At 48.2% G+C, this 115,343-nt stretch carries 104 protein-coding genes (2 of these 104 running past the window's edge); 23 read left to right on the top strand and 81 right to left on the bottom strand.

What is annotated here, in order from left to right; genetic code table 11:
- A protein-coding gene (spoIIP, locus tag AC0YN4_RS02365; protein WP_475835018.1) for a stage II sporulation protein P crosses the window boundary here: on the top strand, positions 1 to 462 show its end. Its footprint begins 1,023 nt before the window's first position; the window shows 462 of its 1,485 coding nt (coding positions 1,024–1,485); its start codon lies beyond the left edge, outside the window; the stop codon is at positions 460 to 462.
- A gap of 75 nt (positions 463 to 537) precedes the next feature.
- On the opposite strand, the gene AC0YN4_RS02360 is transcribed toward spoIIP, so the two are convergent.
- The gene (locus AC0YN4_RS02360) at positions 538 to 1,410 is read right to left on the bottom strand and encodes a hypothetical protein (RefSeq protein ID WP_475780855.1); all 873 of its coding nucleotides are present in this window, start codon (positions 1,408 to 1,410) and stop codon (positions 538 to 540) included.
- 173 nt (positions 1,411 to 1,583) lie between these two features.
- Between AC0YN4_RS02360 and AC0YN4_RS02355 the strand changes: the two genes are divergently transcribed.
- Entirely contained in the window at positions 1,584 to 2,843 is a 1,260-nt protein-coding gene (locus AC0YN4_RS02355; RefSeq protein WP_475780854.1) for a sialidase family protein, read from the top strand.
- 100 nt (positions 2,844 to 2,943) lie between these two features.
- Here the strand turns inward: AC0YN4_RS02355 and AC0YN4_RS02350 are convergent, their stop codons facing one another.
- The 4 genes from AC0YN4_RS02350 to AC0YN4_RS02335 all read right to left on the bottom strand — a co-directional run bounded on the left by AC0YN4_RS02350 (position 2,944) and on the right by AC0YN4_RS02335 (position 5,821).
- Complete coding sequence (locus tag AC0YN4_RS02350; protein WP_475780853.1) at positions 2,944 to 3,345, bottom strand: (R)-mandelonitrile lyase; 402 nt, start codon at positions 3,343 to 3,345, stop codon at positions 2,944 to 2,946.
- A 490-nt stretch (positions 3,346 to 3,835) separates the two neighbouring features.
- A complete protein-coding gene (locus tag AC0YN4_RS02345; protein ID WP_475780852.1) occupies positions 3,836 to 4,399 on the bottom strand; it encodes a hypothetical protein in 564 nt (187 codons plus the stop codon).
- A gap of 192 nt (positions 4,400 to 4,591) precedes the next feature.
- Complete coding sequence (locus tag AC0YN4_RS02340) at positions 4,592 to 5,509, bottom strand: sugar phosphate isomerase/epimerase family protein (RefSeq protein WP_475835017.1); 918 nt, start codon at positions 5,507 to 5,509, stop codon at positions 4,592 to 4,594.
- 66 nt (positions 5,510 to 5,575) lie between these two features.
- Entirely contained in the window at positions 5,576 to 5,821 is a 246-nt protein-coding gene (locus AC0YN4_RS02335; RefSeq protein ID WP_475780850.1) for a hypothetical protein, read from the bottom strand.
- Positions 5,822 to 5,964: 143 nt separating this feature from the next.
- Between AC0YN4_RS02335 and AC0YN4_RS02330 the strand changes: the two genes are divergently transcribed.
- Positions 5,965 to 7,017 carry an AraC family transcriptional regulator gene (locus AC0YN4_RS02330; protein WP_475835016.1) on the top strand — a complete coding sequence of 351 codons (1,053 nt, stop codon included), beginning with the start codon at positions 5,965 to 5,967 and terminating at the stop codon, positions 7,015 to 7,017.
- 66 nt (positions 7,018 to 7,083) lie between these two features.
- On the opposite strand, the gene AC0YN4_RS02325 is transcribed toward AC0YN4_RS02330, so the two are convergent.
- From AC0YN4_RS02325 to AC0YN4_RS02275, 11 genes are all read right to left on the bottom strand, one after another.
- The gene (locus AC0YN4_RS02325) at positions 7,084 to 8,295 is read right to left on the bottom strand and encodes a glycosyltransferase family 4 protein (protein WP_475780848.1); all 1,212 of its coding nucleotides are present in this window, start codon (positions 8,293 to 8,295) and stop codon (positions 7,084 to 7,086) included.
- On the bottom strand, positions 8,282 to 9,292 hold the full coding sequence (locus tag AC0YN4_RS02320) for a lysylphosphatidylglycerol synthase domain-containing protein (RefSeq protein ID WP_475835015.1): 1,011 nt from the start codon (positions 9,290 to 9,292) through the stop codon (positions 8,282 to 8,284). Before AC0YN4_RS02320 ends, AC0YN4_RS02325 begins: the two co-directional genes overlap by 14 nt.
- 184 nt (positions 9,293 to 9,476) lie before the next feature.
- The gene (locus tag AC0YN4_RS02315; RefSeq protein WP_475780846.1) at positions 9,477 to 9,818 is read right to left on the bottom strand and encodes a hypothetical protein; all 342 of its coding nucleotides are present in this window, start codon (positions 9,816 to 9,818) and stop codon (positions 9,477 to 9,479) included.
- 93 nt (positions 9,819 to 9,911) lie between these two features.
- On the bottom strand, positions 9,912 to 10,259 hold the full coding sequence (locus AC0YN4_RS02310; protein WP_475835014.1) for a VOC family protein: 348 nt from the start codon (positions 10,257 to 10,259) through the stop codon (positions 9,912 to 9,914).
- Positions 10,260 to 10,338: 79 nt separating this feature from the next.
- The gene (locus tag AC0YN4_RS02305; RefSeq protein WP_475835013.1) at positions 10,339 to 11,004 is read right to left on the bottom strand and encodes a copper resistance CopC family protein; all 666 of its coding nucleotides are present in this window, start codon (positions 11,002 to 11,004) and stop codon (positions 10,339 to 10,341) included.
- Positions 11,005 to 11,170: 166 nt separating this feature from the next.
- Positions 11,171 to 12,304, bottom strand: coding sequence for a copper amine oxidase N-terminal domain-containing protein (locus AC0YN4_RS02300; RefSeq protein ID WP_475835012.1), 1,134 nt, complete (start codon positions 12,302 to 12,304; stop codon positions 11,171 to 11,173).
- Between the two features lie 149 nt (positions 12,305 to 12,453).
- Complete coding sequence (locus AC0YN4_RS02295; protein WP_475835011.1) at positions 12,454 to 13,359, bottom strand: M15 family metallopeptidase; 906 nt, start codon at positions 13,357 to 13,359, stop codon at positions 12,454 to 12,456.
- Positions 13,360 to 13,679: 320 nt separating this feature from the next.
- Positions 13,680 to 14,453 (bottom strand): SDR family NAD(P)-dependent oxidoreductase, encoded by a 774-nt coding sequence (locus tag AC0YN4_RS02290; protein WP_475780841.1) that lies wholly within the window; start codon positions 14,451 to 14,453, stop codon positions 13,680 to 13,682.
- An 18-nt stretch (positions 14,454 to 14,471) separates the two neighbouring features.
- Entirely contained in the window at positions 14,472 to 16,460 is a 1,989-nt protein-coding gene (locus tag AC0YN4_RS02285) for a YjhG/YagF family D-xylonate dehydratase (RefSeq protein ID WP_475835010.1), read from the bottom strand.
- Positions 16,461 to 16,484: 24 nt separating this feature from the next.
- Positions 16,485 to 17,267 (bottom strand): SDR family NAD(P)-dependent oxidoreductase, encoded by a 783-nt coding sequence (locus AC0YN4_RS02280; protein ID WP_475780839.1) that lies wholly within the window; start codon positions 17,265 to 17,267, stop codon positions 16,485 to 16,487.
- An 11-nt stretch (positions 17,268 to 17,278) separates the two neighbouring features.
- Positions 17,279 to 18,274 carry a sugar phosphate isomerase/epimerase family protein gene (locus AC0YN4_RS02275; protein WP_475780838.1) on the bottom strand — a complete coding sequence of 332 codons (996 nt, stop codon included), beginning with the start codon at positions 18,272 to 18,274 and terminating at the stop codon, positions 17,279 to 17,281.
- Between the two features lie 277 nt (positions 18,275 to 18,551).
- Here AC0YN4_RS02275 and AC0YN4_RS02270 point away from each other — a divergent pair, with 277 nt between their 5' ends.
- The 7 genes from AC0YN4_RS02270 to AC0YN4_RS02240 all read left to right on the top strand — a co-directional run bounded on the left by AC0YN4_RS02270 (position 18,552) and on the right by AC0YN4_RS02240 (position 25,295).
- A complete protein-coding gene (locus AC0YN4_RS02270; protein WP_475780837.1) occupies positions 18,552 to 19,265 on the top strand; it encodes a cytochrome c biogenesis CcdA family protein in 714 nt (237 codons plus the stop codon).
- A gap of 39 nt (positions 19,266 to 19,304) precedes the next feature.
- Positions 19,305 to 19,850 carry a TlpA family protein disulfide reductase gene (locus AC0YN4_RS02265; protein WP_475780836.1) on the top strand — a complete coding sequence of 182 codons (546 nt, stop codon included), beginning with the start codon at positions 19,305 to 19,307 and terminating at the stop codon, positions 19,848 to 19,850.
- 34 nt (positions 19,851 to 19,884) lie between these two features.
- Positions 19,885 to 21,009: a peptide-methionine (R)-S-oxide reductase MsrB gene (gene msrB / locus AC0YN4_RS02260; protein WP_475780835.1), complete on the top strand. Its 1,125-nt coding sequence runs from the start codon at positions 19,885 to 19,887 to the stop codon at positions 21,007 to 21,009.
- Positions 20,975 to 21,802, top strand: a complete 828-nt coding sequence (locus tag AC0YN4_RS02255; protein WP_475835009.1) for a response regulator transcription factor — start codon at positions 20,975 to 20,977, stop codon at positions 21,800 to 21,802. The genes msrB and AC0YN4_RS02255 overlap by 35 nt, the downstream gene beginning before the upstream one ends.
- The gene (locus AC0YN4_RS02250; protein ID WP_475780833.1) at positions 21,799 to 23,517 is read left to right on the top strand and encodes a sensor histidine kinase; all 1,719 of its coding nucleotides are present in this window, start codon (positions 21,799 to 21,801) and stop codon (positions 23,515 to 23,517) included. Before AC0YN4_RS02255 ends, AC0YN4_RS02250 begins: the two co-directional genes overlap by 4 nt.
- Positions 23,518 to 23,548: 31 nt before the next feature.
- A complete protein-coding gene (locus tag AC0YN4_RS02245) occupies positions 23,549 to 24,223 on the top strand; it encodes a Crp/Fnr family transcriptional regulator (protein WP_475835008.1) in 675 nt (224 codons plus the stop codon).
- Between the two features lie 241 nt (positions 24,224 to 24,464).
- Positions 24,465 to 25,295, top strand: a complete 831-nt coding sequence (locus tag AC0YN4_RS02240; RefSeq protein ID WP_475780831.1) for an alpha/beta hydrolase — start codon at positions 24,465 to 24,467, stop codon at positions 25,293 to 25,295.
- Positions 25,296 to 25,364: 69 nt separating this feature from the next.
- Here AC0YN4_RS02240 and AC0YN4_RS02235 read toward each other — a convergent pair whose 3' ends face one another.
- The gene (locus AC0YN4_RS02235; RefSeq protein ID WP_475835007.1) at positions 25,365 to 27,614 is read right to left on the bottom strand and encodes an FAD-dependent oxidoreductase; all 2,250 of its coding nucleotides are present in this window, start codon (positions 27,612 to 27,614) and stop codon (positions 25,365 to 25,367) included.
- Positions 27,615 to 27,747: 133 nt separating this feature from the next.
- Between AC0YN4_RS02235 and AC0YN4_RS02230 the strand changes: the two genes are divergently transcribed.
- On the top strand, positions 27,748 to 28,617 hold the full coding sequence (locus AC0YN4_RS02230; protein ID WP_475835006.1) for a helix-turn-helix domain-containing protein: 870 nt from the start codon (positions 27,748 to 27,750) through the stop codon (positions 28,615 to 28,617).
- Between the two features lie 93 nt (positions 28,618 to 28,710).
- On the top strand, positions 28,711 to 29,781 hold the full coding sequence (locus tag AC0YN4_RS02225; RefSeq protein ID WP_475835005.1) for a lactonase family protein: 1,071 nt from the start codon (positions 28,711 to 28,713) through the stop codon (positions 29,779 to 29,781).
- 76 nt (positions 29,782 to 29,857) lie between these two features.
- On the opposite strand, the gene rpiA is transcribed toward AC0YN4_RS02225, so the two are convergent.
- From rpiA to AC0YN4_RS02210, 3 genes are all read right to left on the bottom strand, one after another.
- On the bottom strand, positions 29,858 to 30,535 hold the full coding sequence (gene rpiA / locus AC0YN4_RS02220; protein ID WP_475780827.1) for a ribose-5-phosphate isomerase RpiA: 678 nt from the start codon (positions 30,533 to 30,535) through the stop codon (positions 29,858 to 29,860).
- Between the two features lie 156 nt (positions 30,536 to 30,691).
- Positions 30,692 to 33,655 (bottom strand): fibronectin type III domain-containing protein, encoded by a 2,964-nt coding sequence (locus tag AC0YN4_RS02215; protein ID WP_475835004.1) that lies wholly within the window; start codon positions 33,653 to 33,655, stop codon positions 30,692 to 30,694.
- A complete protein-coding gene (locus AC0YN4_RS02210; protein ID WP_475835003.1) occupies positions 33,604 to 34,542 on the bottom strand; it encodes a DUF5060 domain-containing protein in 939 nt (312 codons plus the stop codon). Before AC0YN4_RS02210 ends, AC0YN4_RS02215 begins: the two co-directional genes overlap by 52 nt.
- Positions 34,543 to 34,879: 337 nt before the next feature.
- Here AC0YN4_RS02210 and AC0YN4_RS02205 point away from each other — a divergent pair, with 337 nt between their 5' ends.
- On the top strand, positions 34,880 to 35,650 hold the full coding sequence (locus tag AC0YN4_RS02205; RefSeq protein WP_475780825.1) for a hypothetical protein: 771 nt from the start codon (positions 34,880 to 34,882) through the stop codon (positions 35,648 to 35,650).
- Between the two features lie 69 nt (positions 35,651 to 35,719).
- Here the strand turns inward: AC0YN4_RS02205 and AC0YN4_RS02200 are convergent, their stop codons facing one another.
- From AC0YN4_RS02200 to AC0YN4_RS02080, 25 genes are all read right to left on the bottom strand, one after another.
- Positions 35,720 to 36,148: an organic hydroperoxide resistance protein gene (locus AC0YN4_RS02200; RefSeq protein WP_475780824.1), complete on the bottom strand. Its 429-nt coding sequence runs from the start codon at positions 36,146 to 36,148 to the stop codon at positions 35,720 to 35,722.
- 143 nt (positions 36,149 to 36,291) lie between these two features.
- On the bottom strand, positions 36,292 to 37,365 hold the full coding sequence (locus AC0YN4_RS02195; protein WP_475835002.1) for a polysaccharide pyruvyl transferase family protein: 1,074 nt from the start codon (positions 37,363 to 37,365) through the stop codon (positions 36,292 to 36,294).
- Positions 37,366 to 37,392: 27 nt separating this feature from the next.
- A complete protein-coding gene (locus tag AC0YN4_RS02190; protein ID WP_475835001.1) occupies positions 37,393 to 38,523 on the bottom strand; it encodes a glycosyltransferase in 1,131 nt (376 codons plus the stop codon).
- Positions 38,513 to 39,244 (bottom strand): glycosyltransferase family 2 protein, encoded by a 732-nt coding sequence (locus AC0YN4_RS02185; protein ID WP_475780821.1) that lies wholly within the window; start codon positions 39,242 to 39,244, stop codon positions 38,513 to 38,515. The genes AC0YN4_RS02190 and AC0YN4_RS02185 overlap by 11 nt, the downstream gene beginning before the upstream one ends.
- Before the next feature lie 30 nt (positions 39,245 to 39,274).
- Positions 39,275 to 39,469: a hypothetical protein gene (locus tag AC0YN4_RS02180; protein WP_475835000.1), complete on the bottom strand. Its 195-nt coding sequence runs from the start codon at positions 39,467 to 39,469 to the stop codon at positions 39,275 to 39,277.
- Positions 39,466 to 39,873: a hypothetical protein gene (locus tag AC0YN4_RS02175; protein WP_475780819.1), complete on the bottom strand. Its 408-nt coding sequence runs from the start codon at positions 39,871 to 39,873 to the stop codon at positions 39,466 to 39,468. Before AC0YN4_RS02175 ends, AC0YN4_RS02180 begins: the two co-directional genes overlap by 4 nt.
- A gap of 211 nt (positions 39,874 to 40,084) precedes the next feature.
- Positions 40,085 to 40,678, bottom strand: a complete 594-nt coding sequence (locus AC0YN4_RS02170) for a GNAT family N-acetyltransferase (RefSeq protein ID WP_475834999.1) — start codon at positions 40,676 to 40,678, stop codon at positions 40,085 to 40,087.
- A gap of 97 nt (positions 40,679 to 40,775) precedes the next feature.
- Positions 40,776 to 41,459 (bottom strand): DUF7002 family protein, encoded by a 684-nt coding sequence (locus tag AC0YN4_RS02165; protein ID WP_475834998.1) that lies wholly within the window; start codon positions 41,457 to 41,459, stop codon positions 40,776 to 40,778.
- A 12-nt stretch (positions 41,460 to 41,471) separates the two neighbouring features.
- Positions 41,472 to 42,371, bottom strand: coding sequence for a hypothetical protein (locus AC0YN4_RS02160; protein WP_475834997.1), 900 nt, complete (start codon positions 42,369 to 42,371; stop codon positions 41,472 to 41,474).
- Positions 42,372 to 42,410: 39 nt separating this feature from the next.
- Positions 42,411 to 42,635 carry a hypothetical protein gene (locus AC0YN4_RS02155; RefSeq protein WP_475780815.1) on the bottom strand — a complete coding sequence of 75 codons (225 nt, stop codon included), beginning with the start codon at positions 42,633 to 42,635 and terminating at the stop codon, positions 42,411 to 42,413.
- A 30-nt stretch (positions 42,636 to 42,665) separates the two neighbouring features.
- Entirely contained in the window at positions 42,666 to 43,649 is a 984-nt protein-coding gene (locus tag AC0YN4_RS02150) for an SLAC1 anion channel family protein (protein WP_475780814.1), read from the bottom strand.
- A gap of 112 nt (positions 43,650 to 43,761) precedes the next feature.
- The gene (locus tag AC0YN4_RS02145) at positions 43,762 to 44,688 is read right to left on the bottom strand and encodes a LysR family transcriptional regulator (protein ID WP_475834996.1); all 927 of its coding nucleotides are present in this window, start codon (positions 44,686 to 44,688) and stop codon (positions 43,762 to 43,764) included.
- A 275-nt stretch (positions 44,689 to 44,963) separates the two neighbouring features.
- Positions 44,964 to 45,704 (bottom strand): SDR family NAD(P)-dependent oxidoreductase, encoded by a 741-nt coding sequence (locus tag AC0YN4_RS02140; RefSeq protein WP_475780812.1) that lies wholly within the window; start codon positions 45,702 to 45,704, stop codon positions 44,964 to 44,966.
- 122 nt (positions 45,705 to 45,826) lie between these two features.
- A complete protein-coding gene (locus AC0YN4_RS02135) occupies positions 45,827 to 46,627 on the bottom strand; it encodes a class I SAM-dependent methyltransferase (RefSeq protein WP_475834995.1) in 801 nt (266 codons plus the stop codon).
- A gap of 282 nt (positions 46,628 to 46,909) precedes the next feature.
- Positions 46,910 to 47,851, bottom strand: coding sequence for a VanW family protein (locus AC0YN4_RS02130; protein WP_475834994.1), 942 nt, complete (start codon positions 47,849 to 47,851; stop codon positions 46,910 to 46,912).
- 11 nt (positions 47,852 to 47,862) lie between these two features.
- Positions 47,863 to 48,978, bottom strand: a complete 1,116-nt coding sequence (locus tag AC0YN4_RS02125; RefSeq protein WP_475834993.1) for a hypothetical protein — start codon at positions 48,976 to 48,978, stop codon at positions 47,863 to 47,865.
- A 22-nt stretch (positions 48,979 to 49,000) separates the two neighbouring features.
- A complete protein-coding gene (locus tag AC0YN4_RS02120; protein ID WP_475780808.1) occupies positions 49,001 to 49,477 on the bottom strand; it encodes a DMT family transporter in 477 nt (158 codons plus the stop codon).
- Positions 49,474 to 50,169 carry a Crp/Fnr family transcriptional regulator gene (locus AC0YN4_RS02115; protein WP_475834992.1) on the bottom strand — a complete coding sequence of 232 codons (696 nt, stop codon included), beginning with the start codon at positions 50,167 to 50,169 and terminating at the stop codon, positions 49,474 to 49,476. The genes AC0YN4_RS02120 and AC0YN4_RS02115 overlap by 4 nt, the downstream gene beginning before the upstream one ends.
- Positions 50,170 to 50,203: 34 nt before the next feature.
- Positions 50,204 to 50,629: a DMT family transporter gene (locus AC0YN4_RS02110; protein WP_475780806.1), complete on the bottom strand. Its 426-nt coding sequence runs from the start codon at positions 50,627 to 50,629 to the stop codon at positions 50,204 to 50,206.
- Between the two features lie 441 nt (positions 50,630 to 51,070).
- Positions 51,071 to 51,622, bottom strand: a complete 552-nt coding sequence (locus tag AC0YN4_RS02105) for a dihydrofolate reductase family protein (RefSeq protein WP_475834991.1) — start codon at positions 51,620 to 51,622, stop codon at positions 51,071 to 51,073.
- Positions 51,623 to 51,651: 29 nt separating this feature from the next.
- Positions 51,652 to 52,803: an enolase C-terminal domain-like protein gene (locus tag AC0YN4_RS02100; protein ID WP_475834990.1), complete on the bottom strand. Its 1,152-nt coding sequence runs from the start codon at positions 52,801 to 52,803 to the stop codon at positions 51,652 to 51,654.
- A 215-nt stretch (positions 52,804 to 53,018) separates the two neighbouring features.
- Positions 53,019 to 54,356: a phospholipase D-like domain-containing protein gene (locus AC0YN4_RS02095; protein ID WP_475834989.1), complete on the bottom strand. Its 1,338-nt coding sequence runs from the start codon at positions 54,354 to 54,356 to the stop codon at positions 53,019 to 53,021.
- The gene (locus tag AC0YN4_RS02090; protein WP_475834988.1) at positions 54,346 to 55,560 is read right to left on the bottom strand and encodes an MFS transporter; all 1,215 of its coding nucleotides are present in this window, start codon (positions 55,558 to 55,560) and stop codon (positions 54,346 to 54,348) included. The genes AC0YN4_RS02095 and AC0YN4_RS02090 overlap by 11 nt, the downstream gene beginning before the upstream one ends.
- A gap of 13 nt (positions 55,561 to 55,573) precedes the next feature.
- On the bottom strand, positions 55,574 to 56,602 hold the full coding sequence (locus AC0YN4_RS02085; protein WP_475834987.1) for an ROK family transcriptional regulator: 1,029 nt from the start codon (positions 56,600 to 56,602) through the stop codon (positions 55,574 to 55,576).
- Positions 56,603 to 56,782: 180 nt separating this feature from the next.
- Positions 56,783 to 57,520 carry an SDR family oxidoreductase gene (locus AC0YN4_RS02080; protein WP_475834986.1) on the bottom strand — a complete coding sequence of 246 codons (738 nt, stop codon included), beginning with the start codon at positions 57,518 to 57,520 and terminating at the stop codon, positions 56,783 to 56,785.
- Positions 57,521 to 57,694: 174 nt separating this feature from the next.
- On the opposite strand from AC0YN4_RS02080, the gene AC0YN4_RS02075 reads away from it, so the two are divergent.
- The 4 genes from AC0YN4_RS02075 to AC0YN4_RS02060 all read left to right on the top strand — a co-directional run bounded on the left by AC0YN4_RS02075 (position 57,695) and on the right by AC0YN4_RS02060 (position 62,073).
- Entirely contained in the window at positions 57,695 to 58,270 is a 576-nt protein-coding gene (locus tag AC0YN4_RS02075) for a TetR/AcrR family transcriptional regulator (protein ID WP_475834985.1), read from the top strand.
- A gap of 145 nt (positions 58,271 to 58,415) precedes the next feature.
- A complete protein-coding gene (locus tag AC0YN4_RS02070; protein WP_475834984.1) occupies positions 58,416 to 59,867 on the top strand; it encodes a spore germination protein in 1,452 nt (483 codons plus the stop codon).
- Positions 59,868 to 59,893: 26 nt separating this feature from the next.
- Positions 59,894 to 60,955, top strand: coding sequence for a Ger(x)C family spore germination protein (locus AC0YN4_RS02065; protein WP_475834983.1), 1,062 nt, complete (start codon positions 59,894 to 59,896; stop codon positions 60,953 to 60,955).
- A complete protein-coding gene (locus tag AC0YN4_RS02060) occupies positions 60,955 to 62,073 on the top strand; it encodes a GerAB/ArcD/ProY family transporter (protein ID WP_475780796.1) in 1,119 nt (372 codons plus the stop codon). Before AC0YN4_RS02065 ends, AC0YN4_RS02060 begins: the two co-directional genes overlap by 1 nt.
- 322 nt (positions 62,074 to 62,395) lie before the next feature.
- Here AC0YN4_RS02060 and AC0YN4_RS02055 read toward each other — a convergent pair whose 3' ends face one another.
- The 3 genes from AC0YN4_RS02055 to AC0YN4_RS02045 all read right to left on the bottom strand — a co-directional run bounded on the left by AC0YN4_RS02055 (position 62,396) and on the right by AC0YN4_RS02045 (position 67,181).
- Complete coding sequence (locus AC0YN4_RS02055) at positions 62,396 to 63,664, bottom strand: MFS transporter (protein ID WP_475834982.1); 1,269 nt, start codon at positions 63,662 to 63,664, stop codon at positions 62,396 to 62,398.
- A 33-nt stretch (positions 63,665 to 63,697) separates the two neighbouring features.
- Positions 63,698 to 64,147 (bottom strand): MarR family winged helix-turn-helix transcriptional regulator, encoded by a 450-nt coding sequence (locus AC0YN4_RS02050; RefSeq protein ID WP_475834981.1) that lies wholly within the window; start codon positions 64,145 to 64,147, stop codon positions 63,698 to 63,700.
- Between the two features lie 142 nt (positions 64,148 to 64,289).
- Positions 64,290 to 67,181, bottom strand: a complete 2,892-nt coding sequence (locus tag AC0YN4_RS02045; RefSeq protein ID WP_475834980.1) for a discoidin domain-containing protein — start codon at positions 67,179 to 67,181, stop codon at positions 64,290 to 64,292.
- Between the two features lie 601 nt (positions 67,182 to 67,782).
- On the opposite strand from AC0YN4_RS02045, the gene AC0YN4_RS02040 reads away from it, so the two are divergent.
- Complete coding sequence (locus tag AC0YN4_RS02040) at positions 67,783 to 73,716, top strand: discoidin domain-containing protein (protein ID WP_475834979.1); 5,934 nt, start codon at positions 67,783 to 67,785, stop codon at positions 73,714 to 73,716.
- A gap of 62 nt (positions 73,717 to 73,778) precedes the next feature.
- Here the strand turns inward: AC0YN4_RS02040 and AC0YN4_RS02035 are convergent, their stop codons facing one another.
- From AC0YN4_RS02035 to AC0YN4_RS02010, 6 genes are all read right to left on the bottom strand, one after another.
- Positions 73,779 to 74,126, bottom strand: a complete 348-nt coding sequence (locus tag AC0YN4_RS02035; protein WP_475780791.1) for a CD3324 family protein — start codon at positions 74,124 to 74,126, stop codon at positions 73,779 to 73,781.
- Positions 74,127 to 74,513: 387 nt separating this feature from the next.
- A complete protein-coding gene (locus AC0YN4_RS02030) occupies positions 74,514 to 76,769 on the bottom strand; it encodes an ATP-binding cassette domain-containing protein (protein ID WP_475780790.1) in 2,256 nt (751 codons plus the stop codon).
- 111 nt (positions 76,770 to 76,880) lie between these two features.
- The gene (locus AC0YN4_RS02025) at positions 76,881 to 77,279 is read right to left on the bottom strand and encodes an SRPBCC family protein (protein ID WP_475780789.1); all 399 of its coding nucleotides are present in this window, start codon (positions 77,277 to 77,279) and stop codon (positions 76,881 to 76,883) included.
- Positions 77,276 to 77,605 carry an ArsR/SmtB family transcription factor gene (locus AC0YN4_RS02020; protein ID WP_475780788.1) on the bottom strand — a complete coding sequence of 110 codons (330 nt, stop codon included), beginning with the start codon at positions 77,603 to 77,605 and terminating at the stop codon, positions 77,276 to 77,278. Before AC0YN4_RS02020 ends, AC0YN4_RS02025 begins: the two co-directional genes overlap by 4 nt.
- 199 nt (positions 77,606 to 77,804) lie before the next feature.
- Positions 77,805 to 78,806, bottom strand: a complete 1,002-nt coding sequence (locus AC0YN4_RS02015) for a copper amine oxidase N-terminal domain-containing protein (protein ID WP_475780787.1) — start codon at positions 78,804 to 78,806, stop codon at positions 77,805 to 77,807.
- Between the two features lie 128 nt (positions 78,807 to 78,934).
- The gene (locus AC0YN4_RS02010; protein WP_475780786.1) at positions 78,935 to 80,398 is read right to left on the bottom strand and encodes a sulfatase family protein; all 1,464 of its coding nucleotides are present in this window, start codon (positions 80,396 to 80,398) and stop codon (positions 78,935 to 78,937) included.
- Between the two features lie 120 nt (positions 80,399 to 80,518).
- On the opposite strand from AC0YN4_RS02010, the gene AC0YN4_RS02005 reads away from it, so the two are divergent.
- On the top strand, positions 80,519 to 81,148 hold the full coding sequence (locus AC0YN4_RS02005) for a hypothetical protein (RefSeq protein WP_475780785.1): 630 nt from the start codon (positions 80,519 to 80,521) through the stop codon (positions 81,146 to 81,148).
- Positions 81,149 to 81,215: 67 nt separating this feature from the next.
- On the opposite strand, the gene AC0YN4_RS02000 is transcribed toward AC0YN4_RS02005, so the two are convergent.
- From AC0YN4_RS02000 to AC0YN4_RS01975, 6 genes are all read right to left on the bottom strand, one after another.
- Positions 81,216 to 81,734, bottom strand: coding sequence for a GyrI-like domain-containing protein (locus AC0YN4_RS02000; protein ID WP_475780784.1), 519 nt, complete (start codon positions 81,732 to 81,734; stop codon positions 81,216 to 81,218).
- Positions 81,735 to 81,793: 59 nt separating this feature from the next.
- Positions 81,794 to 82,627: a sugar phosphate isomerase/epimerase family protein gene (locus AC0YN4_RS01995; protein WP_475780783.1), complete on the bottom strand. Its 834-nt coding sequence runs from the start codon at positions 82,625 to 82,627 to the stop codon at positions 81,794 to 81,796.
- Positions 82,628 to 82,735: 108 nt separating this feature from the next.
- A complete protein-coding gene (locus AC0YN4_RS01990) occupies positions 82,736 to 84,496 on the bottom strand; it encodes an ABC transporter ATP-binding protein (protein ID WP_475780782.1) in 1,761 nt (586 codons plus the stop codon).
- Positions 84,480 to 86,252 (bottom strand): ABC transporter ATP-binding protein, encoded by a 1,773-nt coding sequence (locus AC0YN4_RS01985; protein ID WP_475780781.1) that lies wholly within the window; start codon positions 86,250 to 86,252, stop codon positions 84,480 to 84,482. The genes AC0YN4_RS01990 and AC0YN4_RS01985 overlap by 17 nt, the downstream gene beginning before the upstream one ends.
- 94 nt (positions 86,253 to 86,346) lie before the next feature.
- Positions 86,347 to 87,021, bottom strand: coding sequence for a TetR/AcrR family transcriptional regulator (locus AC0YN4_RS01980; protein ID WP_475780780.1), 675 nt, complete (start codon positions 87,019 to 87,021; stop codon positions 86,347 to 86,349).
- Between the two features lie 487 nt (positions 87,022 to 87,508).
- Positions 87,509 to 88,558 (bottom strand): phosphotransferase, encoded by a 1,050-nt coding sequence (locus AC0YN4_RS01975; RefSeq protein WP_475834978.1) that lies wholly within the window; start codon positions 88,556 to 88,558, stop codon positions 87,509 to 87,511.
- A 121-nt stretch (positions 88,559 to 88,679) separates the two neighbouring features.
- Between AC0YN4_RS01975 and AC0YN4_RS01970 the strand changes: the two genes are divergently transcribed.
- Positions 88,680 to 89,048, top strand: coding sequence for a VOC family protein (locus AC0YN4_RS01970; protein WP_475780778.1), 369 nt, complete (start codon positions 88,680 to 88,682; stop codon positions 89,046 to 89,048).
- A gap of 22 nt (positions 89,049 to 89,070) precedes the next feature.
- Here AC0YN4_RS01970 and AC0YN4_RS01965 read toward each other — a convergent pair whose 3' ends face one another.
- The 18 genes from AC0YN4_RS01965 to AC0YN4_RS01880 all read right to left on the bottom strand — a co-directional run bounded on the left by AC0YN4_RS01965 (position 89,071) and on the right by AC0YN4_RS01880 (position 109,241).
- A complete protein-coding gene (locus AC0YN4_RS01965) occupies positions 89,071 to 89,433 on the bottom strand; it encodes a hypothetical protein (protein WP_475834977.1) in 363 nt (120 codons plus the stop codon).
- A 69-nt stretch (positions 89,434 to 89,502) separates the two neighbouring features.
- Positions 89,503 to 90,210 carry a DNA alkylation repair protein gene (locus AC0YN4_RS01960; RefSeq protein WP_475834976.1) on the bottom strand — a complete coding sequence of 236 codons (708 nt, stop codon included), beginning with the start codon at positions 90,208 to 90,210 and terminating at the stop codon, positions 89,503 to 89,505.
- Positions 90,211 to 90,305: 95 nt separating this feature from the next.
- Positions 90,306 to 90,953 (bottom strand): DsbA family protein, encoded by a 648-nt coding sequence (locus AC0YN4_RS01955; protein WP_475834975.1) that lies wholly within the window; start codon positions 90,951 to 90,953, stop codon positions 90,306 to 90,308.
- A 140-nt stretch (positions 90,954 to 91,093) separates the two neighbouring features.
- Positions 91,094 to 92,200: a glycoside hydrolase family 172 protein gene (locus AC0YN4_RS01950; protein ID WP_475780774.1), complete on the bottom strand. Its 1,107-nt coding sequence runs from the start codon at positions 92,198 to 92,200 to the stop codon at positions 91,094 to 91,096.
- A gap of 22 nt (positions 92,201 to 92,222) precedes the next feature.
- Positions 92,223 to 93,266 (bottom strand): ABC transporter ATP-binding protein, encoded by a 1,044-nt coding sequence (locus tag AC0YN4_RS01945; protein WP_475780773.1) that lies wholly within the window; start codon positions 93,264 to 93,266, stop codon positions 92,223 to 92,225.
- Between the two features lie 63 nt (positions 93,267 to 93,329).
- Positions 93,330 to 94,289, bottom strand: coding sequence for an ABC transporter ATP-binding protein (locus tag AC0YN4_RS01940; RefSeq protein WP_475780772.1), 960 nt, complete (start codon positions 94,287 to 94,289; stop codon positions 93,330 to 93,332).
- A gap of 1 nt (position 94,290) precedes the next feature.
- On the bottom strand, positions 94,291 to 95,115 hold the full coding sequence (locus AC0YN4_RS01935) for an ABC transporter permease (protein ID WP_218147126.1): 825 nt from the start codon (positions 95,113 to 95,115) through the stop codon (positions 94,291 to 94,293).
- Between the two features lie 24 nt (positions 95,116 to 95,139).
- A complete protein-coding gene (locus tag AC0YN4_RS01930; protein ID WP_475780771.1) occupies positions 95,140 to 96,138 on the bottom strand; it encodes an ABC transporter permease in 999 nt (332 codons plus the stop codon).
- 89 nt (positions 96,139 to 96,227) lie between these two features.
- Complete coding sequence (locus tag AC0YN4_RS01925; protein WP_475835562.1) at positions 96,228 to 98,198, bottom strand: ABC transporter substrate-binding protein; 1,971 nt, start codon at positions 98,196 to 98,198, stop codon at positions 96,228 to 96,230.
- A gap of 88 nt (positions 98,199 to 98,286) precedes the next feature.
- Positions 98,287 to 99,798, bottom strand: coding sequence for a response regulator (locus tag AC0YN4_RS01920; RefSeq protein WP_475834974.1), 1,512 nt, complete (start codon positions 99,796 to 99,798; stop codon positions 98,287 to 98,289).
- 27 nt (positions 99,799 to 99,825) lie between these two features.
- Complete coding sequence (locus AC0YN4_RS01915) at positions 99,826 to 101,547, bottom strand: cache domain-containing sensor histidine kinase (RefSeq protein ID WP_475780769.1); 1,722 nt, start codon at positions 101,545 to 101,547, stop codon at positions 99,826 to 99,828.
- A gap of 270 nt (positions 101,548 to 101,817) precedes the next feature.
- The gene (locus AC0YN4_RS01910) at positions 101,818 to 102,975 is read right to left on the bottom strand and encodes a mandelate racemase/muconate lactonizing enzyme family protein (protein WP_475834973.1); all 1,158 of its coding nucleotides are present in this window, start codon (positions 102,973 to 102,975) and stop codon (positions 101,818 to 101,820) included.
- 189 nt (positions 102,976 to 103,164) lie between these two features.
- The gene (locus AC0YN4_RS01905) at positions 103,165 to 105,822 is read right to left on the bottom strand and encodes an NPCBM/NEW2 domain-containing protein (protein WP_475834972.1); all 2,658 of its coding nucleotides are present in this window, start codon (positions 105,820 to 105,822) and stop codon (positions 103,165 to 103,167) included.
- A gap of 320 nt (positions 105,823 to 106,142) precedes the next feature.
- Entirely contained in the window at positions 106,143 to 106,424 is a 282-nt protein-coding gene (locus AC0YN4_RS01900) for a hypothetical protein (RefSeq protein ID WP_475780766.1), read from the bottom strand.
- Between the two features lie 21 nt (positions 106,425 to 106,445).
- Positions 106,446 to 107,147 carry a YjjG family noncanonical pyrimidine nucleotidase gene (locus AC0YN4_RS01895; protein WP_475780765.1) on the bottom strand — a complete coding sequence of 234 codons (702 nt, stop codon included), beginning with the start codon at positions 107,145 to 107,147 and terminating at the stop codon, positions 106,446 to 106,448.
- An 83-nt stretch (positions 107,148 to 107,230) separates the two neighbouring features.
- Positions 107,231 to 107,692: a carboxymuconolactone decarboxylase family protein gene (locus tag AC0YN4_RS01890; protein ID WP_475780764.1), complete on the bottom strand. Its 462-nt coding sequence runs from the start codon at positions 107,690 to 107,692 to the stop codon at positions 107,231 to 107,233.
- Between the two features lie 282 nt (positions 107,693 to 107,974).
- Entirely contained in the window at positions 107,975 to 108,442 is a 468-nt protein-coding gene (locus AC0YN4_RS01885; RefSeq protein ID WP_475780763.1) for a hypothetical protein, read from the bottom strand.
- Between the two features lie 61 nt (positions 108,443 to 108,503).
- A complete protein-coding gene (locus tag AC0YN4_RS01880; protein ID WP_475780762.1) occupies positions 108,504 to 109,241 on the bottom strand; it encodes an SDR family oxidoreductase in 738 nt (245 codons plus the stop codon).
- Between the two features lie 186 nt (positions 109,242 to 109,427).
- Here AC0YN4_RS01880 and AC0YN4_RS01875 point away from each other — a divergent pair, with 186 nt between their 5' ends.
- The 3 genes from AC0YN4_RS01875 to AC0YN4_RS01865 all read left to right on the top strand — a co-directional run bounded on the left by AC0YN4_RS01875 (position 109,428) and on the right by AC0YN4_RS01865 (position 113,139).
- Positions 109,428 to 110,339 carry an AraC family transcriptional regulator gene (locus tag AC0YN4_RS01875; protein ID WP_475780761.1) on the top strand — a complete coding sequence of 304 codons (912 nt, stop codon included), beginning with the start codon at positions 109,428 to 109,430 and terminating at the stop codon, positions 110,337 to 110,339.
- 86 nt (positions 110,340 to 110,425) lie between these two features.
- Positions 110,426 to 111,172, top strand: a complete 747-nt coding sequence (locus AC0YN4_RS01870) for an ABC transporter ATP-binding protein (RefSeq protein WP_475834971.1) — start codon at positions 110,426 to 110,428, stop codon at positions 111,170 to 111,172.
- The gene (locus AC0YN4_RS01865) at positions 111,169 to 113,139 is read left to right on the top strand and encodes an ABC transporter permease (RefSeq protein ID WP_475834970.1); all 1,971 of its coding nucleotides are present in this window, start codon (positions 111,169 to 111,171) and stop codon (positions 113,137 to 113,139) included. The genes AC0YN4_RS01870 and AC0YN4_RS01865 overlap by 4 nt, the downstream gene beginning before the upstream one ends.
- 62 nt (positions 113,140 to 113,201) lie before the next feature.
- Here the strand turns inward: AC0YN4_RS01865 and AC0YN4_RS01860 are convergent, their stop codons facing one another.
- The 3 genes from AC0YN4_RS01860 to AC0YN4_RS01850 all read right to left on the bottom strand — a co-directional run.
- A complete protein-coding gene (locus tag AC0YN4_RS01860) occupies positions 113,202 to 114,200 on the bottom strand; it encodes a sensor histidine kinase (protein ID WP_475834969.1) in 999 nt (332 codons plus the stop codon).
- Positions 114,197 to 114,871, bottom strand: a complete 675-nt coding sequence (locus AC0YN4_RS01855) for a response regulator transcription factor (protein ID WP_475834968.1) — start codon at positions 114,869 to 114,871, stop codon at positions 114,197 to 114,199. Before AC0YN4_RS01855 ends, AC0YN4_RS01860 begins: the two co-directional genes overlap by 4 nt.
- A gap of 78 nt (positions 114,872 to 114,949) precedes the next feature.
- Positions 114,950 to 115,343: the 3' portion of a Na+/H+ antiporter gene (locus AC0YN4_RS01850; RefSeq protein WP_475835561.1), read on the bottom strand. Its footprint extends 1,640 nt past the window's final position; the window shows 394 of its 2,034 coding nt (coding positions 1,641–2,034); its start codon lies beyond the right edge, outside the window — the gene reads right to left on this strand; its stop codon occupies positions 114,950 to 114,952.

Genomic DNA, 115,343 nt, shown 5'->3' with positions numbered 1-115,343 from the left:
TCATATGACTACGCATCGATCTATGGAAGCCAATTTAATTACGGAAAATCCTATGTTTACTCGGAGAAATCGATCATGAATCAATTATCTCTGCATCCGCAAATCAAATATTTATTTGATATTCATCGTGATACGAGTCCCAGAAGCGAGACGACAGTCCATATTCGCGGATCGAATTACGCCAAATTATATTTCGTTATCGGGCTGGAGAATCCGAATTGGAAGCAGAATGATGCCTTCGCCAAGAAAATACAAGCGTTGATCACGGCTAATTACCCTGGTCTATCCAGAGGAATCTACTATAAAGATAATAGCGTCGGCAACGGGTGGTATAATCAGAACTACTCTCCTACCAGCGCATTAATCGAAGTCGGCGGCACGGCTAATACATTGGCGGAATCGAATAGAACGATGGATATCCTGGCACAAGCCATCAATCAAATTCGTTTGAGCGGTCAATGATTGGCTCTCGGTGCTCAAGTCCTCGAACTCATAGAAACGGCAGCCATTCCCGGCTGCCGTTCTTTCATTATCCATCTACCGTACCTGATTATTGTACAGAGTTTGAAAATATCCTGTCGACGTTTCCCCATGTATCCTAGCTAATTCTTTCAATCCGTATGCCCCATATTGTTGAAACAAGCCATTCAAATTTTTCTGGAAATCTTCTTCTCGATCCCCAAGAGACATCCGCTGTGCCAAGGCCGCATGGTAGACCCATGATGACGGCAAGCACTTTGGCCGCCAGTTAGATAAAGTACCCATATAGTAGGCATATCCAATAAGCAAGCTATCGTCCTCATAGCCCTGCTTGCCTGGTAGAAACCGATGATCGTATCCGCCAATATGACGCAGTGCACTTGATTTATGTATGACGGGGTGTACGAATCCTTCTTGCGGTTCCGTCGAATGTAATTGATCGCTGATCTCCTTCAAAATCATGAGCACGTTCTCCAGATTAAATCCCTCAGCCAGCAGCACCGGATGTTTCTGGTTGTGATAAGGATGTAAATGTCCACTTTCCGTTAATATGCATGGAGAAATCATCGGATCGTTTGAGTTTTCCAAATAGCTCAACAATGGTTCATGCCAGTTCGGCGGGAAAATCATGTCGGGATGAATTTCCGAGATGAATGGAACTTCAGGGAAGTTCGCCCAAATATATTCAAAACAACTTTGTCTGGCTTTGGGGATTCCTACATTCTTGCCTTCTCCCAGAATGATAACTTTCAAGGAATAGGATGCCAGCAGCTTCTCAATCTCTTGCTCCACTAAGCAGCCTTGATTATAGATGACAACACGAACGTTCTTCGAATAACTCAGGCTTTCAAAACAAGTTTCCATCAACTTCAAGTCATAATCCTTATCATCCGTTCGGATGAAAAAAGGCATCGTATGTATGATTTCCATGCGCTTCACCCCCTTCATTATTGCATCATGATCCAACTCATATACTGGATATATATTAGTATGGCGTAAGTCTTAGTCTTTCGTTGTATACCAGGTTCTGAGCAGTTCTAATGGAATAGGACGAGTTTGAACGAAATAAAATGTGTCAAACGTATGTAAAAGGCGGAGGTCAAATGACAAATTTTAATTTCCAAGTGACAACCGGAATTCTGCCGAAATTTGAGCCAAGCATCGCGGTTAATCTTCTCATTCCCGGCATCGTGCTGGCTACTGCAACTGATCATACGGACGGGGAGTCTCCTAAAGTAGGCCTCTATCGTTCGTTGAACGGAGGTGATACCTGGACCACCTCCTTGCTTCCGCTTCCGCCTGGAATATTTACCGGAGCGGAATGCGCGTCGGTGGCTTACAAATTTCCAAGCACCTTTATCGTCAGTGCTCATGTCTTCCCCGGCCATCAATTCGGATCGACATATGTCTATATTTCTAACGATAATGGCACAACCTTCAGCAATCCGATCCTAGTCGCTCCTGGCTACGGAACGTACATAAATAATGACGAAACCTTTCTAATCGCCGATAACGGACAATCGAGCCCCTACTTGGGCAATGTTTATGTAGTCAGGGCGAATCAGTTCAATGTAGCTAACGGAGGCAATATTACGGCTTTCTTAGACCGTTCGAGAGATGGCGGCTTGACCTGGGATACTCCTATTCTGCTCTCCAGCGTCACAGATAAAGTGCGGAGACCTGCTGTAACGGTAGATGTAACGGGGATTGTTTATGCGTCTTGGATTACGGTAAATGCGCCAAATGATCGCTATTACGTTCGGCGTTCGCTAGACGGAGGTACGACCTTCGGTCCGCCTATCATCGTCTCTGTCGTCGACCCGGTTCCGTTGGTGCTTCCGGTACCCGGCTATGGTTTTAGGGTACTGACATATCCAAGCATTTCCTGTGATCGATCCCTCGGTCCTAATACCGGTGCGGTGTATGCGGTGTGGCAGGATAACCGTGAAGGCTACGCGGACATCTTCCTCGCGAAATCAACCAATGAAGGGATGACGTGGTCGGCACCGGTCAGCATTACCGGAGCTCCGGCTGGTTCGCAGAACTTCTTCCCTTTCATCGACGTGGACCCATTAACCGGCGTAGTCAATATCGTGTATTACAGCAATCAGGTAGATGGCTTCAATCTCGACGTGTTTGTGGCGCGCTCCATTAATGGAGCGCAAACGTTTACGAATACAAGAATCACGAACGTCTCCTTCAACCCGAATGCGGGGCAGATCGGCCCTACCCCGGTTTCCACAATCGGCGATTATATCACGATCACGAGCGTCCCTCCCGGCGGCTATATTGCAACTTGGATGAGCACGGCGCCTGGATCTCAAACCATATTTGCCGGATACTCCGACATCGTCATTCCTTAGCCATAGCGTTTAAATAAGAAATGACTACCTAAGGAGGGGCACCTAAAAACAAAAAAGGCGTCACAGGTTTCATAACTGTGGCGCCATTTCTCGTCTTCTGTTACCAGACAGTCGAATACTGATCATCACTGACTTCCTCTAACCAATCGACCGCTTTACCGTCCAATCGTTCTTGAATCGCGATATGAGTCATCGCCGTCATTGGTGAAGCGCCGTGCCAATGTTTCTCCCCAGGCGGAAACCAAACCACGTCACCGGGACAAATCTCCTCGATTTGGCCTCCCCATCGTTGTACCCTTCCTTTGCCTGCTGTAATAATCAACGTTTGTCCCAGCGGATGCGTATGCCATGCTGTCCGAGCTCCCGGCTCAAACGTAACGCTGGCTGCAACTACACGCGCCGGATCAGCTGCCTCAATCAAGGGATCGATGCGAACCGTACCGGTAAAATAATCGGACGAGCCTTTGCCTGAAGGTTGTGAGCCAATTCTTCTGATTTCCATATTGTCATTACCTCCGTTTGAGTGATGTATAGGGGATATGTTAATCGAATTGATGCGGTTAATCAACTTTTGTCTAACCTATTCAAGTTGTTTGTCCAATCCTATGTAATCCATGCTGCATATGTATTAATAAAGTAATCGCGGTAGGTGAGAGCGTTGTGACAAGATCGGTCCATCACCTTCTAGTACCAACATTCTGGTAACGGTGATTAGAGGTTTAACAACCTCGGGAATATCAGTTTTTTCGGCTTTACAAAATTTAAATACGAATGTACTGGGGCCGCAAATCATATCCTTCTCAGGATCGGACTTCAATGCCCCGAATACTGCAAATGTCGCGTACACTGTATTTATCCAAGCAACTCTTGTAGGTGTTACAAGGGTCGGTCCGGAAAGCGTTAATTTTACAGCAGTATCGGAAGATTGATCGTCGACAAATGTCCACGCAACAAAAACGGCAGCACCTACATAGGCTGCCGTTTCTTTGTTGCTAACGAGACTCCACAATATGTTCGAAAGATGTCGCCTTCGTTCCGCGGATCTCATTGTGTGCGTTAAGGATTGCTTGCTTCAATTTGTCCAAATCCAATTTACCGTCAGCAGAAACGTAATTTGCTTGGCCTACCAGCCTTGTATATTGATCATCAATCACATCTAGATAGCCTGTTTCTTTCAAACGTAAATCCCCCATAAGCTGAAGGCAGCCGTCGGCTAGCAGGCGGTATGCCGGGTTTGTGCTTGCAAAGTAGCCACGTACTTTCAATACGTCTGCAGCGGTTGGGCCTAACTCGATGTTGACATCCTTCAATTTCTGCTCCAGCTGACCGACTACTTCTTTCTCGTCATCCGTTGAAGTCTCATAGGTCTGAGCAGATGAATTTACAGACCTCATCTCGGTTGAGGGAGAGACAGGCTTCACATCGCTTGAGAAGACACCAGCCTGGGTTAGCGCGATGACCAATCCAGTTACAGCCGTAATAATTCCCGCCACTGCTGTCATGATCCCCGGCAGCGTCTGCCACCAAGATTGTGGTTTGCGTGGTTCTTCATTCATGCGATCGTCTCCCTTCTTATTCTTTAGTTCATGCTATTAATCTCAAAATGGATCCTAGTAGCATCATATTCAAATGCTAGAATATCGTGCTCCTCGACGATCTATTATCACGAGAAATAAGCCCGCATTATCGCGGGCTTCATACGGATTATATCGTTATCCTCTGAAATTTGATCGTATACGTCTACTTATCTACTTATAGCCGTCAGCTGACGGGTTCGGAACGAAAGCTCCGCCTCGGCATCGTTTTAAGTAATGCAAGGCATGGACTTGTCCGGTCATCTCCAGTTCATCCTTATAAACGGGGTCATGCCAGCCCTCGATATCGATCGTTCCTTTGTAGCTCGCCTGCATAAGAATGGTAATAATATCCGACCAATTCGTATCGCCGAAACCCGGCGTTCGATCCCAAACAAATCGCTTTGGCCCGCGAAGGCCATACTCTCTAACGATATCCCAAGCTATTGTAGCGTCTTTGCCGTGAACATGAAACACTTTGTCCACCCATTTGCGAAGCTGCGGAATCGGGTCGACTAAAGAATCCATTTGATGTGCGGGCTCCCATTGCAGGCCGATGTTATCCGATGGAATCGCATTAAACATCAACTCCCATGCACTCGGATTCAGTGCGATGTTCCAATCGCCTGAATTCCATGTACCGCCCATTGCGCAATTCTCAAACGCAATCCGAACACCTTTCCCGTCCGCTCTGCGAGAAAGCTCACCGAATACCTCCGCATATTTGGGAATCGAAGCCTCGATGGATAATCCGGTCAGCCTCCCTGTAAAGCCGGCAACGATGTCCGTTCCGAATAGATGTGCGTGATCAATCAATCGTTCCCAGCTGGCTAGCGTGTCTGCATTGTCGCCTTCACCTGTCAGTGGATTTCCGTATACACCAACTGATGAGATAACGAAGTTGTGCTGTGCCGCGAGATCTTCGATTTGCTTTGCTGTTTCTTTAAGCTCTATGCCGCTTGTAGATTGCCCAAACGAAAGGCTGTAAGATTCGAAACCATGCTGCGCGATTTGGGGAATCACCCGTACAGCGTCTCTGCCGCCGACGATCGTACCGATTCGAATTTGCTCTACTGCCACGATAAGCACCACGCTTTGGATGAAGTATTTTCTATGGTCAGTATAGCATTATTTAGCCTAATTAATCTTTTAGAACTTTCACTTTACCCAGTGAATTTGTTCACAGATCCGATTATAATCTTCCAAGCTGTCCAGAAGTGTGAAATTGCTGGTCGGAATGTTTATGGACGAATATTCGTAAAGCAGGATTTCACCATGCTGCAGCTGCCAGGCTGTATGAATGCGGATCACCTTTCTCCCCTCCGTCAGCACCTCATCGACAATGCTCCTGACGATCTGGTTAGAAAACATCAGAATCTCATCTTCCATAACGCTGCAGCTCACAATAATTCCCCCTATGAAGATGTAGTTGACCAATTGACTAACCTTTGCGGATATTCTAACCCATATTAACCCATACACCAATATCGATAGTCGACGTATTGACTAACCAAAACTGATATACTAGGGACGTGGGAGGCGGTTTTATGAATGTTGAAGAATTGGATCGCATGTTAGTTGAATTAACGGATTTGGAGATGCATCTAAGGGACCAGGATCTCTCCGATGAAACGATTAGAAATCGGATTCTTTCACGCGGTACGACCACTCCGTCCATGTCCATGACCCACCCATCCGCGTATCACTACACCTTAGAGGGTGATGTGCTCCGATTACATGTCACAGGGGAAATCTTCTCCATCTCCAGGCACACCAGGTTTGTCCAAATGGTCAAGCACACCCATAACCTCTTTGAAATGAATTACGTTTACAGCGGCACCTTCTACCAAGAGATTCAAGGAGAACGGTTTGAATTCAATGAAGGGGACTTGATTATCCTCAATAAAAATGTGGAGCATTCCATCGACAAAGTAGGCGAGAATGATATCCTAATCAACTTCTTGGCGAAGAATGAGTTTTTTGACGATTCGTTCATTTACAACATTCTTGGCGACAACATCCTCGGCAAGACCATTGCTTCGATCATTAGCGATACTTCCAGAGAGAAGAACTTTCTGTTATTCCATACATCAGACAATTGGCAGATCAAACAAACGATTCAGAACCTATTATGCGAATCATTCGAAAGCAAACAAGCAAACCCCGAGATTGTCAAAGCCTATCTGACGATTCTGTTTACCAGACTAATAGAGAGTGATCGTTACGAATTATTCTTGAACAAAGAAGTCAGACGATCGAATATATCCATTACTGACTTACTGGCCTACCTCAATCAAAACTATCTAAACCTAACATTAGACCAAGCAGCCGAGCACTTTGGATATTCAGCAGAGCATTTAGGCCGGATCATCAAGAGTGTGACCGGGAAAACCTTCTCTTCCTTCGTACAAGAGCACAAATTCAAACATGCGGCGTTGCAGTTAAAATTAACGGATCTAACCGTTGAGGAGATTTCCAAAGCAATCGGATATAACAATTTAACCTTTTTCTATCGAAAGTTCTTTTCCTTCTATGGCGTTACGCCAATGAAATACCGCAAATTGGTAAAAGGTGACGAAGGTAACGCAATATTGTCATGATCGCACAAAAGGAGTTGTTTGCCATTAAGCAAACAACTCCTTACTTGTGACTCCGCAGAAACTTTCCTACCTTGCATTCTCCCGAGCGGACTCTCTCATCAACCGTATACGCGCCATTGATGGTGCGGGGAGCGCACAAATCCTTACGATGTAGCGATCAAACTTCTCGCCCAGCACCTCGTGTTGGAACTCCGACTTGGCTCTGTTGTAGCCGTCACGCACCAAACGTTCACGAAGCTTGGTATCCTTCGCCAGACGAACGACGCGCTCGGCGATTTCATCCGTTGATTGCGGATCGACGAGCAGCCCGGTCACACCGTCCAGCACCGCCTCCGACGCGCCGCCGGAACGACCGGCGATGACCGGCAGGCCCGCCGAAGCCGCCTCCAAATATACGATTCCGAAGCCTTCCGCATCACCCTTCTCCAGCTCTCGGCTAACCATAATGAATTGGTGCGACAGATTGTAATACGCATTTAGACGCTCGCTTCCACTCACGCTGCCCGCGAACAGTACTTCGTCCGCAACCCCATACGACTGAGCAAGCTGTTCCAGCCGTTGACGATCCGGACCGTCGCCGACGATCAGGTACACCGCGTTTGGCATACGTTCCAGTATGGACGGCATGGCTTGAATCACTCGATCATGGCCTTTGCGAGTAACCAAACGTCCGACCGATAACAGCACGTATTTCCCTTCAAGTCCATGCTCGCTCACGAGATCATGATCGATGGGCTGTTTCTCGAACACGCGCTCGACTCCGGGGTTAACGATGCCAATTCGCCGCGGGTCGACGCCATAGTCTTCCACCAGCTTCTTCGTAAACTGACTGTTCGTCAATACGCCGTCAGCGTTGCGCAAGATCAGCTTCACGATCGCGTTCAATCCCACAAATCGCCGAAACATGAGCATATCCATCCCATGTGTGGAAATAACGTAGCGACGTCCGCCGAATACCCGGAACAGCAGACCGATAAATCCGATTAGCACGTACCCGTACAACGTCACGTCCGGTTCTTCGCTGCGCAGCGTCCTGCGTACCTGGCGGAACAAACGCCCCCAGCTGGTTAGGTTGACTCGCTCCTCTTGCAAGAACGAACCGCGATGAATTCGGAAAGGAAGCTCTTGATCGAACGTGTCGCTCCCCGGATATTCAGGTGCGACAACGGTCATCTTGTGCTTGCTATGCATGGACAAGTTATAGTAATAGTTCTGCATGCCGCCAATGCCCGGCGGAAACACGCCCGTTACGAGAACGATTTTTCTACGCTTCGTCATAGGTCCTCACCTTTCTCGTCAAATAGCCGATCGCTCTCACTACCGCCCAGAACAGCACCTCCGCCATGATGTTCCATAAGCGGGCGATCACGGATATATATAACGCCGTTTCGGCGCCAAGCTTGAGCGATAAGAAATACACCAGGAAACCTTCGCGTACCCCAAGCCCGCCAGGCAGAGGACTAAACAAGCCGAGCAGCCAAGATGTCGCAAAGGTACCAGCGGCGTACCACAAGCCGATATGCCCTCGCTCGAAGCTGTTTGTCAGCATCCAAAATGCTATACCCATAATGAAATGACTACCGAGGAAACACGCTAAGCAGCCAAAAAAACGGTTCCTCGACAACCCCGCTTCTTCAGTTCCCGCGATTGATTCCGTTCCACGTAGTCGCGACAGCCGAGCAAAGATTCGCCTCAGAAGCTTCCACCGTGATACTTGAACGAACAGCGTACGAATCGCCGCCGATCCTTTGTCGTAATAGACGTATGCCAACGCAAACAGCAATAGCACGCCGAATATGCATACAGCCGGAGCAATGTCTAAGCTAACCAGCAGAATCAGTGCGTAGCATAGCGCCGCGGATACGAGAAGCACGTTCTCATAGATAATGGCAGCGAGCTGCGCGTTCATCGGTACACCTGCACGCGAAGCAAGTACGACACGTCCCGCATAATTCCAGAAACCGCCGGGGAGGTATTTACCGAACTGCGAGTCGATGAAGATCCGCAATCCGTCCAGCAGCGGCAATTTGACGCCGTTCCTTTGCTTGCCGGATTTCTCGCCTGCCGCGTTCACGATCAACACCCAGATACCTGCTTGCAGCATGAGGAAGAATGCAAATACGGCCATGGACGAATAAAATCGCAAGCTTGCATGCGCCAAGAACGACTCGATGTCAGCGAGCTTCAGCGGCACGTTCCGCAAGACGAAGAAGACGATGATTCCCGCAAGCGCGAGCTTGAGTGCCGTCGGCGCAAGCCTTCGAAGCACCGCCATCTCTCAACCACCTCCCGGCCAGGGTAGAAACCATCCTTCAATGGTAGAACAGAACTGTTTGCGCAGTGTCAACCGCATTTGAGATTAGCATGAATTTTATGGAAAGATGGTACAACGCAAAATGGCTGAGCCTACGTGGCTCAACCATTTTGTAAGGAAGTTCATTTCAAATCTGCCTGCTGTTCTATACTAATGGAGAATGTGAGGTATGAAGCACATGCGTATAATCCATTAACGCTTCCTTGGCCCGCTGGACATCATCCTTATGGACCTGCAATTTCATGGCTGGAACATGCCCTCTTGTGTGCATCGTGCCGGCGACTATGCCGGTAGAAGCCGACGAACCTTCCAGCTCGCGGATGCGGGAGCGGATACCGCGTCCGTGTAAATAGGCATGCTTATCTTGTATTTCCTCCGCTTGATTGCCCGGTGCGGTCAGAACGGTTTTCCAGCGGTTCATGCGAATGATTAGGACGGCTACAAGCAAGAATACCGTGACACCAACGATAATCATGATAACATTCATCGTCATTCACCTCTTCGTTCTGGGGGTTGAATCCCCCCGTTTCCTTTACCTTAACCATCGCCTTTCGGACTTGAACCAAGTGGTCAAGCCTAATTATTTCTCCCAAAGCTCAATCAGTCGGCCCTCAGGATCTGCAATCCATACGAACTTTCCATATTCGCTGCTCTCTGGTTTCTTGGCAAGAGGTACACCAAGATGTGCAAGATGCGCAAGAGTCTCGTCTAGACTATGTACTTGGAAATTCAACATCACTTGTTGTTCGGTCGGAAAATAATGGTCTTCTGCGGTAAAGAAAGACAAGATCGTTTCATTGGCTGATTCAGGCTTTATCATCGTCCCATTCCATTCCGATATGTCAAGCTTCAGCACATCGCCGTACCATTTTTTCACAGCCTCAAGATTGTTGGTTCTCCAAAATATGCCTCCGACACCTTTAATCATCGTATCTGACTCCTGTCTGTTCTTATTCGTAACTAGCCGATTACACCTTCGTCAATTATTCTACCGGCAGGCTACGCGTTTATTTTTTCATAACAGCTCTAAACAAGAAAAATAACAAGACAAGGCATCCTACCGCAACTACAACCGTCACGGTTTTGTTCTTGTTGCTCTGATCATTGGCAGCTGCTTGTATACCTTCTTCAGGTAAAGCATTCTCTGCGGTTTGCGTGGCAGCATTCGACGAATTGACACTCTCTGACGTGTTTGTAGTTTCAGATGATTCATTTGGTTCCGTTTGCGTATTCACTTGCGAGTTCGTGGTTCCTGCGGTACCTGAATCAGGCGCAATCTCAGGTGTCGCCGTATTGCCTTGAACCGGAGCAGATTCTGCCGGCAATGCGACCGTGAACGAATATTCGCCTTTAATATTGTGTCCGTCTTCCCCAATAATTCGCCAATTGACCTTGTAGGTTCCGTCCGTCAGAGGGGCATCGAATACACCTGTTACATTATTCTTCCCGGCTTCAGCCTTGAGAGGAATTTCATTATTCGAAGCATCCGTAACCTGAAGGACGACTACAGGTTCAATCTCAGTTGCAAAAGATAATGTGATCTCACTAAGTAGAGCGGCTACTGTCTCTCCGCTTGCCGGGGTTGAATCTTTCAAATCCGTATGGGCTGATACGGTTTGCGGGAGTATAAGAACCGCGAACAGTATGAAGCATAATGCCAAATATTTATTCATCTATGTATCTCCTTCTTGAGAATGAGGTCCTAACAATTGTACCATGTCAGCATTCTCTTGAGATGACTCTTTCGGGCTATAGAATGAATCTTGATTCTCCCATAATGAGCAAACGGCAGCCGGATATGTTAGCCGGCTGCCGTAAAGTTTGTATAAAGGTATCAGACTAAGAAGCTTGAGCGGTTACTTTAACATCATCAAAGTAAAGGGTAGTCAATCCTTCGAATCCTGAATCCGCTCCGATAAGAATATAAATTTCGCCCTTGGCGTTAGCCGTCACCTTGGCGCTGTAATCAAACTCAACGCGTTGATAGCCATCCTTCCCAGCATCAGGCTTAGCAGCATTGCCAATTACTTTAACATCTTTGCCACCGGCTCCTTGGCTGCCGATGTCCACGTTCATTCGGTAATATTCCGACCCCGGAGAAGAGGTTTGAACCGATAAAGGTTCGTTCGCCAGAATACCGGCCTTCAGAAATACAGATTCAGCAGGAGAGCCGCCAATACCGCTCATTCCTCCGCCCGCCTCCGTGTACATGGCAAACTTCAAATTAACTTGATACGAAGTATTGGCTTTGAAGCCGCTGATTCCTTTGGATAGATACATAAACAAATCATCGCTGCGATTATGTCCCGAGAGCTTCAAGCCATAATTAGCCGTATTCTTGTCGATGGGAAGCAATTTATGGGCATAATCCAGTTCATAAATCTCTTTATCATAATCAACCGGCATATCGGCAAAGCCCCCCTTCCATCCTTCCATATCCTTAGTAAATTGATAATTGAAGTCTATACGGATTGGGGTTTGCTTCTGGTTGGTTAGCGTAATCTTGTGTGCTGCGGGTTCCCATTGTAGACGGACGCCCATAAGTGCAGCGAGCGAACGCGCAGGAACGAACACAGTGCCTTTTGTCTGGCGGACTTGCTCAGGAAGCTTGATTTTCTCTCCCTTCGCATTCACCGCATAGGTAGAATTCATTGTGAATGTAATCGCGCCAAAGCCTTCTCCTGACAATGTGATCATCTGATTCTTGTCATTCCAGCCGATTGATGCACCAAGAGAATCAGCAGCTGCTCTAACCGGAACCATCGTACTTCCATTTGCAATGAAAGGTGCTGCCGGAAGACTATGCTTACCTGTGTTATTGCTATAATTAACATCATTAATTTTGAAGGTTACAGCAGAAGAAGCAGCAGCATTAGTCGGCTTACTTTCTGCTCCGTGTGCGAATGGCGCAATGCCTGTCGAAATGACAGTTGCGAAAACAAGACTAGACAACATGATAGATTTTCTATTCATCAATTATATTCTTCCTTTCTACCGGGATGTACGTTCTAGACGCAATGATTATTCAAAAGGTTTCAGCATAACTACCGTAACTATTTAACAATAATTTCTAGACATTTCCCTGCCAAATAGAAAAAAGCTTGATTTCTCAAGCTTTTGCTCTAGTTCACGATATCGAATACGGTCACGATAACGCCGTCTGTATTGTTGCCTGATATTTCGTAGTTGCCGATCACGGGCACGTGAAGCGTCGTGTTCGAAGCTACCGGAAAATAATAAACGATATATGTTTTTCCCTCTACGACGGTTGTTATCGATTTGCGTTCTTTCAAGTGTTCCAGATATTCTTCGAACGCCCAATGATTTTCTTGCATGATTGCGCTGTGCGGAAGCCCGACGTACCGAATATGCCAAGGCTCATGAATGACGCCTGTAATTTCCGTTTTATCTTCCGGATACCGAACGATGAACCCGTATTTCCACGCATTCTGCTTCAGCCATATCCCTTCAGGAGCGTCTTTCATCTGCGCTGTAGTCGAACCGATGTCTAACGCAAGTCCCAAGCTATGCTCGCTATGTCCCGGAACCGCTGCAATTTCCGGACCCAGCTGATCGTAAAGCGCTTGCTGCTCCTCGTCACTGCGGTAACCGCTGCTAATCAGAAAGTTTTTGACTTTGTCAGAGGCGGCGTGCTTGATCATCGTAGTGAACTTTTTAGTCAGCTCAGGTGATAACCTAATCGTGTTGTCCAGTAAACCAAATCCATCCAACAACTCCTTATGCTTAAATAAGTTAACCGCTTTGGCGTCTGCACGGTTAGGGGGTACAGCAATTTCCTCATTCACGAGAAGCAGGTTTCCCTTATGTACCTGGTCAAGCTCGACTTGGAACGTCAATTCGTTGATCGGCAGGCTATTATCCGAGGTATGCGAGATTGGTGTTTCATTCGAGTCCCCCCCTTGCGCAGTTTGTTCAACCGGTAGTTTGGTCTCTCCATCGGATTGGAATCGCACGTAGATTGTCCCCAGCAACACTAACACTGCAAGCATAAAAAGCCAGTTTCTCATTTCTTGTTTCCTCCTCCTAATCTCTCTTTCACTAGGTTAAAGAAAACATTTAAAGATTAAGTAAGTGAAATACTTAAATATTCATAAAAAAAGAGGCTTCTCCCCGATTGTCGTCGACACTGAAAGGATTTAGCACCTCCCGTGTCTAAACCATTACAAATCTCAGAGCAAGAGCTGTTCTCGATGACATTCGAAAACGCTCCTATCGGCATGGCCTTGGTGTCGAACGGTCATTGAAATTATTGAGCCTCTATACAATTAACGCCAGTAGGCAGCCGAACACTTCGTCGGCTGCCTACCTATTGTTCTACAGCATTTAGTTAAATACCGAGGCCGCCGGCAATGGAGAGCTCCGTTCCGGTTACCTGATTGGATTCGTCCGATAGCAGATAAACCACGCCATAGGCCATATCCTCCGTCGTCTGCATGCGCCCGCTGGGTACGCGGGTTGCCGCCCATTCGTTGAGCTGATCGACCGAATAGCCCATTTTCGCATGCAGCTCCACTTCCCCTTCGGATGCGACCCAGCCAACGGTCACCCAGTTCGAGCGAATGCCATCCCTGGCATAATGGACCCCGATATTGCGGTTAAGCGTCCGCAGTGCGCCTTTTGAGCATGCATACGCGACAAGATCCTGCGAGCCACGAAATCCGTTCGTGGAACCGATTTGAACGATTGAACCGCCGCCTGTCTTCTGCATCTCCGATATGGCATATTTCGAGCAGAAGAAAGCTCCTTTCACGTTGACAGCGAAGATCGAATCGAATAGCTCCTCCGTCGTTTCCAGTATCGTACTTCTCGGGAAAATTCCCGCATTATTGACCAGGCCATCGATGCGTCCGAAATATGCGACGGTTTCCTCGATCAATTCGCGGCAAGCCGCCTCGCTGCTAATATCCTTCCGGATAAACAGCGCTTTCGTGCCGAATTCCTCAACCATCTGGGAGACAACCTGACTTCCATCCTGCTCGTTCCTCCCGGTAATCACCACTGAAGCACCTTCAGCCGCGCACATGCGAGCGATTCCTTTGCCGATTCCTCTCGTTCCGCCTGTTACTACGATCACTTTGCCTTCCAGACGAGGTTTACCCATGAATATTCAGCCTCCGGTCTATTGCTTAGCTCTGGTTAATCGCAATGCTTCCATTCCCGCTTGCAATGTTTCGACAATTCGATCCACATCATAAATGCTTCCCCTCCAGGTACCTCCGCTTGCAGCCTGAAGCGCCGCCCATAGCCGGGTATCGTCCGGCAATGATGGGTTTGGAGCAAGGTTTGGATGAAGAGGGCGAGCAGCCAATACGACAGCACCGGCCTCCGGGCTGAAACGCTCTTCGCCCTGACCTATGAAATGAATGCTGCCTTCCAACTTATTGCGATCAATGTAAACATCAATCCAATCGCCGTTTCGCACTTTGCCCAGCGGCCCTCCGGCCAATGCTTCGGGACTAATGTGTCCGATGCAAGCCCCGGTTGAAACACCGGAGAAACGAGCATCCGTGAGTAATGTCACACGTTTGCCGAACGGAAGATGCTTTAATGCGGATGTTAATTGGTAGGTCTCCTCCATCCCCGTTCCGGATGGACCACCGCCCATTAGCACGATTACATCGCCTGCATGAATCTGACCGAGCTTGATCGCCTTTACGGCTTCTTTCTCGGATGTAAACACCTTTGCCTGACCGACATGGCGGTACACGCCGTCTTCGCCGACAACGTCGGGATCGATAGAAGTGGACTTAATGACGGATCCTTCAGGAGCAAGATTGCCGATTGGAAAAGTTACCGTCGATGTCAGTCCCCTGCTTGAAGCTCGTTGCGGGTTCATAATCACCTGATCCGGGTCAATGCCGTCGATTTCTTGCAGCCGTTTGCGTACGTTATGGCGCCGCTCGGAATCCTCCCACCAATCCAAGAGAGCATCAAGGGACTCGCCTGAGACGGTCTTTACTTTCAATTGGAGCAGACCGAGTTTACGAAGATGCAGCATGACCTCCGGGACACCTCCGGCCATAAACACACGAATAGTAGGATGATATTCAGGTCCGTTCGGCAGCACGCTCACAAGACGCGGAACTGCCTTGTTCACGCGTGTCCAATCCGCAACATCGGGCATACGGCATGAAGCCGCATAGGCGATAGCCGGAATATGCAGCAGCAAATTCGTGGATCCGCCGAAGGCCGCATGAACAGCCATAGCATTCTCAAAGGCAGCATCCGTCAATATATCACGCATGGTCATTCCGTTCGCATGCATCCATTGAACGGCCCTCGCGGATTGACGGGCCATATCGCTCCATATCGGCTGGCCGGAAGGCGCGAGTGCCGAATGCATGAGTGACATGCCAAGCGCTTCGGCGACAACTTGAGCTGAGGCGGCGGTGCCGAGAAACTGGCAGCCGCCTCCCGGCGTAGCGCATACCCGGCAGCCGAGATCGGCCGCTTCGTCGAGCGAAATTTGTCCATGCGCGAAACGTGTCCCCATGGTTTGGATTTTAGCCGCATCTTCACCGGCTGTCGGAGGCAGCGTGACGCCGCCCGGAACTATGATCGCGGGTAGATCGTGCATTGCGGCTAAGGCAATCATCATGGCGGGCAGTCCTTTGTCACAGGTTCCTATCCCAATTACGCCGCTCCTAGTCGGAAGCGACCGGATCAACCGCCGGTACACCATAGCCGCATCGTTACGGTAAGGCAGCGAGTCGAACATTCCGGTAGTCCCTTGCGAACGTCCGTCGCAGGGATCGCTGACATACGCGGCAAAAGGAACTCCGCCGAGTGCGGACACTTCAAGTGCCGCTTCTTTGACGAGAAGACCGACTTCCCAATGACCGGTATGATAGCCAAGAGCGATAGGTGTGCCGTCTTCGCCCCGGACGCCACCCTGCGTGCTAAGAATAAGAACTTGCTTGCCGAGAAGCCGCTCCGGTTTCCAACCCATGCCGACATTTTGGCTCATGCCGAATAGATCCCCGCTCGGAAGATTCATCAGCATCTCGGAAGTGAGCGGCAGCTTGCCCTCCGGACCGGCTGCGTGCGTAAAGATGTTGTAGTTGCTCGGCTTCTCTGACCCCATGATAAAACGGATTGCTTCGGTCATCGTTCAATTTCACCCTCAGCTTCATTATTTCCAGCATACGATCGTTTCGCCGGACAAGGCATCCGATGCAGAACCACATAGAAACAGGACAATATTAGACATATCCTCGGGCTGAGCGATGCGCTGTAAGCGCGATCTCCCTTCTTCGCTATGTACAGTCCGCGTTGCAAGGAATCTGCCGGTATAGGTTGGAGCGGGAGAAATGCAGTTCACATTCACATCGTACGGACGCAATTGCTCCGCCAAGCTTCTCGTATAAGAAGATATACCCGTTTTGGCTGCTGCATAAATAATTCCGTTCGTTACCGGAACATGCCCTGCAATGGAGCCCACATTCACGATTTTGCCGGATCTTCTGTTCCGCATATAAGTACCTGCAAACTTACAGGTATACATCGTGGATAACAGATTGCGTTCAACAACCGAACGAATATCGTCGATGGATATATCCAGCGCATCATTCGGATCCGGGCGAGGATTGTTTAAGCCGATATCGCCACCTGCGTTATTCACGAGAATATCCAAAGAGCCCAGCTCGTTAATTGTGCTTGCAATCAGTCGTTCCGCTTGCTGCGGGTCCGCCAGATCAGCCGCAAAGAATGCCGACTTGACACCCAGCTGTCTGATTTCTTCGGCAACCGCATGGCCTGACGCCGCTTCATTGAATTCAGCCGCTGAGCTGTCCCGAATGTCATGGATGATCACATTAGCGCCGGCACGGGCTAAGTCGAGCGCGTATTGCTTGCCAAGTCCTCGGCTGGAACCGGTAACCAACGCATTTCTCCCTTGAAATCCTGTCGCATGCATAGGGATCCCTCCTATTTGATTGCAGATTCAGAGCGTTTCTCATGCTCGCGGATATGTTTGGAGAGGTATGCCATCGCGACGTCCATCTCTTCCAACTCGTACTTGGCAATATCATCCGGCGACTGAGCCTGCTCGAATGGCGTTCTCCAATCGCCCTTCTGTCTGGCCCGATCTTCAACGAAACGCAGCAGCCTGGATAGCTGCCTCGCCGTGCGGGGCGGGTACTCGGTCCAATAATCCTCCCGAAGCACTCGCACAAGCCGGGCTTCCAGCGCACCGTGTTCCACGGACATCGTTACGTCCGGGTTCCGTTCGCTCAACAGCGCAAAGAGGTCCGGAAAATCAATGACGCCTTGTCCGATCGGACAGCGCACGAGCCTGTATCCCTCATCCGACCCGTAAATCTTATAATCCTTCAAGTGTGCGTTCTTGACATACGGCGCCACGCTTCGGAAGAAGTCTGCGGGATGCTCGGCTGTCGCAAGCGGATTGCCGGTGTCCAGCGTAATGCCGAAACGCTCGGAGTCAATCGTGTCACAGAGCCATAGTAATTCCTCGGATGCCAAATCCTGATGGTTCTCCACCGTCAGGTTGACGCCGATCGTTTCGGCGACTTCCACGGCTTCTTGAAACGCACTTAAGACCTGCTTCAGAAAAGGCTGCCAGCTTCCTGCCATATGACGGCGATCACCGCCGATCTTAGCCCCGCCTACAACGGTACGAAGCGTAAGCGCGCCCGCCATCTTCGATAGGTGAAGCGCTTTCATGAGTGACGTGGGTTCGAAGCCCCCAGTGGCGACATTCACGAACATACCTTTCTTACCGGCATAAGTTGCAACTTCTCCTGGGTCGCTCTGTGAAAGCACGTCTAACGGAATTTCAACGCCTTGAAGGCCATACGCTTCAGCCATGTCGATTTGGTCTCGAGCCGTAATACGGACCCGATTAGACCCGGCATGCAGCCCCATATGAAATACCGTGCCATACGCGGTAAGTCCGAATCTCATCTCGTTTCCCTCCTTATTCCGCTGTCACACCGCGGATTAGCAGTCATTAATAGGCAACTACTGAACAGGTGCAGCATCATTAATGCTTTTCCAATATTTCACTTTACAACTGAAAAGTCTGTCGATATAACACGAGTGCCTATAATTTTCTGTTCGCTTGTTTAGCAAGAATCGCCTTCGATTATATACATGATCATTTCACAGATTCTCATCATCAGAGTGTATACCTTTTCAGATTTGAAACTCGTACAATGGTACCAACAAGGAGGTGGTCCCGGTGTTGAATTTGCAAGTGTTCATTGGCAGCGTGTTTGTCGCCGGAATATTATCCTTCTTCTCTCCCTGCATACTGCCTATGCTGCCCGTGTATTTAGCCAATCTCGGCGGTACTGCACCGGGAAGTGCAACGAAAGTTGTCCGGATCGGAAGGCTGCGTTTCCATCCATCCCTAATTGGGAATACCTTATTTTTCACGCTCGGGATATCCTTCGTGTTCGTGCTGCTTGGTTTCGGAGCGGGAAGTCTTGGGCATGTCATTAATACCAGTTGGTTCACACATGTATGCGGGATCATCGTGATTGTATTCGGAGTATTCCAGACGGGGATCATTACGTTACTCTTCTTGCAGCGTGAGAAGAAGCTCGCTGTAGCATGGAGAGGACAAATGGGCTTCGCTTCCGCTTTCCTGCTTGGCTTCACATTCAGCTTTGGCTGGACGCCATGTATTGGCCCTATTCTCGCGGCGGTGCTCAGTTTATCGGCCAGCGAAGGGTCCGCCCTTCAAGGCGGAGGTTACATGCTCGTGTACGCACTTGGTTTATCGATTCCGTTTATTATCCTTTCCCTGTTCTCGGATCTGTTAATCGGACGATTACGTGCCTTCAATAAGCATCTGCCGAAGCTGAAAGTCGTATCCGGCCTGCTGCTTATCGTCATGGGAATTCTGCTTATGACGAATAAGCTGAATATGATTACGGCGTGGTTTAGTTAATCGTCGCTCAAGAGTTGCTATACAAGGAGGTTTATCATAATGAAACCAACAACCAGGTCGCTGCATGTCATTCCCCTGTTCATCCTGCTGTTTCTGCTGGCAGCTTGCGGCAATACGAATGCTGACCAATCAGCATCGACCGCGATAAACAAAGGCTCAGCCGCACCGAAATTTGATCTGAAAGATCTCGATGGGAATCAAGTCACGCTAGCCGGTCTAGCCGGCCAGAAGGTCTATGTGAAATATTGGGCTTCTTGGTGCCCGATCTGTCTCGCAGGCATGGACGAATTGAACACATTAGCGGGTCAAACGAATGACTTCAAGGTGATTACGATCGTTAGTCCGGATTACAACGGCGAGCAATCCGCGAGTGATTTTACAGAGTGGTTCAAGGGCTTGCAAGCGGAAAACACGGCTAACCATGTAACCGTCCTGTTGGATGAAGGCGGCAAATGGGCCAAGGAATTCGGAGTACGCGGCTACCCGACCTCCCTTTACATTGGATCAGACGGAATTCTGGTCAAGAAGGCACCGGGACAAAACTCGAATGATGTGATCACCAGCACGTTCAAATTAATTTCTTAGTCGCAAACTGTATTCTTAGCCGGGAGGGATTGTTTTGAAAAGATTAATAAGCGCAGTATCCTTGCTCTTATTGTTAGTTGTAACGGCTTGCGGAAGCCAAATACCCACCAATACAACAGGCGAATCTCTAGGCGCCATCACAGACGCCTCTACAGAACCAACTACGACGCGTTCGCCGAACCCGAACGATAAGGTTGACTATTCGCAAAGCAAGCTGCAAACGATTTATTTGGCCGGCGGCTGTTTCTGGGGAATTGAAGCTTATATATCGCGTATTTACGGTGTTCAAGATGTAACCGTCGGGTATGCCAATGGGACAGGGAACAATCCGACTTATGAAGATGTTGTTCAAGGTGACCGTGGTTACGCGGAAACAGCCGAGGTGAAGTATGATCCGGATCGCCTTCCGCTATCCGATCTGCTGACCGATTTCTTTAAGGTCATTAATCCGACCAGCGTGAATAAACAAGGGAACGATGTGGGCATCAATTACAGAACGGGGATTTATTATAGCCACGATAGCGATCTGTCCGTCATTAACGCGGTTGTAGCGAAGGAACAGAAGAAATACACGAAGAAGATCGTAACCGAGGTAAAGCCTTTAACTAATTACTATTTGGCGGAAGACTATCATCAAGATTATTTGGAGAAAAATCCGGATGGTTACTGCCATGTCGATCTTACGATTCTAGATGAGCCGGTCAAAGTCGATCCATCCTTATACTCCCGGCCCAGCAACGAGCAACTCAAACAGACATTAACGGATATTCAGTACAAAGTAGCCGTTCTAGACGAAACGGAGGCAGCTTACTCCAATGAATATTGGAATACCTTTGACGCGGGCATCTATGTTGATGTGACTACGGGAGAACCCTTATTCTCGAGCCGCGACAAATATGATGCAGGCTGCGGATGGCCTAGCTTCACGAAGCCGCTCGATCCGGATGTAGTGACCTACCACGAAGACAAGAGTTATAATATGGTACGTACAGAAGTGAGGAGCCGGGTCGGCAATATCCATCTGGGGCATGTATTCGACGACGGTCCTAAGGCATCTACCGGGAAACGATATTGCATCGACAGTGCTTCCATCCGATTTGTTCCGCTAGACGATATGGAGAAGGATGGCTACGGCTACCTCCGTTCCACAGTCGAATAACAAGTTCAAGGGGATTGAATCGATGTATAAGCTGCTAATCGTCGAAGACGAAGAATTAGTAAGGAACGGAATCAAACGACTGCTGCCTTTTGAGGAGTTCAATATTACGGAAATCATAGAAGCGGATAATGGCGAAGAAGGGCTTAAGCTCTTCCTCGCCCATCGTCCCGATCTTGTACTGCTGGATATTAATATTCCGAAGATGAATGGCTTAGAGTTCGCACGCAAAGCGAAGGAAATCAAGCCTGCAGCGAAGATCGCCGTCATTACAGGCTATGATTATTACGAATATGCGGTTACCGCGCTCAAAATCGGCGTAGACGATTACGTGCTCAAGCCGGTCTCCAGAACCGACGTGTATGAAGTGCTGCGCAAATTAGTCGAGAAGCTTCAACAAGAACAGCAGTTGTCCGAACTTCAGCAGGTTGTCAGCGAGTACAAATCGACACTTCAATTGCCGGACGATTCGGGGCATAAGGCATCAATTACTCAAATCATTGAAGATAATGTGGCAAACCCGGATTTCTCGCTTGCTGCTTTGGCGAATCAGGTCGGGTTTAGCGCTGGTTATATGAGTGTTTTATTTAAGCGACTGTTTAATGTATCCTTCCAGGATTACTTATTGGGTATTCGCTTAGAGCGCTCCAAGCTGCAGCTTCTCACTTCGGACATGAAGATTTATGAGATCTCCACCTCATTAGGCTTCGATAACCCGAACTATTATAGCGCCGCATTCAAGAAGAAATTCGGGCTCTCCCCCATTCAATATCGGGAAAGGATCAAACACTCGTGAAACTGATTCCCCGTTCTCTGCAATTCCGAATTTCGTGGATTTATATGCTGATCAGCGTGTTCACGATCGGAATAATCGGCACTGTGCTATATGTCGGAATATCCCGCGCGGTCATGAACGAGTCGATCCAATCTGCCAATTCGGCGATTTCTAAGAGCGGCAGTTTAGTGGAGATGTATATCGACCGGTTGAAAGTGTTGACAACCATGCTGGCTCAGAATCCTCAAACGATTCAAACGCTCTCTTCCCCGACCAAGGAAGGTGAACAGGTCGAGCTCCAGCTCATCCATCTTGCCCTCTTATCCGATCCTAACATCAAATCCGTCGTTGTCATCGGCAAGGATGGTTATGTGCTGTCCAATGAGACCAAATTAAACATGATTCGTTCTTCCAATATGATGAATGAACCCTGGTATGTTGCCGCGATCAACAGCACGAACCCGGTACTTACTTCCGCGCGCATGCAGAAGTTTTCGATGGACAAGAATAACTGGGTCATCTCCATGAGTCAAGAAATCAGGGATGCAAATCATCGTAATCTCGGTGTCGTGCTGCTTGATATTGAGTACAAAGGCATCGAAAATTATATGAACGACTTGGATCTGGGCCGTACAGGGTTTGCTTTTATCATTAACAGCAATGGCGGCATCGTGTATCACAATGATCCCTCTTACTTCACGGACACTGCCAAGCAGGATCAATTACGGATGATCAGCATGTCCAAGCAGGGCTATCAACCGTCGGACAACCGCTGGGTCAATCAAACGAAGCTGCGAAATTCCGATTGGACACTCGTTGGCGTCAGCTCTCTAGACGGTCTTCAGCAAGTGCGGAATCAACTGCTCCGCTCGTTCTTCTTAGTGGGACTGGGCTTGCTGCTGCTCATCATACTTGTATCCCCTTTCTTAGCCAAAAGCATCACCAGACCGATTCGTCGTCTCGAGCAGGCGATGCAAAAGGTAAAGTCGGGAACGCTGGAAGTCAGTGTGTCAGAAACAGGTGCAACGGAGGTACAGGGGCTTGCGCAGCATTTCAATTCGATGGTAACGGAGATGCGCCGGCTGATGCAAGACATCGAAACGAAGGAAAAGACACTGCACAGGTACGAATTGAGCGTGCTGCATAGTCAGATTAATCCACATTTTCTATACAATACATTGGATACAATCGTATGGATGGCAGAATTTAATGAGAGTGAGCGCGTCATCTCAACGACAAAGGCGCTGGCCAGATTCTTTCAGCTTTCCTTAAGCGGTGGCAGCGAATTCACGACGGTGGAGAATGAAATGAACCACGTCGCCCAATATTTATTCATTCAGAAGGAACGTTATGGAGATAAACTGAATTATCAACTTCATTTCGATCCGGATTTGTCTGCCAAAGTCATTCCGAAGATTATTTTGCAGCCTCTTGTAGAGAACGCCATCTATCATGGCATCCGGGAAAAAGAAGGTCCAGGACTTTTGCTTGTTACATGCCTGCCGAGCGACGATGGGAACGTGCAATTCGTCGTAAAAGATGATGGCGTTGGTTTCGATCCCGACATCCGCGCGAAGGCCATCAAGGAGGAGTCCACTCTGTCCTTGCCCAAATTAGGCGGTGTCGGCATCAATAACGTGGACGAGCGTTTGAAGCTTTATTACGGCCAACAATACGGGATCACACTGCACTCCCGCCCTGGCGAAGGTACAACAGTCAGGATCTTTATTCCTTAGTACATTCGAAGTTCTTACGGGGGTGACACGCTTGATTGTATCCGAACATTTATCTCTAATAATTTCATTATTCCCAAGCTTAGCAGAGATCACTGAACAGGATTGGAATCAGGATGGCATCACAGTGCTGCAAATGGAGCCTAATTATATTATTGAAGAAGGACAAATCCTAGAGTATGCAATGATGATTCTAGAGGGTACAGTCAGAATGTATAAAATAAGCGCCGGGGGTCGGGAAATCACTTTATATAGAATTCATAGCGGAGAATGCTGTCCATTAATGACCACAAGCATTCTAGGCGAAGGTGAATATGAAGCTTCCGCTTGCGTAGAAACAACAGGTTTAGTGCTGGCGATTCCTGCTGAGATTTTTCGAGACTGGACAGATCGATATAAGTCATTCCGTCGTTTTATCTTTAAATCCTTCGCCAATCGAATAGTCATCATGTCCAATCTTCTGGACAGCATCCATTTCAAATCCATCCGTGGTAGAATTGCCGAATTTCTTATTCAAATGGCGGAGAAAGCCGGTAATTCCGATACTCTGCATATTACGCATGACATCATATCTGTTGAGCTGGGATCGGCCCGCGAAGTAATCAGCAGGTCGTTAAAGTTACTTGAGAAGGAAGAAATCATTAAACTCTCGAGAGGGAAAATCATCATTACCAATCGAAGCGCCCTCGAAAGCTATATCGAATTGTAGCGACTTCAACTCTAACGGTTGCCACAGTCGTTATTTGGCATAAATGTGCCCAGGATACCGACCATAAGCCTCGGACCCCGTGCGGTTTTCAGCATGTCCGATAACTAAATAACCACCTCTTAGAGGTGGTTTTTTGAGTTGTTTATCGTTATGTGACAAAGTTACGGATCGTTTCATGCAGCCCTGTTATTATCATAACTATCAACCAAACAACTTCATTAAACGAAAGGGGCAATCATACATGAACAACGTTGCTATGCAGGCCAATTCAAAACAAACGAAGAAACCGGTTATTCTATTTATTCACGGTGCTTTTATGACACCGGATAGCTGGTCACCAATGCGTAACTACTTTATCGAGCAAGGATATGAGACGATCGCTCCCGCATGGCCGCACCATGAACGGAGTATCGATGAACTTCGGAATAATCCTTCCAAAGCGCTTAACAAGCTTGGCCTGAAGGAAGTCGTTGACCATTATGTGCGAATTATTCAGGCATTGCCGGAGAAACCTATCCTTATTGGACATTCCTTCGGTGGTTTAATCACTCAGATTCTTATGGACCGCAACTTAGGAGCTGCCGGCATCGCAATTGACCCTGCTGCTACTAAAGGAATCAACCCTGGCGCTTATAAGACGGCATCCAAGTCAGTAGCGTCCATCCTTCTCAAGCCTTGGCGAAAAACCGTGAAGTTATCGTTCGAGCAATTCCAATTTGCTTTCGTAAATACATTGTCTTTAAAAGAGCAAAAAGAAGCATTCAACTATGCCGTCCCCGAAACAAGCAGGATCTTTTTCCAAAGCGCATTTGCTTCCTTCAATTCCGGGAGCCCGCTAACGGTAAACTTCAAGAACGGCAAGCGAGGGCCGCTCCTGATCATTGCAGGTGAGGAAGATCATATCGTGCCTGCTGCCATGGTACAGAAGAACTTTCAGCTCTATAATCAACAATCCGGAGCCACTACACATTTTGTAGAGTTCCCCAAACGGTCTCATTGGATTATTGCCGAGAAGGGCTATAAAGAAGTTGCCGATTATATTATGAACTGGGAACCGGCTCAATTGCGTTAAAGGATGACAAAGGGAGCAATGCCGAACTCGGCTAATTGCTCCCTTTACTCTTCTTGTATCGCCTATAACCTATTCGTACACCCTGACTTCGACAATTTCGGCACGCCGGCTTCCGTTAGTTGAATAAGCCACGATACGGATCCTATCTGCGGTTACAGCCTCATCCAGTGTATGAATACGCTTGCGTTGATGATTGTTTTGTCCTTCAGCCACAGCCGTCCATTTGCCGTTCGCGTAGACCTCAACGGCATAATTTTGAATCAGCTCCGGCATGATTGCAAACGGGGTACGGTGATGGTGGAGGTTGATCAAGTCCTCGTTAACGTCGTCATTGAACGTAACGTGGACCGAACGAACATTCACGTGCTTCTCCCAACTCAGCTCCAACCACTCTGACGAGTTTTCCCCCATGGCGACGGACGACCACAGATGAGGACCTGCAAACGGACGAGCGAAACCATCGACAGCTCTCTCAGGGGAGAATGCATTTGTCCCGGATAACAGACGGAAACAGAGTGGTTTGCGCACAAACGGATTCATGCTCCATTGCATGACTGGCTGCGATCGCTGATGGTTCTCGAGATCTGTGGAGACAGCTGGCTTCGCTCCATTGATAAATGTAAGCAATCCCGTTTGTAGCTGATTGGACAAGTGCACCGAAATAGGCTCGACGGCTTTAATGATGAGAAAGGCATTTTGTGGTGCAGCCGGTTTCCATTGCAAATTCAGCTTTACCCATTGCCTATCACCTTTGCTAACTTGCGCAGATGTAGAAGTCTGCAGCGTATGCGGGACGTAATTCTCGCCACGACCCGTATTCCAAAGCTCGACTGTAAGCGTCGCTGCTTCTGCAGCATCTACCAACACCTCAATGCCGTCAATGTCCGGGTCTGCTGGCAGCAGTAAGCCGATATCTGACTTAAGGGGATAAGCTTCTACCGGCGTTTCCACCGCAAGTCTCGTCAACGTACTCGATGCTTTGACGGTCGCTCGAAGCGCCAGATCGTTCGGATCTTCGTTGCGCAAGCCGATGATCGAGGCATCCTGCTTGAGCATCGTTTGCTGCAATTCGCGCAGATGGCTATTATGCAGTTCGCGTGGTGAAATTCCCTTCTCTACGCATAATGCGGCCCCGGTACCCGCGGCTTCACCGATGACAGCACAAGTTGCCATTACGCGCGTCGTCCCGAACGCGACATGCGAGGCACTGATATCGCGGCCGGCCATGAGGAGGTTATTGACGTTCACGGAATACAGCGAGCGAAACGGAATATGATAGATGCCGTCCGTATGAAGGTGCTTAGATCCGCTTTCCGTCGAATACATCCCTTGCGGCGGATGCAGATCGATGGACCAGCCTCCAAAAGCAATGCGGTCTTCGAATTCACGCTGCGCCACGATATCGTTCTGATTGAGTACATGATCGCCGACAAATCGGCGATACTCCCGTTTTCCTGGGATAGAGCCGACCCATTCCAGCGTCATGTTATCGGCATCAAACTGGCCTGAGTTCTTGATATAGTCCCAAATGCCATAAATAGCTGCCCACAGCTCGTCACGAATCAGTTCGTTATCATGAACGGTGTCGGACTCTCCGCCCCATTCAATCCACCAATAGGCACAACCGTTATCGCCGCTGCGAATGACGCGTTTCATCGGAATCGTCGTTTGCGTAATGTCTTTGGCAAAAGTAGGCGGGATGTACTTCACGGGATGGCCCGCATCCTTGGTATAGAACAGAAGCGTGCTGCCGAGTGTAATGTCGTCTGCCACTTCAGGCGCCCAATCCTCGTTGTATTCTTCCTTCGACTCACGGCCGACGCGATACTTAGCTCCAGCCAGAAAGCCAACCAGTCCGTCACCCGAGCAATCCAGAAACACATCGCTTTCAAAGCGAATCTTTCGTTCTGATCCCATCATCCAGCCCGTTACGGAATGAATCTTCCTGTCGTCCTCGTCACCGCTGGCCTCTACTTCATGCACATCCGTGTTGAGAAATAAGCGGATATTGGGCTCGGCCCGTACCTTCTCCATGACGACCAAATCCCAAAAATACGGGTTTCCATCCATGTTACGGTACTGGTTCTCAATGAACAGCTCGCCCATAATACCGGTCTCCCTTGCATAGCGATGGTTTCCGTGCGCAGTTGCGCCACAAACCCATACCCTCACCTCGCTGCTGGAATTACCGCCAAGCACGGGCCTGTTTTGAACCAGCGAAACCGTTCTTCCCTGCCGAGCTGCGGCGATAGCCGCACATACCCCCGCCAGTCCGCCGCCGATAACCGTTATCTCCGTCGCCACGACCTCATTTCTCATATCCCATGCACTCCTTATTCGAAAATGAATATCTTTAGTTTCATCTTAAAAGATCCTCATTTTAAATAACATGCATTGTATTACGAGAATTGATATACTTTATTTCACTAGCATTTCAAAGGTGGAAGCGCGGATGAAATTCGATTATTATGCAAAGTTAGTTTCACATGTATATTGGGAACGCAAAGAACGTTTTGCACTCGACCGTGATATTTATCCATACTGGACGTTGTTCGCCGCTCAAGAAGGCAAATTTTTATTCTCGATCAATGATCATGAGGGGGAAGCCGGTTTTGGTGACTTGGTGATCTGTCCGCCGAATACTTGGTTTCATCGACGGACGATCAGCACACTTAACTTTCACTTTCTCCATTTCAGTTGGGAAGAAGAACCCGAGACCAATTCGGACATGGATATGGATATGGACATGGATACAGACACCGCTTCTAATACGGATACAGTAAGGATTCCAGAGTCCGAGTTCGGGGAGGAGCTCCAGTTAAGAGGGAAAATCAGCATAGCAGATGAAGTGCGTTTGCTGTCCGATTTGCTTTATTTAAAAAAACTAGCTCCGGAACGGAACCAGATCGCACAAGCGAATAAGCAGCATTTATTGAACGACCTGCTGCGACTGGTGGCGTTGGAGCGTGGAAATGATCTGAATCCTGACCATACTGACATTCCCCCGGAGCTTCAGCAGGCACATCAGCTCATGACGGCCCATGCTTACGCACCACTAAACATGCGGAACCTGGCGCATTCACTGAAGCTTTCACCGGTTCAGCTGACCCGTCGCTTCCGCACCGCTTATGGAGTTACGCCATCTGAGTTCGTAACGGAACTACGGCTCTCCCGAGCTTGTCGGCTGCTTGAGGAAACTGAACTCAGCATCGACAAAATCGCTTCCCGGTGCGGGTACGAAAACGGCTTTTATTTAAGTCGTGTATTCCGGCAAAAGCGCGGCATGACCCCCTCCTTTTACCGGAAAACACATCGGGTGTAGCTTAAAACGTTCCGCGAGTGCCTTTTCCCGCGAATAATGGTAAAATGTCAGCTTAGAACGATTATTTTCCAAGACATGGAGGTTTGCTTGACTATGGCATCGACATTTGCTTTTATCGGCTCTTATGCAAACGCGAACGAACCCGGCATTTACGCTTGCACATATGACAAAGAAACTGGCGCTCTAACGTTGATTGGTCAAGCGGATGGCCTGCAAAATCCGACATTCCTCGTACCTAACGGTACGAATCGTATGCTCTATACGATCATGGAAGGCAAGGATTCGGATGGCCGAAAATGCGGATCAGCTGCCGCATACCGGTTCGACCCTACCGATGGGAGCATGCTTCGCGTCAACGAAGAAATTACGCTTCCAGCTACAACATGCCATATTTCACTTGATGCGACGCGTCGATTTGCTATGACAGCGAGCTATCATGGCGGCATGATCAGCCTCTCGCCCATTCTCGAGGATGGCCGAATCGGTCAGACAATCGACATGCACCAGCATGAAGGTTCCAGCGTTCATCCGGCACAAACACAGGCCAGAGCCCATTCGGTTATCGTCGACAACGCAGGCCGTTATGCCGTCGTATCCGATCTCGGCCTTGATACTTTGTTTGTCTATGAATTGGATTTGCCAAACACGCGCATGCTCCTTCGCAGTCAGCAATCCATCACGCCCGGATCGGGGCCGCGTCATTTCGTCTTTCATCCGGAGCTGCCATTTGGTTACGGGATCAATGAATTAAACAGCACGATCACGGTCTATTCGTACGATGCCGCTATAGGACGACTCAGCGTCGTTCAGACCATTTCCACGCTGCCAGAATCGTTCACAGGCGACAATGCTTGTGCGGACATTCACCTGTCGCCGGATGGAAAGTTCTTATACGGCTCCAATCGCGGGCATGACAGCCTGGCCGTCTTCCGCGTCAACCCGGCCGACGGCCGGATTGAACCGATTGAATATGCACCTACGCTTGGCGGACACCCGCGAAATTTCGCGCTGTCGCCGGACGGACGGTTCGCACTTGTGGCGAATCGGGATGGCAACCATATCGTGACGTTCAGCCGCGATGCCGAATCGGGCAAGCTGCTACCAACCGGCAGCGAGCTTCACGTATCCAAGCCTGTATGCATACGTTTTGCTGAAATCGACTAGCGTTTGGTTAAACAATAAAAGTTCTTGTCATTGGTTTCTGACAAGAACTTTTTTATTTAAACAATAAAGCTATAAATCATAGTTCATTCACCGATCCATCGTTGTATCCAACGATCACTTTCGTTGCAAGCTTTATAAACAGGCCATTATCTACAACACCGGGTATCATATTAATCGTGGTATGCAGCTCGTGGGGTTGGACGATAGTCTCAAATTGACAATCCACAATATAATTCCCGTTATCGGTAATAAAAGGTTTATCTTCGCTCATCCGCAGCTGTGGAACGCAACCAAGCTTACCCAATCGTTTCCGGGTTAGCTCATATCCGAATTGAACGATCTCAACCGGCAAAGGAAATTTACCCAGCTGGCTTACTTGTTTACTTTCATCAACAATAATGATTAGTTCCTTACTGGCTGAAGCTATAATCTTTTCGCGCAGCAGCGCACCGCCACCACCTTTAATAAGATTCCAGCCATCGTCGACCTCGTCAGCTCCATCAATTGTCAGATCAATGGAATCGACTTCGGCAATAGAAAGAATCGGAATTCCTAATTCCTTTGCTAAATTCTCCGATTCAATGGAAGTCGCAACCGCTTGAATGCTTAGTCCATCTTTGACTTCCTTGCCGATCTTCTGAATCGCCCAATAGGCAGTGGACCCCGTGCCTAATCCAACAATCATACCGGCTTGTATGTACGCCGCCGCTCGTTCTGCAGCTACTCTCTTTGACTCTCGGATCGTAATATCCATGTTATCCCACCTCGGATAATTGTTTATCAGAGATCATACCACTTATTAACGTAAAAGTGAAAGCTTAACCAGGAGGAGTAAGGTTTGCGCCTTATTATTCTGCCAGAAGAACAACTGCCCGAAGTCAGGCTTCGGGCAGTTGCTTTTCATACCCTATTAAGTGAGTGAGTAATCGTCAAAATAAAACGTGCCCCGCATGTCTTTGAAATACGTGTATACTCGAACTTTCCATGTGCCTGCAGGCGCAGTATATGTCCCATGCACATGAACAAAACCGGAGGTCGTCGCCGTTCCCGTATACGCAGCAGCAACGTTATCTGCTAGTACCGTTCCGCTTGCATCAATGAATTGCACCTTAATTTGAAGCGTACTGTTGTTATTGGAAGCCACATTGACGTAGCCGTCGAACGTATAGGCTGTTCCGGCTATCGCATTCACATCCTGATACCAACCAAACCACGGCCCCGTAGTACCGTCAATCCTCAGAGACGATGAGCCGGATCTCTTGACCGATGTATTCAGCGAAGCGTAGTAATCCTGCTCGATCGTCCATGTTGCCGGTTTGCCTGAGCCGTTGTCGGTTTCGAAGCCGGCGTTCACAAGCAGATTCGTTCCACTTGTGGCATTCGTCGTTACATTCAATGAGCTGCTTGCGGAGGATACATTGCCTGCTGCATCCTTCGCTTTCACCGTGTAGCTGTACGACGTGTTCGCTGTCAGACCGCTATCCGTGAACGTTGTCGCTCCGGTTGTCGAACCTGCCAAGGTGCTGCCTCGATAAACATCATAACCCGTGACACCGACATTGTCCGTTGATGCCGTCCATGATAGCGAGACACTCGAGCTGGTCTTCGACGGCGACGTTAAGCCCGCCGGTGCCGTTGGCGCTTGCGTATCCGGCGCGGCATTCGTCGTTACATTCAGCGCACTGCTTGCGGCGGATACATTGCCTGCTGCATCCTTCGCTTTCACCGTGTAGCTGTACGACGTGTTCGCTGACAGAGCGCTGTCCGTGAACGTTGTCGCCCCGGTTGTCGAGCCTGCCAAGGCGCTGCCGCGATAAACATCATAACCCGCGACACCGACATTGTCCGTTGATGCCGTCCATGATAACGAGACACTCGAGCTGGTCTTCGACGGCGACGTTAAGCCCGCAGGTGCCGTTGGCGCTTGTGTGTCCGTTCCTCCGCCACCGCTGCCACCGGTCAAGTTGAAGTCGTCAAAATAAATCGTTCCTCGCATGTCTTTCATATACGTGTACACGCGAACTTTAACTGTGCCTGAAGGTGCAGTATACGAACCATGTATATTAACGAAACCGGAGGTAGTCGCCCCGCTTGCATACGATGCCACGGTTGACTCGGAGATCAGGGCATTGGAGCTGTTCAAGAATTGCAGCTTAACGTCTAGGCTTGTTGTCGTATTGGATGCCATATTGACGTATCCGTCGAACGTATAGGCTGTACCTGCCAGCGCGTTCACATCTTGATAGATGCCGAACCATGGGCCGGACGTACCGGTTACTTTCATCGATGCAGAGCCGCTTCGTTTCACGCTCGTATCTCGGAAAACGTAGTAGTTTTGCTCCATGGTCCACAAGTTCGGCTTTCCGTTACCATCGTCCTGTTCAAAACCCGGATTAAGCAGCATATTAGTCGGGATCGGAGCAAGCGTCGTCACATTGACCAAGCTGCTTGCGGCCGAAATATTCCCTGCCGCATCCCGAGCCTTCACTGTGTAGGTGTAAGCTGTCGAAGCAGTTAAACCTGTATCGGTAAAACTGGTTGCCGTACCGCTTGTTGAACCTGCAAGCGTGTTGCCACGATAGACATCATAGGCGGTGACGCCTACGTTGTCGGTCGATGCCGTCCACTGCAAGCTGACAGTAACATCCGACTTTGATGGCGAAGACAAACCTGTAGGAGTGGTTGGCGCTTGTGTATCCGGTGCGTTCGTGGTGACATTCAGAGCATTGCTGGCCGAGGAGATATTGCCGGCAGCATCCTTCGCTTTTACCGTGAAACTGTATGCCGTATTGGCTGTCAGACCCGTCGCCGTGAAGGATGTAGCACCTGCACCGACTGTTGATCCGATGAGCGTACTACCGCGATAGACATCATAACCTGTAACGCCAACGTTATCGGTTGAAGCACTCCAAGACAAGGAAACGGTCGTACTCGTCTTCGAAGGCGAAGTCACACCCGTCGGTGAAGTCGGTGCCTGCGTATCCGGAGTTCCGCTGCCTTGACGTACTGCTTTCACTGCGATATCACGAGTAAAGGACGGGATTGACGAGAATGTCAGGCTGCCGCCGGTAGCCGTCGCTGTCGTTGTCGACACATTCGTACCTGTGACGGTGTTAAAGTAAGTGACATCATACGTCCCATTGTTCATACCCGAGAGTGAAAACGACATACTGCTCACCGTTCTCGGACTGCTCACAGTATAGTTGGCCGTCGTATCATTGATCCAGAGCAGTGCACGATCGGCATTTTTGTACCCGCCAACTTTAGTTTGGTTGGATTGTGCGCCGTAATCCGTGAAAGGCATCGTGACGAGATATGCTTCCTCGGGCTGCACGAAGTTCGCAAGTGCCGTGTGTAATGCTTTGATATTGGCCGGAACATTAAAGCCTGCCGCCCCTGCGAATTCCCAGAATAAATTTCCGCCCGCAGCTCCGGCTCGGAAGATCGGTGCCCACAGGCCATCATGCACATAACGCTGAACCGAAGCGTCATTCGGATCTTCACCGCCGCCGCTGATGCCATACTCCCCAACAAATGCAGGGCGATTCCCGAAGTCAGCAAGGAAATGCTTCAATTCGGTTTCCCATTTATCGATTACAGCCGGGGTGCTTTCGTATAAGTGGAAGTTCGTTGTATCCATGGTCGTCAACGTTTCCCAGGTCGATTGATTGAATTCTTGATGATCCTTCCAAGCAAAGCTTGTCGTCGTCGGACGATCGTAGAAATCGAGGCTTTTCCAGTAATTATCCACGGAAGCATGCCACGATGCTCGTGTTGTTGCATTCGTATCGACGCGATTGTCCGATTCATTCCAGTACTCCATCATGCCAAGCCCGCGACTGTAGCCCCATCTGGCAAAAACATAGCGCAGCAATTTCTTCTGATAGGCAATGGCAGTTGCATTCGTCCAGAAATCCGTGTTGTTTTCCGACCAAGAGGACGGTCCGTGGCCGTATTATAAGCGTTCTGCTGCCAATCGTAGTAGAAATCACCGAAGCTGTTCATCGTAAGCATCACATAAATGCCATTGGCTGATGCCGTATCCATCAATGTATCCAGCCGCGCTTGATTCTCCAATTGATATTTGCCAACGCCGTCATAGCTCATTGTAATTCCATTTTGCGTTGTTACGGTCGGTCCCCATTCTGGCGCATAGTTCCCCCACCAGACGCTGTACCATACACGCATCAGATTCATCTTAGCAGCACTATACTGAGGCATAGCGGCCAAAATCTCACTCGGAGCTCCCCATGCGTAATTCGTACCAATCAATGTCAGCTGTTTGCCCGCACTGTCGATGAAACGATTCCCGCTAATCCCCATGAAACCTCTGTTATTCCCCGGACCTCCGGCTGTAAACGTATAGTTTGATGACTGCCCTGTGCCGTTGCCATCCGCCACCTTCAAGTAGACAGAGTGCGTCCCTGTTTGACGTGGTGCATAACGAATTGCCCATTTGGGAGAAGAATTAGATAGATAGAATGCAGGTACCATCTCCGTCTGACCCGAAGGTGTAGTCACATAAGCTCTGGCATCAACCTCATCAGGGTTAAATGGATTCGAATATGTCGCGCTAAGATCAAATTTGATCTCAAATTTGTCATACATGGCTGGTGTCGTCGTATTCAGCGTAATATTGGAAATCGTTGTCGCCGCAGACACGCTGACCGGCAGTGCTAACAAACCGCCAAATGCCAGAATCAAACTTAATAATACCGATAAACCGGTTCTCGTTGTTCTCGTTGCTTTACCTGTCCTCATTCAATCTCCTCCTAAATTCGAATGACTGGGCTGCAAACATGAAAACGTTCTTAGAAAAGGTATCAATATTCCCTCCTTCCTAATTTTCGCAGGTTGTGCTTCCAACTGCTCTATTTCATTTTTCTTCCAGATGCCTTGTTCGGTCAACCCTTCAAAGTGCACCTTTTAACCTGTGGAACGGTACAATGACCGTAATAAACGTAAGAACAACTTTCCATTTCCTAACAATCATAAAAACAAACCGATTCTGAAACACTATAGGAGGCTTTAGAGGGCTGAAGCACGTAATTTAACTTTCTTGAGCCAAATCCACGAATTCTAGGAGGACAACACTTTAATGAACCAATTCGGACTGCAGGGCTATAACGGAAACATGTCTGGGATTAGTCAACAATCGAACTCGTACCAACCCTCGGGTTATGTGCAATCTCACTACCAAGACAATGCAAGACAACCAGGCTCGATTTCCGCGCAATCCAACGTTGGTCCGGTGATTTCCCAGCTCGGATACTCGGCACAAAACAACGGATATGGCCAGTCTTCCTCGATGAATTCGTTCTCTGCTAACAACTACTCGCAGCCGGTGCTTTCGCATTTTGGCGGCAGCTCTAACTACTCGGAATCACAACAACCGGTCATTTCGCATTTCGGCGGCTATCAAGCGCAACATACACACCAATCGCAGCCTTACCAAGCTTCGACAAACTATAACTACATGAACCAATCGCAGCCGGTGCTTTCTCATGTTGGCGGCAGCTCTAACTACTCGGAATCACAACAACCGGTCATCTCGCATTTTGGCGGCTACCAAGCCCATAACACTCCACAACCGCAGCCATACCAAGCATCGACGAACTACATGAATCAATCGCAACCCGTGATTGCTCACTTTGGCGGCTATCAAGCACAAAACATGCAAAACCAAGGCGGCTACGGCGCGAACGCTAACAATGGTTATGGCGCAACACAGTATGTAAGCCATGCAAGTAATACGCCTGTGCTGGATAATGCCGGTTTCTCAAACCAAGGACCGGTTATTAATCGTCACGGATTTTCGTCGAGTCCGCAATCCACGATGGGATACGGCAGCAATCAACAGCAATTCTAGGATGTAAGACGTAAAGCACAAAGCGGCGGACCATAGAGGCCCGCCGCTTTCTGTTCTTATAAGCTAAAGTCAGCCAATCACATGCGAGATAACTTCGATATTGCCTTGCGTAGCTCTGGCATAAGGGCAAACCTTATGAGCCTCATCGACGATTTCCTGAGCCACACTAATATCTATGCCTTTTACCGTAATGTCGAAATGAACGGCAAGTACATAGCCGTCGTTTGCATCCTTACCGAGCGTAACATTTGAAACGATGGAGATCCCTTCCGTTTTAACGCCTTTTTTGCGAATGATCGTCCCCATCGCGCCTTCGAAGCAAGCGGCGAATCCTGCAGCGAACAGCTGCTCTGGATTGACTCCGTCACCGGGGCCTCCTAATTCCTTTGGATATCTCAAGTCCAAATTAAGATTGCCATCGCTGGAAACCGCTTTGCCTTCTCTTCCACCTTCAACATTTACTGTAGCCGTGTACAATTTCTTTTCCAATGTAACCATATTAACACCTCCTTTTGACTGGGTTATTTTATACATTTTGTGCGAAGCTTATCCATTTATAATAATGACTGTGCGTTCAAGCAAATAAGCCCTTCCCCACGAAAAAAGAGACTGTCCCCTTTCACTCGGACAATCTCTTCCCGTTAGAATAATCCTTCTCTGAAAGGTGTAACGAGCGATTGATAAGCAGTCTTGCGTCCCCGCTCAAGCTTGCTGATATAGCCGTCTCGCCAAGCTGCTGCAGCCTGGACTTTTTCCGTCAGTTTATCCGCTAGTTGCACATCATCCGTAGGAATAATCCATTCGGCTAAGTCTAGGCCATGCATCAGATCGAAGCTCTTGAATCGGTAACCGATACACACGAACGGGACGTTCGCTGCCGCCGATAACAGATTGGCATGCAGCTTGAGGTTAATCGTCGCTTCGAATCCGCTAAGCAACTGCACGTAATCCCCTGCAGCATATACCTTGGGATCATACGTAACGCGCTCATCTTGACCAAGCTTGCTGTACAGCCTTGCCAATGCTTCTTGGTCTGGCCCCCAAACCGAATACAGATGAAGGTTGTATCCGAGTGCCAGCAAGGAGCGGCATGCTTGTGCAAGCGCGTCCTCCACTTGTACCTCGTCGCCGCCGTAAATCCGGTTATAGGAGGTGCCCCAATTGATGCCGATCGTGCGATGCTGTTGTTGTACGCTTCCGACTGGTTCCGGCACCGTCACCGGATTCAGCGCATTCATCAGCATTGCGGAGTCCCCGCTGATCGTAATATTATGCGATAACGCACCTAGCGATTCGATATATTCTCTAGTCCATGGTCCTCGAATCCCGCAATAGACACTTTGCTCCATAACGGCCTTCAGCCTCTGGCGATACTGTTTCGTTTCATCGATTGGCTCCGGCTTCAGCTCTGTATCCTGCGAGGGTACCCATTTATGAAGCCGGTCATGGCCGCTGCCCCAGATTACGGTAGTCTTTCCGAGCTCGAGGCCCTCATACACCAGATCGATGTACCCTGGGATGACCAGCGATCCGCCGCCGAGAACGATCGTATCGTACTGGCTTACTTTCTTCCATTCCACATGTGGGAGAGAAGGTATAACAACGTGCTCTTCCGCCCTAAGATGAGACGCCGCCATATCTCGGAACATTTCCCACATCCACTCATCTCCAATGTTGTTGAAGCCAATCCACCCTAAATACAACACTTTCCTCATTCGTCATGTTCACTCCATCCCCATAAGTCACAGAAGCAAGGAATTGTACAGCTGCGTCATCTGATGCGCCTTGTCGCGGATTTGAAAGTTCGACCTCGCCCATGCCTGCCCTTGTCGCCCCATTTCCTCCATCTTGTCAGCGGAGGCGAATATCTCGCTGATCGCTTCTCCGATTCGCTGTTCGGAGGGACGCTCCTTGGAGTCATGATCGCCGAAGTAATAGTGCCACGCTTCGGCAAACACAGGCTCTTCCACGAAGCCAAAATATCCATGATTGCCAATAGCCAGCACAGGCTTGCCACAAGCCATAGCCTCAAGAGCAACGCGTCCGGTTCCGACGACAAGATCGCCTAAATTGTAGTAATCACGCATTTGCATTTGGCTACCTACCAGCTGGACGAAAGGCGCGTTGCATTCGAGGTTCACCATTTCGGCCAGTTCAGCTATGGCAGCCGCTTGATTACCTGAACCCGCTATAACGACATGCAGGGGCATAGCCTCGGCTAAGCGCAGTGTCCGTGCAGCACGTACAAGCATGCCGCATACCGTTGCCTTGTCCCACGCCAGACGAGATGCGTAAACCACAATTTTCTCGCCTTCCGGAATGCTAAGACTGGCGCGCAGTGCGGCTGAAGATTCAGAGCGATACTGGTCAAAATCAATTCCGTTCGCTATCAGCTGTGACGAAATACCCTGACGCTCCAGATAAGCTTGTACCGGAAGACTCACACAAACGAAGGTGCATCCCGCAGCCTTCATCAGCTGAAGCTGATCCGGTGGATAATAAGCGCCGTGTACCGTGAACACGACCGGGATACCCAGTTTTCTTGCCGCTTCCGCTGCAAACAAGCCTGACGGCGTTTGGTGAATATGCACCACTTCAATCTTTCGGCTCCGCATAATTTGCGTGAGTGCATGCTTTGCCTGCTCCTGCCGCTCCGGATCCAACAGTTGCTCCGCCTTAAGCTCTACGCGATGAATTGGGCACCCTGCACGTGCAAAGGTTTCATACATCACGCCGGTTCCGCCGGCATATACAGGTATGACGCCGAGCGATGGAAAAGCCTTCACCAGGCTAAGCACATAGGTTTCCGTGCCGCCAACTGCTAGACTGTCCATCACCATTAACAATCGAATCCGACGACGATTATGCCTCATAGTCGCCATGCTCCGACTGCGATTTGCCGAAATACTTGCGTGAACGCTGCAAGGAATGCTTGCGGTAGTAATACAGCACCTCCCGCATATTGTCCACGTTCCTTGCTCCCGGCTTGATTATTTTCGCTATAAACTCATAGTCCTCGGCGCCTTCAATACGCCTTGTATGTCCGCCTAATTCATCGAACACGGATCCACGTAACATCGCTGTTCCATGGCAGATGCAATGGCCGCCTTTCGCATAGACCTTCCCGATTTGCTCGCCATATTTCAGCCAATACACCGGCATACGGCGCTCTGGCTGACCATCCTGGAATACCTCGTAGTTCGTTCCGAGCAGATCGATTTGCGGATTGTTTTTCATATAACGGACTTGCTTTGCAAGACGGTCCGGATGGGATAGATCATCTGCATCCTGGATGGCGATAAACTCACCTTTGGCCAAATACATACCAACCGTTACAGCGCCTGCATAGCCAATATTACGCGGGAGCCGCAGCGTACAAATCCCCTTGCCATCCCGTAATGATGGCTCATTGTTGTTAAGCCAATTCATCACAAATTCATAAGACCCGTCAGCGGATGCATCATCAATAAGAATGAGCTCCCAATTCGAATAGGTCTGATTCAGCAGGCTCGTCAAGCAATCCGTCAAATACGGAACTTTGTTATAAACGGTAGTGACAATACTTACGAGTCCCGGCACACGTTGAAAAGACACTTGCCTCTCCTCCCTCATTCTCCACAATGGTTATAACAGCCGAATATAAGAAATGAAGCGCAGCTGTATGATCGCATAGCTGCCGCTCTCATAACCGAAAAGCTCCGATGTGCGGAGCATCACTGATACGGCATCAACGGACACAAGCGTCCCGCTGATCGTCTCCAACACACTGGCGACCTGTACCTCTTTGTTCACGAGCGATTGCAGCTCTTCCATCATCATCGTTCCACCTGCTTTCCAACTAGTTGAAAGGTGACCAGCTGTTCCAGCGGAACGATTACACTTGTCCCTCCATGTTCTCGTACGACTAGAAATTCGTCGCCAACCTTCATGATTGTCCCTTCGACTGTACCGGCTGGCGTTAACAGTTCAGCCGATTTGCCAATGAATGGTTCAATCACTCGTCCAAGCTTGTTAAAGCCGGTAGAGCCGACATTACCGCGCTCTTCAAGCAGGGCAGAAGCCAATTCCTCTCGAACGGCCTGACGGATTTCAGCTATGAACGTATTTGAAGCATCGAATACGCCAGATTCCACTGCAGGCGGCCGTGCTGCGTTTGGTATCAGCAGACGAGCAAGTCCATCGAAAAATTCCTTTATCTCTCTAACGTTTACGATAATTTTCATCGCTCCTCCATCCTCCTATACCATGGAAACTTCTAATTTCCATCCTTACTAGGGTATACAGTTAAGAGGAAGAACGATTGAGTCATTTCACTAGTAAAGCTTGAAATGTTCGATTGCCATTGCAAGACAAGAAGAACACCCGTCCAATTGGAGGGTGTCCCTGTAAGATCATATGGGCAATGCCGAATATCGCTTCTTGAAAGTCGTTTAACTATAAGTCAATTCGCATGACAACACGGCGCTTGCTTGGTCTAGTCAGCTCTTTGAAACCTGCAGCCTCGAAGACATTCCGACTGCCGACATGGAGTTCACCCCAAGTAATTTCTTTATCCGGTGTGGTAATCATTGCGTAACCTTCTACAGCATGAGCGCCTCTCTGCTTTGCGAATTGTACGGCTGCTCGTGTCAGCTCATAAGTGATCCCCCGCTTGCGATAGCCTGTGCGAACAATGAAGCAAGTAATAGCCCAAACCCCTTCATTGTTCTTATCCTCGTTTCGTCCCGTCCAAGGCATTCGGCTGTTTAACAGGTTCGGAAATGCCATTCGCGGCTCGATCGCACACCATCCTACAGGCTCCTTGTCGAAGTAAGCAACAAGCCCACTGGTTGTACCGGATTTCGGGTTCTCACACTCCGACTGGATTCGCAGCAGATAAGCGCGTTCATCATCGTCTATCAGGTTCCACTGGGATGAAGGAATCTTGAATCGTTGGCAATAGCAGCGCACAGAGTGACATTTGACTGGGCCAAGTACAAGCTCTAAGTCTTCCCATGACGCTTCATTCGCCGGCAATATGGTTAACATGATCAGCCACCACCTTCACACTAGTAAACAAATCCTACTATGAAGACAATAGCATGTATGATTTCGTCGATCTATAGAATGAGCTAATGAATTGCAATCAGTTCATAAAATTGTTGAGGGGCTGGGCATACTTCCCCCAGTCCCCTTTAATATCCGAAACGTCCTTACAATAGATCGCCTGTAAATATCGGGTCAAATTCGTTACTGCCCCTTCCACAAGGACCTCCCGGATCTCGGAAGGCTTGATCGGAACATCGTGTGCACGAAATCCCTCGAATTGGTCTGCCGGCAGAAACATTCGCAAACTTTTCTTATAGGAGCAGCGGTTAGGATACCGAGGCGAGCTCCCTGAATCGTACTTCGACAGCTTAACGGCATCGTAGAAGTCATGAAGGAGCAGATAAGCATCCAATTGTAAGACGGCAAAAGCTTCTTCCGGTTCTCTTCTGGCATACATCTCCAGCATTTTCAGGCAATCCCTATGCGTCGGCCATAGGAAAACATGCCGATCCAGATGGTGGTAAAATTGATGCAGCGTTGTTCCGGGATCCATCATTTGCTCCGAAATTCGAAGATGAGCATTGGCTACCAACGTATGCCCGTGATATTGAATTTCTCTTCTCGCGATCCGTCGTCCGTCTGATAGGGTGGGATCAACTTCATTCGGCGAATACAAAGCATTCAAATGCGCAATCGATGGCAAATTTCGGACTCTCGTGAAATGATATAACGATTTTCGTTTGGAACTTTTCGTTATTTTACGAACAATGGAGTCGTTCATCGCTTGATACCTCTAGTCCGATCTTCTTCTGAGTTGCCGATAGGCTGCAGAAATACACATCAATGTACCCGTTGTGACAAAGACACCAACCGGGAACCACCATGAACCCCAAGCCGGTACGATAAGCGGCATCAACGAGACTCCAAACGCTACAGGTACAGGAGCTTTGAAAAGTTTACAAAGAATGAAAGTAATCAACACATTAATGACCCCAACCCAGATGATCGAGCCATCCAACAAGTGATAGAGGACAACAGCAAGCGCAGCCGTAATCGTTAGTACCGCTAAACGCTGTGGAATCAATTTCCAAGAAAAATCCTTCGCATGGAACTGCTCGAAAATAAGAGCAAAAACTGGCGGAACCACTAAAACTTCAAGATTTGTAGCAAATGCCATGCCAATCCAAATGGCTAATATCAAGGTTATTAGTATCGTATCTGTCTTCTTACGAAACTTGATCGGCACGCTGGACTGCTTGTCCGGTTTGCTCATTCTCCAAGCAGCTAGCATGATGACAAACGTGAAGACAGCAGTTGAAATCGCAAATGTATAATCAGTAAGACCCAGATAAATCGGTAGCAATGCAGCAGGTATAGTGGGTCCGAAATTGATGCGAAATACATGCATGAGTATGACAATTAGGACAAGTCCTAACCAAATTTTCATAAGAGGGGACATTGATAAATGATTCATCGAAGTTCCAATAAAGGCACCCAGTGTCGGGGACAACCACAAATGGACAGGCTTCTTGATCCAATGCGGCACCGGTAATACCATGACACCCATGGCCATCCCGGCAATTTCCGGGAACAGAATATCCCTTTGCTGAAGACATACAGATCCTACCAGCATAACAATGATTAATAAATAAGCCGATACAAATCCTATGGATTTCATTATATTCCAAGACATGGTTCTTCTCCTCTCCGAAGCCGGCCTATCGCTTATTTATTAAGATTCCTGTGCAAAATCAATTTGCATCTCAGGAGGAGGCATCTGAATGAACGTAGCTTGCGTTCGAGAATACGACTTGCCATTTATCCGGACGTTATTCTCATCATACCCTTCTAATAATCCCCCACCTGAGGTTTTCTTATCGCTTACGACCATCACATATTGACCGAAGAGCATCGCATTATCAAATTCGACATCAAATTGAAGTGTAGTCCACAGCATCGTTATCCATCCTTTCTTGTTGTAGTGAAACTATCCCTTAAGCAGATTCCCATTAAATAACAGGTTGATCGTTCGGATAAACAGAACAATCAATACTATGCTTAGAAACGCCAATACAACTGCAGAGATGCCAATTAACAGCCAGGAATCTACAAATAAGGCATATTTCAAAGCCGCATTGCTCAGAGCAGCTATCGGGAAACTAATTGCCCACCAAGAAGCGCTAAAAGGGTTCGACTTTCGAAACACTTTGAAGAATAAGACAATGAATAAGAACAGACCAAAGTAAAACAATATAGAGGCAAACGGATCAATCTTCTGTTGGATGTTTGTATAGCCCAGAAATCCGACCTCAAACGGCGCAATCATGATAATCATGGAAGGCACTAACCCTGCTGGCAGTGGAGCATGATGAATTAATCTGGATAAGATCAAAGTCAGGAATATCAAAGCGACAAATCCGCCAATTGCAAGTGACAACAGATTAATTTCATATGCCCATGGGAAAGGCATCGTCCCGCCGGCAACTGCAATATCAATCGTTCCTACCCCCGGAATCAACCAAGGCGGAACAACATGACCATGCTCGTGATTCCCATTCAATAAACGCGCAACGATGACAACGCAAAGTGCTAACGTCAATATCGTGCCGATAATCCAAATGACCTGCCCGCCTGCTTGACTAAAATTGCCAATAACAGTGGACAGCAACAACAAGGATATTGTGATCGTTCCGAAGAAATTCCCGGATACCGGATGCATGAATTCAGCTTTAACCTTATGCGGATACAAGATCCATTTCGAGAGATATCCTGTACTTAATGCGACAAATAGTAGAATAGCAACAATGCCAATGCTATCCGCAATAACCAGAGAGCTGCCAAAGAGCTTACTTGCTTGTCTCCAAGCCAATGACAGACCTGAAATGCCCATAACTGACGCGAATAAACTAACAGGTAAAAATTGAACTGAACCGATGCCTTTTTGCTGCGGTACGTCAGTCATGGTTTGCATGAGTGATCATCACTTCCTTCGTTTCATGTGACTAACTATCCTGTTGCCTCATTGTATGAAATTCGAAATGATAGATCAATATCGTTGTTTCTATGATAATGATAGATTGTAACTATGATGATTCCTCACTGTCACAGCCCTCCATTAGCTTGTCTTGCTTCAGACTCTTTATATGTGAAGTCAACAGTTCAATAAATCCACGCGCAGCTTTCCCCATATATTTATCGCGGAGATACACGACTCCTACCTCTCTGCACAAGGTAGGTTTCTGAACCGGAATAGCTAGTAAATCATCGTAATTGTACATTTCAAGCAACGTCTTCGATAATACCGTGCCGCCTGCACCCGAACGAACGAGTCCGAATAACGATTCAATGGTTGTCGTTTCGATCAAGGGATTCAGCTTTAATCCAGCGATGGTGCATGTCATATCAACGAGCTGGCGGCATCGATGGGTTTCCGGAAACATCACAATCGGCACATTCAGAATTTCGTCAAAATCAATTGCTGTACGGCCCGCATAAGGATGCTGCGCTGTTGCAACAAAATAAAATTTCTCGCTGTACAGGGGGATTGCTTGCACGCGTTCGTCCTCGACCGGCAGAATCGTAATTGCCAAATCCAATTCGTTCTGCAAGATGCGGTGTACCACATCCTCGACACCGAAGATTTTGAGTCGAACCTTGGGATATTCGTGATGGAAATCAAGCAATAAGTTCGAGACTAATTGGTTTAGCTCGCCTGGAAGTGCACCGATTGATAAAGTGCCTCGCTCAATTTGCTGCAGCTCTTGAATTTGTTCTTTGGCATTGGCTAGATTGCCGAATGCTAGCTTGCTCTGCTTATACAGAATCATCCCGGCATCGGTGATCGCAATTTTCTTGCCGATTCGGTCGAATAACGGGACGCCAATCTCGTCTTCGAGTGCTTTGATTTGATGACTTAAAGAAGGCTGGGTGATCCCCAGCTTGACGGAAGCTTTGGTAAAGTGTAATTCCTCACAGGTTGCAATGAAGTACTCCAACTGTCTTAACTCCATATTTACGGCCTTCTTTCTACATTTTCATGCTTACTATTCCGCATATTCTCATTGGTTATGAATCACTTTGAACCCACTATAACGGAATGCTTCCTCATAGATCAATGTAGTCTTAACTATGACTATGATAGTTTATATCTATGATAGATCATCCTGGGTGAATATAAAAAAGCTCCCCAGACAGCAACAGGTTGTTCATCTTTCACCTGTTTACTTCTAAGGGAGCTCCAACTGGCAGCCATCATGGTTTGAACTTTGGGACGCTGTCAGCTAGCTTACCAAGCGGACGCGCCGCCGTCGACCGCGTAATTGGCACCTGTTATGTAAGCCGCTCGGTCAGACGCGAGAAAGGCAGCGAGCTCGACGATCTCCTCAGGTTGACCGAAGCGCTTCAGGAGCGTTTTGCTAGTAATTGCGTCGCGAGCTGCTTGATTGTCTCCAAGGTCGCGATCACTCGCTGGGGTCAAGACAGGCCCGGAGCTAATGGTTACTGCGCGGATTCCATGCTTTGCGCCTTCGAGAGCTAACTGTCGTGTCAAACCGATGACGCCTGCTTTCGCTGCACAATGCGCGACCATCGGAGGAGTCTCACCGGCGATCATACCGGCAACGGACCCCACATTAATGATGACGCCGCCACCACGCCGGACCAAGTGTGGCCATGCAAACTTGGATACGAAGAAAGGGATGTCAAGCTCGCCGGTTATGGTCGTTCGCCAATCTTCGATTGAGAACTCAGGCATTGGCCCGAAACGCTGCATGGCCGCGTTGTTGTATACCACGTCGAGCCCGCCATATGCGGCCACGGCATCCTCGACGAGGCGTTGCACTTGTTCAGGTTCAGTAAGATTGATCGGTGCGATGCCCGTCATCTCTCCGCCGGCTTGACGTACCATCTCGACCGTCTCGTTATTGGCTTCGGTCTGGATATCGCATCCGACCACCTTTGCGCCTTCTCGCGCAAAAACCATTGAAGCGACGCGCCCCATGCCTCCCCCGGTACCTGTGATAAGCACAACCTTCTTGTCAAGAATACCCTTTGATGCTTGGTAATTAATTTCATTCCCCTCCTGTAGTCGTTCTTTCCTGCAATCTATAATATTGTTATGAACTTCCTCGATTATTCATTGGATCTCCATTATCCCTTGGTGGCCTGCAGTGAGAACGTGAGAGGAATATGGTTGTCGGAGTCGTTCCATCGCCACCCCCCGTCTCCGCCCTGCGACATGAACGGGAATCGTTTGTTCGAACTGTGAGAGAACTCATGCAGATAATCCAAACGCAGTCCAGCGGCGATTAATGCGTTTAGAATATCACTGAAACTGAAGCTCCAGACAAATTCGACGCTCCTCTGGTTTACCGCTGGGTCAGAGTATGGCATGAGACCCTCGATCTGAATAGGTTGCTCCGTATGAAAGTAAGGGTAAACGGTGCGTAAATCCGTCACACCGGGAGAGTCATCATAGACATTGAGAAACGGATGCTCCTCCTGCAGGTAAAAGACGCCGCCAGGTTTAAGAAACTGAGCTACGATCTTCGCCCACCTATCCAGATCAGATAGCCAAAACAATACGCCTCCAGTTGTATATACGATATCAAATTGTTCGTTGAGTATTTGAGGCAACTCGTAGATGTCCGTGCAGAGAAACCGTGCATCAAGCCCTGTTTCCTCAGTTAAACGCTCTGCGAGTGATATCGCATCCTCGGAGAAGTCCACCCCGGTAACCTGCGCACCAAGACGTGCCCAGGACAGCGTATCCAAACCAAAGTGACATTGGAGATGCAGCAACGACTTCCCCGACACGTCGCCTAGCTCCTCGAGTTCAATTGGACCTAAGGAGGTTTTGCCTGCTTTGAATCCCTCTACATCGTTTCTAATGGCATTGACTGCAGTACGTGCGTTCCAATGTGCGCGGTTACTTTCTGTATAATCAGTCATGGATAAATTGCCCCTCTCTATCAATTAATCAGACAACGCAGGTGAAGCATTCGCATGCGTATTCGTTAGCAGCGGACTACCCGGTAATACTAAGCCTAGCGAAAGTAAGATCCATTCCTTGAGTACAGCCACATCCCGACTAATTTTCTATTTTCTTACATATATTTGACGGAAATTCCCATAGAAAGTTGCGGATGAGCGTAGGTTAAACACTTACACAAATAACCGGAGAACTCTCATACCTTGAGAGTCCTCCGGTTATTATGAATTACAGCATCAGCATCATCGAATCCAGTCCATATACGGATCAAGCCATTCCTTCTCTTCTGCGGATGCTGAGATTTCCTCCGGCAGATGTCCGAAAGACATGCCGGGCACGCTGCGCGGTTTGAACTCGATGACATCGGAGGAATAGACGGCCACGAATAATTTGCCCGGAACCGCCTGAGCACGAATAAGGATCGGCTGGTTATAGCGATTCTGGAAAGCAAAATCAGGGCCGTCCCAGCTGACCGTCGCATCGCGCCCCGGCCTTACATACGGTACGTTTCGGCTGTGAGAGTAGCGCTGGACGATATGCAGTCCGGCGCGGTCAGTTGCATTAAACAGCGTGGATGAGACCTGGCAAATCCCGCCGCCGATGCCTTCCGATAATTCGCCTCTGACGATGACCGGTGCTTCCAGATATCCCTTTTCTCTCGTTCGCCTGCCAACGACTTTGTTGAAAGAAAACGTCTCCCCTGGGAAAATGACTGTATTGTTTATCGCTTTTGCCGCCAGTACGATGTTATGCGAACGGTTCTTGTTACGGCTGTTGTAATAAGTAGCATACTGGCCGATTGGCTTTTGCTTAATATCCGCGAGCAGCTCGCGGTCAACTCGCGGATAGACGGTGGCAAGCGGTGCATCGAATGCGAATGTACCGGTACCATAGAAGAACGCATAAAATTTCTCGGTAAACAGCTTCTGATCGAGGCGATGTCCATACTGTTCGGGCGTAATTCCCCCTCGATCATTAATCGCTGCGTTTCGAGGTGACTCATAGCTTTGACGATCCAGCTTCTTAATTAGTTGGTCCAACTTGTCCAAATCCACCATCGTGAAACCTGGTGATGCATAATCATCGCGGTAGATGACGACGGAAGACTGCCCCCGAAGTGACACGGATAAATGCTCCGTGCTTGTGCTTCCGCTCGGCTGGAGCATGCACACTATACTTGTCATTAAGAGCCACTTCATAAGGCGTTCTCCACATAATCGATTTTCCAAGCTTGCCAGACCGTTGTTCTGCGCATTTGAAATACAAACGATTTCTCCGTTTTACGAAATCCATCCCGGTAAATCACCGCTCTGACCGGTAAATCGATCGCGAGCAGATCAGAAGTTTCGATATTCGCGTAATCAGACTCTCTACGGATGGCAATAATGCCGGCTGCCGCCTGCTTCAAGCGCTCCAATTGCTCATGGTTGCGGTACGGGAAAAGCATCGTCATGACTTCGGGATCCCGCTGATTGATCGCGATAAAGTACAGCTCCACAACGTCCTTTGGCGAAGTTTGCTGCAAATATTGTTGGAGCTTGCCGGCTGCTTTATGAACCATCGTCTGGTGATCGGGATCGACGCTCCCGGTTTTGTGCGTGCTGCTCCCCAGGAAATGAATGCAGAAATGCCCGTTAAAGTCGTTATCCGGGATACCATCTCCCCCATGCGGCATGCCGTGCATGGAAGCGGCAATCGCTTGGTCGTCTTTCAATACAAGAATGGCCCTTCTTCTCCAGCTCCATTTTCCTTGATAAATCTGCTTCATCATGGCTGTGTCATGCTTCGTTAACGGCTGAACGTCAGCATGCGTACTTCCCGCTCTTCGCTGAACCTCAAACCGCAGCCCGGTTTCCAGATCAACGACGGTGAATATCGCTTTCATCGTGATGATTTGCTTGGCTTCGGGCCACGATAACAATTGACCATAATGCTTTAATTTCAGTTCCATGATTTGGGCTTTAAGCAATCGTTGCATATCTCCTCGAAGTTGAATTGTCCTCGAGTTCTCTACGTCGTACAAGTGGTAGGACTGGTCAATACTGTAGCTTTTATCATCAACCATTAAGTATGTATCTGAAATCGGGACATATGCAGCTTGTAGGGTTATGCCTTCTGTAATCGCGTCGACCCACTTCTCAGAATCAATTAACATCGTGGATACCAAGGCTGCATCCGGCGATGATTTGACGACTAGCTGAACAGAAGATAGCTCTCCTGTTCGTGCACAAGCCTGCTCGGTATCGCTAAACAACATCAATAAGGCGATACCAATCAGGAACAATCGATGAATTCCCTTACCTTTCAGCATGTCTTCTTCCTCCTAATTAACACTATCTCTTAAAGGAAGAGAAACGATGCATGGAAAAATTAGGGTTGAATTTGAATAAAATAAGTCCGGCAATCAGTGCAGTAATGCCGATTGCTTGTTGCCAAGTGAAAGGTACTTCCTCTAGTCCGAACCATCCCGCAGAGTCCCACCATACCGCGCAAACCATTTGTGAAGCCATTACGATCGCAGTCGCAGCGCTTGGGCCAATAAGGTTAACGCCCTTGACGACGCAAGTGACAACGCCGATTCCGATTAACCCGCTGAACCAGAACCAGCTCGGCATCGCGTGCCAGTGCAGAAATTCCGCGCCTTCAACCGCCAAACCCATGCCAACCGATGCCATAAATCCCATCCCCAGCACAAGCGCAGTAGTCGTATGAGAGTAAACAGCAGCACTCACTTTGTTATTGAACAAGGTTTGCACGCTGACAAGCATCCCCGCTATTAATGCTAATAAAATGCCTACAAACAAAATCATTCCCTCCGATCACCATTCTCGTATATATTTCGTCCGGCCGCGGCTTCGAGTCCTAATCGATCTCTAATCACCAGCTTCCCGCGACTTCGCTCCAGCAGCTGCAGGCGACAGAAGTTCAGAATGACCCGATTCAGATGACGATAGCTGGTTCCGATCAGGTTCGCCATATCTCTTAAATTCGCCGTACTGACCTTAGGATTTAACGGTGTCGACACCGAGAGCAAGTAACTGGCAAGCCGAATTTCGACCGGATAGAGCAGATTAAAACTCAGCGCTTCCGATTTGGTATAAAATTTCTCCGAAATCATTTTCAACATGAACTGCAGGAACGCTACTTCTTCCCGGTAGAGTGGAAGCCAGCGTTTATGAAAGCCGATCGCCTCCACCGTCGTTACAGCCGTTACCGTATTGAGAATGTTCTTCCCGCTCAGACATTCAATTTCTCCAAGGACATCAAGCGGTGTAGTAAAGCCAAGCAGCAATGTATTCCCTTCCGTTGACGTCGTATACACCTTTACTTTTCCGTGAACGAGCATAAATATATGTTCCGGTACCTCGCCCTGTTTACAAAGGGCTTCCTCTGGATCAAACCGGTACAACACCAAATGCTGTCTCAACGCATTCGGGAAAACCCTGTCGAGCGCATAGTGAGTAAGGTAGTTTTCGATATGATCAGCATCCAATTCCTTCATTCCCGCACCTCTTCCTATTAGCTAGTCTGGCCGCTTAGAAGGATAAACATAAGATGCCTGTTATCATGAGCATAATGCCGATCCATTGAGGTGTTCGCAGGCGAAGCTCCAGATTTCCGAACCATCCGGCCTTCTCCATCCCGAGCGTCGCGAGAATCTGAGCAATTAACATCGCCGACACCGTGACCGCAGCTCCATTGTGGTGGAATGCTGTAATATTGCTGTATATAATGAAGGCTGCAAGCGCTCCGCCGAAACGATAATGCAGCTTCACTCGTTTTAGATTCCTCCACGATCGATCTCCTGTTAGCCATACAATGAGCATAGCCGCCGCAAACCCTGTTCCTTGCGTAAGAGCTGCAGCCTGCCATGTTCCAATCTGATCCCCGATCACTGCATTTGCTGTACTTTGCAGGGTTATAAATATGCCGCCTAATACAGCGAGTAGTATTCCTTTCATCCCTTACCTTCCTCCTCAACCATCATGCTCTCCTTATTTAACGCCGAGCGGATGATTCTGAAAAGGACATATGTCCCAAATGTGTAGATCGGTTAATTTACTACCAGACGCCAAAAAGGCGTCCAACAGTCATTATGAATGACTGGGACACCTTCTCGTAACGATATGTGAATATTTATTAATACCCTTTGTTTACTCCGCCAACAACTGGGTATGAAGGACCGCCACCATATCCTCCTAAGCCACTTCCCATGCAACCACAGATTACAATGACTAGAAGGATAAATAGCACCAGAATAACTCCCGCGCTAGTAAAAGCTCCACCTACATGACCGGACAATGAAATGCACCTCCTGGGTTTAACGTACCTTGTATGTTATGTCCCGGCTCGTGCATTGGATTGGGTGTTTGGAGGGGATCAAATGTTTCGGGTACAGACGCCTACACTTCGAGAATATAGACTAATTGCACAACCCCGGATGAGAACGTCCTTGTACGCACTAATTTTAGGTTCAACCTTTGCTTAATCTCATTAAACATCGGAGTACCTGCTCCCAATACAACAGGGTGAACGGATAATCTAAACTCATCGACAAGACCAGAATGGATAAAAGTCGTAATTAGATTAGCTCCTCCATACAGCCAGATGTCTTTGCCGGGCTGATTCTTTAATTTGTTAACCTCTTCAAGAATATTGCTGTTAATGTAAGTTGCTTTGTTGTCAGTACGAGACTGTGTCTTAGAAAACACATATTTCTCTTTGCTATGGACAAGCTCCCACATCGCTTTATCAGCTTCACTTTGTTCATTCTCCGGCGCATACTGGCCCCATAAATCGTAACTTTTTCTACCATAAAAAATCGTATCGATTTGATTTAAGAAATCCGTAAAGCCCATCTCAGGGTCCATTATGCACCAATCAACTTCCCCATTTGCCCCTTCTATAAATCCATCTAAAGTAACTGCTAGGTCCAAAATAATTTTACGTTTCAAAGCTGGTTACTCCTTCTGTAGTTAGCGGTTTACTTGGACCACCCGGAACGTTTAACAAGGCTAGACACAAGTTCATCGTCGAAGACGATTCCAAAACCTGATGAAGCCGGAATATGCATCTCTCCATTGTCAACACGATACCCGGATACATCCATTCCCTCAATTGTAATGTCGTCGTATTCGACAAATTCAAAGTTGCGCACCCCGGCTGATAAATGTCCGGACACGTAGATGCCATAGGCATTGCCGTAACAATGTGGCGCAGACCGCAATCCGTGTGCATCTAACTTCTGGCCTAATTCCAGCCAATGCGTGAAGCCGGGCCAGATAATATCGTATTGCAGCACATCGAGACGGCCACGAATCGCCCAATCAACAAGATGAGGTGAAGCGAACCCTTCTCCGTCTGCGATCAGTACTTGCTGTCCACGTTTACGGAGCCAGTCCTTCAGATCTTCATACAACGCATCATCTTCATGAAACGCTTCTTCCAGCCAATATAGATTCACGTCGGAGAGCGCTGCCAATACCTCTTTGGTTAAGTTCAAGTTATAGGCATTATTCGCATCGATCATGATCTTACCCGTAGGACCTGCCACTTCCGAGATCCCTTGCACAATCGCGATATCTCGTTTCGTCCCTTCCCAGAGTGGCATATGACGCCCGCCTCGGCCGACTTTTATTTTGAAGTGACGGTGACCTTTGTCATACCCTTGTTTCGCTTGTTCTTGCATCAACGCAACTGCGGAGCTCTCATCGGGCAAATGCAAGTCATCGAAATAAAGCGAAGTATCGTAGCAAGGAACGATCAGGGGAACTCCCCTCTCGAAATGTGTGCCAGCTACCAAGTCATATACCGGCTTTCCGAGTCTATGCCCCAACCAATCCAGAAGGGGATATTCCAATTGAAGCCGATATTCTTCCCTCAGTCTTCCCCGATCGTCGAATAAGTCAACCAATCGGCGTCCTATTATGGTTTCTGCCCATTCCGGTGTGATATGAATCGAACTACCATAGCCTGTTTGTCCATCAATGGTAATTCTGGCGATGTCCACCGAGCACGTTTTGCCATGAATGCCGATTCTGCCATTGGCCCCCGCACTTCTCGCTCGTTCTCCCGTTAACTTGGTGAATTCGATTCGTTCCACTTTCCAATCCGATTGAATACCCGAAATATTCATAGAATCCTCCAGTGCCGACTCGGCGGCTTCTCGTTACGATTTGATAAGCAAGCTCAGTTCCAATAACTCCCAACTTGGCTATCATCCTGTAGGTATTCATCACGTTGATCCCACAATCCTCCCCATTTCCTTTAATCAGGGAAAACAAAAAACTGATCCTGAGGGGATCAGTTCGATAAGGACCAAGCATCATAGGTATCGAATCTTGCTGTAGTTTAGGGAACTAGATGAAATGCGAGACCTTGCCAGCTGCTATCGCCACTATCAAAGAGTCTACGATTACTTCTGGCAATTACACCGAAGAGCTGCAATGCAGCGCGATCATCTAGCCCGGACACGTCTTGATCAAGATGTTCATGAAGTAATCGATCCAGCAGATTGCGCGTCGCCTTGCTGTCCCAGAAACCGGCGTTCATTTCACAATTGCCAAACAGTGAATATTGATGCAAGTTGCATGAGCCAACAGTGCCCCACTCTCCGTCGACAAGCATTAGCTTCGAATGAACCCAAACGGGGTTGCGCTTACCGTTGTCACCTAATCCGGCGATGCCTGCCAATGTGAAATGATCGAATGCAGCTAGATTGGCCAAATATTCCGGAATCTTGTCATCTTCCGCCGGCACAACGACAACAATCTCCACGCCGCGCAGCAGAGCCTGATGCAGGCAATCGATAATCTCCTGTACGGACACAGACTGATTCTCTATATAGATCGAGCTGCGTGCCGCATTGATTGCCGCACAATACTGCTCGAAATTCGATCGTTCGCCTGCTTCAATCGGATAGTCGGAACCAAGAGGAGTCGCATGCCCATCCACATATCGGCCGTTATGTATCGTTCGTTGGATTTGGACAAGGGTATTTCCTCTATGCTGAGGTACTTTATTGGGAAACGGGAGATCATATTCGCTGCCTGCACCCCATCGCCCATCCGGCAAGTCCCGATCACTTGCTTCGTTCCACCGCTGCACGAAATTATGATGGACATCGACCACTGAAGGACCCGTAAGCTCGATATATACATCATGGTTCTGACCTGTGACACCACGATGGCCCGGTGCGACCACAGAGTTGGGATTAAGATTGATCCCTCCGAGAAACGCGGTCTCCGTTTCCGTGCCCGCATCGATAAGCCAACTCTTCTGATGCTGACAAAATCCCGGTTCTGCTTGATCCCAGCGGATGCTAACAGACGAATTCCGCTCCCTTAACCGATCCACATGTTCGGACGCTCCCCAGAAAGCATTCGTTTTCAAATGTTCCGTTCGGGAATCGGGACGCCAGAAGATGATGCGTACGTCGATCCCTCGCTCAGCCGCACGATTAAGGACGTCGAGAGGCGTGCCTCTTCCATCCGGCATGTTACATGTCGCCCACATGAACGTTACCGTTACCCAAACGCTGTGTTTGGCCTGCTCCATTGCTTCGCAAACCCGGCGGAATGCAGGTTCCCCATCGATTAGCGGGCGAAGCACATTTCCGGCACGGACGGGGTATGATGCTCTGACCGTATAAGGAATTGCTAGTGTGCCTATATTCGAGTCATCGAACATATGAAGCGGCTCCTCTCAACAGCTTGTTTACTCTCTCAGCGCTTATCATCATGATAACAAGAAAAGCCAGCACAATAACAGGAAATAAAACGATGCTCGTCTGCGTAGCAATGATGCCAAACAGAGGTGGGAGTAGCGTTGTTCCCGTATACGCGACTGCCATCTGATATCCGATCAGCTTCGCGGAATGTACCCGTCCAAACCGCGCAGGCGTTTCATGAAGCAAGCCGGGATAAATAGGAGCGAGGCCGAGCCCAATTAGAATAAGTCCAACCAAGAAGAATGGTGACGGAAGCAGCAGCATGAGCCCGCCAGCAACGGCCATGATCTGACCGCTCCGGATTAACACCTTATTGCTCACCTTCATCGTAATAAACCCGGTTATCAGCCTTCCCAAGGTTATGCCGCCATAGTACAAAGAAACCCAACCGGCCGCGGTCTCGGCTGTCATATCCCTTGCCCCTACCAGATAGCTGGCTCCCCATAAGCCTATCGTAGCTTCAACCCCACAGTAGAACAAGAAAGCGATCAGCGTCTGTTTAACGCCTCTGATCTGCAGAATTTTCGTCTTGGAATTGGCGGTATTGTCGAAAGGCTCCGTTCCGACCCGCTCTTCTTGAATCGTACACGATTGAGCCTCTTTATCTATACTTGCAGCGACACGCTTCCATAGGGGGAGCGTAACGAACAATACGATTGCGAGGGTGAACTGTATGATCGACACCGCAGTGTAACCATCTCTCCAGGAATCGTGTTCGGCAATATAATAAGACATCATAATAGGTCCGATAGTTGCCCCTAGCCCCCAGAAACAGTGCAGCCAGTTCATATGATGAGCCTTATAATTCTCTGCTACATAATGATTAAGGGCCGCATCAATGGCACCTCCGCCTAATCCAAGCGGAATGGCTAGCAAGACAAGCCAGATCAACGAAGGTGCCGCAGCGAAACCAAGCAGTGCTCCTGCAGTCAGGCAGCAGCTGATTAGTGTGATTCTCCCCGTCCCTACTCGCTGAACCAAGCTCCCGCTTACAAGACTGGATAGGATGGTTCCCCCGGCTACAACCATGGACAAGATCCCCGCGAATCCGAAGGATGCCCCCATATCCGGTCCGATTACAGGCCACGCAGATCCAAGCAGGGAATCCGGTATGCCCAGACTAATAAATGCCAGATAGATAATGATTATAAAAATAGAAGCCATATCGTCATCCTCTCTAGCAGCAATCCGTAATCATCACATTTAACGCCAATTGCTGCAAGCCTGCTAAATAATCCTGATTTCTATCGCTTATCACAAGCGTTGGCAAATGTTTCTGCGGAATATAGGTCGAGCTGAGCTTACCGAGCTTTGCCAGGAATGCTTCGTCTACCTCATCATTGCAAAATACGACTGCCCGAGGGTTCAGAATGGCCGTGAATGTCGCAATTAAACGAGCTAAGGCATCGATCTGTTTGTCTGCAGCCAAAACAACCTCTTCATTGCTCTCTTCGAGCCTCAGCGACTGACCGAAGGATTGACGATCATAGAGAGGAACGAAAGAAATCTCGCCCGAGAAGAACGTGCTGCCTCGTACGACATCACCATTGATCATGATGCCCGAGCCCGGCCCGTACTGACCGAAATACAGATAAACAAGCGATTCGTTCTCGATCTCGAAGTTCGACGCATACCCAAGCACCGATGCATTCATATCGTTCTCCACGACGACCGGGATTTGGAAGCGGGATTCGAATTCCTCTTTCAGATCATAATCAAGGAATTGCTCATAAGGCGGGATAAAGATGATTTTCCCCAGGTTGTCAACGGCCCCGGGGACTCCGATTGCGATGGAACGCAGCTTCGGATATTTCTCAATCAGTCCCTCAATAAGATCACCAAGCTGCAGCGCATCTTGTTGTAAAACGCTTGGCTTAATCCCCTGCTCCTTGATCTCCCCGACACAATTGAATATGGAATAATTCGTCTCGTTCTTCTCGATAAAGATAGCTAGCCCGAGCATGTATTCCGGATCGTAAGTGTACCGCTTCGCCGGTCTGCCACCACTGGAATCATCATTGCCTGTAAACAGGACTTCTCCATCGTTCTCCATCTGGACCAGAAACTTGCTGATTGTCGGAAAGCTGATTCCTAATCGCTGACTGAGCTCCGCTTTCGTCGCGCTTCCCATCATGATAAGTCCAGCTCGGATGCGAGAAATTAATGGTTCTTTGATTTCGCTTGGCGTCTTAAACATATTCGTCATCCATGATCAAGCCTCTCATCTCTATAGTTGGAACAACTTATTAAATCAATTTAATATGTTTAGTCATCTTAGCAGAAGTTCAGGTGTCCTGGCAATATGATCAAGCAAAATAGGACCAAGCACCTGTCACCTCTAAGTGACAGAGCTTGATCCCAAGGTTTCGTCCAAACACGCTTCTCCTTACATGGCAGTCGGCCTCACCATAATTTCGCTGATTAATGTGTCATCCGGTTCGTTAATGGCAAATGCGATCGCTCTGGCAATACGGTCAGGAGAAATCCCTTTGTCGCTGATTTGATTGGCAAGCATCTGCACTTCCGGACTCGTAATCGTGTCAAAAAGCTCGGTGTTGGTCAGACCCGGAGCAATCACTGTTGATCGAATACGCGAAGTCGCTGACTCTTCAAGCCGCAATCCTTCGGAAATAGCTCTGACTGCGAACTTAGTAGCCGCATAGACGGCAGATGTCGGGGACACCTGATACCCGGATGTAGAAGATAAGTTAATGATATGACCGGCCTGCTGCTCCCGCATAGTAGGAAGAACCGCTGCAATTCCGTACAATACACCTTTAATATTCACATCGATCATTTGATCCCATTCGTCGACTCTCAGTTCATACAGCCTGGAACTCGGCATGACACCTGCATTATTCACCAACACGTCAATACGGCCATATTCACTTATAGTAAATGCAGCCAACTTCTGCATATCTTCAGAAGAAACGACATCAGCTCGTACGGAAACCGCTACGCCGCCACTTTGTTTAATGTCATTAACAATAGCTTGAAGACGTTCCTCTCGTCTGGCAGCAAGAACGACCTTTGCGCCATTTTGCGCCAACAATTTTGCTGTTGCTTCGCCTATTCCGCTTGAAGCTCCCGTTATGATGATCACTTTATTGTGTATGTTTTCCATTTGTATATGCTCCTTCATATGACGCGTTATTGAACGCGTGTTGAATATTTAACGGCCGTTGATTACTATTATAGACAGTAACCCTGTTTACTCAATGGTTGATTGATTCGCAATTGTTTCATATTCAACAGTGCGCTCAGCATTGTTGATTATCTCAAGGAGGTAACGGAAGTAGTGGATAATGAAGTAAAAACCGACCGCCGCATTCTCCGAACCAAGCAATCCATAATGAAGTCGTTTCTGGAGCTTTATGCGGAGAAAGAATTTGAACAAATCACCATCAATGAGATCGCGGAGCGGGCTAATGTGAACCGCGGTACTGTATATCTGCACTACACGGACAAGTACGATCTTCTGGATACATGCATGGAGGATCATATCAACGAATTGATCTCGCGCTGCAAGAATCGGGAAGTCAGTACGTCTAGCCACGGAATGGTTCAAGAGCCCAAACCGGTTTTTGATTATTTACAAGACCATTTCTCGTTTTTCTTTACTACGTTTTCCAATGAACGAGTTTTCCTCTTCCGCGACCGGTTGCTTCGTTTTATCGCTGTCAGTCTGATGGATAAGATGGAGCAGCCGGACAATTTACCCGTGATCGACAAGGAATTGAAAGCGCAGTTCTTGGCCTCTGCTTTCATAGGCATTGTAGAGTGGTGGATACGTCAGCGAATGCCGCATTCCTCGCAATTTATGGCTGATCAGGTCAAACACTTATTTGAGAAGAATCAAGTATACGCCGAATAAAAGCCCTTGGCCCCTAAGCCTTTGGGCTTTTATTCTTACTCGTTGTCCTGTCATTCAATGGGAATAGCAAACCTGACCGAGGCTCATAATAAGGAGGAATGTTATCGGAAAGGCGTGATCCTATATCCCAGAGAGCGTAAACGAGGTGCTCAAAGCCACCATCAAATCGAATGATTTTGTGCAATCTGTACATAGCGTCCATGATAAACGGATTCATTTTACCTACTTGCAGGCCATTGTAGACCTAGAACTTATTAACCATGAGATCTTACACCGGATTCAAATCTCGGAAACTTGCATTACCGGTCTTGATACGCTGCAACAAATGATTCCGCTGGAAAATATCAAGTTATCGTCTAATTTAGACGAGATTACCCAACATTTGATTAAAGGCTTTATTTTCGTTCAACTGGAACCTGATCTTAATCAAGGCCTCTTAATTAACATCCTGGATCAGAAACGCGGATATCGGGGAAACAATGAGGCGGATAACGAATACAGCGTAATCGGACCGAAAGTCGGCTTTGTTGAAGATATCGACACAAACCTCAATTTGCTTCGCAAAGAGCTTATTACAGATAAACTGCGGTTTGAGGAACAAATCTTAGGTTCGATTTCACAATCAAGAGTAACGATTGTTTATTTAGAAGGAATCTGCAATCCTCAGCATGTTGATACGGTTAGACAAAGAATTAAGGAACTTGATGTTGATGTCTTATTTGACAGCTCGATTCTGGATCAAATCATTGCAGATAACCCCAATTCACCTTTCCCATTGTTTATGTCTTCGGAACGTGTTGATCGTGCCAAATTTAATGTCCTTAACGGCCAAGTGGCCATATTAAGCAGTGGATCTCCCTATGTCATATCTGGACCAAGCACGGTGTTTGATTTTTTCGCTTCACCTGAAGATTATTACCTGCCATGGATATTAGCTTCTTTCTTCCGGTGTTTAAGGTATTTGGGAGTTGCTTTCTCCATTCTTGCCTCGCCCCTCTATGTTGCCTTGCTTACCTATCATTATTCTGTTATCCCGCAATCTTTATTAGGCCCGATTATTGAATCTAGAACGAACGTCCCGTTTGCACCGATTATTGAAGTGCTGCTTTTGGAATTCACTGTGGATATGCTGCGTGAAGCCGGGGTTAGATTGCCTACCAAAGTCGGACAAACGCTTGGCATTGTCGGCGGTATTGTACTTGGTACGGCAGCCGTTCAAGCCGCGCTCACCAGCAACATCTTGATCATCATCGTTGCTCTCTCTGCCCTTCCTTCATTTGCAACACCCATATTCAAAATGGCAAACACGATCCGATTTCTGCGATTTCCATTGATGTTCTTGGCTGCGGCTTGGGGTGGTTTCGGCATTGCAATTGGAATCGTCTTACTCTTAGGTCACTTGCTGCGATTAAAATCTTTGGGTATGCCTTACTTAGCTCCTGCATTCCCGTTTCGATACCGAGATTTTGCCGACAGTTTTATTCGGTCATCGTTAAGCGTGGTCAAGTATCGACCAAGTTATTTGCGGCCTCTCCAGCGCCAAAGATTTACGGTGCCAACGCCTAAACCTAAACGCAATGACTACAATAACGAATAAATAACGAAGTAAGGGAAATAGCAGCTATGAGAAAATATGTCCTTCTCCTTGTCTTGTGCTTCGTACTTACCGGATGCGCAAAAGAGCAGATTATTGATCGGATTAAGCTCATTGAAAGTATCGGTTACGATTTACAAGGAGAGGTATACAAAATTAGCGGTACGTATTGTGCGTATGATAAGAAAGTGAAATTGTTTCTACTCGAAGGGGAGGTTCATTCCTTTAATGAGGTGCTCACATCCTTCACTTCACAATCGGATCACCCCATTGCAATCGGTCAATTGCGAACAATCGTAATTAGTGATCAAATCGCAAGAAGAGGCATTACAGAGATTGCCAACACCCTTGTGCGAGATCCCCATATCAGTAACCGATCTACACTTGTTATAACAACGAATCAAGCCAGCGAGATCTTAGATGAAACGTTACGATTTCCACCTGTCTACCTATCCAATCTGCTCAAACAGAACATGGATACCGGAAGCTTGCCTTTCACCAATGGTCATATCTTTCTGGATCAATACTTTGGGGAGGGACAAGATGTTTTCTTGCCTATTGTGGTTAAAGGTCCCAGAGGCATTCTCCAATTGACGGGTGTAGGTGTTTTCCAGGGGGATAAATTAAAGCTTATACAGCCAATTAAAGCAGGCTTGTTCATTAAACTTCTCAAAGACGATGATGTCGGCCTCCAATCTAGTACCTATGACTTCAAAAACGATCAAAACAAACAAATTACCTTTAAGATCATTAGTTCCAAACACAAAATAAACGTAAAGAATGAAAGAGCTGTTATATCGCTTAAACTCGATCTAGACCTCGGAGATTATCCCGTTCCCTTAAACGTTTTTGAAAACAGCAATGACATGAAGGCTTTAACGCAACAAATCGAACATCACCTATCTGCCGAAATCAGGGCTTTGCTAGAATATTTCCAGAAGAATCATGTTGATCCCATCGGGATAGGCACTCTTCAACGATCTCGCGAGCGGAATTGGAATGAGCCTACATTCGCGGCCCAAGTTTACCCTAACCTCAAATTCGATGTACAGACTGAAGTTAAAATATTATCTTTGGGAGTTGGACATTAGTGCGGCACTTGGTAAAGGAAAACGATATGGTTTCCGGCTTTTTTTTATTTTTCCTTTTCCATGCTTCCTTGCTCGGGGCTGGTGTCTTAGGGTTTCAACATTTAATTGTAGATGTAGCCGGTAACGATGCTTGGATCTCGGTGCTCATCATGGGATTAACTCTACATGTCATCATTTGGATGATCTTTAAGATGCTTGGCAGTCCGGCCAAGGATCTCATCGACTTGCATCGTATCCTTTTTGGCAAGCTCCTAGGGAATGCGGTTTCCTTAGTCATGGTGGGCTACTATTTTCTATTGGCGTTAATTGTCTTTCGAGGTTATATCGAAATCATTCACATTTGGATGTTTCCTGATGTTAAAACGTGGATTCTGGCTCTCATCCTCATCGTGGCTATTTATTATGCCGTTTCCGGCGGGTTTCGCGTCATTGCCGGCTACTGCCTCTTTGGGGTATTCTTCTCGACGCTGCTGCCTTTGTTATTGTACTTCAATATCAAATACGGTCATTTGTACAATGTAATGCCTATCTTTAATCACTCCATTAAAGAACTGATCTCCTCTTCCAAATTCTCAGGCATCATGTTTATGGGCTTTGAAACGATACTGTTATACTTTCCATTTATTAAAGCTCCCGAGAAAAACGTCAAATGGGCGCATCTTGGTTTGTTATATTGCACTATCAAGTACTCCATTCTGATGTTTGTAACCCTTATGTATTTCAGTCAAGGATTATTAAAGCATACGTACTGGCCAACCTTAGTGATGGTTAAAGTAATTGAGTTCTCGCTTCTCGCCAGGGTTGAATTTATATTTATCTGTATCTGGCTGATGTTGATTATCCCGATGCTAAGTCTCTGCGTTTGGAGCTGTACGCGCATTATCAAACGGGTAATGAATCTTAAACCGAGTTGGACCATATACGTGATCCTAATCGCGATTTTCTCGGCCTCTCTTCCATTCAACGATCGTGTTAGGATCGAATGGCTAGGCAGACATGTGGTTGAGCTCGGATTTTATTTCATCTATGCGTATGTGCCGCTGCTCTTTATTCTGTATTTGATTCGCAGCCTCTTCTCGCAGCGCAAACCACTGAGTTCCGTACAGCCCGATCAATAAATCCCGTTAGAAGATCCATCTTCCGACCTCTAACGGTTGTGACAGTGGTTATATGGCCTAAAAAGCCCGTTTTTATTTTCTAACGGTTGCCACAGAGCTTATTTGGACAATTTCCGAAAGAAATCGACCAATTTGCACCAAATAACGATGCTCACAACCGTTAGATTATTAAATGGCATCTATTTCTTGAAATAGCCACTCTGACAACCGTTAGAGCTAATCGAATGTGGTGGGTAGAAGTCAAACAGCACATTCTACTGGGCTGGACACAAAAAGACTGCCTCGCGGCAGTCTTCTTCATAATTACCAGATCAGCAATCGGTTAGGAACCGGTCGCGACACGCTTGCTTTTGCTTCCGCGTCTAGTTGCCACGACATGCTGCAGTGCTCCGAGAACGACGAATATGGCCATAACAACTGCGGAGTATCCGTACATCACCGAGTAGTTGCTTACCGACGAGATCGCGCCAAGCAGAATCGAACCGAACGCGACGCCGAAATCCGTTGAATTGTAGAACATGCTGTTCGCCATGCCGTACTGCTCCGGCTTCGAGGTGCGCAGCATCCAGGCTTGAATTGTTGGCTGAATGGCGCCGAATCCGACACCGTAGAGCAGCGCGGACACGATTAGCATCGGCATAGTATGTGTATTCGCCAGCACAGCCATACTTGCCGTAACGAACAATCCCGCAGGAATGAGCACGGATGTATGTCCGAATCGGTCGAAGATTCGCCCCGAGAATGGTCGAACGAGAATGATGGTAATGACATTAAACATGAAGAATAATCCAACTTGTTCGATATGAACATAATCACCGAACAAGGCGAGAAAACTAAGCAGACCGCTGTACGTTATGGCGAGAAAAACATTCAACATCGCTGGGAATAACAGTTTTCGATTGAATTTAACCTTGCCGGCCACTTTCGGCAGAGCTGTTTTCTGAGCCGGTACCGCTTGATCCACAGGAACTTGTTGTTCCCGATTCGAACGCGACAGCCACAAGACCGGGAAAATCACTACAGATGTAACCAATCCGATCAACGTCAATGACGTGAATCCGGCTTGTTTCATCACATTCAGCCCGATTGCCGGTCCGATTGACAAAGCCAGACTCGTTGACAGGCCGAAATAACCGATGCCCTCACCCATTCGGCGAAGTGGGATAATACGGGAAACAAGCGTCGGCAGGATTGTGCTTGCCATCCCGAAGCCGATCCCGTAACCGATGCGCAGCGTCAATAAAGCAGCGAAAGTTCCGGCTGCCGAATAGAGTGCTGTCGTTACCGCGGCGATACTAAGTCCCACGAGCAGCAGCTTCATCCGCGAAATGCGCTGCATAAGTGAAGCTGTAGCGAAACGGGATACGATAGCTGCCAGCGCGAATACGGATGTCACAAGGCTGGTCTGGACGTTGCCGGCGTGAAATTCAGCTTTTACATAGGCCGGAAAGGAGGACAGGAGCATCTGCAAACTTAGAAATAACAGAAAGAAACATAGGGTCAAAGCGATAAATGGTCGTGTCCATAATGGCGTTTTCGATGGTTCTTCTTGCTCATGCTGCAATTTTGTTTCATCTCCGATCTTATACATAACGATATCATTCGTATCTACACTCTACATTTATCAGTCTGTATGTCTAAGCTTCCCTTCGATGTGCAGCTGTACCCGCTGCAGGAGCTCAATCATGTTGTCATGCTCTTCTTCCGAAAGGCACGCTTTGACCTCTGCCGTAATACTTTCTTCAATTGGTGTAGTCACGCGAATAATCTCACGTCCGAGCTCCGTGCTGTATACGAGAAACGAGCGACGGTCCCGATCGCCGGCCTTCTTATAAATGAGTCCCTTCTTCTCCAAGTGATCCAAAATCCGCGTCATCGAAGGTTTGTCCTTGCCTATACGCTGGGCAATTTCTCGTTGGATAAGTCCTTGCGCGCAATCAATTTGATTCAGTGCAGACCATTGCTCAGGCGTAATCCCATAAGCGCTTAGTCGTTGTTGAAATAATGCGGCTAACTTCCGATACGTTAAGCCCATCATGAATTCAAAAGGCATCTTGCGTGATTCGGTTGACATACTGAAGTCCTCTTCTCCATTATAGTTGTTTAGACAACTATAAGTCAGACAACATATTCTGTCAATGTAGCTACGCTGGCTTTGTACTCGCACAAAGAAGCCGCGAGAGTCTCACCTTAGACTCTCGCGGCTGACTCAGCAGCTAATACACTTCAACCTCAGATATCGCCATCTGCCCCCCCGTCTGACCCGGACCATTCGGTGTGATCGCGACAACGCGAACATACCTTGCGGTTGTGGCCGTTATGGTGTTGTCACTTGCCCCTCCACCGAATCCCGTTACGGATTTGACGGTTGTATAGGAGGTTCCATCCGTCGAAGTCTGAATATCGAATGCAGTCGCATATGCTGTAACCGGCATTATGACCTTGATGCGATTGATGCTGGTAGACGCGCCAAGATCCAAGCGCAGCATCCACCGCCATTGATTCGTAGCTTGTGTCTTCGTAGACGTATTGCCGTCCGTCGCATAAACCACAGAGTCGCCCGGTTGAAGCGCTGCGGTGCTGCCATCAATATAGTAGGCGTTAACTGTTTTGTTCAATGCCTTGTTCGTGCTCGCAGGTCCTTCTACCGTAACATCGTCGAAGGAAGCCGTGGAACCTCCGGTATTCGTACTGCCTCCGTTCAGGGAAGGATACCCCGTTCTGCCGCTCCAAGACTGCGTATACATCCAGCTCGCCGGCTCGCTTGTACCGTCCTGCCATACTTTTCCGTACAACGTCCCATTGGAGGCGCTCATTTTAAACCAATACCAGGTATTGTTGCTCCAAGTGAAGGGGTAGCTTGTGCCCCATGCGATTTCGTCATTCAGCCACTGGATCGTGCTATGATTCTGATGGAATACGAGATTATACCCTTTGCCGTCAGAAGATCCTGTGAAAAGTCCCACTCCAGCGCGTGCATAATCGCCGTCCGTCCAGTTGTCGACCCGAACCTTAGCGGTAATCGTATAATCAGTAGAAGTGGCGAGACCACCATTGCTCACGATCGCTTTGCGCGGATCGCCGTTTGCCGTTGAGGTTTGCTTCAGCGTCTGCGATGTTTCGCTCCATGCTCCGCCATATGTCGTCCATGAAGCCCCAATTGTATTATCGTTAAAGTTATCACTGAATACGACTGGACCTGGAGGCGGTGCTGTAGGAGGTGTCGGTTTCTGGGCTGATCCTCCCGGGCCAACCGCGTTCATGATGTCTATTGCACCTTGCGGCCAGCTTTGATTACTGACAGTCGTATTGCTCTGGAACACGTTGCTGCCGCTCCAATTTCCCCACGGCGAGTTGCTGTAATTGTTCTGTATCAAATTATCATGATTAGGCGGGTTGCTGGCAAATATCGTTTGCGGTGCGTTGTTGATGACGTTTCTCTCCGCTGTTTTGTACGCACTTCCGTTGTCGAAATAGATTGCCGAAATCGGATATCCACCGTTATAGGCCGAACCGGATAGATCATGGATGTAGTTGGCATCAAATCGGGTGAACCCGACCATTTTGCCCAGTGTATAGATCCCGCCGCCGTCATCGAGAAGCCGAACCACATGATGGATGTTATTGCCGAAAACGATATTATCCGTCATGCCATGCTCATAATCCTGCCAGTTCCACCCGATCGTAATCCCCGTATAAGGCAGATTCTTGACTTCATTACGACCAATGGTCATGTTATTCGGGACCATCGCACCGATCCCGACCATATCCGCATAATCAAGTCCGACAGAATCAATGGTATTATCCAGGATCGAATCGTAGGCGCTCTGACCGTCCATAGCCGTCTGTTCATCCCACTGATCGCCGGCGACACCAAGTGCTATGCCTCCACCGGCATTCTTATAGAACGAATTGCTCTTAATCAGCGTATGATCGGTTCCCTCGTTCCCCATGATGCCCCATCCGCCGGCGAATTGAAAAGCGTTAGATTCCAGCGTGATCGTGCTCGCATATTTCAGCTGCACCATGCCCAAAGCCGAGGAATATCTAGCTGTATTCCGAATTTCTGAATTGGAACCGCCGCCAATCGTTTGATACCGGAACCCGGCTTGCGAATCTACGTAGCCATAGGAGCTGGGCGCCAACCAGTTGCTATATTTGAATGTAATGCCCACAAATTGAATATCGTGCACTTTACTTGTTCCGCTGCTGCCTTGAAATTGAACCAACGTCTCTACTTTCGGTGCAAAGACCGTCGTCGTATTCATAGTCTCGCCGCTGCGAGGCTTATAGTAGAGCGTCGAGGCAGCCGTATCCAAGAACCACTCGCCTGCCGCGTCCAGCAGCTCATAAGCATTCTCGAAGAAATAAGGCGACGAGCCTTGGTTATGGTGATTATAAGCAAAGCCGCTCTCTGGAGATTTGAACGAGACGGTGTTCCCGGCATAACTTGCGATTCTTCCGCGATGCTGGCTCCAATGGCCTACAACGACCATTTCGGCCGTACCGCCGTTTGCCCAAGAACCGATATCTGCCGCATTTACTGTATACGGATAAGAGCTGTTAGTAGCGTTTAAGTAAGGCCCGCCCGTTGCATCGTCCGTCAAATTTGGTTTTCGCGCCTTGACACCTCGCGAGTCATTCACATAAAGCTGCCTGAAGTTCCAATTGACCCCTGTTTTCTTGTAAATGTTCTGGCCTGCATCATGAAGTGTCCATCCGGTTGTCAGATCAACGCCGCCGCTTACAATAGGGGTTGCACCTGTATAGTTCTTGTAGATGATTTGGTAACCGTTAGTCCCGGAATCGGAAGTACCGAACGTTAATGTACTGCTGAGCGGATATGTGCCGTTCATCAGATAAACATAAATATCCCCCGTCATGCTGCCGTTAATCGACCGAATGACATCCCTTGCCTTCGTAATCGTTGCGAACGCCGTTCCTGTCGTCAACCCATTATTGCTGTCGCTGCCACCTGACGGATTGACGTAATATGTAGCCTGCGTCGCGGCGTAACTCCTTTCTGTCGGAACGATAGTCACGGTTAACGTAACCACCATTGCCACAATAATAAGCCAAATCACTCTGACACGCTCACCCTTTTTCATCCTCGTTAATTCACCTCTCCTATCCATTTTGACAACGCTTCCATTACCCAAATAATAGCTTATGGAGGTGGAACGATTTTATGAGAAGGAAGCGTAAATTTCGATTCGAGCATGGTCTGGAACTATGAAATTCACCCTATTACAAATGTCTCTTGAATTCACCAATACAGGATGTTTTGACTAATTATTGGCAGGAAACTATATTAAGATTTCTTAAAATTGTTTATTATGACCTATTGCATAGGCAATACGGCATTAAGGTCCGTAGACCCACAGCGTCTCGGAGAGTGATAACAATACGTATTGACTTTAAATGCTATTCCTAATCGCCTTAAAAGTTAACATGATCAACGAACGGTTTTCTATAATTTGACAATTAAATTAGGTCTATTAAACGTGATCCACTCCTGTACCCATAAGCACATAGCCCTATTTGCATCTCCGGAGTAGGCTGTGACGCTCATTGTGAACCAAATTCGACACGGGATATAATTGCGCTGAAAAAAATCCCATTCTATTTCCGGGATTTGGATATTTCTCATCTGTCGAGAAATGTCATTCAACGAGCCCATGAGGCGCAATAAGAGGAGGAATTGGTGGAATGAGTTCTTTTGCAAGAAAGGTTCGTAGGAAGATGCCCCTGACAACCAAGTCAGTGCTCACCCTCTCCTTGCTTCTCGGTTCCTGGAACGGATCCATCGTTGCAGCAGCCAGTGCTAAGGGAGCTGAGGCTTCGCACCTTCTTACCTATGGAGGAGCGGCATATGCTTCTTCAACTGAAGGCGGCTTAACGCCTGAGAAAGCAGTTGACGGCAGCTTGGATTCTCGTTGGGGCAGTGCGTTCAGCGCGGATCCACAGTGGATCTATGTAGACCTTGGTGCCCATGCCGAGATCGACAAGGCCGTCATCCGTTGGGAGAATGCCTACTCCAAGTCGTACAAGATTCAAGTGTCCGACGACGAAACAGAGTGGAAAGACATCTATGCGGATGCCAAAGGCGACGGCGGAACCGATACCATCGGCCTATCCGGTCAGGGACGATATGTCCGTATGCTATCGCTCGAGCGCAGCGGCGGTTATGGCGTATCGCTTTTTGAATTTGAGGTTTATGGCACAGGTGGAACGAATCCGATTCCTGTCGTACTCAGTGAGGATGTGGCGAAGAATAAACCAGTCACGGCTTCCTCTTATGAGAAAGCAGACAAAGATAAACCGGCTATGCCGCCGGAGAATGCCAACGATGGTGATGTGACGACCAGATGGTCCTCCGCTCATACGAGCAATGAGTGGATTTATGTCGACCTTGGCCGTGTACATGATATTGGCCGCATCCGCCTTAACTGGGAAAATGCAGCGGGACGCATCTACGATCTCCAGGTGTCCGATGATGCTGCCAATTGGACAACCATCTACCGTGAAATGAACGGGCAAGATGGCTGGATGGATACGCCGGTCTATGCAAGCGGCCGTTATGTAAGAATGAAAGGGATTAGCCGCACGACCAGCTATGGCTACTCCTTATTCAATTTCAGCGTTTACGACTACGTGAACGGAGATCCGAAGCCGGCATATACGATTCCCGCTCTTCCTACTTCTTCGACGGTTAATGTCGGTAAAGGCAGTTATCTAACAAGCGATATCGATATGCCGCAGCCCCGTCCGCCGATGAACAAGTCGGATGAACTGAATGCCCCAATTCCATCGAATGATTGGTGGCAATCGGTTTTAATCAAGAATTTCAGTGACAGTTTGATTACGCTTCCTCTGAAATCCAAGTACTCCACGCTCGGTCTCGGAATCTTGAATCCAGGCGCGGGTTGGGTGAATGATACAGGCAACTCGCAAGCGGCTGATGGCGGACCGGACTTTTACCTGCATGCCGGCAACATCAGCACCACCAACGTCAAGAACAAGATTACAGGTTATGGGGATTGGTCCGCGACTGTAGCATTGAGCGACAATGATACACCGAAAATGACAACGACATTCGTCAAAGGCTCGCCATATTTGTATTCGGAATTCAGCGACCCGACGACATCGGAGTTGTATTTCCCAGTGTCCACCCGCTTCTATGATGACAATGGCAATGCGGTTCTCGCAGCTGAAGGTGCTGCGTTGACAGCGGATCATATCGGTTTCGCTGTGACGAATGTCGACGGCTCTCCGCAAGCGAATAAAGTAACCCGTAACTATGGTGTATTCGCGCCGGTAGGCTCTGTCTTCATGAAAGTCGGCAACAAAGTGAAGATTCGTCTGGGAAGCGGACAAAACTACTTGTCCGTAGCATCGATGCCTGCCGCAAGCGACTTGAACTACTTCTATAAGCATGGTTACGCGTTCGTTACGAATACGATCGTAACGCCAAGCTTCGAGGAGAATACCTCAGAAGTAGTTACAACCTTCAATGTGGAGATCGATCAGAAACGTTCGGATATGGAACCAACGACCTTGATGGCCTTGCTCCCGCACCAATGGAAGCAAACCACTTCGGCCCTGACTCCTCTCTCTTATCCATCCATTCGCGGAACGCTGAAGCTTCATGAAGGCAATTCGTTCACGACAAAGGATCAGTTTAACGGAATTGTTCCGCAATTCACGGAGCCGGGAGATGCTTCGTATTCCCGGGAGGCGCTGCTGGAGCAGTTAAGCTACCTGGATGAATCGACTTCCAAGAACATCATGTCCGGTGATGCTTACTGGCAAGGCAAAGTACTTCATCCGCTGGCAATGGGCGTACTTATCGCCAATCAAATCGGAGACCAAGCGTACAAAGAAGTATTCCTCTCCCGACTGAGAACGATCTTAACGGATTGGTACACGTATACCAAAGGCGAGCCGGATTACTTCATGTATTACGATCCGACTTGGGGCACAATGTATTACAAGAACAGTGAATTCGGCGCCAATACAGGCCTGACGGACCATCATTTTACCTATGGTTACTACGTCTTCGCTTCTGCCGTGCTCGCGACTTACGATCAAGACTTCAAGGACAATTATGGCGGCATGGTTGAGCACCTTATTCGGGATTATGCCAATCCGTCCAAGGAAGATCCACTCTATCCGTTCCTCCGCAACTTTGATCCTTACGAAGGCCATTCATGGGCCGGCGGTTATGGAGACAACAACAACGGGAACAATCAGGAGGCTGCCGGCGAGTCCCTGTTCGGCTGGGTAGGCGAATATATGTGGAGCTTACTGTCCGGAGACAAAGCTACTCGCGATATCTCCATCTATGGCTTCACAACGGAGCTGAAGGCTGTCGAGCAATACTGGTACAACTATGATAACGACAATTGGCTGCCGGAGTTCGCTCACAAATCAGTAGGTCAAGTATACGGAAGTGCCTATAACTTCGGTACCTTCTTCAGCGGAAATCCGGTCAATGTTTACGGTATCCACTGGTTGCCAACCGGCGAATATTTAACGAGCTATGGTTTTGATCCAGCCAAAGCAGCGGACTTGTACAACGGTATGGTAAAGGATAACAAAGGTCCTGAAGATGCATGGCAGCATATCGTATGGCCGATCGAAGCATTGAGCAATCCGCAAGCGGTGCTCGATAAGTTTACGGTAGAGAACACGCAGAAGAACGAAATCTTCAACACCTATTGGTTCGTTCACAACATGGCAACGCTCGGTACTCGCACGGAGGACATTTGGGCGAGCGGCTGGACGGGCGCCTCCGTTTATAAGAAAGGGACCACTTACACGGCTGAGGTATGGAACCCAACCAACAAAGCCATTACGGTAACCTTCCATAATACTGCAGGTGTAACGGGTTCGGCGAAAGTCGGTCCGAAATCCCTCGTTAAAGTCGATCCGACGAAAGTGACGGATTTGGACGCGAACGCAGCTCCTGTGCTTGCATCCGACAAGACGAGCAATATGATCAAGCAGCCGATTGAGCTGACTTTTGCCGATCATCTCAAGTGGCGCGAATCCATTAACTCCGTTCAAGTGAATGGTGCAGCGCTAGACCCATCGGATTACATCGTACAAGCCGGCAAAATCACCCTGGACAGCACTTTGTTCCCGATTGAAGGCAGCTATTCGATCGTGGTGAAGGCAACCGATTATCCAGACACTGGCGTACAGCAAGTTGTCATCACGAACTCGACTGTTAACCTGGCCCTGAACAAGCCTACGTTCACGTCGGACAAACCGAATAACCCGGGCTCTTACGCGGTTGACGGCAAATTGGATACGCGCTGGGAATCCGCATTCAGCGATCCGCAGTTTGTTGCCGTGAACCTGAAGTCCGAATATCGCATCAGCCATGTTCGCATAAACTGGGAAAATGCGGCTGGTAAGAGCTACAAGGTGCTCGTATCAACAGACGGTAAACAGTGGACACCTGTCTACACGACTACCCGCGGTCATGAAGGTATCGATGATATCACGTTCCCTGCCGTAAATGCGCGGTTCGTCAAAGTTGAAGGTACAGAGCGTACGACGAACTACGGTTACTCCCTATGGGAACTGGAAGTATTCGGAACCCCTGCCGGCAGCTTGGATGCTCCGGATCTGATTGCCGATTCGACGCTGAACCGTGCGGGTCAGCCGATTGAGATTGGTTTCGAAGATGTTGCAGATTGGAGAACAGCGATTCAGACCGTGAAGGTTAACGGAAAGCCTATTTCCGCCGCACAATACGAAGTTGCGCCTGGCAAGCTTACGCTGGACGGCTCCCTATTCCCTGCTGCCGGCAACTACAACATTGCGGTCGAATCGAATGGTTTCGTCATGACCAGCATTCAGCAGCCGATTGTAACCAGCTCGAACGTTAACCTTGCCCTGCGCAAACCGACGTTTACCTCGTCCACGCCGAATCAAGCGAGCAGCTATGCGGTGGATGGAAACAAAGCAACGAGATGGGAGTCCGACTCAAGCGACCCGCAATCCATCACGGTCGATCTCGGAGAGGAAGACATCATCAGCCGCGTTCTTCTGAACTGGGAGAATGCAGCCGGTAAGAGCTACACGGTGGAAGTCTCCACGGATAACAAGGTTTGGCAAACGGTATATACCACAACTACCGGAAAGCCCGGCGTCAACGATATCGGCTTCTCCCCTATCTCTGCGCGTTACGTTAAAGTAAACGGCACAGAACGGACAACCAATTATGGTTACTCGTTGTGGGAGCTTGAAGTGTACGGTAGCGGTAACGGTCTGCCGAGTGCACCGGAGCTGTCGGCCGATACAACCAACACTGTAGTTGGACAGCCAATCGAAGTTACTTTTGGTGACGATGCAGCATGGAGAAACGCGATCGAAACCGTCAAGATCGACGGCACAACGATTAATGCTTCTTCTTATCAAGTGAATGCGGGTCAAATTTCTTTTGACGCTTCCTTGTTTAAGTCAGCCAAGTCATATTTGATCTCGGTTCAAGCGAAAGATTACACAGAAGCATCTGTTCAACAAAATGTCACTGCCAAAGATCAGCCTGGAAATCCAGATACGAACCCCAATCCGGACCCAGGTTCGAATCCAAACCCGCTGAACCTCGCGTTCGGTAAAGAAACAGCTTCTTCACCGGAGTATCACCGCTCAAGCGCTGATGCCGTTGACGGTCGCTTGGATCGCCGCTGGGAATCGGCATTTGCCGACAATCAATGGATGAGCATCAACCTCGGATCAGCGAAAACGATTAATCGTGTCGTACTGAACTGGGAGAATGCTTTCGGTAAAGCATACACCATTGATGTCTCCTTAGATGGAGAAACATGGACGACTGTATACGACACGGACAATGGCAATGGCGGTATCGATGATATCTCATTTGCTCCTGTCCAAGCCAAATTCGTGAAGATGAACGGAATCAAACGTGGTTCTCCATATGGCTTCTCATTATGGGAATTCGAGGTTTATGCCGGTGACAAGGCTCCGCTTGCGGGTCCTGCTTTGACGGCAGACACGACAGATAACACACTCGGTAAACCGATCGACATCACGTTTACGGATGATGCAGCTTGGAGAACCGCAATGAACACAGTTGAGCTGAACGGCGCTGCTCTTCGTGAGGATCAGTACACGGTAACTGCCGGCCAAATCACACTTCATGCGGAATTGTTCACGGAAGCAAATCCTTATGTAGTAACGGTTCAATCACTGGGATACGCGTCAGTTTCCGTGGTACAGCCCCTTACAACGGGGTTGAACCTTGCGCTTAACAAGAACACCGCTACTTCAGAAGGTGCACTTCAAGGCGGCGAGCGTGCTGTTGATGGAAACAAAGGCACTCGCTGGGAATCGGCATTCAGCGATCCACAATGGATCAGCGTCGACCTTGGCGCAACGAATACGATCAGCCGCGTACTCTTGAATTGGGAGAATGCCTCCGCGAAAGCTTACACCATCGAAGTATCGCAAGACGGTGAGAGCTGGACCACTGTTTATACTACGGCTAAAGGTGACGGCGGTATCGACAACATCTTCATCGCTCCTGCCGAGGCTCGTTTTGTCAAAGTTCACGGTACTGAGCGCAATACGCAGTATGGGTACTCCTTGTTCGAACTGGAAGTTTACTAATCGTATAGGTAAAGAAAACAAGCTGACATCGGGATCAACCGATGTCAGCTTGTTTGTTTCCTTCAATGTTTACCTGCTTGTATCGCTTCATACGCGGTAGCCGCTTCAATAACGTCTCCCTCATCCAGAGGGAAAGCGGAAGCGCTGCGCAGTTTGATGATGATTTTGCGAATGCTATCTCCGGACAGGTGATACTGTCGTTCAAGTTCTTGTACGGTACTACCGTTCGAGTAGCGCTGGTAGATCTCCTCGTTACGCTGTCCGATGATGACGCGTGATCCACTCTTCTCACCCCAAGCGGCGCGCTCGTTCTGCTGCTTCGGAATGTAGATCAGCTCGCCTTGAATATAGCTCTGGAGCTCCTCCAACAGTCTAGGGGGAAGCACATCTCTTCCGTTCTTGTAATTCAACGTAAACCTCCTTAATCGGTTCGGCCATTGCAACGCCATCTGAATGCGATTTGTTCACGTTTCCTTCCCCCTCTCATTAATATGGAAAAAACACGATCGTTCATGATAATCGTGCTTTCATACTCATTATAAGTGAAGACGTCTCAATCCGTCTTCTTCTTCTTGTAAGAAAAGGGAGGCCGGAAGGCCTCCCTCTTTATGGTGACCTTCGCTTTAGGCGAAAGCCACCTCCGTGTGCTTGTTCAACTGAATCAGCTCCTTTCATGAAGATTTTGTCGGGCCCGACATCTATATTAACGCATATCCGGAAGCGTGCAGACAAGTGAAAGAACGGGTATAGTTGTTTTTTCGCGTGAATGGGGTCAATCTCAATCGAGAATCGCTCGATTACTGCAAGTATTTGCCCGTAATGGACGGCTCCGCATGCGTAATCTGAGTAGGTGTTCCCTCGAACACCAGCTGACCGCCTCTGCTGCCTCCGTCCGGCCCCATATCGATGATCCAATCGGCTTGGCTGATCACTTCAAGGTTATGCTCGATCACGATCACCGTATTACCGGCATCCACGAGGCGATTCATGATCGCCAGAAGATGAGCGATATCGGACATATGCAGTCCGGTCGTCGGCTCGTCCATCACGTAGATACTGCCCTTCTTATGCAGTTCGCTTGCCAGCTTGATGCGCTGGCATTCCCCGCCGGATAGCGTACTCATCGGTTGTCCCAGAGTAATGTAGGTAAGCCCTACATCACTCATTGCCTGCAGTTTGCGGACGACTTCTTTGAGTTCGAAAAATTCCAGCGCCTGCTCCACGGTCATCTCCAGCACATCTGCAATCGATTTGCCGTTATACTTATATTCAAGCACCTCTTCCTTGAACCGTCTGCCTCCGCAAACCTCGCAAGGCAGATCCACGCTGTCCAGGAAAGAAAGGTCGATTGACACAACGCCCTGCCCTTGGCAGTTCTCGCAAGCACCTTTGGAATTAAAGCTAAACAAGCCCTGATTGACTTTATTCGCGGAAGCAAATGCCTTACGCACATCATCCATTATGCCTGTGTAGGTCGCTGGATTCGATCGTGACGAAACACCGATCGCCGACTGATCGATAACGATCGCATCGGAATGCTGACTTAGGAAAACGTCGTTAATCAGTGTACTCTTGCCCGAGCCGGCGACACCTGTAACAACAGTCAGAATACCGGTTGGAATATCTACGCTTACGTTATTCAAGTTATGCAGCGTCGCGTTCTGAACGGACAGCTTGCCGGAAGGTTGTCTGCAACTCTGCTTCAATTGGAGCGGCCGCTTCATATGGTTACCTGTCAGCGTACCAGACTCCAGCAAGCCCACATAGCTGCCCTCGAACACGATGTTCCCGCCGCGACTGCCTGCATTAGGCCCAACGTCGACGATGTGATCTGCCACCTTGATGACATCGGGATCATGTTCGACGACAATGACGGTATTTCCTTTGTCGCGCAGCTTCTGAAGCAATTCATTTAACCGATGAACGTCGCGGGGGTGCAGACCAACGCTTGGCTCATCGAAGATATAGGTGACATCGACAAGGCTGCCGCTCAGATGCTTGACCATTTTGACGCGCTGCGATTCGCCTCCGGACAATGTATCCGTCTCGCGGTCCAGCGTCAAGTAATCAAGTCCGATATCGACGAGATGTTGAAGCCGTTCGGTCAGTGATTTGATTACCGGAGCGGCTACAGGATCCTCAATTTCCCGAACGACTCGGATAAGCTGCCCGACTTCCATGGCGGACAACTCTGCAATATTATAGGAGTTAATTCTGCAGCTAAGCGCGGCTTGACTAAGTCTCGCACCGTGGCAGCCGGAGCAGGTGCCTTCGATGATGTACGGTGCAACGGTTTTCTGCGTACGCTCGGACTTTGTCTTCACATCTTGCTTAATGTACTTATTCGTAAATTTCTCGATGACGCCTTCCACCGTAATATTCATCGCTTTCCCGGCGAAATCCATTTCGACTTTACGCGCCTTCGCGTAAAGGAGCAGTTCCAATTCCTCATCCGAATACTCGCTCAGCTTCTTGTCGACATCAAATGACCCCGACTGTTGAATCATGTTTATTTCCCAGCCATCCACTTTGTAATCCGGAAGCATAATCGCTCCTTCGTTTAGCGATTTAGACATATCCAACGCTTTGCTCATGTTCACGATCATGCTGCGGCCGATCCCGTTACACTCGGGACACATGCCTTGCGGATCATTAAACGAGAACATATTCGCAGGCCCAACATAAGGCTGTCCCGCCCGCGAGAAGAGAAGTCGGAGAATGGGCGAAATGTCGGTTATCGTGCCCATAGTGGAATGAGAGCCGCCGCCCAGCCGCTTCTGGTCTACAATTACAGCCATGCTCAGGTTCTCGATGGCGTCAGCTTCAGGCTGCGGAACCTTAGGCAGGAAGGTCCGCACGAACATGCTGAAATTCTCATTCAGCAGACGCGTCGATTCTGCAGCGATCGTATCGAAGACGATCGATGATTTACCAGATCCGGATACCCCTGTGAAGATCGTGATTTTACGCTTCGGAATTCGCAAGGAGACGTTCTTGAGATTGTTCTCCCTGGCGCCTGAGATGACGATATACTCTTGATTTGATTCGTTCATGTTCATACTCCTCCCGGTCATGTTCATTGACCGAAGCAGACATAAACCGGCTTCATGCAATATGCAGCCGGTTTATGTCGTTTCGGGTTTACGAAGGGTTCTCTGTACGATTTACTGTTCAAACAGCTTAACTAGCTGACCGAGCATTGCACCCCAGCCGTACTTAGCGCCATTGTAGGCTTGTTCATTGGAGATTCCTGTTTGTTCAAGATGAAGGTTAACCTTGCCCTCCCCCAGGTCCTGCAGCGTCCAAGTAACCGTGTGTTTCTCCGACCCGGTTCCCCAAGTATAGGACAACGTGCTTGGCTCATCTACGATAAGCACTTCGCCTTCCACGATTCCATCCCAATATTCAGTCGGTTTCTGACGAAATTGGAAACGATGACCCACAACGGGCTGGAAATCATTCTCCATGACCCACTTTGCAAGTTTAGTTGGATCGGTTAGAGCGCTCCATACCTTCTCGATGGTTGCTGTATATTGATAGTCTAGATTTAATGTGAAACTCATTCTTCTTCCTCCTCTAATAGATGCTGCAAACGAATTAGATTCGTGTTCCAAAATTTACTGTAGAAAGAAACCCAGTTCTGAATTTCCCGGAGTGGCTCGGCGTTTAATCGAAAGCGCGTTTCTCTGCCGACTTTCCGGTCAAGTACGAGTCCGGCTTCTTTAAGAATGGTCAAATGCTTGGATACCGCTGTTCGTCCCATTTGGAACTGCGCCGTCAATTCGTAGAGCGGCAATTCCTCTGCCTCTGCCAACAGTCGAATCAATTGGCGGCGGGTTGGATCAGCAATCGCGTCAAACGTATCCCGCAACTGGTTGTTCTCGCTCACAACACCCTCTCCTAATTTGTTGACTGTCGTATTGGACACCATTTGGTGACGTGTTTATTATAGGATATCATTTGGTATCAAGTCAACAGAGTGCCCTGCGACTACTATGTACGTCCATCACTCATTAAGCAAGGTGGTATGATTTCATGCAGTAAAGGAGCAGATCGATTTGATCTGCTCCTTACTGACGTTGAAATCTTTAGTTAGTTGTTTGGCCAACCGTGTCTGTGCGCTTCTCGCCCGGCTTGGCGATTTCCAGCGTTCCAGTCTCGGTATCCACCTCACCAAACCCATAATGCTTGTAGCCCGTCTGCGTGAACGCTCCTTCGGCATTCACCACCCCGTATTCGGTCCATCCTGTTTCACCGAATATGCCGCTGTTATAATAGATGAAATCGCCGCTCGGTTTCGGTGCTGTGCCGACGCTGTTCGTCCATTTTCCCTTCATAAAGAGACGAAGCTGATCCTCGATCGGCCCGGCTAATCTACCGGCCCAAGTGACAACAGCTTGGTCGTCTTTGATTTCCATCTGTTGTGCAAGATTCCCATCGATGCGGATGAATCGCAATGCTTCCCCTTCCCGAAACAGCATCGTTGAACCGTCCGCCTCGCCGACGTTCTCGGCAATCAAAGGTTTGGACGCATACTGCGGACTGTAGCTGAGCCCTACCGCAACCTGACGAGCTTCGGCCAAGGTGCCATGATTCAGCGTATCGTGTTTCTTCTTGCCGATATACGATGAAATGAACACGGTCCGGTCATGCCAATCGGAGGAATATCCGAATTGGGCAGCCAAGTAACGAAGCGGTACATAGGCACGATTGCCATGCAGCTTCATAGGTGCATCAATCCGTTCCGTCACTTTGTTCACACCGCCGGGCTGATTTCGTTCGACCACTGCAACATTGCTAAACGTCGTGAAACGGACCGTTACGCCCCATTTACGAACGACAGCTGTATTCGTCTTGGCATTCCATTCTACAATTGCGCCAAATGCTTCACTAACCGCGCGCAGCGGTACGAGCACTCGACCTTTGTCGACAATTGGTGCTGCATCCGACGAGGCGGCCTTCCCCAATACTTCAATTTGAATGGCTGCAGCGGCTGCATTCGCATGAGCCTGCTCTGTGCCCGGCAGCGCGAATAATGTGCCGGCCATAACCGTAGTCGCTACTAACGCAGCTGCAAGTTGTTGTTTCATACCTTACCACTCCTTACCATCGTAATGGATCGGCATGTAATCCGATCCGGGATTACATAGTTAGACGAGTGAAAGGCGGAAATGGTTGCTTGTCCCATTTTATTAAGAGATTGGGACATGGAGGAATGTCATACATATTCCGGCACGATCTCCCTCGCAGAACGTGGATTTAGCTTATAAGGCACGACATCCCCTGTCGCCAAGTACCAATCTGCGATTCGTTCTGTCATTTGCAACCTAATGTTCGTGAAGTCCTTGTCGTCAATGACATTGTGCAGCTCATCAGGATCTGCTGCTAGATGATATAGCTCATCTCTCTCATACAACCGGCGGACAAGCTTCCACGACTTGGAGCGAATCATGACTGCTTTGCCATGCTGTTCGATATAGTCGGACTGCACACTTACTCGCGGCCAATACACATGTGACGGAGCAGGTTTGGGTTCATGCGTATGCGGCTCCTCTATCAATGCGCCCCCCTCACAGAAGACATGCTCCCGGTGCTCGGCTGTTGTACCTGTGCTAATAGGAATCAGTGATTTTCCGAAATGAGTGTGCCGCTTCGGAAGCTTAGCGAGCTCCGCCACCGTTGCATAGAAGTCGATCAGTTCCACGAGTGCATCCACCGGCACCGTTCTGCTCGGAACCGGTATCGAAGCAGGATACTTGATGACAAGCGGTACGCGAGTCAGGTCATCCTCGAACGTCACTTGCGTTTTTTCAACCATCCGGTAATCCCCTGCGTATTCTCCGTGGTCGCTAAACACAAAAACTGCCGTGTCATCCCAGTTCTCGGTTTGCTTAAGTGCATCCGTCAGCCTGCCAAGTGCTGCGTCCGTTTTGGTAATCATGCCGTAATAAACGGCGAGGATTTCCTTGAAGTCTGCTTCGCATAGACCGTCCAAATTCATGCGAGTTCGAATTTCATCCAGATGTCTCGTCTTGGTCCCCTCTGGCGGCAATGGAATCAGCGGCGGTAGCTGCTCGCGATCATACATCGAATAATAAGGCTCCTCTACTTGAAAAGGCACGTGAGGATCATGCAAAGTAAGACAAATGCAGAACGGTTCCTGAGGGCCGCTTTGCAGAAAATCGATGGCAGCCTGAACGAGCGCATCATCGTTGCTAACAATCTCATGTTCCGCCACTTTACCCCGATAATGCGTGTAATACAGCGGATCGTCCTGTTCCATAGGGGAAGGAGCGACGCGGTCATAACTAACATCTTCCGGCTTCACACGAACATCGCAAACTTCCGATTGATGCTCCACTCGAACGACGTCATTTTTGCCGCCCCACCACACCGTGTACCCGGCATCCTTGAGCTCTTGAAGCAGAAAAGGCTCCTCCGGCGACAGCATATGATGCATGGTACGATGCCCCCTTACATGGGGATACCAGCCGGTCATGAATGAACAACGGCTCGGCGTGCATACCGTGTTCTGGACAAAACATTGGGAGAATGCAACTCCCTCCTCGGCAAGCGCATCGGTATGCGGCGTTCGAACAACCGGATTGCCAAGGCAGCCTACGTCCTTGCCCCGCCATTGGTCCGGATTGAAAATAATGATGTTGGGTCTTCGTTCATTCATCGTCTACCCGCTCCTTCTCCATCCTTTGCTTCAATAGAAACTATTCGTGAGTAAATTCAATCTTCCTTTTACATACTAATGCTTCTTAAACTATAGTTAGGCTAGGAGGGATACCAGAATATGTATGGATTATTTAATCGCATTAAGAGATTGGCTGCCAAAAAGCCTCCTGTAGTTCGCCTTACAGTCGAAGAGCAACTATTACGTCTAAGGGAATTAGGCATTTCGCTGAAACCAAATGTTGACTATAAGAAACGATTGGATTTCAACGAAATCACAAAATATGAAGAACACCCCTATATCCACCTCTTAGTGTTTATGGGAGAGGAAGAAGACGGCATGACTGACTCCTACCTGAGTAATGACGTATGGTGCTTCGATCGTGAATGTATTGAGGATCATGGGGATTATGTACTGAAAATGATGCGTATTGCTGAAATGGTTGCACCGTACATAAGGGTTACTGATCTTCAGGATTACGTGGATTTTGAAACCGGAGAGTGCTGGATCGCCTTTAACGTTAATGGAACAAAACATCGTTATTCGCTTACCTTGCAAGACGACTGGATGAGTATCGAGATTTTTAAGATCTTTTCGGATTTGCTCGCAACGTATGGCTGCGGGAAAAGATTCTTCTTCTCGGATATAGGTAATGAGCTTTTAGTTGTGCTAATAGAATGGGACCATTTCCGGCTGTTAACCAAGCTTATCAATATCTTTATACCTGCTAACCTAAGACGGACTCCCTGAGCTAGATGGAGTCCGCCTATAAACATATACATGACTGATTTGTAATAGATTTTAGTAATTAATGTGATTAAATATTAAACTTTCTCCGTACCGGATACAGCATCGTGAAGTTGAACGTTTCAATTTCCGAGTAAGGTACTGTGAGAGCATTAAACGGTTCAAAAGGAACAGTCTCCATGCCGAGTACGCCTTCGCTTGAATCGAGTTCATAGTCAGGAGACTGTTCCAGCCAAGCAAAAACCGCATCATATACGCTCCACATATGTGTCTCATTCCCGCTCACGCGAGCACTGACGCAGAGGCCTCCGGAAACTTCTAAAGCCTCTATGCTATCAGGAACATCACCGAATTCATCCACCGACAAACCAACCCAGAGCGTGTCGACTTGCTGGTTCCATTGCTCCTGTGGAATGAATACGTACGCTTTAGGCCCAATAGAGAGCCTCGCATCATGTAGAGAAACCTGCTCTGTTAACGCGCTCCATGCTGTCCGAGTTCCGCTCTTGTCTTCCGTCATCCCCGTCCGGACTGCCAAAGCCTTAAAAGGAGCTACTTCAACCAATTCAACAGCTATCGTATTCTGCAAAAACTACCTCTCCTCTCAAACTCCAATCATGTTTGAATAAATTAACCTTAGAGAAATGTTTATCGAACAGAGCGTTGGATCAACTGAATGGTCTTACGAGCGCCTTCGATTTCATTACCGTCTGCAGGTACGCTCTCAACCCCCCAAGTACCCTTAAACCCATTGTCTTGCAGTAATTTACAGAAAGAAGGTACGTTCTGAGTCAGCTCCTGCCCGTCTTCTGTGAAATGGAAGGATTTGATATGCGTAACCGTTGCGTATTTCGCGCACTTCAACCAGCCTTCAGCCTGCTTCCCATGTGCCCAATTCCATGAATCCAGCAGCAATCCCAATCCGGGAACCGCTTCCAATAGTTTGACCGTATTATCCGGATCTACGGTTGGCCCCCAGTGATTCTCCACAATGACCTGGATACCGGCTTTCTGGGCACGTTCAATGATATCCTGATAACCTTCAACAACAATGTCAAATACTTCGTCCGTCCATTGCTGCGGTCCGCCGGAGTCGATACGAATGTGGGAAGCACCAAGCTTCTCGGCAATTTCGATCCACCGATAAGCCCGATGACGATTGCTGGCCCGAGCTTCCTCGGACTCTTCATAAATATGAGCTCCGTCAACGGCGATACACCCAAACGGCAACCCGGCTTCTTCGGCTGCATGCTTTACGCGTTCCAGAAATTCATCGTCCACAGCCGTCAGATGCTGAGATTGGTCTGGGTTGGCACCGGCATGCAGCGCATCCTCACCTTGATTCAACTCAGCCAGATGAGCATTCCAAGGATCAAGCTGCGTACACCCGAGTTCTTTGCAATCTTTAATATATTGGAAAATATCCTGTTTCCCCGCCGCGAGCAATCTGTGAAAACTGAACGAACAAATACTGATTTTCATACATAATCCTCCTTAGTTTGCGATAATACGTTCTTACTGGAACATATTCCATTTTCATTTCCATTTTCCTCCTATCCCATCACAAGTTGACGATTCTAGATGCTGGATTTAGGCATATTGCAGTCGGTAGAGCTGTGCATACCGCCGCGAATGGACCAGTAAATGTGCATGTTTCCCTTCTTCGACCACTTCCCCGTTCTCCATGACAATGATTCGATCAGCATCTCGAATGGTTGATAGCCGATGTGCGATCACAATTGCCGTTCGCCCTTTCATGAGTCGATCCAACGCTTGTTGAATGAGCTCTTCTGACTCGCCATCCAACGCGGATGTAGCTTCGTCCAGTACCAATAACGGGGCATTCTTGAGCATTGCACGCGCAATTGCGATTCGCTGGCGCTGTCCGCCGGATAATTGCGAGCCGTGTTCACCTACACCCGTATTCAGCCCTTCGGGCAACCGATCAATGAGTTCCCGTAATCCCGCTTGACTTACTGCTTTCCATACTTCTTCGTCTGAAGCAGTGGGAATACCCCAAGCAATATTGTCTCGAATTGTGCCGGCGAATAGATAACTGTTCTGCGGGACATAGGCAACCAGCGCTCTTACGGTTTCTTGTGAATACCGCTCTCGCGGATGACCATATATTCGAATGGAACCGACATCGGCTTCCACAAGCTCCATGATGTACTTAATCAATGTCGTCTTCCCTCCGCCGCTGCCGCCAACAATGGCAAGCTTCTCTCCGTTTCGTACTTGCAAAGTCAATTGCTTAATAACGGGCAGCTCGCTTTCGTAGGTTACGGACACGCCTTGCATTTCGATTGCATTCGCCGCCAATAGATCCGGGTCTACGGATTGTTCACGCATTCGCTCATCCGGAAGATCAATAACCTCCTTAACGCGTGCCGCGGAGATCGTTGCATATTGAAGCTGACGGTAAGAGTTGGTCATTAACAGCACATCATTGTTGATTTGTGACTGTAATAACACGATGAACACAATAGTACCTAAGTCTGTCACTCCTTTGTAAACAAATAGACTACCCGCGACGAGAGTGACGATAATCGCGCCCCACTGTATGGCAGAACTTGATGATGATCGCAAGGCATTATATCGAGCTCCGCGCAAGGCATGGGAATAGACGGTTGAGGAATCTTCCTCATACTTCGCCTGCAAAAGCGCTGTAAGACCAAACATACGTACAACAACTAATCCCGAAATCAGATCCAGCATTCGCTGCGAGAGCGTAGACAAGATCCCCATTTTTTGGGTAAGCCACTTATACTCTCTGCGGATGCAAGCAAGGTTCGCGTAGATGCTAATCAGTCCAAATACGAGGTTAAGGATACCTATAATGGGTTGCGAAACGATACAGATGACGGTTGAAATGAGGATACTGACCGGAATGGCGGCTAAACTGCGATCTCCCGTCATCATCGAACCGAAGAAATCGGCTGTACGCTCCGCATCCATGCTTAAGCGAGTAGACATGTCGCCGGATAACTGCGAATCCGCTTTTGCTGCCGGTATAGCGGTCAACTTCGCGAATAATGCCTTACGAATCTGCGCAAGGCCAAGGACTTTAATGGCAGCGGCTTTATAATTTACTGCCGTCATGACGATAATGCCCAGCATTACGCTTGCTGCGACTACTCCAATCGTTTGTACCATAGCAGCAAAATTGCCTGTTGCGGCGTGTGCCGTCGTTTGACCGATTAAATAGGCAGAGGTAATCGACATCCATGCGTTCTGCAACACACTGATCAAAGAACATCCGATATAGCTCCTTTGCCACGTTTTTATGAATTGCCACGACCAGATCATCATTCGAACGGTATGCCGGATACTGTCAATCGCAGTATTCATGATTATCCGCCTCCTGGGACTTGTAGAATCGATGATAAACGCCTTGCAACGCCATCAGTTGTTCATGTGTACCACTTTCCATGATCTGACCGTCATGTAGGCATAGAACTCGGTCAATATGGCGAAGGGCAGACAATCTGTGCGCAATGATGATCGTGGTACGTCCATGCATAAGCCGACGAAGTCCTTCCGACACCAAAGCTTCACTATGCGTATCCAGCGCTGAGGTGGGTTCGTCAAGCAAGAGCAGCGGAGCATCTTTCAACATCGCACGAGCGATCGATACCCGCTGCCGTTGTCCTCCGGATAGACGCATCCCGCGTTCGCCGATTTCTCGCTTCAAATCGATATCTTGAAGCAGCGCGGCGTCAATCGCCGCTTGTATCTGTGCATCGCTTGCGCTCGGATTGCCCAATGCAACGTTATCCCATAGCGTCCCGGCAAACAAATACGTATCCTGACCTACATAGGAGATGTGCTCGCGGAGTGCATCCGTTGCCCATTCTTCCACAGCATGACCGAATATATCGATCTCTCCCTCATCCTTGCGGTACAACGCCATGAGCAGTTTGAGCGCGGTTGATTTTCCCGAGCCGCTTGTGCCGACGAGCGCGATATGCTCACCCCGTTTTACGTTGAATGAAACACCTCTTAGAACGGGCGACGACTGACCCTCATACGAGAACCAAACATCGGAGAATCGAATCACTTGGTTAACCGGAACCTTTGCCGTCCCCCCTGCTGGCTCTCTTGTCAGATCCCATAATTCGAAAACGCGAGTTGCGCAGCCCCTCGCGGTTTTGAAGGCGGACAAAACGGATGACAAATCACCGATTGGATTTCCTATGAAGACACTTAAGATAATGACAGACATGACACTGCCGGAAGTAATTTGATGGGCGCTTGCCAGGTATACACCGAAGCCGCAGATGATGATTTGGGGGAGAAATAATAAGACCTGACTTAACGGAGAGAGCAAGATTGTCGCGCGATTGGCTTGAATTCCGCTGTCGGCGGCTCGGTCTACCGCTTCTTCATAACGTTGACGCAGTAAGTCACCAAGTTTATACATCTTCGCTATTTCGTAGCCGCCCATCAAGTGATTCGCAACGGAGAGTGCTTCACCGGCTGCTTGCTGCCGCTGCTGGACGAAACGAATTAGCGGTGCCGAGATTCGGACTTGTAAGAACGCGATGACCGGTACGACAGCAAGCGAGAATAATGTTAGTTGCCAGCTGATGTACAGTGAGGCCGCAAGCGCTACAATACCGATGATCTGCTGCGGCAGTTTCACCGAGAAATAGTTCTGCAGCGATTCGTTGATTTGGATGAGATCGCTGTTGGCACGTGATAGAATATCCCCGCTATTAAGACCATCCAGCAGCTGCTTGTCGATTCCGGATACGATGGCAAAATTGGTATTGCGAAGATTGCGGTCGCACTGCTCGCTGTATTTCATACCTAGATATTGCTGCAGATATTGCGAGGGTATAAACACAACAAGTGCGAGCAGCAGGACAGCAGTTTGCATGTTTACGATCGTACCCGTTGTACCGAATTGATCAATAATGGCGTGGAAGCTTTGCGTCATCAGACTTAGCACTGCCGATGTGAGAAGAGAGAAAAGGATCGTGGATACGAGAATAGGCGTGTATTTCTTGTTGACTGTGAAGTAGCGGAGCATGACTTGCAATGAGCCCGGAGGTGTCTCCTGTTGATGGGTTTCTTGCTTTGACTTTACATACCTTACATTCATTTCTCCATCTCCATTTCTCCGTGAATGAATGGTTCATTCATTTTTATTCATTTAATAAAGCACGCCGAAGCGTGCCGATTGAAATGCTGCCCGTTCATTTGTTTGGAGTGGAGTAGGCTCGTGCCACGAGGTCAACCGCGATTTCCCGGGCTGCAGCGCGCGGTACCGAAATTTCAGGCATGGCAATATTCGCGTTCATAGCCCACCATGTCAAAATATCGTTGATGCTTTGCACGTGGACGCGCGGGTAATCCAACTTCCGAATCTCTCCTGCTTCCATAAAGGTCATGAGGTTAGTTTCGAATACGCGGAAGAACTGATCCCTTGCAGGAAAAAAAGAGTTCGCCAGCTCGCGAAGAATACTCGCGTTCGTCTCGATATTACCGGTTGCTAGAAGAATATCCGCACTCATATCGAAGATGTCGGCTACCATCTGCGTGAAGCTCTTGATGATTGTCCCATCAACGTTGGTAATTCGCAAAACTTCGCCGAATACCCTGTCATTTAATTTCTCGCAAAGGCTATACAGATGTTTCATGTCAGCCTCTTCGACGGGCAATGCGATTTCGCTATCGAGATAATCTTTCTCCAATGACGCGCGTATGACAAAAGTAAGAATGGCCTTCTTGCTTGTAAACAGGTTGTAGATCGTACCCGTTGCGACACCGGCCGCTTCTGCAATCTCCGATACCTTCGTATTCGCATAACGCTTGGTATTAAATAGTCGTCCCGCATGAAAATAAATGCTGCGCAGTCGTTCGTCTGCCATGGCTCACCTCTAAGAATGAATCGTTCATTCATATTGTATGTGCCGTTTTCTCTATTGTCAATCCTATCCAGAATGATCCGCACTATCCGATCGTGTGGCGGTAGCCGCTTCTATTCATCCTTATCGCTGCTATCAGGTAAAGGATTAGTACCCCAACAAATAGGTTCCAAACACTCGGTATGGACGCGAAACACATATAAAGCCCAAATTTTGGATTATTCCGAATTATTCTTGTCCTTCTCCTTTTGAGTATTAATTAAGATGTCGAGTCTTTCTATTATGCGTTCATCATTCAGTAATTGTTTCTTCACATTCGCATCAATATTGATTAAGAAGAGAATTAGAATCACGGGCAAAATAAAAATTAAAACGATTACCATCCGTTCACCTCTATTAGGTTATTTTCACTTCTATAATCCATCCACTATGGTTTTCTCTAAAGCCTTAATCTCGATTGAAATGATAAGTCGCTTAAGCTCTGACATGTTCATTGTATTCCGCTGCTCCTCCTCCGAAGATTAGCTTCCACTTCCTTAACCATAGGCTCAATGCGATCCCAACGATTCATGCAGTGATAGAGAATCATCTCCAGATCATTCTCGTTCTGAGCGTCTTCGGTGTTTCGATATAGAATATTCATGAACCAATTGGTTAAATTCCGAAGATGGTGACGGTAGGAGTAAAATCGCAATAAATCCGGATTTATGGCCACAGATTTGCCTACATGCTTCTCATAAGCGGGGAAGAAAACATCGAACTCCTCCCCGATATAACCAATCAAATCGAATTCTATCGGCGCCATAATTGCGGATTCCCAATCTATCACATACAACGCTTGGCCATGACGAATGAGATTGCCACCCCAAACATCGCCGTGACATAACTTGAACTCATGGGTTTCCGACATTGCCGCCAAACGAAGTTTACGAACGAGATTCAATAGGACAAGAATTTGCTCTTTCTTCGGTAAAACATGCTCACGCAGCACTTGTTTACTGGGATTGTCAAAAGTCAGTGTGCTTTCGAACAACGAAATACACTTTTCAAGATCACGGTCAAAAGAAATATCATAGGTCTCTGCCGCAACCGTAGTCTTGTCTATAGATGGAGTAATCGAATGAATGGCAGCTACGGATGCGGCAATGCGTTCAAGAATCTCTCCGGAGAAAGGGTATGCCTCTGCCAAGGATTCCCCTTGAATATAATTAAATAATACGAGCGTGATCTCATTACTTATTGTTGAAAATTCGCCGCTCCGATTCTTAATGGGATAGGTGATATTTTGAAAAAGCCCTTGATGAAACAAGTTCCACGTTAATGGTAAGTAACTGTGAAAACGTTCCATACTCATTCTTTGTCTGTCATTGTTAAGATCAAATAATTTCAGATAATAACGATCATCATTGCTGCAATTCACCCGGTAAGAGTAAGCGGAATCCCCCATAGGAATGAAGTGAATGCTTTCGACTTGTATCCCGTATTCTCTATCAAGCGTCGCTGCGAGCACACGATCTTCGATGTGATAGTTGACTTCCAAACAAATCGCTCCCAACGTTAATATACAATTACATTTCCTTAAATTTAATGACGTTAACCTTCGATTCTCGCTAATTAAAATGGTATAATTAGGAACTCACACTCTGGTAGGAGGAGAATTCATGAAAATCTCAGGCGTTATCCCGCAGCTGCGAACGATGAATCTTGAAAGCTCCATACAGTTTTACACGACGCAATTAGGCTTGGAACTCGCATTTCGCTACGAAGACTTCTACGCCGGCATTCGTGCAGGTAACCAAATCTTTCACCTCAAGTTTGTCTGTGAACAGGACCCTTCTATCCCTTATACACGCGATGGTGACCATTTCACGCTCTACCTGCAAACGGAAGATGCCGCTGCCTTGGCCGAGGAACTGAAGGCTCGAGGGATCCTATTGACTAAGGATGTGCATGTAACGGATTGGAGTACTAAGGAGTTCATCATCGAGGACGATCAGGGACACACGATTTACTTTGGCGAGGCGCTCTAAACATCAGATCGTTAAAGAATTTTCACTGCATCGCTGCAATCATAATGAATGCACCGAAGATCACGCCCCATACACCCAACAGCGAACTTATCAAAATTGGTAACCATTTAACTCGTCTGAGAGCGAAATACATCATCATAAACAGCGGATAGAATACAATCCATTTTATCATCAAGAAGATGATCGACATAATAACATCATTTTTCAGAAACATGGATAAAAGACCCATAGTAATTAACCCCGTTAATCCTACCGTATAGCCAATGTACTTTTCTAAATAAGTATTGAAATTGTCGTTAAAATCAAACAGAATCGCGGCTACCGCAGGGGGAACAAACACAATTAAATACTGTACGATCAAATAGTGATAGAAATCCCTTTTCAATCGAGTTTCCTCCTTATGGCAACAACTATAAACGGCAGCCAATCGCAATGATTGCTGCCGTTTTGTTTATTAACACCGGACATACTTACGTTTGAAACCAATCTGCCCTCGATCAATGGCCTTCTGAATATTATCCAATGCGGATATTAACTTGCTCTTCGCCTTGTGTTTGTTGACTTCTACCGGACCAACGGCTTTTGCAATCTCGACAGCCTTATCGTGGAGAGGGATATAAGACACCGCTACGGTGGTTATGAAATTATTCATCGCGAATTTCGTGCGTTCGGGAGCATCGTGGATCGTATCGGCTACTAGATCAAGCATATTGGCAAGCTTACTTTCGGAAAACTCACTGTCTTTTCGATTGCCGAGCAGCCAGCAGTAACAGCTCCAGCCGCCAGACATACGCAGCTCTTCCCCGCTGGCAATCCAGTTATCGGCTACTTCCTGCGCTATATCCGATTCCGCCAAAGTTACGGCTACCACGTAATCGGACAACATAAAGAAATAAGCCGAATCCATCCATCGGTCATAATCGGCTGCAGTCATCCCTTTAGGATCCGCAATTACGCCGGCAAAGTACATAGCATCATAATTCCCCGTTGCGTACAGCTGCTCCGCCAGAGGTTGATTAATTTTGATCTTCTTGGCAATAGGCTTCATTTCGCCTGTAGTCGCTCCGAACAACGGTTCTTGCGCTCCATTGGACATGTACATTTTCTTGCTGCGTTCCTTGCCGATTGCTTCAAGCTCAAGCATGACGGAGTCCACATTCATTCCATAGCACGTCCTTATATTGGTATAGTAGTCGTACAGGCTGCCTAAACATCTTTATCCTTTATTATAATTAAAAATCCGCCATAAGTTAAGACCTACCCGGCCTTGGCAATCGCTCTCTTAAGTTTGTCATAATCCGCGAAGTCTACATATTTAATCCCATTAATAAATAGCGTCGGCGTAGCCGAAATCAGCTCCTCAGCCTTCGCATTATGGGCAATCACCTCGTCGGCATATGCCTCGGTGTCAATATCTTGCCTTAACTTCTCGTAATCGACTTGAAGCTGTGCGTTCTTCGCCAGTTCAACGAGAACATCCGGAGTTGCCCAAGCAACCTGTTCATCCCCTTGGTTCTTATAGATCGCATCGTAGTATTTCCAAAATTCATTAGCATTTTGATGATAAATGGATTGACCCGCCATAGCGGCTGCAAATGAATCCGGTCCGATAATCGTATGATTCATGAAATATAGCGCGACTGTTCCTTTATCAATGTAGTCCTGTACCAGCCTTGGCTTCATTTCTTGACTGAAAAAGCGGCAGGCCGGGCACTTAAAGTCACCGAACTCGACGATTTTGATCGGCGCATCGGCCGAACCAAGCCTGGGAAGCTGCTGATAATCGAATGCAACCGGTTTTGGCTTAGGCGCGAATATAACCGCTATAACGATTGCTGCAATAGCTGCGAAACAGATGCAGAAGAAGATCCAACGTTTGCGTTCCTTCTGCTTCTTTTTCTCCATGGCCCTTAATCGCTTAGTTCCTCCCGGAATTCTCTTGTTATCAACCAACGCATCCATGGTCGGTTCCGCCCTTCTACATCAGAATAAATAGAAAGACTGCCAAGGCAGCCTTTCATTCCGGACTATTTAATAGCATCATCTTACCTTGGCCAGCGCATTTCGACAGGCTGAAGTGCCGGGAACGCAGCATGCGGCTCCGCTTGATACCAGTAAGCTACCGATGACACATCATCCGTTCTCTCGAACAAAGCGCGACTGTTATGTCCCATTTGTTGAATCGTCACCTTCAGCTCGTTCTCGAAGCGGATCGGGTCCATCAGATGCCAACGGTATAAGCCATGCATCGGCACGCTGTCTTCCCCGAAGATGTCGCTGCGCGTCGTATCCGTCTTCGAATAATAGGGATAACCGAGATAAGGCGTATTATAGGGAACTTCAACAATTGTCCCCTCTCGTTTCTCGTAGAAGCACCAAGCGCCTCCGAAATAATCTTCTGTCCCCGTGCCACATATAGTCGGCCACTCTTCATCGCCGTCCATATAAAACTTGATCTCGCCTTCTCCCCACCAGTACCGCTCCAGAGCTGCCCAAGCCAAGTATGTACCGACGTAATGTCCCTTCCCTTTCACGTTATCCAAGATCGTGAAATCCTGCGCCGCGGTCGTAATATTCTCCCGTCTCCACTGTGCATGGAAATACCCGGCTTCCTCCGGAATCTCATCGACTAAGGTATAACTAAATTGATAGAAAAACCCGCCGATTTCGCGCGCATGCTGGTTCTCTATCGTAATCTTGGCTTTGCTGCGGAATGGCATCGGAAAATAACAGTTCATGCCTCCTGTCGGATTTACGACAATCGGCAGCGAATTCACGATACTCCGCGCACCGAAACCGTTGCAGAAGAAGTCCCCTAGCGGCACTTCGACCGAAGGCTCCGCCTCGTCATCCCAGTACATCCGGATAACCAAGTCTCGCAGCACGAAGTAGCCTTTATCCGTCCGGTCCGTAACCGTGATCCAGAAATGCTGGATCACGCCCGGCCCGTCCACTTCCATCAACGTGACCGTTTCCCCCTGCTGGAGCGTAATACACGGTCTGCCCTTCCGTCCAACGCCTAAATTACTGGCTTCCTTTCCGCCTGCACCGACTTCCCCCCTCGGATTCTCAGCGCTGATTGAACGCGTCTTCGCATTGCTCATAAGCGGTGCCGTGGATAAACCGAATCCTAATCCTTGATTTTGCAGCATGTGAACGACCTCCCTATCAAATTTACAAACTAAGATCCGAATTATGGCTTGCAGCTGCGTGAACGCCTATTCTTGCTTCCGCTGCCGCGATCTGATAACCGCTGTGCTTGAAACAAAGCACTTGATGATTCGCAGTCAATTGAAGCATGCCCGGTTTGGTTGAACGGCAAATTTCTTGGGCATACACGCATCGTGCGGCGAACTTGCAACCATGAAGGCCATATTCTTTGCTTTCCAGATCAGGAAGCTTCATGTCTTCATTCCATTTCTTCCCGACCCGCGGGATGGACTCCAGCAGCAGCTCCGTATAGGGATGTGCAGGATGGTTTAGTATTTCTTTGGCTTTGCCATATTCGATTAAATTCCCTCGGTACATCGTCGCAATATAATCGCTGACATAATAAGCCGTGGATAGATCATGCGTAATGTAGATAAAGTTGACGTTATATTCATCCTTCAGCTTCATGAAGAGGTTCACCACGTTCATCCGCAGGGATGCATCTATCATAGCAACCGGTTCGTCCGCAACGATAAGTCTGGGCTTCGGAATAAGCGCCCGCGCGATCGATATCCGCTGCAGCTCTCCGCCGGAGAACTGATTCGGATATTTGCCGGCCACATTGGCCAAATCAAGTCCAACGGATTTCAGAACCTCCGTAATAATGCCCTTGGCTTCCTGTTTAGTTGCGGCCACATCCAGGTTAAGCGCCGTTTCGTAGAGATAGGTATCCACCGTCTTCCGGCTGCTGAACGTAGAGAACGGGTTTTGAAAGATAGGTTGTACCGTCTTCAGAAAAGCCTTCTTGTTCTTTCGTTTGGCATAGAAAGACAGCGGCGTGCCATCAATGACAACCTCGCCGAAAGACGGCTCTAGCAGGCGCAAGATCATCTTCGCGAGTGTCGTCTTCCCACAACCGGATTCACCGACGATACTCATGATTTGCGGTTTATCCCCCGGCAGGGTTAAATCGATGTGATCTACCGCTGTAATTTTGGTCCCAAGCAGCATACCGCCGATTTTGTAATGCATAGAGAGACCATGGATTTCCAGAATGTTTGCAGCCAATCCAACACCTCCTTCTTAGCAGTTGCTCCGCATGAGCATGAACAAACTTCGATATGACTCCGCCTAGTTGAGCAAATGGCAGCTCGCATAATGACCCTCGCCAACATTCACCCGCTCTGGTTCTACTACTCGGCAGGCCTCCATCACATGCGGACACCTCGCGGCAAAGCGGCAGCCGGCAGGCGGATTCTTCAAGCTTGGCGGCGTTCCCGGTATGCCTTCCTTCTGGCTGTTATCTCCGATTCGCGGAAGTGCATTTATTAACATTTTGGTGTAGGGATGTTTAGGCTCATTAAATATCCGGTCCGTCGGACCGATTTCAATCATCTGGCCGGCATACATAATGCCCATTCGATTGGTAATCTGATAATGCACACCCATGTCATGAGACACAATGACCATGGAGTTCATCAGCTTCTTCTGTACCTGTGAAAGCATGGTGAGTATTCCTCTTTGCACGACAACATCCAGCGCCGTCGTTGGCTCATCTGCTAGGACAATACTTGGATGCAGGAATGTCGCAAGTGCAATCAACACCCGCTGCCTCATACCGCCGCTTAGTTGATGGGGATACGCTTTGAGCACTTCCGGCGGCAGCTCCAGTTCCTTCAAATACGCCGTTATTTCATGCTCCAGCGTTCTCTTATTCTTCACGCCATGGAACTTGCTGATGGTGTCGAAGAATTGATTTTTCACTCTGGTGACCGGATTCATGACATGCATCGCGCCTTGCGGCACGTAAGAGATGTCTTTCCACCAGCTCTTATGGATCTCGCCGTTGCGATAGATAACAGGCACACCTTTCCTGTCCGAAGTGTGCACTTCTACTGAACCTGATGCGATTTCAAGCGGATATTGGATTAAATCGTACATCACCTTAAGAAGCGTCGATTTTCCGCAGCCGGATTCGCCCGCTATGCCGAATATCTCATTTCTGCGAACCTCGAAATCGACTTTATCGACAGCTTTCACATAACCGTTCAACATGTTATATTGCGCACTAACCTGATTTAGCTTCAGCATCTTACTTCCCTCTCCTTAGCGCAGAATATTGCTGATAGCCCGTCATAACCAAGAATAGCGCAATGAAGATTAAGGCGATGGCAACAACCGGAGAACCGATCCACCACCAGCGCTCAGCCAGCATGGCCTGATGCTGGTTCGCCCAATAAATCATCGTGCCGAGCGTAGCCTTCTCATTGCTGGACATTCCGATCACCGCCAAGCCGGATTCTGAGCCGATGGCCACGAGGATCGTATTGACAAAATTAGCAACGGACCATCCTGCAACAAAAGGAAAGATTTCTTTGACGATGATCTTAAGCGTGTTCTGTCCGGAGAAGATGGCCGTACTGATAAAGTCGCGTTCACTAAGCGATAACGCCATGGAGCGGAGCTGCCGCGCCGGCCAGGGCCAGTTAAAGATGATGAGCACGAACGAAATCATAAAGAGCGATGCTTTGCCCTGCATGAGACTTCCGAGCAGGATCAGAATGGGGAGCGAAGGAATGACGATGAAGGAGTCAGTCATGATGGTAATCAGCCGATCGATAAATCCACCTTTAAATCCGGCCCAAAGCCCGAGCAGAACGCCGATCAGCGTAGCGAAGAAGGCAACGATGATACCGATAATGAACGAGTTTTGGATGGATTTGGCCAGCAGCCAGAACGTGTCTTGACCCAGGTTCGTCGTGCCGAAGAGATGGTCCTTACTCGGCTTGAGATTCTTCAGATACGTTCCCCATTCGATCGGATTACCCTGGTAGAAGAAAGGAACGATGAAGCCGAGAATAATGAAGATACCCAGCATCGAAACACCCAGCTTTAAACGAAAATTCCAATGCTTCACCTGTCACTCACCTCCGAAGCACACTTATTTATAACGAACCCGGGGATCCAGGAACGGATATAAGAAATCCACGATAAAGGTAGCCGCTGCCACCGCGATGATCGAAAGCGTAATCGTCCCCATGATCAGGTTATAGTCAGCCTGTAGAATACCGGTATAAATGAGGGTCCCGATCCCCGGATAACCGAACAGGATTTCCGTAATTAACGCCCCATTGAAGATCGTTCCGATCTGCAATGCCAGCATCGTAACCTGCGGAAGCGCTGCATTCGGCAGCACGTATTTGGTCATAATCTTGCGTTCGCTTAAGCCCTTAAGTCTGGCAAATTGAACATAATCTTCTTCGGCGATCCCGGCAGACAAGGTCTTCATACTAATCACCCACCAGCCTGTTCCTACAAGAATCATGGAGAACGCGGGCAAGATGGAATTATAAACGATGCTCTTGATATGCGCCCATGAGAACCCATCTCCTTGAAAGGTGGCCGATAGCGGAAAAATCGGATAAATATACGACAGCAGCATGATCAGAATCAGCGCCAATATATAGTAGGGAATCGGATAGATCATGATGGAGATGGCCTCCATCGCTTTGGAGTACGATTTATCTTTGAGGAAGCCGGCAAGTAAGCCGACAATATTGCCGATCAGCCATGCAATGATCGTCGAGATTAACAGCAATCCCATCGTCCAAGGCAGAGCTTTCGCGATTAATTCATTGACCGGATTCGGGTAACTGGCCAGTGACGGGCCGAAATCCTGCGTAATGATAACCCGCTTCACAAACCCCAAATATTGATCCCACATCGAGCCTTCGAGTCCGAAGGATTCGTTCAAGGTTTCGCGCAAGGTAATGATCGCATCCGGTTCCATGAACGCCTGGTTCGCCGTCATCTTGCCGATCATCGCTTCCACCGGATCCGATGGCATGAACCGGGGCACGAAGAATACGGTCGTGATGCCGATGAATACGACGAGCACAAAGGAAATCACTTTGGACAGCAGAAACTTGTAAAATCCCATAAAGCAGCATCTCCCCGCCTGCATGACTAGTTTGAAAAATACATACCGGACCTCTGCAGCCCGGTATGTATTCGAATTAGGATTCAGCGTTATCTGCCTGTCGGCTTCAAGTGAGGGGTGTAGAACTTAAACTGCGACCACCACCACCATGGACCCTCGAACGCATTCTCCGAAGTTTGGAATCCATCCCAATAATACGTATCCACCGGAACGAATTTGGAGGTACCGAACATCGGAATGAACGGCATGCCTTTAACGAATTCTTTGTTGATTTCCGTAATGTTCTGGATTACCTTCGGATCATCGCTAGGCAAGCTGTCGAGCTCATCCAACAAGGTGCTCACACGGTCATTTGCCCACCGGTTGCGGTTACCTGGTGCTTGCTCACCGATCGGCACAATGTACTGCTTATGCCAGCCGGTCATATTAGCCGTCGTATCCGGCAGCAATCCGCATGCCGGCCAGTATGAGCCGATTTGGAACGCACCTGTCGATTCACTGTCCCAGAAGGAAGCGCCTTCCATTTGCTGCACATTCACGTCAATGCCCTGTTTACGCCAAGAATCCGCCACCGCAAAGGCCAATCGCATCGACTGGACTTCAAAGTTCGCCGGTGCATTGATGGTCATTGTCCAAGGTTTACCGTTTGGCATGAGCCATTTGTCGCCGTCTTTCTTAAATCCACTCTTCTCCAGCAGCTTCGCCGCTTCAGCCGGATCGAACTTCCACCAGCCAACGCCGAAAGTATCATTGATCGCGCTATTATCCGTAGGCAAACCTTCAACGCCTTGCTGCTTCAACATATCGACAATGCCTGACGCATAGCTGTCGTCGAATGGTTTGTAGCCGTCTTCTAACGCAAAATCCTTCAGCCATCCGAGCATCGGCTTATGATAAGTATCCTGAAGCACCTTGATCGGCGGCAGTTGAATCGGAGAAACCCGCAGCATGCCTCCGAAGGTTGCCATCGAGACGTTCTTGATATCCGTCATCAGAGTAAGTGCCCATCGAACATCCGGATTGTTGTATGGCTCCTTTGCCGTGTTAAAGGACATCCCCCGCTCGCACGGATCATCCATCGTTGCATACGGGAAGTCTTCATACCAAGCTTTGGCATATTCGTTCTTCTGCCTTAGCACATCCCAGCTTTCCGGCGTAATATCCTGCAGGATATCCATATCATGCTGGATCATCGCGATAATCCGTTTCTCCTCCGGTCCGAAGAACTTGAACAAGATGAATTTCGGGCCGGGCTCGCCGACGAGCTTGCCGATATCGCTCTTCTGCCAGTCCTCGCGCTTCTCCCATAGGAACCAGTTTCCTTGAGGATCGCGATCCTTCAGCTTGTACGGACCAACGCCGATCGGATTCGAGAACTTGAACGTTGCCGGGTCCTCTTTCTCCCAAATATGCTTTGGCATGACTCTGAAGCTGTTGCCCCAAATAACGACGCCGAGCTTCTGTGCCAATCTGGTTTCCGGATTAACGGTTTCGACCTCAATCGTGTAATCATCTGTCGCCTTCATGCTCTTGATTAGATTCGTGAAGTAGCCGTTGTAACCGAGCTCCTTCGCGCCGGCAATCATCGTTGCTGTAAATTCCACATCATGCGCAGTGAATGGTTTGCCGTCAGACCAGGTCAAGCCTTCTTGGATTTTAAACGAAAACTTCGTATTGGTTCCGTCCAGCGGCTCTGGGAACGTGGCAGCCAAATCCGGGATCTGCGTCCCCTTCTGCGTATCGATTTCCCATAAGTTCGAGAACATGAGCTGATGCACGCCGGCATCCATGGCAACGGCTCCCGGTACATATGGATTATACCGATCCGGATCGGGGCTGCGACCGCCTAAGATATCGACGATTAACGTTTCGCTTCTCGGCGTACCGACATCCGTCATCTTGCCGTCTGATTTGGAATCCCCCGAATCTTTGTTGCCGTCCGTTCCTACAGCCGTATTATTCTTGTTCGTGCCTGAAGTAGAGTTGCTCTTGTCATTGTCGTTATTACAAGCCGTGATGATCAGTGCCGTGAGAACGAACAGCACTGTAAGCCTTTTCATGATTCGCAATGAACACTCCTCCTTCTATTGGGATAATCAGAGTATAGCGAGTAGAAGGAATCATTAATTTGAAAAACCTTGGATTTCGTTAAGAATCATTGGACATTAGGAAAGATTGTTGGAATTCTTTCGGACTCATATGTTCGATTCCCTTAAACACGGTGCTGAAGTAAGCTGCATCTTGAAAGCCGACCATCTCCGCCACCTGATAGACCTTCAAGTCCTTCTGCCTGAGAAACTCCTTGGCGATTCGAATGCGGATGAGATTGATATATTCGCTGAACGTGACACGGGTATACTTCTTAAATTGGGAGCTGAAATACCAGGCATTCAGATAGACGGCATCAGCCACCTCTTTCAACGTTAAATCTTTCATATAATTCATCTCGATATAACGGATGGCGGTCTGAATGTAGTGCGGATTGTGATTCTCGTCATTCATGCACATGATCGCAGACATCAAATAGCTCTTTAACCAACCAAGCAGCTCTTTGAGATTGCGGATTCCCTTCATTTCCTGTACATAATCGATTTGGTGACCGAAGAATGGTTCCACCCCATGCTCTTTAAGCACATGCTCCAAATAAATCAGCTCACTCAGCAATTCTCGCTTCAACCGAACCGGCTCAAATCTACTGTGAACATGATGCAGCTGCTGCAGGATCGTTTCGATATAGTGACGCAGTTTCTTGGCATCCGCCAAGGCATAATATTTGCCAAACTTATTACCGGAGAAGTAATCACTGACAGCAAATGGTACCAGCTCCTTCAACTGTTGATTGTACATCTCGTCATCCATAACGGCAGAGTACTCATTAAACGCCAGAAACTCGCAATATCTCAAGCAAGTTTCATAGGCCTGCTCAATCGATCCCGAATCACCATTTACGCGTTGAACGGCGGCAACAGCAGTTCGGTTCTGTTTGCGCATAGCCAGCCGGCACTCATTGAGCAGCTGCTTGAAGATTGCTCGATCTACGGCGCCCCTGTAAAGAACAACGCATTTCCCCTCATAGATTACCGTTTCCAAGGCATCTCGCTCGAGGTTCCCATGCAGCAATTGATAGGTGATATGCTCCTCCATTCTAGCGTCGATCGGTTCATGTCCGGAGAAGACGGCCAGCAGCAATTCATGTTGTACGGTCCAGGTTTCAGGAAGCTCAACGATTCCTCTGATTACGTTCTCGAGCAGCTGCTTATGCGAGGATATCGCATTCTGCATTTCTTTCTCTGCCGCTTTGTCTTTAATCTTATCCAAGAGGTCAATGACCGTCTGATAATGGCAGGGCTTCAATAGGTAATCGATTGCACCACATCGCATCGCTTCCCGAACATATTCGAATTCCGCGTGACCGCTCAATATAACGATGTATACATAGGGATACAGCTTGCTGAGCTCACGTGTAAGCTCAATCCCGTTCTTCCCCGGCATCATAACATCCGTAATGACAATATCGGCCTCCGTAACCTGTAGAACATGCAGCGCTTCCTCCGCACTTTGCGCCGTACCGACGATTTCATGCCCTGTACAGTGTTTGGCGAAAATATGCTGCAATCCTTTGAGAACCGACTTTTCATCATCGACGAGTACGATTTTCAAAGCAGACCTCCCCTTTCTGCATATGAGTTAGGCATGCATGGCTTCATCCTTCCATAGCTCCTCTTGAGGAATTCCAGCATCTATACACAGCTTTAGTGTGATCGCTGTTCCGCGGCCGGTTTCGCTCCGAATGGACAATCCAAACTCTTCCCCGTAGATATAAGTAATTCGCTGCCTGACTAATTGAATGCCGAGACCGCCGCTTAAGCTCTTCTTCTCGAATGACGTAAGCAAAGCTTCGACTTTCTCTGCAGGCATGCCGATCCCGTTGTCCTCCACGACAAGATACAAGTCATCGCCCTGGACATAACCTCGAATGATAATAATGCCGCCAAGCATCATTTGCTGGAAAGCATATTTAATCGCGTTCTCCACTAACGGTTGAACGAGCAGCTTCGGAATCTTAATATCCGCTATCGCAGGATCTATATGAAACACATAAGACAGCTTGTCTTCGAAGCGCATCCGCTGAATTTTCAAGTAATTTTCCAGCTGCTCCATATCTTCCGAGACAGTGACAAACTCATTCTGATGTGAGATCGAGTATCGCAGAATAGTGGACAACGAAATAATCGCTTCGCCGATTTCTTCCTCATCCTTGACCACCGTCATCCAATAAATCATGTCCAGCGTGTTATATAGAAAATGGGGATTCAACTTCGACTGCAGATTGATCACTTCGGCTTTACGATAGGTTAGCTGCTGGTAGTACACGGTCTTGATTAACCGGTTTACCCGTTCGGCCATATGGTTGAAATGCCTGATAATGACGCTGAATTCGTCATTTCCTTCCCTGCTGACTATGACATCCAGCTTCCCTTGCTCAATGCTCTCCATCCCTCTCATGATCTGTTTCAGCGGTCTTAGAATCATGCGAAGAATGACCAGCGCAAATAAGAAGATGAATGCAAAAACGATCAATTCCATAAGCAGTAACACTTTATTCACCTGGTTGACTTGGTTAAGGATTTCTTTGTTTGGCACGACCCCAATCAGTTTCCACCCCTGGTAATTCAATGTCGAGGTGACTTGGGTACCTGAATCGAGCTGCTGCGCTAAACTGGATTCCGATTGATGAACGAGCCTCCTGTCTGTGGCGAACATGATGGTCTTATCCTTAATCAGGAACACACTTCCCTCTTCTCCCAATCGCACATCGTCCAATTGATCGTGAAATTTCTCATTTAAATCCACTCGGAGCAGACCGAGCAGCTCTTCCCCGTCATATATGAGCATCATCATTGTAATGAGATGCGTCTGCGGCTGCACCGTCCAGATGACATCCTCCGAGCTGCTCGGGCGATCTGTTGTCATTAATTGTTCGGTAAGCTTGTCCGCTTCGAATATCGCATCGGAATAAAATAAGTTCATTGGCGCGTAGCCAACCGGGAAGATGTAGATGTTCTCGATCATCTCCAAATTAGGCAGTCTAACAATTTGCCTTGCAATTTGGTATTTCGCGATTTGATAGTTGATCGTGTGCCGGTTCAAATCCTTCAGATAGTTCTTTAACACTTGGTTGTTGCGAATAACACGGGCATTGGCATCGATTTGCTTATATTGCAGATCAACCTGCTTTCCGATTTGCCGGACCGTTTCTTGTAAATTGGCTTCTGACTGCCGCAGAATAATCCCGCTAATCCAATGCTGGAAGAAACCTGCCTGTAGGATGACCAATAGGAACGAGATGATGATAAACACAAGTATGACTTTGTATTTGAGTGAGCGAACTTTAATCCATTTCATCATCGGCATCCCTCCTAAAGGGTAGTAACACAGCTGTTTGATTAATAAATTGGGTTTTAATGGTTGCGCTTTCACAAATCGGTAATGACATTATAAGGATAATAATTCCATTTAACAATGAGACAAAAGTCTGCGTGCTTTTATGTCGACAATCAAAGAAAATCGATGAAATAGAGCGATTCATGTAAAAAAACCACGTCAGAATGATTTCCGACGTGGCTGAATTTATAATTAATGCAGTTAACTATCGAACATCCAACTAGAACTCAGCTTCTATCTATCCACGGACACGTAATAGTTTCCTTCAACAAATGGGAACCGTTCCAACGCATCTTCAGCCAGTTCAACGCCGAGTCCCGGCTTGTCCGGCAGCTCAAGCCATCCGTCCTTAATGACGGGGCTTTCCTGAACAAGTCCCCATTGCAACGGTCCCTGAATGCGGCACAATTCCACTAGAATCGGATTCGGAAGTGCAGCAACCAGATGCGCATTCGCCATCGTCATGACGCCGTTATGCCAGTTATGTGGAATTGTCGGAACACCGTACTGCATGCCGAACTGAGCAATCGACATAGCTGCGGTAATCCCGCATATCCCTGCATCCTGCTGAATAATCGAATACGCTTGACGCTCCATATAGGGAATGAACTGCTCTATCGTCGTGTACTGTTCTCCTCCGGTTACCGGTACACTCAAGGCTGCGTTCAGCCTCGCATACCCTTCAACGTCCTTCTGCGGAATTGGTTCCTCGAACCATCGGAATCCACCTATCCGATCAAGTCCTTTGCCAAGAGCGAGCGCAAGCTCTTCCGTTAGACGCTGATTACCGTCAATCGCAAGCTCCATCCGGCCGTTCACTTCCTGGGACAACTCCTGAATAAGACCGAGCATCCGATCTACGGTTACGCCATCCCAAGCCCAGTGTGTGCCCACTCTGAATTTGAAGACCTCGTAGCCCTCGGCGATATAAGATAATGCTTCCTCTATGAGCTGCTCCGGCCGCTCTCTCCAATCGTAGCTGCAGCCGCCGGATGCATACAACTGCACGTTGCTAAGCGGATTAGGCGACAACAGCTGCGAAACCGCTTTGCCGGCTAGTTTCCCGCGAATGTCCCACAGCGCACAATCCATGCCTGAAATCGCGCAATCATAAGCCCAGGATTGCCCATTCGGGCGCAGCACGATGGATGGATCCCTTGGGTCGCGGCCTACTAGCAGAGGGCCGACTCTTCTAACCATATCGCTGATCTTTCCGGGCACACCATATGCGCAGGCTTCGCCGATTCCCGTAATACCAGCATCGGTTCGAATGACCACGATTGCGGCTTCTGCTTTAATTGTCCGGAATGTCGAAGTCATCCATTGCCTATCAGGTTCATGCATTCTGGATAACAATATCGTTTCGACATGCGTTATTTTAATATCGGACATCGCAACTACTCCCCCATCGTAATGAATAGAAATCATAGTCTCCCATATTGTAGGAATTGAATAAAAGTATAGTCATCTGACGCACGCACACCAATGGACAATCCTACGTTTTTTGGACTTATTCATAGTCTGCCTGCAGCTCCGAAGAAAGAGACCGATCACAAGGATCGGTCTCCGTATTCATATGCCTTATTCACCGGTTGGATAGAGGATGCGTGCATCTCCCCAATCCGCATGATCCCAATCGCTGCCGTTGCCGCCATTGGTGACGACTAGCTTCAGCTCATTTATGCCTTCGATAGCCAGATCAATATTTTGCGTCGCTGCTGTTGCGTTCATGAATCCACTGTCGAATGCCAGTATGCCATCCAGCCAAACTTGGAAGCTTACACCGCCATTACCATAAGTCTCGTCGTCGACGCCAACACTCGCTTGGAATTTGGCATATTCGCCTCCGAGCGTGTACACGATCGTCGATTCGGCATGCGTACCCAAACCTTTCGCATAGACGACATCGTTTAGGGTAATTGGTTTGCCATCCGATGATTTATCACGCTGGATATTGCCCCAACCTGCGACGCCGTAATCCCATGAATAGTCGCTGAGGAATACAGTCGGCGAAGTAGGCGGTGCCAATACGGCATTGATTTCGTTACTTGCACCCGAGCTATTTCCCGCTGCGTCTTTTGCTTTTACAGTGAAAGTGCTTGCGGTACCCGGAATAAGGCCTGACGCCGTAAACGAAGTTGCCGTTGCCCCTGTAGTCGTACCGACCAGGTTGCCGTTCCTGTAAACCTCGTAACCTGTAACCGCCTTGTTATCCGTTGACGCCGTCCAAGTTAAGCTTGCGCTGGTGCCGGTTACGGATGCAGCTGTTAGCGCAGCCGGCGCGGTTGGCGGCTGCGAATCCGGAAGTTCAGTCGTCACGCTGAGCGCAGCGCTGACATCTGAAACATTGCCTGCAGCATCACGTGCTCGCAGCGTTATACTATACGTCGTGATTGGCGACAGCCCCGTAAGCGTGAAGGCTAATTCACCCGGTGCAGTAGTGCCCACAAGTGCCCCATCGCGATAGACTTCGTATCCGACGACGCCTACATTGTCAGATGCAGGGTTCCAAATCAAATCAATTGTCTCATCGGTCTGCGAGGGTGAAACCAAATTCGTAGGCATGTTTGGTTTCTTCGTGTCAGGCAGCCCCGGACTAACCAGAATGATCTTCTCCTTCACGTTCGAACGCCCTTCATTATCCCATACGACAAGAGTCACGCGGTAAATACCGGGTTTGTCATAGACATACGTCGGCTTAGCTGATGCGCTTGGCAGCCCTGCCCCGAAATCCCATAGATAGGTAGCGATCGCCCCATTATCTGTCGAGGTGCTGACGAACGTAACCGGCGCACCTGCACGTACCAGTACAGGATTCGTAAAGTTTGCCACCGGCTTCGTATTCGTAAACCCGCGCGACTTCGGCTGTGCATTGCTGCCGTTAAGGAAGACAAGATTGCCCGACCATTCCAAGTGCTGCGCAGCTGTCGGATAGGGATCCATCGTCACGCCTTTATTGCCGGAAATAATGTTATTCGTAAAGCTTAGCCGATCCACGCCTGCTGCTCCCGTAATCTCAATCGCCTTGCGACCGTTGTTTGCGATAAGGTTGCTGTCGAACGATAGGTTTTGAGAATTGCCGTGAATCCGAACGCCATTTCCCTCATAGCCGGGATAAGCAGCTTTCGGATTGCCGAGCTGCGTATTGATAAAGCTGTTCTTATAGAAATATTGATATTGCTCGGTCTCTCCTGAGCCTGCACCTTGCAGCTGCATGCCCCACATGACCATGTTTTTCACCACATTGTAGCTCCACAATTGATGTCCTGTTCCCGGAGATTGCTGAATCCCTACTTGCTGGCCGCCGTCTACCAGATTGTCCGTCGTTACGGCGTTCTCCGCCATGATTTCCAGTCCGATTGAACCGACTCTGCCGTCGGTTGGCTGCACCACATTCCGGCGCACGGCGATATTCTTCGAGCGTACGGCACTGATCCAGAAATCCACATGATTATCCTCAATGATGGCATTGTCCGAATTCGTATGAAGCTCAATGGATAGGCCATGTTCCTTCAAGCCTGATCCGGTGATTGTATTGGATCTAACAATCGCGCCGGAGCTTCCGTCATTAATGAGGATACCTCCTCGTCCGGTATTCGCGATGACGTTATTTTCAACGATCACGTTCTTGGAATCCCAGCCTGCGCGAACGGCAGCCCCCCAGATCGAGCCTACGCCGATGTTCGTGACATTGTTGTTCGTGATGCGAACGTTCTGAGATCCGACGACGTAAAGCGCATGAGGACCGAAGCCATCTACAGCGGCGAAATCCTTGACTATTAGTCCGCTCATCTCGTTTCCGCCGCCGCCCTCGGATACGGCCGCTGACATCGCTACTGTGCTGTTGTTTCCATCAAGCGTCATATTCTTGATCGATGCTCCGGATACGTTCAGCATATAAAACATATACGTTTCGGGGTTGTCCGTATATTTCACGATCGTGCTGTTGCGATCCTCTCCACGGATCGCGACGCCTGATTTCCCTTTAACTGTACCCGCCAAATAATACGTGCCTTTCGGAAGCAGTACCGTATCCCCCGGTGCTGCTGCATCAATAGCCGATTGAATCGCAGCTTTATCATCGAGATTATCTGCCCCGTTTGCCCCGAAATCGTTGGCGGACAGAGTCGTTGATGCGACAGGACCTGCAGCGACATTGCTCAAAGGAATAGCAGACGTTACCATAATGGCAGACAAGAACAAGCGAATGACAGCTTTCTTGGACGGCTTCACTTTCATTCTTCACTTCTCTCCTTCATTGGGTTAGTTACGGTGATTTCAGCTACAGCTACAGATTCTCAAGTCATTTATTGGATGAACACCTGACCTCCTTTTTGCCCGATATTGTGGAAGCGAATTCCAATCTATCCATCTAACATGCTACAGCACGGATCAAATCAGTAGATAGTGTACAATAACTGAAAATGACCCCTCCTCCCGAAACGGGAGCTTATACATTATTCGAAATCATGTACAATCCTGATTGCTGATACCAAATAAACGCCAAAAAGCCCCCGCCAAACTAATGGCGAGAGCTGACAATGCAAAATCCGGCAGGACTATTCCAAGCGATCCTTAAGGTACATGGTTAACGAATACAGCATCAAATGCAATTCCTCATTGGTCTCTGCAAATGGCGTTTCTTGAACACCGTGCGCATCACGACGGAGCAATTCGCGATTTAACTTCGTGATATTGGTCACTAAAGTGTGGTTGTCCCAAGCCTCGATAATGGCATTCATCTGCGGCTGCTTCTCATGCGCAATATTGTTAAATTCAGCGAATTTGGGATCCAGCATGAAACTGGAAAAGGAGATTTTCTCTTGCTCTGCTTGTGACATCGATTAAGCACCAACTTCTTCTTATTTTGTTTGGTTAGGCGGGCAAATCGCAAAAAGTTCAACTAAAGTCGTAATCGTATAAGTACTTTGGATATCTGCGGGGCTGCTTTGTGATCTACGGTTGATCCAACACGTATCAATTCCGGAGAGAATGCCGCCTTTAATGTCGGTACTTAATGAATCCCCGATAATCAATGCTTCTCTTTTATTGAAATCCTTAATATGATTCATCACGTATTCGAAGAAGGCGATAGACGGCTTGGAGTAGCCGATGCTTTGCGAATCGAAAACAGCTTCAAAGAAATCATACAATCCCGAAATCTTCAATCGCTTAATCTGCGTTTGGGTAATGCCATTCGTAACAACGAACAGTCGATGGGATCCAGATAGACTTTGAATGACTTCCAGTGCACCTTCGATATGCAGCTGATTTCCGGTACCAAGCAGCTCTCTATACATCTTCTCCCATTCAGGGCCATCCACAACTTCGCCAAGCTTCAACATCGTTTCGGAGAATCTCGAGTTAAGCACCGCATCTAAACCGATCGTTCCATGCTCATAATCCGCCCATAATTGTTTGTTGACGGAATTATACACGCCAAATAACTCATCTGAGAACGTGTATCCGTGGTGCCCAAACAATTGGGTTAACGATTCGGTTTCATTGGCGCCGAAGTCTAACAACGTGTCGTCTAAATCAAATAGCAGTATGTTGTAGCTCATGTACCCACCTCTTATAAGTGTATAATAAACAACAGTCTATCGCCATACATCCACGATGTACAGTGATAGACTGCGTAAAAATACTATTTGCGTACGGCCGGTTGATATTCGCCGGGTATCATCCCCGTTGAGATCGCCATTCGATTCCAACAGTTAATGGCATTAATCGCCATAATCAAATCGACGAATTGGCCCTCATCGAAATAATTGCGGACTTGCTCATACAATTCCTGTGATACGCCGCCCTCTGAAATTTGGGTCACCGCTTCAGTTAACGCCAGTGCGGCCCGCTCTTCATCCGTATAGAACGGTGCTTCCTTCCATGCATTCAGCAGATACAATCGCTGCTCCGTTTCCCCCATAGCACGTGCATCCTTCGTATGCATGTCCAAACAGTATGCACAGCCGTTAATTTGAGAGGCGCGAATTTTGATCAATTCCCACAAGTGGTGATCAAGGCCGCTGTTCTTCACATATCCTTCCAATTTCAACAACGCCTGTAACGACTCGGGGCGAGCCTTCATGTAGTTTAATCTCAATTCCATATCTATACACCTCTTCTGTTAGTTTGTATTCATGATTCGTTCAAAGGCTGCCTGAAATGCCGCTCATTAATTAGTCCCTGACCTATAATATTTCCATGACTATTAGCGGAATATCCCCCTTTGAGTCCACTTTTCTCGCCGCATTAATTGTAGATAATTTATATCGACGATTAATGTTGTCTTTAATATAATTCATCATTAGCTCCATGTCAACCGTCTCCTTCTGTCCTATAAAAAAAATGCTGAGAGTTCGAAAATCGAACTCTCAGCATTCAAACTACCTTAAACTGTACTCGACGAACCTGATCCATCCGGCCCATCTGCCAGATCGATGACGCCTACGGCAAGCACCGTAATTGCGGCTGCTTTTCCAAGCTTCTTGACGCCGTCTTTGATTAATTCCTTATCGTTTTCTTTGATGCCGGCCACCACTTCGATCCCGCTTTCGACCACGTATTGGATGCCTTGTCCCGCACCTCTCACCGTTGTTGTTGCCGCATCTCCAAGATCGTTAAGTCCTGTTTGCGCCCGTTGCTTATCGGCTGTTACCAAGCCTGCGCCTACATCCCATACGCCGCTTGCTGCTTGACCCGCCAGTTCACCTGTTTTGGAAGTTACTCGCTCCACATCATTGCCGATTTCTTTAATATAGTCGCTATGGACAAGTTCTCCGGCGACCCGTACCGTTCCTCCGATTACTCTGCCTGTCACATCGCCCGCCAGTTTCCCGATCCCTTTCAGAAAATCCATCTGAAGCACCTCCGTATTATTATTTATATTATAACGGATGACCGCGTGCTTCGTTTCATTTTCAATTAAACCCGCCGTTCACGCGAATCGTCTGCCCCGTAATCCAACGCGCTTTATCGCTGACTAGCAGATCAACCGCATTCGCGATGTCCTCAGGTTCGCCAAGACGGCCAAAGGCAATCATACGGCTGAATGAATCAATCAGTTCCGGTGATTTGCCGTTCAAGAACAACTCGGTCGCAATCTGTCCCGGTGCAATGCAATTGATAACGATATCCTTCGGCGCAAATTCCTTCGCCAATTGGCGAGTGATTTGCTCAACCGCCCCTTTGGTTGCGGCATAAACGCTATAAGTGGGGAGCATAGCACCGATGACGGAAGTAGAGAAATTGATGATTGTCCCGCCTTTCGACATATGCTTCATCGCTTGTTGGCAAGCGAAGTAAGTCCCTTTCACATTAATGGCGAATTGCCGATCAAACATCTCTTCTGTAACATCTGCGATAGCTGTGCATTCCATGATTCCAGCATTATTGACCAGAATGTCTACGCGCCCGAAACGAGCAATCGTAGCTGAGAATAACGCTTCGACTTCGCTCACTTTGCTCACATCGGCGCGAATTGCAGTCGCTTCGCCGCCGAACTGTTCGATCGTCGTTACAACCTCGTCCGCTTTCCCTTGATTCGAGGAATAATTGACGACCACCTTCGCTCCTGCTTGTGCCAGTTGGATCGCCAATTGACGTCCAATCCCCCGTGAAGCTCCTGTGACGATCGCTACTTTGCCATTCAAACTCATATCTGATCTCTCCTTATCCTTTGGAATTAACCTATAACTATTCTGCAGTGTTCGGCTTGTAAGTTTATTATAGTCATGGTTAGTTAGATGCCGTTAGATCATACCTGTACAATTCTTGCCTAATTCTCTTCAAGTTCGCTATGATAAGGAGTACATTACTTCGTCTCCGGGAAGGAACGCAAACGCATGGATCCACTAAATGAAGCCCTCCGCTTAGAGCAAGCTTTGCAGCAATTGGCACGATTGATACACCAACATGCTCCGCTCAGCGGTACCCATCCGACGGCAGTGCCTTCTTTGCAGCTCATGCATGCGACTCATTTGTCTGAACCGCTGGAAGCGGTCTATAAACCATCCATTTGCGTCGTAGCACAAGGGGCAAAGACTGGCACACTGGCTGACGAAACCTACCGGTACGATTCATCGAATTACCTGATCACTTCCGTTGAATTGCCGATTGTAGGGAGAATTATTGAAGCTTCGTCCGACACCCCCTATTTAAGCTTAAAGTTAAGCTTCGACACCGATATGATCCTGGAAATCGTAAAAGAAATGCATCGCCCCGTGCAAGTTCCCGCCGAACTCAGTCGCGGGATCACTGTAGGCCGAACCTCTCCCGCATTACTCGAATCCATTGTGCGACTCATGCGGCTGCTTAATGAGCCTGAAGATATTTCGATTCTTGCTCCACTCGTCATCCGCGAAATCTTGTATCGTGTCCTTCAAGGCGAGCAAGGTGCACGCCTCTACCAATTTGCCGTTACCGGCGGCCATGCGAACAACATCGCACGTGCGATCCAAATCATTAACCGGCAATTCGATCAGATGATTGTGGTCGAGCAGCTTGCCAAGTCTGTGAACATGAGCACATCGGCGTTTCATAAACATTTTAAAAGGATTACGGCGATGAGTCCCCTGCAATATCAGAAAACGGTTCGTTTGCAGGAAGCACGGCGGCTCATGCTGACAGAATCCATGCAGGCTGCTGATGCGGCATTCCGCGTCGGTTACGAGAGTCCTTCCCAATTCAGCCGGGAATACGCCAGGATGTATGGAAGACCGCCCAAGCAGGATGTTCACAATCACCGCTCTATATGACAAAAATGTCACTTTAGATGTTGTTAATTCGATGGTTGAAGGGCAAATTAGTCGGTATAGTGGTGTGGTGAAGGAGGATGACATCCATGGGGAACATTATACAAACCAAGAACTTATCGAAGTCGTATGGAAATGTACAAGTCTTAAAAAGTATTGATCTGACGATTGAACAAGGAGAATTCACTGCCATTATGGGGCCATCCGGCTCTGGCAAAACGACATTATTAAACACGCTCTCCACGATTGACAGCTTTAATGGCGGGGATGTTTGGATCGAGGGAAGCTGGCTGCTCGATATGAAGAAGAAAGCGTTACGCGATTTCCGGCAGAAACGAATGGGTTTTATCTTCCAAGATTACAACCTGCTGGACACGTTAACGGTGAAAGAAAATATTCTGCTTCCGCTCTCTCTGCAGAAAACACCGGTCGCGGAAATGGAGCAGCGATTAGCGAGAATAATAGCTGCCTTAAACTTAGAATCGATCTTGCAGCAATACCCTTCTGAAATCTCCGGCGGTCAGAAGCAGCGCACCGCAGCTGCACGGGCAATCATTACGAATCCTGCGATTGTATTCGCGGACGAGCCGACCGGCTCCCTTGACTCTCGATCCGCTACTCAGCTGCTCGAACAAATTCAACTGCTTAATCACTCTTTTAGAACAACGGTACTTTTGATTACCCACGACGCTTATGCGGCTAGTTATTGCCAGCGCGTCATCTTTATCCGAGATGGGAAAATTGTCAATGAAATGTTTAAAGGCGAACAATCCGAGAAACAGTTCTTCGATCGCATCCTGACCGTTCAAAGCGCCATAGGAGGCGAACGACGATGAGCTTGCTCGATCTATCTTGGCGCAATATGAAACGAAGCTTTCGACTCTATTCGATTTACTTCATTTCCATGCTCATCGGGGTCATCATCTATTTCACATTCTCGTCTCTTATGTATAACGATGATATTCTGACCGCTATCGCAAATAAAGATAATTTTCAACTTGGCGTCTCCATCGCATCGGTAGTCGTATTCTTCTTCATTATTTTCTTCATCCTCTATGCGAACTCGTTCTTTATGAAGCAGCGCAAGAAGGAATTTGGGATGTATTTGCTGTATGGCATGAGTGAGCGGCATATTGTAGGGATGGTGTTTCTCGAGACTGTCATTCTCAGCGCGATCTCTACCGTCAGCGGGATTTTGGTCGGCGGATTGCTTTCCAAGTTCTTTGGCATGTTATTGATGAATTTGATGCATTACGACGAAGTAATCTCCTTTGCCTTCCCGATTGAGGCGATAAGGTCAACGATTCTGCTCTTCGCGGTCATCATTCTCATTATTTGTGTACAAAGCTACCTTACTGTTCGCCGAGTCCAATTGGTGGAGTTATTCCATGCCAAAGCCAAGAAGGACAAGCCCGTTCCATTCTCCGCATCGCTTGCAATAAGTTCCGTACTCTTGTTAGGAATAGCTTTCTTTCTCATCAGTCGCGACGGAAGCTCGGTTGTTTGGCAAGACTACACCATGGTGAGTATGTTTGCGGTAACGGTCGGAATAATCGGCGGGACCTATTTATTTTTCCGACAGTTTTTCGGTTGGATCTTGGATAAGATGAGCAAGCGGAATAACTACTTGGATGGTAACAAAATGTTATGGATTTCCTCGCTGCGATTCTCCATTCGCGGAAATACCTTGATGCTAACGTTCATTTCCTTGTTTAGTGCGTTAATCATTTTCTTGGTTGGTTTCGTTTCGATAAACTATACCGTGCAAATCTTATCAGCTGGGAAAGAGTTTCCGAACCACATCGCGTTTACGTCACAAGATGCAGACAAACAAAAGCAAATTGAACAATTAATGGAGAACGAACATCCCATTACACACCATGAAAGAATTAATGGACTATCTGCTGTGCCGGTTTCTGACAGCACCATTGCCTTTGGAAATCGAGATGCAGCTGAGGAAGGAATTCTGCTGTTCGCGGAATCGCAATTCAATGACATCGTCAGCATGCGCGGGGATAAACAACAGGTGAATTTGCAAGGTCAAGAAGCAGTAGTCCTTCTGCCTGTCGGAGCGCAACCCATCACGTTTACCGTAGGCAAGCAGCCTGAATTCACAGTAAAACTTAAGGAAGAGATGACATTGCGGCTCGCTGAGAAGAAGAACTATACGTTTCTCAGCAAGGCTACCGACTCCAAAGGGGACGTTGGCTCATTTCCTTCCATCCTGGTCATTTCCGATGAAACATTCGAAGGGTTAAAACCGGGAGCAGCCGTTAGCTCGTTCGACATCTATCAAATCAAGGACGCCCGAAATTCCACTGCGTTATCTCATCAAGTCCATGATCTGGTTACGGCAACACCTGGATCGTATTACGCTGCATTTGTCGATCTCTATACGATTGATACTGAAACTTCATCTCTCCTGCTATTCTCTGCCGCATTCCTTGCGGTCATCGCGTTATTTGCACTGGGAAGCATCATCTACTTTAAGCAATTGCGGGAAGCCACGGAAGAACTGAGGCAATATTCGATCTTACGTAAGCTCGGCGTCGATGACCATGAAATGAAGAAGGTTATTCGTAAACAGCTGCTGTTTGTATTCCTGCCTCCAATTCTGCTTGGTTTGCTGCACAGTTGGTTTCTGTTGATTTATCCGACGATGGAGGAAGTCAAGGATTACCCGCAGATCACTTCGATTATCACCGCGGTTCTGTTTCTGTATGTGGCCATCTATGCCCTGTTTTATTTATCCTCTGCGAGTGTTTACTACAAAATAGTGAATCCAACAAACGCAATGAACTAATCAAATGCAGGCTCCCAGAGTCGTCCATCATGACGACTTCGGGAGCCTGGATTACTGACCGTTCATTGCGTTTGTTGTTGCCGGATCAACAGATAGGGATCTTCATCCTTCGGGAAATGGATGATAAATTGGGTGGATACCCCGACCTCAGAGCTGCACGTGATATAATGGCCAAGTTTATTGGATAATTGCTGCGCCAAATATAAGCCCATGCCTGTAGATTTCGTGTACCTGCGTCCTGTTTCTCCGGTAAAACCACGATTAAAGATGCGTGGAAGGTCTTGCGGGCTGATGCCAATCCCGCTGTCCCGAATGAGCAATTGCCGCTCCAGCGGAGTTTCCACGGAAGTAATCGTAATCTGTCCGCCATGCCCCGTGTACTTCAAGCTGTTTGTCAGGATCTGATTGACGATGAACTGCAGCCATTTGGGATCACTTTGAACGTCTATCGATTCTGCCTGCATGTCCATACGGATTTTCTTAGAAATAAAGGTTTTCGAATGCGTTTTTACGATATCCTTCGCAATTTGCAGCAAGTCACAGTTCTGAATATCGTAATCCTGATTAAAACTATCCAGCTTGGCGTAATAAAGCGCTTGATCAATGTAATGCTCAATCTTCGCAAGTTCTTCTCTTAGACTATTGGCATCCATTTCCGTTTGCTGAAGTAAACGCAGAACGGCAATTGGCGTTTTTATCTCATGAAACCAAGAGACGATGAAATCATAATGCTCATTTTGCCGATCATGCAGCCGATTCATTTCGCGGATATGTTGGATCTTCAGCTCATGCAAGTACTGCCTTGTGACCTCGCCCTCCAAAGATAAGCTGTCAGCATCGCCGCTGCTCATTTGACGCATCACGCGCAAGTTTTGTTGGTAGCGAACCATTAAGAATCCAAGTAATACAAGCGAAGTTAAGGTGAACGCATAGAAGAATGTCCCCCATGCCACGCTCCCGCCACTGTTATCGGTCAAGATAACCGCGGCCGTAATCATGGAACCAGCTATGTACAGATAAATGTAAGGTTTCTCGTAGGATAGAAAACGCAGGAAGCTCATTCGATCAAGTACCCCATTCCCTTGCGGGTGGCGATAAACGATTCCAATTCCAGCTCCGCGATTTTCTTGCGCAGTCTGTTCACGTTGACCGTTAAGGTGTTATCATCGACGAACTGTTCTTCATTCCACAGTGCTTGCATCAAGTCCTCGCGGGAAACGATTTTGCCGATATGTCGCATCATGAACTGTAGAAGGATGAATTCATTCCGGCTTAACTCCGTGATGTTTCCTCGAAATTCTATCGTTGAATTCGTAACATTTAATTTCAATCCCCGATGGATGAATGTAGGACTTTCATCTTCCTGATACGTATATTTCCTTCGAATAAGCGCGCCGATCTTGGCAACCAGAATATCCAATTCGAATGGCTTCTGGATAAAATCATCCCCGCCCATATTGATCGCCATGACAACATCCATATTCTGATTGCGAGATGACAGAAACATAATCGGCACCTTGGAAACCGAGCGTATCTGCTGACACCAATAGTAACCATCCAAGACGGGCAAATTAATATCTAACAGCACAAGATGAGGTTCTGACCGCTTAAACTCGGCTAACACCTGCTCAAATTCGGTCACTTCGACCACTTGATATTGCCACTTTACCAACGTATCCCCGACAATCCGTCTAATTTTCTCATCGTCTTCAACCAGCATAATGCTATACATGTTACCCCTCATTATCACAAAAGTTTCTACTAGTAGTTTAGCACAATCATACCGTAGATTACCTCTGTAAGAAGAGGATCAACCCAGCTCAATCTGTTCGTACATGGAGGCTTCGCGGTCCCGTATGATGCGGCGCAGTTCGGATACCAATCCACGATCGATTTTCCCCTGCTCATATAGATTCTGCACCTCGTACCTCTCCGCCTGAACCGCAATCCAGTGAAGCTCCTTTCGTGTTTCATCGAAGGCTTCTTTCTTGCGTTTACTGTGAAGCTGAAACGATCGAAGCCGATTGACGAGCTGCTTATAATAGGCAACAACGCATTCTGTCGGATCATTCGCACTCTCCGGTGCGCATAACGGCCCCATCTGATTGATTACCACTTGTCCGCACTCGATACGGAGTCCCCGCAGCGATTCAAGGTCTTGCTCCGTTAATGCCCTTCGCCCTGAATGCGGTGCGCCGGTGATC

The organism is Paenibacillus sp. J22R3, assembly GCF_056269305.1.
Note: the sequence above shows the minus strand (reverse complement) of the source record. Positions and strands in the feature narration are given on the sequence as shown.

What these genes read in the sequence shown, in the direction of transcription:
- AC0YN4_RS02170 (WP_475834999.1), bottom strand. Translation starts at nt 40,678, where the DNA reads ATGTTAACCATATTGCCGGCGAATGAAGCGTCATGGGAAGACTTAGAG.
- AC0YN4_RS02130 (WP_475834994.1), bottom strand. Translation starts at nt 47,851, where the DNA reads ATGACAAGTATAGTGTGCATGCTCCAGCCGAGCGGAAGCACAAGCACG.
- AC0YN4_RS02300 (WP_475835012.1), bottom strand. Translation starts at nt 12,304, where the DNA reads ATGAATAGAAAATCTATCATGTTGTCTAGTCTTGTTTTCGCAACTGTC.
- AC0YN4_RS02010 (WP_475780786.1), bottom strand. Translation starts at nt 80,398, where the DNA reads ATGAATGAACGAAGACCCAACATCATTATTTTCAATCCGGACCAATGG.
- AC0YN4_RS02090 (WP_475834988.1), bottom strand. Translation starts at nt 55,560, where the DNA reads ATGGCTTCTATTTTTATAATCATTATCTATCTGGCATTTATTAGTCTG.
- AC0YN4_RS02015 (WP_475780787.1), bottom strand. Translation starts at nt 78,806, where the DNA reads ATGAAACAACAACTTGCAGCTGCGTTAGTAGCGACTACGGTTATGGCC.
- AC0YN4_RS02225 (WP_475835005.1), top strand. Translation starts at nt 28,711, where the DNA reads ATGGCATCGACATTTGCTTTTATCGGCTCTTATGCAAACGCGAACGAA.
- AC0YN4_RS02310 (WP_475835014.1), bottom strand. Translation starts at nt 10,259, where the DNA reads ATGATTAAAGGTGTCGGAGGCATATTTTGGAGAACCAACAATCTTGAG.
- AC0YN4_RS02315 (WP_475780846.1), bottom strand. Translation starts at nt 9,818, where the DNA reads ATGAATGTTATCATGATTATCGTTGGTGTCACGGTATTCTTGCTTGTA.
- AC0YN4_RS02320 (WP_475835015.1), bottom strand. Translation starts at nt 9,292, where the DNA reads ATGGCGGTGCTTCGAAGGCTTGCGCCGACGGCACTCAAGCTCGCGCTT.
- AC0YN4_RS01870 (WP_475834971.1), top strand. Translation starts at nt 110,426, where the DNA reads ATGGGGAACATTATACAAACCAAGAACTTATCGAAGTCGTATGGAAAT.
- AC0YN4_RS02085 (WP_475834987.1), bottom strand. Translation starts at nt 56,602, where the DNA reads ATGACGAATATGTTTAAGACGCCAAGCGAAATCAAAGAACCATTAATT.
- AC0YN4_RS01855 (WP_475834968.1), bottom strand. Translation starts at nt 114,871, where the DNA reads ATGTATAGCATTATGCTGGTTGAAGACGATGAGAAAATTAGACGGATT.
- AC0YN4_RS02350 (WP_475780853.1), bottom strand. Translation starts at nt 3,345, where the DNA reads ATGGAAATCAGAAGAATTGGCTCACAACCTTCAGGCAAAGGCTCGTCC.
- AC0YN4_RS02235 (WP_475835007.1), bottom strand. Translation starts at nt 27,614, where the DNA reads ATGAGAAATGAGGTCGTGGCGACGGAGATAACGGTTATCGGCGGCGGA.
- AC0YN4_RS02125 (WP_475834993.1), bottom strand. Translation starts at nt 48,978, where the DNA reads ATGCTGAAAGGTAAGGGAATTCATCGATTGTTCCTGATTGGTATCGCC.
- AC0YN4_RS02110 (WP_475780806.1), bottom strand. Translation starts at nt 50,629, where the DNA reads ATGAAAGGAATACTACTCGCTGTATTAGGCGGCATATTTATAACCCTG.
- AC0YN4_RS02115 (WP_475834992.1), bottom strand. Translation starts at nt 50,169, where the DNA reads ATGAAGGAATTGGATGCTGATCATATCGAAAACTACCTTACTCACTAT.
- AC0YN4_RS02030 (WP_475780790.1), bottom strand. Translation starts at nt 76,769, where the DNA reads ATGAACGAATCAAATCAAGAGTATATCGTCATCTCAGGCGCCAGGGAG.
- AC0YN4_RS02055 (WP_475834982.1), bottom strand. Translation starts at nt 63,664, where the DNA reads ATGTATAAGATCGGAGATGAAACAAAATTGCAGCATGAGCAAGAAGAA.
- AC0YN4_RS01900 (WP_475780766.1), bottom strand. Translation starts at nt 106,424, where the DNA reads ATGTCACAAGCAGAGCAAGAGAAAATCTCCTTTTCCAGTTTCATGCTG.
- AC0YN4_RS01990 (WP_475780782.1), bottom strand. Translation starts at nt 84,496, where the DNA reads ATGAATACTGCGATTGACAGTATCCGGCATACCGTTCGAATGATGATC.
- AC0YN4_RS02120 (WP_475780808.1), bottom strand. Translation starts at nt 49,477, where the DNA reads ATGATTTTGTTTGTAGGCATTTTATTAGCATTAATAGCGGGGATGCTT.
- AC0YN4_RS01890 (WP_475780764.1), bottom strand. Translation starts at nt 107,692, where the DNA reads ATGGAATTGAGATTAAACTACATGAAGGCTCGCCCCGAGTCGTTACAG.
- AC0YN4_RS02080 (WP_475834986.1), bottom strand. Translation starts at nt 57,520, where the DNA reads ATGGAAAACATACACAATAAAGTGATCATCATAACGGGAGCTTCAAGC.
- AC0YN4_RS02275 (WP_475780838.1), bottom strand. Translation starts at nt 18,274, where the DNA reads ATGAGATTCGGACTTACCGCGTATGGCACGGTATTTCATATGGGGCTG.
- AC0YN4_RS01875 (WP_475780761.1), top strand. Translation starts at nt 109,428, where the DNA reads ATGGATCCACTAAATGAAGCCCTCCGCTTAGAGCAAGCTTTGCAGCAA.
- AC0YN4_RS02255 (WP_475835009.1), top strand. Translation starts at nt 20,975, where the DNA reads ATGGCTACGGCTACCTCCGTTCCACAGTCGAATAACAAGTTCAAGGGG.
- AC0YN4_RS01905 (WP_475834972.1), bottom strand. Translation starts at nt 105,822, where the DNA reads ATGAAAGTGAAGCCGTCCAAGAAAGCTGTCATTCGCTTGTTCTTGTCT.
- AC0YN4_RS01885 (WP_475780763.1), bottom strand. Translation starts at nt 108,442, where the DNA reads ATGGATTTTCTGAAAGGGATCGGGAAACTGGCGGGCGATGTGACAGGC.
- AC0YN4_RS01950 (WP_475780774.1), bottom strand. Translation starts at nt 92,200, where the DNA reads ATGCTGCAAAATCAAGGATTAGGATTCGGTTTATCCACGGCACCGCTT.
- AC0YN4_RS02345 (WP_475780852.1), bottom strand. Translation starts at nt 4,399, where the DNA reads ATGAATGAAGAACCACGCAAACCACAATCTTGGTGGCAGACGCTGCCG.
- AC0YN4_RS02145 (WP_475834996.1), bottom strand. Translation starts at nt 44,688, where the DNA reads ATGGAGTTAAGACAGTTGGAGTACTTCATTGCAACCTGTGAGGAATTA.
- AC0YN4_RS02160 (WP_475834997.1), bottom strand. Translation starts at nt 42,371, where the DNA reads ATGTCTTGGAATATAATGAAATCCATAGGATTTGTATCGGCTTATTTA.
- AC0YN4_RS01980 (WP_475780780.1), bottom strand. Translation starts at nt 87,021, where the DNA reads ATGGCAGACGAACGACTGCGCAGCATTTATTTTCATGCGGGACGACTA.
- AC0YN4_RS02040 (WP_475834979.1), top strand. Translation starts at nt 67,783, where the DNA reads ATGAGTTCTTTTGCAAGAAAGGTTCGTAGGAAGATGCCCCTGACAACC.
- AC0YN4_RS01880 (WP_475780762.1), bottom strand. Translation starts at nt 109,241, where the DNA reads ATGAGTTTGAATGGCAAAGTAGCGATCGTCACAGGAGCTTCACGGGGG.
- AC0YN4_RS02200 (WP_475780824.1), bottom strand. Translation starts at nt 36,148, where the DNA reads ATGGTTACATTGGAAAAGAAATTGTACACGGCTACAGTAAATGTTGAA.
- AC0YN4_RS02150 (WP_475780814.1), bottom strand. Translation starts at nt 43,649, where the DNA reads ATGCAAACCATGACTGACGTACCGCAGCAAAAAGGCATCGGTTCAGTT.
- AC0YN4_RS02165 (WP_475834998.1), bottom strand. Translation starts at nt 41,459, where the DNA reads ATGAACGACTCCATTGTTCGTAAAATAACGAAAAGTTCCAAACGAAAA.
- AC0YN4_RS02360 (WP_475780855.1), bottom strand. Translation starts at nt 1,410, where the DNA reads ATGGAAATCATACATACGATGCCTTTTTTCATCCGAACGGATGATAAG.
- AC0YN4_RS01960 (WP_475834976.1), bottom strand. Translation starts at nt 90,210, where the DNA reads ATGAATGTGGACTCCGTCATGCTTGAGCTTGAAGCAATCGGCAAGGAA.
- AC0YN4_RS02240 (WP_475780831.1), top strand. Translation starts at nt 24,465, where the DNA reads ATGAACAACGTTGCTATGCAGGCCAATTCAAAACAAACGAAGAAACCG.
- AC0YN4_RS01915 (WP_475780769.1), bottom strand. Translation starts at nt 101,547, where the DNA reads ATGATGAAATGGATTAAAGTTCGCTCACTCAAATACAAAGTCATACTT.
- AC0YN4_RS02290 (WP_475780841.1), bottom strand. Translation starts at nt 14,453, where the DNA reads ATGGGTAAACCTCGTCTGGAAGGCAAAGTGATCGTAGTAACAGGCGGA.
- AC0YN4_RS01895 (WP_475780765.1), bottom strand. Translation starts at nt 107,147, where the DNA reads ATGAGCTACAACATACTGCTATTTGATTTAGACGACACGTTGTTAGAC.
- AC0YN4_RS02205 (WP_475780825.1), top strand. Translation starts at nt 34,880, where the DNA reads ATGAACCAATTCGGACTGCAGGGCTATAACGGAAACATGTCTGGGATT.
- AC0YN4_RS02050 (WP_475834981.1), bottom strand. Translation starts at nt 64,147, where the DNA reads ATGTCAACCGAATCACGCAAGATGCCTTTTGAATTCATGATGGGCTTA.
- AC0YN4_RS02195 (WP_475835002.1), bottom strand. Translation starts at nt 37,365, where the DNA reads ATGAGGAAAGTGTTGTATTTAGGGTGGATTGGCTTCAACAACATTGGA.
- AC0YN4_RS02005 (WP_475780785.1), top strand. Translation starts at nt 80,519, where the DNA reads ATGTATGGATTATTTAATCGCATTAAGAGATTGGCTGCCAAAAAGCCT.
- AC0YN4_RS02175 (WP_475780819.1), bottom strand. Translation starts at nt 39,873, where the DNA reads ATGAAAATTATCGTAAACGTTAGAGAGATAAAGGAATTTTTCGATGGA.
- AC0YN4_RS02355 (WP_475780854.1), top strand. Translation starts at nt 1,584, where the DNA reads ATGACAAATTTTAATTTCCAAGTGACAACCGGAATTCTGCCGAAATTT.
- AC0YN4_RS02305 (WP_475835013.1), bottom strand. Translation starts at nt 11,004, where the DNA reads ATGAATAAATATTTGGCATTATGCTTCATACTGTTCGCGGTTCTTATA.
- AC0YN4_RS02285 (WP_475835010.1), bottom strand. Translation starts at nt 16,460, where the DNA reads ATGACCGAAGCAATCCGTTTTATCATGGGGTCAGAGAAGCCGAGCAAC.
- rpiA (WP_475780827.1), bottom strand. Translation starts at nt 30,535, where the DNA reads ATGGATATTACGATCCGAGAGTCAAAGAGAGTAGCTGCAGAACGAGCG.
- AC0YN4_RS02280 (WP_475780839.1), bottom strand. Translation starts at nt 17,267, where the DNA reads ATGCATGCGACAGGATTTCAAGGGAGAAATGCGTTGGTTACCGGTTCC.
- AC0YN4_RS02025 (WP_475780789.1), bottom strand. Translation starts at nt 77,279, where the DNA reads ATGAGTTTCACATTAAATCTAGACTATCAATATACAGCAACCATCGAG.
- AC0YN4_RS02100 (WP_475834990.1), bottom strand. Translation starts at nt 52,803, where the DNA reads ATGAATATTTCGGGTATTCAATCGGATTGGAAAGTGGAACGAATCGAA.
- AC0YN4_RS02295 (WP_475835011.1), bottom strand. Translation starts at nt 13,359, where the DNA reads ATGAGAAACTGGCTTTTTATGCTTGCAGTGTTAGTGTTGCTGGGGACA.
- AC0YN4_RS01865 (WP_475834970.1), top strand. Translation starts at nt 111,169, where the DNA reads ATGAGCTTGCTCGATCTATCTTGGCGCAATATGAAACGAAGCTTTCGA.
- AC0YN4_RS02190 (WP_475835001.1), bottom strand. Translation starts at nt 38,523, where the DNA reads ATGAGGCATAATCGTCGTCGGATTCGATTGTTAATGGTGATGGACAGT.
- AC0YN4_RS02180 (WP_475835000.1), bottom strand. Translation starts at nt 39,469, where the DNA reads ATGATGATGGAAGAGCTGCAATCGCTCGTGAACAAAGAGGTACAGGTC.
- AC0YN4_RS02330 (WP_475835016.1), top strand. Translation starts at nt 5,965, where the DNA reads ATGAATGTTGAAGAATTGGATCGCATGTTAGTTGAATTAACGGATTTG.
- AC0YN4_RS02325 (WP_475780848.1), bottom strand. Translation starts at nt 8,295, where the DNA reads ATGACGAAGCGTAGAAAAATCGTTCTCGTAACGGGCGTGTTTCCGCCG.
- AC0YN4_RS02065 (WP_475834983.1), top strand. Translation starts at nt 59,894, where the DNA reads ATGAGAAAATATGTCCTTCTCCTTGTCTTGTGCTTCGTACTTACCGGA.
- AC0YN4_RS01925 (WP_475835562.1), bottom strand. Translation starts at nt 98,198, where the DNA reads ATGAAAAGGCTTACAGTGCTGTTCGTTCTCACGGCACTGATCATCACG.
- AC0YN4_RS01930 (WP_475780771.1), bottom strand. Translation starts at nt 96,138, where the DNA reads ATGGGATTTTACAAGTTTCTGCTGTCCAAAGTGATTTCCTTTGTGCTC.
- AC0YN4_RS02210 (WP_475835003.1), bottom strand. Translation starts at nt 34,542, where the DNA reads ATGAGGACAGGTAAAGCAACGAGAACAACGAGAACCGGTTTATCGGTA.
- AC0YN4_RS02230 (WP_475835006.1), top strand. Translation starts at nt 27,748, where the DNA reads ATGAAATTCGATTATTATGCAAAGTTAGTTTCACATGTATATTGGGAA.
- AC0YN4_RS01955 (WP_475834975.1), bottom strand. Translation starts at nt 90,953, where the DNA reads ATGGAGAAAAAGAAGCAGAAGGAACGCAAACGTTGGATCTTCTTCTGC.
- AC0YN4_RS01985 (WP_475780781.1), bottom strand. Translation starts at nt 86,252, where the DNA reads ATGAATGTAAGGTATGTAAAGTCAAAGCAAGAAACCCATCAACAGGAG.
- AC0YN4_RS01860 (WP_475834969.1), bottom strand. Translation starts at nt 114,200, where the DNA reads ATGAGCTTCCTGCGTTTTCTATCCTACGAGAAACCTTACATTTATCTG.
- AC0YN4_RS01940 (WP_475780772.1), bottom strand. Translation starts at nt 94,289, where the DNA reads ATGCTGAAGCTAAATCAGGTTAGTGCGCAATATAACATGTTGAACGGT.
- AC0YN4_RS02155 (WP_475780815.1), bottom strand. Translation starts at nt 42,635, where the DNA reads ATGCTGTGGACTACACTTCAATTTGATGTCGAATTTGATAATGCGATG.
- AC0YN4_RS02135 (WP_475834995.1), bottom strand. Translation starts at nt 46,627, where the DNA reads ATGACTGATTATACAGAAAGTAACCGCGCACATTGGAACGCACGTACT.
- AC0YN4_RS01910 (WP_475834973.1), bottom strand. Translation starts at nt 102,975, where the DNA reads ATGTCCGATATTAAAATAACGCATGTCGAAACGATATTGTTATCCAGA.
- AC0YN4_RS01970 (WP_475780778.1), top strand. Translation starts at nt 88,680, where the DNA reads ATGAAAATCTCAGGCGTTATCCCGCAGCTGCGAACGATGAATCTTGAA.
- AC0YN4_RS02095 (WP_475834989.1), bottom strand. Translation starts at nt 54,356, where the DNA reads ATGTTCGATGACTCGAATATAGGCACACTAGCAATTCCTTATACGGTC.
- AC0YN4_RS02265 (WP_475780836.1), top strand. Translation starts at nt 19,305, where the DNA reads ATGAAACCAACAACCAGGTCGCTGCATGTCATTCCCCTGTTCATCCTG.
- AC0YN4_RS01995 (WP_475780783.1), bottom strand. Translation starts at nt 82,627, where the DNA reads ATGAAAATCAGTATTTGTTCGTTCAGTTTTCACAGATTGCTCGCGGCG.
- AC0YN4_RS02045 (WP_475834980.1), bottom strand. Translation starts at nt 67,181, where the DNA reads ATGAAAAAGGGTGAGCGTGTCAGAGTGATTTGGCTTATTATTGTGGCA.